Raw genomic sequence first — 112,244 nt, forward strand, 5'->3', positions numbered from 1 at the left:
GCTTCTTCCCTGCTGCTGGCCAGCGTTTTTGCCCACGCCGCCCCGGTTGGCTACAACGTTGATCCGACCCACACTTACGCCGCCTACGAAGTCGGCCACCTGGGCCTGTCGCTGCAAAGCGGTGTTTTCACCAAGATCGACGGCAAGCTGAGCGTGGACGAAGCGGCCAAGAGCGGCAATGTCGACATCACCATTGATGCCGCCTCGCTGCAAACTTTCCTGGCTGATCGCGACAAACACCTGAAGAGCGCCGATTTCTTCAATGTCGAGAAATTCCCGACCCTGCGCTACCAGTCCGACAAGGTGGTGTTTGCCGGCGGCAAGCCAGCCAAGGTTGAAGGCAAGCTGACCCTGCTGGGCGTGACCAAGCCGGTTACCCTGAAGCTGGACACCGTCAGCAAGGGCAAAAACCCGATGACCGGCGTCGAGACCTGGGGTGCCAATGCTACCGCCACCATCAAGCGCAGCGAGTTCGGCATGAAGACCTTCCTGCCAGCCATCAGCGATGATGTCACCATCAAGATTGCTATCGAGGCGACCCGTAACTAAGCCGCCCCGCATCGCCGCTTGCGGCGATACACCAGACAAAAGCACTGCCACGGCAGTGCTTTTGTCGTTAACAGGGTTTGCGAGCAGGCTTTGCCGGCAAATTCCGTCTGGCAAATCATCTCGCCTGCGGTAGAATGTCCGGTTTGCCGTGCCGGGTGAGACCGATCCCGCGTACGTCTATGCTGAATAATCCTCGACTGTTTTTCGACGGCCATGAACAAGACCACACCTAAAGCCCTCGTCGTCCTTTCCGGCGGCCAGGACTCGACTACCTGTTTGTACTGGGCCATGCGCGAATTCGGCGCGGCCAACGTTGAAGCCGTGACCTTCGACTACGGCCAGCGTCACCGCATCGAGCTGGATGCCGCGCGCAAAGTGGCCGAAATGGCCGGCGTGCGCCAGACCGTGCTGCCTATCGACACCTTCGCCGCCATCGGTGGCAACGCCCTGACCGATGACAGCATCGCGCCGGAAGAAGGCGCGCGCGAAGATGGCGACAGCACCATCCCGAATACTTTCGTCCCCGGCCGCAACCTGATTTTCCTGAGTTTTGCCGCCGCCTTCGCCTATACCCGTGGCATCGAACACGTAGTCACCGGCGTGGCGCAGACCGATTACTCGGGCTATCCGGACTGCCGCGAAAACACCATGAAGGCGCTGGAATTGTCGCTGCGTCTGGGCATGGATAGCCGCGTCACCCTGCACACCCCGCTGATGTATATGAGCAAGGCCGAAACTGTGACGCTGGCACAAGAAGTCGGCGCGATGGACGCCATGGCCTGGAGCCACACCTGCTACAACGGCAGCGTGCCGCCTTGTGGCCACTGCGCCAGTTGCGAGCTGCGCGCCAAGGGCTTTCTTGAAGCTGGCGTGGCCGATCCGCTGGTCGTGCGCACCGAAGGAGTCTGAGATGAATGCCATTTCCCGCCTGGCCGGTGCCGGCTTCGAAGCGGCACGCAGCCTGCCAGGCCTCGGCCGTCACGGTCACAGCTTTCGCGTACTCGCACGCAGCAAAGGCATCGCCGGCAGCGACACGCTGGCTGCCGAGCTGAATAATGCGGCCAAATCGCTCGACTATCAGGATCTCGACAGCCGCCTCGGCAATGTCAGTGATCTGGGTATCGCCCGTCATCTGGCGACGGCCTGCGGCCAACCTTTGAGCCTGATCCTGCACAGTGCCGCCGATCGCGGCGTGTTGCTGGGCGAGGATGGCCGCGAATATGTATACTTCGACACCCGTTTCGAGGCCGCCCACCATCTGCCGCACGTGCCACCCGGCCACAAATGCGGCCGCCTGCATGGCCATGGTTTTGGCGTGCGCATCGTCGCCGATGCCGGCAAAGCCTCGCTGAACAACATCCTGCTGAAAGCCTGGCCACCGCTGTTTGCCCGCCTCAATCACCGCTATCTGAACGATATCCCCGGTCTGGAAAACCCGACCAGCGAGGTGATGGCAGCCTGGCTGTATCACGAGCTTGCGGCCAACCTTGCCGGCCTGGCCTGGGTAGAAGTACGCGAGACGCACACGGCCGGCAGCCAGTTTGACGGCCAGCATTTCCGTATCTGGAAGGAACAGCGTTTCGAAAGCGCCGTGCCATTTGATGCCAACGGCCATTACACCGGCCACAGCTATCTGATCCGCCTGATGCTGCAGGGCAGCCTCGACCGTACCATGGGCTGGGTGCTGGATTTTGGTGATGTAAAAGACCGCTTCAAGCCGATTTACCGCCAGCTCGATCACAATCCGCTGGACAAGCTGCCCGGCATCCGCGACGGCCAGCCGCACAGCATCGCCGAGTGGGTGCACAGCGAGCTCAAGCCGCTGGTGCCTGAGCTCGCCCGTATCGACCTGATGACCACGCCGGAAGCCGGCGTATCGCTGGATTTCCGCGGCGATATGGCTTGGCCACTGCTGTTTGGAGCTGCCTGATGCCGAACTACACCGTGAAGGAAATCTTCTACACCCTGCAGGGTGAAGGCCGTCAGGCTGGCCGTGCCGCCGTGTTCTGCCGTTTTTCCGGCTGCAATCTGTGGTCCGGCCGCGAGGAAGACCGCAGCAAGGCGATCTGCCAGTTCTGTGACACCGACTTTGTCGGCACCGGCCCAGATGGCGGCAAATTTGCCACGGCCGCAGAGTTGGCCGCTCGCATCGCCGAGAGCTGGCAAGGTGTCGGCGGCCAACCTTATGTAGTGTTTACCGGTGGCGAGCCGCTGTTGCAGCTCGATGAAGCCCTGATCGACGCGCTGCATGATGCCGGTTTTGAAGTCGCCGTCGAGACCAACGGCAGCCTGCCGGCACCGCGCGGTATCGACTGGATCTGCGTGAGCCCGAAAGCCGGTGCCGACTGGGTGCAGCGCAGCGGCCACGAGCTGAAGCTGGTTTACCCGCAGCCAACACGCCTGCCGTCGGAAATGCCGGACGATATCTGCTTCGAGCATCTCTATCTGCAGCCGATGGACAGCCCGCTGCAGCGCCAGAACACGCAAGAAGCAATTGCCTGGTGCATGGCCCACCCCGAATGGCGCCTGTCAGTACAGACTCACAAGGTCGTCAATATCCGCTGAACGCCTGGCGGCCAACAACGGCCGCCTGTCGAGCCGATACGGCGCATTTGCCGCTGGTCGGCATCTTGCTTTGCCTGACTTTCTTCTGCCCTTATCATGGCCTTGCTGTAACGCTGACCTCGCGCCACAGCCACCAGAACAAAGGAGATCTTATGCAGACATATCAGGGAAGCTGTCACTGCGGCGCCATCCGCTTCCAATTTCGCAGCAAGCCGATAGAGAGCGGCTTGCGCTGTAACTGCTCGATGTGCAAACGCAAGGGTGCGCTGATGAGTGCCGTTGTCCTGTCACCGGATGAGCTAGAGATCAGCGTCGATGGCGATGCGCTGGGCAGCTACGCCTTTGGCAGCTGCGTGGCCAAGCATCACTTCTGCCGCCAGTGTGGCATCTATCCGTTTCACCAGACACTGCGCATGCCGGGCCACTACCGCGTCAACCTTGGCTGTGTCGATGGCGTCGACAGCCAGACCCTGCCCTTCGAGGTTTTCAATGGCGCTGCGCTAGCTTCATGATCAGGTTGGCCGCACGAGAAATTGACTTACTCCACAAAAAAAGCCCCGAATCGCTTCGGGGCTTTTTTTCATGACCGTAGCAATCAACCGTGCAGCTTGGCCAGCTGCTTGGCGATCACATCATGGCTCAGCCACAGCACCGGTGCCGCCGGATTGGCCATTTCGCCAAACATCAGCGGGCCGGTACCTTCGAGTACCAGGGTGCTCAGATGGTCGGTCACCAGTGCATTGCGATCCTTGTGCTTGCTGGTGATGTCATCGGAAGTACCGATCATCACCTCGGCCAGCGCGGGCGAATTATCCATCGGCCAGGCAGCAAAGTTACGGAAGCCCACCATGGTCTCGTTGGTGTTGTAAGCCTCGATCTGTGCCAGCAGGTCATCAATGCTGTAGCCATCCTGCAGCAAGGCATGGCATGCCGCCCATTGCGCTTCGGTCCATTCGCCCGGCGCTTCCTGACGCAGAGCCTTCAACAACGGGAACAGCGACAGCTCGACACCGACAAAAATATCGGACGAGTTGGTACGGATTTCCGGGCAATTGAAGACGGTCGCCTTCACACCCTGTTCCCAAGCGCTGCGCGCATGGTCTTCCAGACGCTTCTTGGCATTGCCCTGGGTGTAATTGGTATACGTCTGCCACTGATACTCGCCATCGATCAGGATCTCGGTACCGTGGTAGCCGTAAGCCGAGTAACGCACCTGGCCGCCGGTTGTTTCCAGACGCTGGCGCAGCGCAGCGCTGCCGTCGATCAGGTACTGGAAGCTGTTGGCCGTCACTTCGTCAAAGTTCTGCAGGATCAGCTTGCCCAGATCGCTGTCCAGCAGCGCACGCGACGACATGAAACGGTCACCACGGCCCTTGTAGATGCGATTGGCAATGGCCAGGAAAACTTTTACTTTCGGAATGCCGCCGGCCATGGTGTGGGCGAAGTAGACATTCTTGCCATCCGGAATCAGCGTTTCCAGCTGGGACATCACCTCGGCCACGCTGTTCTTGAAGCGGGCCACGCCGGCTTCACGGCAGCGCTCGACCTGAGCCCAGTCCAGCTTTTCGTCCTGCCAGTTTTTCAGAGTCAGCCCCGACAGCAGCTCGGTCGGGGTTGGCTCGCCTGCCGGTGCATCCAGGTCAAAACCGGCCATCAGCGGCACATTGATGATCTTGCCACCCAGACGGGCTTCCGCTTCGGCCAGCTCTTCGGCATTCAGCGGGCGCAGGCTGTTGTCAGCTTCGCGGCGGCCAACAGTCATGCCGATGATGGTCATGCCGGCAGCACGTGCCTCGTTGATCAGGCCATTTACATAGCCACGGCCAAACAGCTCACCGAACAGTACAAATACATCGCCTTCGCGGAACAGTTTGCCCTCAGGCAGATTGCGCATTGCAGTCAGGGAAGTCACGGGTTGAATTCTCTAATTAGGTTAATGGCTCGAATTTTAATGGCAAGCAGAAACGCGAGTAAACCACAGCTGTAGTTTACTCGCGTCCGGACAAGACAAATCAGTCGACGGTTGGCAGCAAGGTGCTCTTGTGCAGCAGCGGCTCGATATCATCGGCCGGCACCGGTTTGGACAGCAGATAGCCCTGAACCTGATCGCAGCCTTCGGCCGCCAGGAACTGCCACTGCTCGATGGTTTCCACGCCTTCGGCGACAACCTGCATATTGAGGTTTTTCGCCATATTGATGATGGCGCGGGTAATCGCCGTGTCATCCAGATCATCAGGAATATCGCGCACGAAGGAGCGGTCAATCTTGAGTTTGTCTGCCTTGAAACGCTTGAGGTAGGCCAGACTCGAGTAACCGGTGCCGAAGTCGTCAATCGACATGCGGATACCCATGGATTGAATGGTCTGGATAGTCTGGATGGTGGACTCAAGGTCATCCATGATCACGCTCTCGGTCACCTCGACATCAAGGCAGCTACCCGGCAGATTGAATTCAGCCAGCGACTCGCTGAGCAGGCCCGGCAAGTCCTGATGGCGGAACTGCAGCGCCGACAGGTTTACCCCGACAGTAATCAGCGGCAGCCCCTTGGCATGCCACTCGGCAATCTGGCGGCAGGCTTCGCGCACCACCCAACAACCGATTTGCACGATATAACCGCGCTCCTCGGCCACATCGATGAAGTGCAATGGCCCCAGCAAGCCCAGTGACGGATGATTCCAGCGGATCAGCGCCTCGGCACCGACAATACGGCCGGTATCCATCTCGACCTGAGGCTGGTAATGCAGCACGAACTCGCCACGATCTACCGCATAGCGCAACTGGCTTTCGATCGCCAGAATCTCGCGCGCACGGGCATTGAGATCGGCTGTGTAGAACTTGTAATTGTTACGACCACTGGACTTGGCGTGATACATCGCCGCATCGGCGTTGCGTACCAGCGTGTCAAAGTCGCGACCGTCATCCGGGAATACGCTGATACCGATACTGGCAGTAACGGCCAGCGAGTGGCTGTATACCTCGATCGGTGTCGAGAATTCGCCAAGAATGCTTTCGGCCACATGTACTGCGTCGGCCGCATCGTTGATCAGCGGCAGCAGGACCAGGAACTCGTCACCGCCCTGGCGCGCCACGACTTCACCGGCACTCAGCACACGACGGATACGTTCCGAGGCGATCTTCAGCAGGATGTCGCCGGCCGCATGGCCCAGCGACTCGTTGATGGTCTTGAAGCGGTCAAGATCCAGCAGCAGCACACCCAGCTTGCCGTTATCGTGCGAAGCGTTCTGGATCGCCAGCAAGGCGCGATCCTGCAGATGGCCGCGGTTAGGCAGGCCAGTCAGCACGTCAAAGTGTGCGAGGAACTGGATGCGTTCGTCGGCAGCCTTGCGCTCGGACTGATCGCTGAAGACCGCGACGTAATGGGTGACATCACCGCCCGGGCTCTTGACGGCATTGATGGCCAGCCACTCCGGATAAATCTCGCCATTCTTGCGACGGTTCCACACCTCGCCCTGCCAGTGACCCTGATCTTTCAGCACGCTCCACATATTGTCGTAGAACTCGTCGCTGTGACGACCGGAACTCAGCGCCGTCGGCTTGGTACCGATGACTTCTTCCTGGGTGAAGCCGGTAATCTCGGTAAAGGCACGGTTGACCGAACGGATCTGTACATTGGCATCAGTAATCATGATGCCTTCCGCCGTGTTCTCGAATACCTTGGCGGCCAGCTGCATGCGCTCTTCAGCGGCACGGCGCTCGGAAATATCGCGCACCATGCGCCAAACCGCCGTAATGCGGCCATCGGCATCACGCATGGCCACGGTTTTGACGCTGACCGGAATCGCGCTGCCAAGGCGGTTGATGTACTCGACTTCGAATTCGTCGCAGAAGCCAAAACGCATGACCTTGTTATCAAGATTGTAGCGCTCGGTCTGCTGGCTCTGATCCGCCACCACATCCCAGAAGTTCTGCAGTTTCAGCTGGTCCAGGCTGTAACCGATCAGGCTGAGGAAGGCAGGGTTGGCATCGATTACCTGCCCCTCAAGCGAGCTGATCACGATGCCGTCAAGGTTGGACCAGAACAGCTCGCGATACTTGTTCTCGGAACGGCGCAGCGCGTCTTCGACTTCACGACGACGTTCGATATCAGCCTCCAGCGCAATGGTCTTGGCCTTCAGCTCGTCAATCAGGCGCTTGAGCTCGGCACGCGTCCATTCCAGGTGTTTGCCCACGGTACCGATTTCATCCTGACGGCCCCAGTGGAAAGGCTGATCCAGCTTGAGTGCGGCCAACTGTGTCGCCTGATCCGACAGCTGGCGGATAGGCTTGAGGAAGCGGGAGTTCAGAATGCTCATGATGAGCAGGATGGACAGCGACAACTGCGCCAGTACGATCAGCAGCAGATCTTTCAGCTGATCCTTGAGCGCGATGCTCAGATGTTCGGTATCAAACTCGATGGTCACCTGGCCGATTTCTTCGCCACGGTACACCACCGGTTTTTGTACAAAGGCAACACCACCGATACGGCGCTCGCTGCGCAGGGCCGACAGAAAGATGGTGTTCGACTGGGTGTCGGTAACCCGCACCGAGATGATGCGCTGGTCGTCCATCACTGAGGTGACCAGCGGCGCACCGGCCTGGCGGCTGAGGTTCCACAGCGGCTCCTGCATGCCGAGTGCCACGATTTCCAGCAAGCGGCTCTGGTCGGTTGCCAGCTGGTTTTCCATGGACTCACGCTGCAGGTTGAAGCTCAACACACTGATCAGCAAGGCCGGTATCAACAAACCCAGGACCACGGCAATCAGGAAGGCCTGCCGCAAGGACAGGCTGCCCTTGCGGGCGAAATCAGTCAGCTCGGTCTGTTTTGTCATCGTTTCGTATTCAGGTTTTTTTATTTTGATCCGCACCCGCGTGGCCACAGACCGGGTACGCAAACCCTGCCCGTATCCTCCCCACAGGCATGATCTGGATTCATTGTGTATCACTGATCATGGCACTGCAATCCCGATTGCAGGCAATCCGGCCAGCAGGGACTTGCCAGCAATGTTGTCGTACAATATCGGGTTTCAGTAAAACCACACTAAAAAGAGCGAAACTCCGTTTTTCGCCTTGTCACAACCGAGGATACGCATCATGACCGCAAACCAATACGATCAGCTGATCAATGCACGCTGGATTATCCCAGTAGAAGTAGACGGTGTCATTCTGGAAAATCACGCCGTTGCCATCAAGGACGGCAAGATTGCTGCAATTCTTAATAGCGACGAGGCGGCTGCCGCCTCCGCTGCCGAGCGTGTCGAGCTGGGCAACCATGTTTTGATGCCGGGTCTTGTCAACCTGCACGGCCACAGCGCGATGACCCTGTTGCGCGGCATGGCTGATGACAAGGCGCTGATGGACTGGCTGCAAAACCACATCTGGCCGGCCGAAGGCAAGCATGTGAGCGATGAATTCGTGCACGATGGCGCGCTGCTGGCAATGGGCGAAATGTTCCGCAGCGGCACCACCACCATCAATGACATGTACTTCTACCACGGCGCGATGGCCCGTGCCGGCCTGACTGCCGGCATGCGTACCTTTGTCGGCCTGTCCATCCTCGAATTCCCGACTGCTTACGGCCAGAACGCCGACGACTACATCACCAAGGGTCTGGCCGAAGCCGACCAGTACGCCGGCCACGAGCTGATTACCTTCACCCTCGCGCCGCATGCACCGTACACCGTGTCCGACGATACCTTCCGCAAGGTGGTCAAGATCGCGGAAGAGCGCGACATGCTGATCCACTGCCACATCCAGGAATCGATGGATGAGGTGAACGGCAGCATCGCCGAGCACCAGGTTCGCCCGCTGGCGCGTCTGGACAAGCTGGGCATGGTGGGCAAGCGCCTGATCGCCGCCCATATGGTGCACCTGACTGACGATGAAATCGCGCTGTGTGCCGAGCGTGGCGTGTCCATCGCCCACAACCCGACCTCCAATATGAAGCTGGCTTCCGGTATTGCCCCGGTGCAGAAGCTGCTGGCTGCCGGCGTGAATGTCGGCATCGGTACGGATGGCGCGGCGTCCAACAACAAGCTGGACATGCTGTCCGAAACCCGCATGGGTGCGCTCTTGGCCAAGGTCGGCTCGATGGATCCGACCGCCGTGCCGGCCGCCACCGCCATCCGCATGGCCACCCAGAACGGTGCCGATGCGCTGCATATCGGTGACAAGGTGGGCAGCGTGACCGTCGGCAAACAGGCTGACCTGATCGCCGTTGATCTGTCGCAAGTCGAAACCAGCCCGGCCTTCGACCCGATCTCGCACATCGTGTACGCTGCAGGCCGCGAGCAGGTGAGCCACGTGTGGGTAAACGGCCGCGCCGTGCTGCGCGAGCGTCAGCTGACCACACTGGATGAAGCCGCGCTGAAGGCCACCGCCGAAGCCTGGCGCGTCCGCATCCTCGCCAAGTAATATCCTTGCGGCCAACCTTCAAGCGAGGTTGGCCGCACGCAAACAAGGAAAAGCATGAGTAACGTTGACGAACTGGAACTGGACAAATTCAGCCAGATTGCCCACAAGTGGTGGGACAAGGACAGCGAGTTCAAGCCGCTGCACGAGATCAACCCGCTGCGTCTGGACTATATCGACAGCCGCGCGGCGATTGCCGGCAAAACAGTGCTGGATGTCGGCTGCGGCGGCGGCATTCTGGCCGAGAGCATGGCCGAGCGCGGCGCGACCGTCACCGGCATCGATCTGGCCAAGAAGTCGCTGAAGGTCGCGCAGCTGCACAGTCTGGAATCCGGCGTCAGCGTGACTTACCGCTGTGTGCCTGTCGAAGAGCTGGCCGAAGAAATGCCGGCAAGCTTTGACGTGGTGACCTGCATGGAAATGCTGGAACACGTACCCGATCCGCAAAGCGTGGTGCGCGCCTGCGCCCGCCTCGTCAAGCCGGGCGGCCAGGTGTTCTTCTCGACGCTGAACCGCAATGCCAAGTCTTACCTCTTGGCGGTGCTCGGTGCCGAATATGTGCTGAACATGCTGCCCAAGGGCACGCACGAGTACGGCCGCTTCCTCAAGCCATCCGAGCTGTCGCGCATGGCGCGCAATGCCGGCCTCGGCATCAACAATATCAGCGGCATGAGCTACAACCCGCTGACGCGCATCTACAGCCTCGGGGACGACACCGACGTCAATTACCTGATGGCTTGCCAGCGCCTCGCTTAAGCGATTGCGGCCAACCTCAAAGGTTGGCCGCAATGCTGTCATGCCCATGCTGACCACCCCGCCGCTGTCGCCCAATCTGATCGCCGCACTCGCCGCGCTGGGCATTCACGACCGTGCTGCCTTGCGGGCACAAGGCGTGGTGACAGCGTATCTGCTGCTGAAAGCCGCCGGCCTCAGCATAGGCGAGCGCCAGTTGCATGCGCTGCACGCTGCCGTGCTGGGCGTGCACTGGTCTGACATCAGCCAAGACGACAAGGCCGCACTGCGCACCGCGCTGGCCAATCATCCGCCGGTACGATTGCCACCACCAGCGGCCGAACGTGAATACTTCATGCAGCAAGCGCTGGCCGAGGCAAGGCTGGCCGCCAGCGAGGGCGAAGTGCCGGTGGGTGCGGTGCTGGTGCAGGCTGGCAAGATCATCGCCCGCGGCCATAATCAGGTTATCGGCTTGCACGACCCGAGCGCCCATGCCGAGATGCAGGCACTTCGGGCTGCCGCCCGGCAGCTGCAGAATTACCGCCTGCAGGACTGCACGCTGTATGTGACGCTGGAGCCGTGTGCGATGTGCGCCGGCGCCATCCTGCACAGCCGCCTCGCCCATGTGGTATATGGTGCGCGAGAAGACAAGACCGGCGCGGCGGGCAGCGTGGTCGATCTGTTTGCCGAGCGCCGCCTCAACAGCCACACCGCCGTACTTGGCGGCGAGCAGGCCGAGGCCTGCGGCCAACTGTTGAGCGCATTTTTTGCCAGCCGCCGTACCACGACTGACCCAGAGCCCTGATTAAGATCCGCGCCATGATGAAGATCCGCGCCCTGATGAAGCCGCTGGCGATAGCCCTGCTGCTTAGCGCCCCCGCCGCCCAGGCTGACACGCCCGATGCCGACTGGCTGCTGGCCAGCCAGCAGCAGACGCTGCACGCGGCCAAGGTACAACCCAATCCGCGCCACCCCGGCCAGCCGTGGCTGGAAGTCGGCGTGCAGAGCCAGTCGCTGGTCTACTACGACGAACAGGGCGTGGCGCGGCTCAACTACCGGATTTCGACCTCGAGTCGCGGCGTCGGCGAGCGCGTCAACAGCCTGCAGACACCGCGTGGCTGGCACACGGTGTGCGAGCGCATCGGCGATGGCATCGAGGCCGATACCATCATCTATCGCCGCCAGATCACCCCGTGGAAATACACCCCGCAGCTGCACGCCGAATACCCGAACAAGGACTGGATTCTCACCCGTATCATGTGGTTGTGCGGCCAGGAGCCGGGGCTGAATCAGGGTGGTGAGGTCGACAGCTACGACCGAGCAATCTATCTGCATGGCTCTGGCAGCCATGTGGCCTTCGGCACGCCGACCTCGCGCGGTTGCGTGCGCATGCGCAATGACGACATTATCGAGCTGTACGCCCTGACCGGCACCGGTCTGGATGTCCTGATCAACGAACACCGCTAAACCATGCTCAATCTGACCACCCCTGCCCTGCTGTTTCCGGCCATTTCGCTGCTGCTGCTTGCCTATACCAACCGCTATCTGGCGCTGGCCGGCGTGATCCGCAACCTTTACGAAGACTATCGCGCCGAGCCCAGCGACAGCATCATGCAGCAGATCGGCAGCCTGCGCCGCCGCATCGCGCTGATCAAATGGATGCAGGGCATCGGTGTCGGCAGCCTGTTTTTGTGCGTGGTGGCGATGTTCCTGATTTACACCGGTTGGCCGCAAAGCGCGCAACTGGTGTTCGGCATCAGCCTGCTGATGCTGATCGTGTCGCTGGCGCTGTCACTGCTAGAGCTGCGCGAATCGACCGACGCGCTGAACATCCTGCTGTCGGATGTGGCGGCCGCCGAGGACGCGCGCGGCCGCGACTAAGGCCAGCACGCCCGGCACTTGCGGACAACCTTGAGCCGCAAACACTCGCATGAAAAAGCCGAAGCCACCTCACGGTGGCTTCGGCTTTTTACCGACTGACTAGCAACTGACTCAGTGCGCTGACGGCTTCGGCGTGCCGTTCAGCTTGCCAAGCCCACGACGCACCAGACTGCGCAGGCTGTCCAGATAGGTGTACACCACCGGCAGCACGATCAGCGTCAGCACCGTCGAGGTCACCAGGCCGCCGATGATGGCATGCGCCATCGGCCGCTGCGTCTCCGAGCCGGCACCGGTCGCCAGCGCCAGCGGCAACATGCCGAAGATCATCGCCAGACTGGTCATCATGATGGGGCGCAGGCGCACGCGGCCGGCTTCGACAATCGCATCGGTGCGGCTCATGCCTTCACGGCGCGACTGGTTGATGAAGTCCACCAGCAGAATGCCGTTCTTCGCCGCCAGACCCATCAGCATGATGATGCCGATCACCGAGAACATGTTCAGCGTCGAGCCCCACAGCCACAGCGCGACAAACACGCCGACAAAGGCCAGCGGCAACGCCATCATGATGGTGACCGGCAGGGTGAAGCTGCGGAACTGCGCCGCCAGGATCAGGTAGATGAAGATCACCCCCATCGCCAGCGCCTGCACCGCGTACTTCAGCGATTCCTGCATGTCTTTCTTCTCGCCCTCCTGCGCCAGAATCACCCCGGCCGGCAGCTGCACGTCCTTCAGCACTTTTTCGATATCGGTAAACACCTCGCCGCTGGAGCGGTTCTGGATATTGCCGGTGATGCTGATTTCGCGCATCAGGTCGGTGCGCTCGATCTGGCGCGGATTGCTGCTGTGCTCGATGGTGGTCAGCTGCGCCAGCGGCACCATGCTGGCCACACCGCCCTCGCCACGCGTGCCCGGCACGGTCAGCACTTCCAGCAGGCTTTCTTCACGCTCGGTCTTGGGCAGGCGCAAACGCACATTGTAGTTTTCGCCATCCGGCGCTTCCCACGTAGTCACTGTATCGCCCGCCAGCAAGATGCCCAGCGTGTCGCCAACCTTGGCAAGATCCACCCCCAGCGTCGCCGCCGCGTCGCGGTTCAGGCGGATGTCCAGCGCCGGATTGGCATCGGTAAAGCTGCTCTGCAAGTCAGTCACGCCCTGCACGCGGCCAACCTTGGCCATCAGCTGATCGGTGGCTTTTTGCAGCGCCTCGATATCATTGCCGCGAATCGAGATATTCACCGGTTTGCCACCCGGGCCATGACCGCCCACCCCTTGCACCGAATCCAGCTGGATACCGGCGACCTTGCCAGCCTCGACACGGGCGACCTTCATCAGCTCGAACATATCGCGCTGTCGATCCTGCTTGTCGCCGACATCAATCGTCAGCCGCGCCTCGTTCTGGCCAGCGCCAAAACGGCCACCACCGACGCGGGTGTCGATAGTCTTGATTTCGGGGATGCTGCGCAGGCGCATCTCGACTTCACGCGCCTTGTCGGTGGTGTATTCCAGCGAGCTGCCCGCCGCCGTCTTGAAGCTCAGGCGGAAGTCGCCGGTATCGGCCTTGGGCAGGAATTCGCCACCGATAATCGGCACCAGCATGAAGCTGCCCACGGTCAGGCCCAGCGCCAGCAACATCACCGTCTTGCGCCAGTTCAGCGCCCAGCGGATCGCACCGACATAACTGTTGGCGAGGCGGTCAAGCGAGGCCTCGAACCAGTCCAGCGCGCGGCCCAGCGGGCCTTTGTGATGATCGCCATGGCGATGCGGGTCGTGCCAGATCGACGACAGCATCGGGTCCAGCGTGAAGGACACAAACATCGAGATCAGCACTGCCACCGTCACCGCCAGGCCAAACTGGTGGAAGAACTTGCCGATGATGCCGCCCATGAAACCGACCGGCAAAAACACCGCGACAATGGTCAGCGTGGTGGCCAGCACCGCCAGGCCAATCTCGTTGGTGCCATCAAGCGCCGCCTGATAATGGCCCTTGCCCAGCGTGGCATGACGCACAATGTTTTCGCGCACCACGATCGCATCGTCAATCAAGAGGCCGATGGACAGCGACAGCGCCATCAGCGTCATCACGTTCAGGGTGAAGCCCATCGCCATCAGCGCAAACAGCGTGCCGAGCAAGGCAATCGGCAGGGTCAGGCCGGTAATCACCGTGCTGCGCCAGCTGCCAAGGAACAGGAAGACGATGAACACCGTCAGCAGAGCACCTTCCACCAGCGTCTTTTCCACGCCATCCAGCGAATCCTGCACCTCGGCCGACTTGTCGTAAGTCAGGCGCATCTCGCTGCCACGTGGAATCTGGCTCTGCATCTCGGCCAGCGCCGCCTTCACCTTGCCAGCCACCTCGACCACATTGGCACCACGGGTGGCGCTGATATCCATGCCGACACCAGGCTGGCCGTTGATCAGGCTGACGCTGTTTTTCTCTTCCTCGGCATCCTGCACCGTCGCCACTTCATCGAGACGGATGCTGACGCCACCGCGAGTGGCAATCGCCAGCTTGCGGAAGTCGTCCACCGACACCAGCTTGCCTGCCACCCGCACCGACAACTCGTCGCGCTGGCTGCTGACCTGGCCGGCCGGATAATCACGGTTGGCCGCAGCAATCGCGTCGCCCACCTCGCTGACCGACAAGCCCAGCGCCTGCAGGCGATACGGGTCAAGATCAATGCGGATTTCGCGCTTGGCAATACCGGTCAGCTTCACCTCGCCAACGCCCGCCACGGTCTGCAGCCGCTTTTTCAGCACATTGTCCAGCCAGTTGCTGAGCGCGCGCTGGTCGCCACCGCTGAAGGCATACGACATCAGCGGCTCGTCGTTGGGGTTCATCTGCGAGATCACCGGGGTGGCGACTTCGCGGCGGAAACGCCCCTGCACCGCGCCAACCTTGTCGCGCACTTCCTGCAGCGCGGTAGCCGGGTCGGTCGACAGCTCGAACTCGACAACTACCGTACTGCTGCCCTCAAACGAATAAGAGCGGATGTGCTTGATACCGTTGATGGTATTCACCGCCTCCTCGACCTTGCGGGTGACTTCGGTCTCTACCACCTTGGGCGAAGCGCCCGGGTAGCTGACCGACACCACCGCAACGGGGAAGCGGATATCGGGAAACTCCTCGACCGGCAGAGTCTTCCAGGCAAACAGCCCCAGCACCGTCAGCAGCAGCATCATCACCGCCGCGAGGTAGGGGTTTTGCACACTGACACGGGTCAGCCACATGATCAGCTCCCCTTGCCCGGCAGTTGAACCTTGTCACCGCTTTGCAGGCCCAGCAGCGGTGCCGCCAGAATCTGCTGGCCGGCAGTCAGGCCGCTGACGGCAACGGTACGGCGTGCATCATTACGCAGCAGAATCTGTACCGGCTGCTTGCCCAGCTGATTGCCCTTCAGCGTCATCACCCACGGTGTCTTGCCGTCGGCATCGCGCACGGCGGCCAACGGTAAGGCAATGCCCTGCTGCTCGCGCAACACCAGCTCGCCCTGGATGAACTGGCCGGCTTTGAGTTGCAGATCGTTATTGGCTACCTGCAGATAGGCGGCAAAGGTGCGGGTATTGGCGTTTGCCACCGGGTTGATACGCTGCAGCGTGGCGCTGTACTGCTGCTTGCCGCCTTCCAGATGGAAGCTGGCCGTCATGCCCGGCTTCAGCTCGGCCACCTGGCGTGCCGGAATATTGGCCACCGCCTCCAGCGTGGACAGGTCGGCAATGCCGAAAACCTTCTGGTTGCGGCCAACCTGTTCACCCGGCTCGATCTGGCGCGAGAACAGCACGCCATCCATCGGCGCGCTGATCACGGTATCGGCCAGGCTCTTTTGCGCACGACTCAGCTGGCTGCGCTGGGCATGCACCTCACCCTCGCGGATGCGGTAGTCGCTCTCCAGCTCGTCCAGCGCCAGTTGCGAGATAAAACCCTGGCGGAACAGTTCGCGCTGTTTTTCCAGCTTTTGCCGGGCCAGCTTCAGCCGCGACTCGGCGTTCGACAGCTGGGCACGCTGTTCGGCCAGCGCCTGCTCCAGCGTCTGGCCATCAATCAGCGCCAGACGTTGGCCGCGCCGCACCGGCTCGCCCTCGCGTACCAGCACTTCGCGCACCTGGCCTTCTACCTCGGCCGCCACTTCGGCGCTGCGTTTGGCATTCAGTGTGGCGGTAAACGGTACGGTTTCCTGCACGGTGCCGGTTTGCGCCGTCAGCAAATCACTTGCGGCCAACTGTGGCACGGCCTTGGCCGCGGCGGCCTTGTCCTTGCCTTCCGGTTTTTCCCCTTTGCCGCAGGCACTCAGCCCCAAAGCCAGCAGCACAGCCAAAGTCAGTGTCTTTTTCAACATTGTTATTGTCCTGATGTGTGTTGCGATTACCCGATATCAAAGCTTGGCCTGCGGCGTGATGCCGCGCGGCAACAACAGCCAGAACTGGCCGCGCTGCTTCATCTTGCCGGCGTACATGCCGGCCTCGGTGCCAAAACCAAAGAAGAAATCACCGCGAATGCCGCCACGGATCGCGCCGCCGGTATCCTGCGCCACCATCAGACGATTCAGCGCCTGCGGCTCGCCATCCAGCGGCCAGGTAGTAGACAGGTAGACCGGCGCGCCCAGCGGCACATAACGCGGGTCGATCGCCATGCTGTAGCCATCGGTCAGCGGCACGCCCAGCGCGCCCAGTGGCCCGCCCTGGGCCGGGCCCAGATCGCGGAAGAACACATAGCTCGGGTTGACGTTGAACAGCTCCTGCTTGCGCTGCGGGTTGGCCGCAATCCAGCCCTTGATGCCCTGCATGCTGGCATCCGACAGCGCCAGCTGTTTCTGGTCTACCAGCCAGCGGCCGATGGATTTGTACGGGTGGCCATTCTGATCGGCATAGCCGATACGCAAGAAGCTGCCGTCTTCCAGCTGGATGCGGCCCGAGCCTTGCACCTGCAGGAAGAACAGCTCGACGTCATCCTCTACCCACGCCAGCACCTGCGCGGTATTCACGCCCTTGCCCTGCAGAATCTCGCCACGAGTGAAATACGGCAGCAGGCGATTACCCTGCAAGCGGCCTTTCAGCGCGCGGGTACGGTTGTCGATGACGAAATCAGCCAGATTGACCTGGATTTCACCACTGCCGGCGCTCGTCTTGCCGGCCACCTGTTGCAGACGATTGCTGCCGGCGACACGGCGCACCACCAGACTATTCAGGCTGCGCTGCTCGGGGGTGATATCGACAATCAGCATGTCGGCCGGCACGCCATACACCGGATAAGGCGTCTGCGCGCTTTGCGTGCGGCTGCCCACCAGCAGCGGCTCGTAATAGCCGGTAATCAGTCCGTTATCGCGCTCGCCATCGCGCATCTGCCACACCTGGAAACGCTGCTCGAAAAAGCTGCGCACGGCCGCAAGGTTGGCCGCATCCACCTGTTGCGCCTCGGCACAGACGGCCTGCCATTCGGCAGCCTTGGCCAGGGGCACACAACTCTGGCGCAAGGCCAGCAGGCTCTCGCTGGCAGCCCCCTGCGGCCACTGCGGCAGGCTGGCAAAACTGCTGCGCTCATAGCGCACTTCGCTGCTGCCACTTGGCGGAATATTCGGTTTGACGCTCAGCGACGAGCAGGCAGCCAGCAGCAACAGCAGGCTGGATATGGCGATTCTTTGCAGCATGGGGGCGGTCCGGATGGCGATGGGATTAACCGCAGCATGTTACTGAAAGGCCGGTCAACTAGCCACGGTTTACTCGATAGAAAAGCACAAAGCTTTGTTAGAAGCTGTTAACACTTTTGCCGCGTCAAGCCGCGGCAAACTGCGCGAATACGCATGAAAAAGCGCGCTGAGGGGCATGCCCTGCCAGCGCGCTGTTTCTCGCCCGTCCGCCTCAGCGCGGCAATGCCGCCTGCAGCGCCTTCACGAAGTCGGCGCTGTCAGGCTTGGTCAGCGGTGAAAACGCCTGCACCTCGCCACCATTGGCCGGCACGATGTACTTGTAGAAATTCCACTTCGGCGTCGTACCCGACAGTGCGGCCAACTGCCGGTAAAGCGGATGCGCCTGGCTGCCGCGCACATGCACGCGGCTGAGCATCGGGAAGCTCACGCCGAAATTGCCCTCGCAAAAGCTGGCGACGTCCTTGTCTGCTGCCAGCTCCTGATGAAAGTCATCCGACGGAAAGCCCAGCACCACCAGGCCCTTGCCCTGATACTGCCGCCACAAGGCCTCCAGCTGCTTGAACTGCGGCGTGAAGCCGCACTCGCTGGCGGTATTCACCACCAGCAAGGCCTTGCCGCGATACTGCGCCATATCCAGCGTGCCGCCGGTCAGGCGCGGCAATTGATGATCAAACAGCGCGGCCACCGTCGGCTTTTCCGCCTGCGCGATAGCCGGCACGACCAGCAAGGCCGACAACCATAGCCACGACAATTTCATCTCGTCCTCCTGCCTCAGCCTTGCTGCTCGGCGATCTCGGCCTTGACCTTTTCCATGTCCAGATCACGAATCGCCTGAATCAGCTGCTCGTACTGGCCGGCCATCATCGCGCCAGCCTGATGGAACACCACCACGCCATCTTTCAGCGCCATCAGGGTCGGGATGGAGCGGATCTGGAAATGCGCGGCCAGATCGCGCTCGGCCTCGGTGTCGATCTTGCCGAACACGATGTCCGGGTGTTTTTCGGCCGCAGCTTCGAAGATCGGGCCAAACACCTTGCACGGGCCACACCAGTCCGCCCAGAAATCGAGCATCACGATGCCCTCGCGCTCGGCGTAATCATTGAAAGTTTCGGCGGTGATATTGATGTAGCTCATGCTGGTTTCCTGATGGGTAAGCGATGGCAACGGCCATCCATAGCCTGCAAGATGGGCATTTTTGCCGGCAAACACAAGCCTTGGCGGAATGGTATTTTTTTATCGCAGCCATAGCCGCAACGGCCTCGCCACCGCAAGACCTAAGGTTGACTGCAATGTCCGGCCGCGGCTACAAGGCACCCAGACCGAAGTCATTGCCAGATAGACACCACCATTTGTGGAATAGACAGCTGAAAATGCTGTCTCACCAGATGCCATCGTGAAAACAGTCCCGCACAGATGTGTACCTGCCTGCAGGCACGGGCATCATCGCCTTGCCTGTTCGATAGATCTCTCAATATCATGCCGAGATATACACATCAATCAAGGAAATAGACACCTGAATAGGTGTCTATTACACGTTAGCTGGCAAAGACACATGACTGCACCTTACAACTACAAACAATGTCAATCACTCTTTGGCTACTCCTTTGATGTGCATGTCCGCTCTAACGGCACTTGCCAACTCTGCGAGTGTGGTGGCGCAGAGCTTACATTTGACCTGTGGCGGCAACTGACTGTGGAGCACATCATAGGAAAAAGCCAAGGCGGCTATCTCAAAGAAATCCGCTCAGTTGTCTCGGAGCGCTTTCCCGATCTTAGCAACGCAGAGCGTGAGTCCATATCCAGAGAAATTCATGCAGCTAATACAGTAACTGCTTGCAGCTTCTGTAACTCAACAACCAGCAGAGACTACAGCAGCACAAGCATGAGTGAGTTGATTCGCAACTCCGTGGGCACCCCCAGCGAGGTGGTAAGCCAAATAGCTTCTGCGCTACAGCCAATTCTTGCGCGCAAGCGCTCTGACGTAAGATGGAAGCTTGAATCAGTTCGTAAAGCGTATGAGGCAAACTTTCTGTCTGCGCTAAGCGCTGGCGGGCGTGTTGCCAGCTAACAATTCGCTCAACTGCCGCCCATTAGCTTAATCGTTAGCCACCTAAGGAGCCCTCTATGGCCCGATTTATTGTTGCAATCCCAAGAAATGATGGTGGCATCGAAATATTCCCCATGAAGGAATGGTTACGGCAGCATCCAGAACATATTCCACCTGGGCACCATGCCACCGATAGCACCTCCCGTCAGTTGCTAGCCGCCCTTCGGAAACAAGGATGGTCAGTTCAAGCAACCAATGAAGAAGTTCGGCTTATTCCCCCAGGCGCAAGCAATGCCCAAGAGCAAGTTGCAGATGTTCTTGGCTCTGAAGGTGAAGGCAATGAAGAAATTTGGGATGAAGCCGCATTTCAATTTGAAATTCAGTTGCGAGACTTTATCGCTCAAAATTTGGGAGCTATTGATGTGCAGGGACGACGATTGCGCCTCTTTAAAGATAACGAAGGGCGCATTGGAATTGAATATCCAACCGCTGTTGGGCCAATTGACATACTCGCCACCGATGCAGAAGGCGCACTGTATGTATTTGAACTGAAAAGAGCCCGAAGCCCTGATCACGCCATTGGTCAGCTTGCCCGTTATATGGGTTGCTTGCAGCGAAAGCACGGCCAAACTTGTCAAATCAACGGAATCATTATCGCTCGCGAGATTACGCAAAATTTGCGGTATGCAATATCAGTTTTTCCGAATGTCAGCCTGTTTGAGTACGAAGTGCAGTTCAAACTCAAACGTGCCGAGGATCTCGCCGATGGCTAACAATCCGGTCCAGCGGACAGTCGACCAACTACGCTGTCCGACTGCCGCTGACCTTCGTCGTTAGGCCACAAAAAACATAATCTCAGCTCTGTAGCCCTGTAGGGCGGGTTCGCCATCAGCGATACACGCGCTGCAACTTCCCTAATATCATGCGGGCATGGCCTTGCGGCCAACCTTCTGTCCACCATGTCGGGTTTATTCAATATCCGCTTGGTATGCCTCGCTAGACTGGCCTCTCTTTCACAAGGAGACCACCACCATGCGTGCCGACTACATTATCCTCGCCGCCCCTGCCATGAATATCCTGATGGCGCAGGAAAGCTATCTGCATGAGCAGTTTTCCCGCTCGGCCACGCTGAGCGTCGCGATCTGGGAGCTGGTCAAGCTGCGGGTTTCACAAATCAATCAGTGTGCATTTTGTCTGGACATGCATAGCCGCGAAGCCTTGCAGGCCGGTGAAACGCATGCACGCATGCTGGGCCTGAGTGCGTGGCGCGATATGCCGTTGTACAGTACGGTAGAACGTGCCGCGCTGGACTGGGCCGAAAAGCTGACATCCGGCCAGCGGATTGAGGATCAGCACTTTCAGCAAGCAGTCGCGGTACTGGGCGAGCAGGCCGTGGTAGACCTGACCATCGCCGTGAATGCCATCAATAGCTGGAATCGTGTCGTGAGAGTATTCAAACCGGAGGTTGGCAGCCATTACAAATCCCACCCCATCTAGCCCCTTCGACTTCAAATTGCGCATGCCCGGCGGGCAGCTGGCGGCACAGGTACAGGCCGTGTGGTCGGCTGCGGTCGATGCCGCCCACGGTGCGCCGGTTGTACGCCGCCTGTATTCTGATGCCGGCAGCGGCATACTTTTTGCGCTGGCGGGGCAGGTCGAGGTGGATGATGAGCGGTTGCTGCATGGGGTGATTCTGTGCCCCGTGGCCAAGGCGTCCGGCGAGGTGCGGCTTTATCCGGGCGCTCGCCTTGCCGGTATCCGCTTTCATCCGGCCATGGCCTTTGGCGTGCTGGGGCAACACTACGAACGCATGACGCGACTTTCCCCCGCTGCCGATCAACGTTATGCGCTTTACCCGCTATATCACCAGCTGGCGGATTGTGCCGATGGCAATAGCCAGCTGGATCTGCTTGAGGGCTGGGCACAGACGCAGCTCGACTTGTCTTTACTGATACCCGCCGCCCTGCAAAATGCCTTGCAGGCTTTGGCGCGGGCAGCCTCCCCTGTTTTACCCGGCGAATTATTGCCTTGCGGCCAACGTCAGACGGAACGCCTGTTCCGCCAGTGGCTGGACATGACACCCAAGCAATACCAGCGCATTTTGCGGGTAAAGCATGCGGCCACCTTTCTGCTGTCACATCCCGATGCCAGCCTGGCGGAGGTGGCATTGCAGTTCGGCTTCAGTGATCAGGCCCATATGTGCCGGGAGTTTCGTGCGCTGGCCAGCACCACACCCGGGCGGGTCTGAGCCGCCACCTCGCGCGCGCATGGCAAGCCTGCCCTCTGTCGCGCGCGCTATGGTTAAAACACCTGGCGACAAGCTGCTACAGTAGGTGCTCGGCTGCCGGCACCTCGGCCTGTGGCACCAGCGGAGAGATACCATGCACGAAGGCTCTTGCCATTGCGGCGCAGTCAAGCTGACCCTGCCGGCCACGCCGATGGTAGCGACCTCCTGTAATTGCTCGCTGTGCCGCCGCATCGGCGGGCCGTGGGTGTATTTCGAATTCGGCACAGTCAAGATCAGTGCCGCGCCGGATGCCACTACCGCCTATATTCAGGGCGATAAAACCTTGCGCACCATCCATTGCAAGACTTGCGGCTGTGTAACGCACTGGGAGCCACTGACGCCGACAGCGGGCTGCAAACACGGGGTGAATCTCGGCAATTTTGACCCGGCGCTGATTGCCGCCGTCAGGGTGCGCCGCTTTGATGGCGCTGATAGCTGGACTTTTCTCGACGACTAGGCTGGCCGCAAGCCTGCCCATCAGGCCTGCCCTCGCCCAGGTTGCGGCCAGGCTTGCCGCCACAGACCAACCCCTTACCAGAACGGATTGCCATGAGAAAACGCCTGTTTCTGTACGAGCTGCAAAAGCTGTTTGACCTGCGCAGCGATATGGATACGCCAGAGGAGATCGAGAACAGCATTACCCAGGGCATTCATATCCGCGGCACCAATATGTGGATTCTGATGTTCGCCATTTTTGTGGCGTCTATCGGCCTGAATGTGAACTCGACGGCGGTGATCATCGGCGCCATGCTGATTTCGCCGCTGATGGGGCCGATCATGGGCATAGGCTATGGCGCGGGGGTGGACAACTTCGAGCTGATTCGCCGCTCGGCACGCACGCTGGGCGTGTTTGTCCTGCTCAGCCTGCTGACGTCGACGCTGTACTTTCTGCTGACCCCGCTGACGCATGCGCAATCCGAGCTGCTGGCCCGCACCGCACCGACGCTGTGGGATGTGCTGATTGCGATGTTTGGCGGTATGGCCGGCATCATCGGCGTGACGCGGCGAGAATGGGGCAATGTGATTCCGGGGGTGGCGATTGCCACCGCACTGATGCCGCCGCTGTGCACCGCCGGCTATGGCATTGCCACCGGCCAGCCGGCGTTCTTCCTCGGCGCGTTTTATCTGTTCACCATCAATGCGGTGTATATCGCGCTGTCGGCGCTGTTCTTCACCCGCCTGATGCGCCTGCCGCGCATGAGTTTTGCCAGCAGCGGCCAGCAGCGCAAGGCGCGCATCCTGATCAGCGCGGCCATCCTGATTACGCTGGTGCCCAGCGTGTATCTGGCGATTGATCTGGTGCGCAAGGAGCTGTTCAAGACCGAGGCCAATGCCTATCTGGCGGCGATCAGCCAAAGCGAGAAAGATCTGGTATTGCTGCAAAAAGACATTGATGCCGGCAATCGCCGCATCACCCTGGTCGTCGCCGGCGCGCAAGACAAGCTACAGGCCGAGCGGCTACAGGCCCAGCTCGGGCAATTCCAGCTGCAGGATGCCAGCTTGCAGATCCGCACCTTCCAGCAGGATAACGGTGCCGAGCTGAATCAGCTGAAAAGCCAGCTGCAGCAGGATCTGTATCGCAACAGCCTGCAATTGCTGGAGTCGAAAAACGTCCGCATCCAGCAGCTGGAACAGCAATTGGCGCAACAACAGCAGCAGGCACAAAGCGCCTCCAGCCGCGAGCAACAGCAAGAACAGGCTTTCGACCAGCTGCGTCAGGAGTTGGCCGCACAGTACCCTGAGCTGCGCACCATCCATCTGGCCACCAGTGCCGAGGGCAAAGAGGATGCCTCGGCACCAGCCAGACAAGGCGTTCTGATTGTCTATCTGGAAAGCCGCCAGGCACTGCCCAACAGCAGCATCCAGCGCATCCGCAACTGGCTGGGCAGCCGCTTTACCGGGCAGGAAATTATCGTGATCAACAAGCGGGGATGAGGCGTGTTGCCGGCGGCATCAGCCGGCAACACCTCCAGAACGTCTTCAAGGCAAACAGGAATAAATCTTGTTACCATGAATATCCGCCAACCTGTACGCTTCTCACATGAACAACTTGCTGCTGCGCCCGCCCTTGCCTTCAGATCTTGATGCCGTAATCCGCATTCATGCCGACCCGCTGACCAATCAGTTCAACCCCTCAGGGCCAGCCAGCCCCGACATCTGCGCCGAGATGCTGCAAGGCTGGCTACAACATTGGGCCGAGCATGACTTTGGCTATTGGGCCGTTGCCGACGCCGCGGCGCCTGATTACGTGATCGGTTTTGGCGGTATCTGCCACAAGAATATTGCCGGGCAATTTGCTGGCCTCAATATGTACTTCCGCTTCGCGCCCGAGGCCTGGGGCAAGGGCTACGCCAGCCAGACCAGCCGGGCGGCGCTGGATCTGGCGTTCGGCAAGTTGGCCGCAGAGTCCGTTTTCGCGCTGGTACGGCCGGACAATCTGCCCTCGCGCCGCACACTGGAGCGTACCGGTTTTCAGCCATATGCCAGCGTTGATGATGTAGCCGGCGAAGCGGCCAGCCTGATCTACCGTATGACGGCACCACAACGCCCACGCTGAGGCGTCAGGCACACAAGAAAAATCCCGCCGGCAGAAACTGCTGGCGGGATTTTTTTAGGGCGAAAACAGCTTACAGCTTGAAGCGCGCCACCATGCCATGCAGGTGGTTGGACAGCTCGTGCAGCTCGTTCACCGTGCGGGTGGCGTTCTGTACTGCCTGGTCGGTTTCGATGGCCATGTGGTTGGCCACCTCGGCCGCCCGCGCCATTTCGGTGGTGGCAATCGACTGTTCGCGGGTGGCATCGGCGATATCGCGGATGGTCAGCACCACGCGGCCAACCTCGGCTTCGATACCGGCGATTTCTTCTGCCACCTTGCGCGAGGATTCGACACCGGTCTGCACCGATTGCTGGGTGCTGCTCATCTTGCTCTGGGCGCTGCTGACATCATCGTGCGTCGCATGAATCAGCTGGCCAATCTCGACCGTAGCCTTGCCGGTGCGTTCGGCCAGCTTGCGTACTTCGTCGGCCACCACGGCAAAGCCGCGGCCCATCTCACCGGCACGCGCCGCCTCGATGGCAGCATTCAGCGCCAGCAGATTGGTCTGGTCGGCAATGTCCTTGATCACGTTGATAATCTGGTCCATCTGCGCCGAGCGCTGGCTGAGGCCGCCCAGCGTGCTGGCCAGCTCGCCAACCGTGCTGGCAATGCCTTCGATGCCGTCTGCCAGTGCCACCACCGACTGCGCAGACTGGCGCGAGGTCTGACCAGTCTGGGCGACGGCCTCTTCGGCGCTGGTGGCATTACCGGCGATGTGGTTGATGCTGACGGTGATTTCTTCGATGGTCGCTGCCGTGCTGCTGGAAGCATCAGCCTGCTGTTGCGAATCGCTGGCCAGCTGACGGGTGATGTCGTTCAACGAGTCGATACCACCATTGAGCGAGACGGAATGATCGCGCACCTCGACAAACATCTTGCGCAGGCTGTCGATGAAGCGGTTGAAGGCTTGGGCGGTCTGGCCGATTTCGTCACTGCTGTCGATTTGCAGCTGGTGAGTGAGGTCGCCCTGGCCGCTGGCGACATCCAGCAGCGCGTCACGCAGACGGATCAGATTGGCCAGCATGCGGGTCAATGCCAGATTGGCCAGCACGATGGCGACAACCGTCACGATCAGGCCGGCAATCACCAGCGTGATCAGCATCTTGGTCAGCGGCTGCAGCAGCACGTTCTTGTCCGCCACGGTTGCCAGCACCCAATCGGTGCCTTCTACCGCCGATACCTCGGCGTAGTAAGGGTGGCCGTCGATTTCGACTTCATGCAGCTGCGGTGTGGCATCGCCATTGGCCAGCAGGCTGACATCAAAGCCCGGCATTACCTCGCCGGCCGGTTTCAGCGTGCTGCCCTCGGCCGGGTGGCTCACGATCACGCCGTCACGGGTGGCCAGGAAAGCGTAACCGTCACCGCGCAGCTTGATGGCCTTGACCACGGCAGTCAGGCCATCCAGCGCGATATCACCGCCAACCACGCCGATTTGCGCGCCGCCACGCATGATAGGGCTGGCCAGTGTCACGCCGAGTTTTTGCGTGCTGCTGAAGATATAAGGCTTGGTAACCACCACGGCCTTTTTCTCGCTGGCCAGCTGGTACCACGGGCGAGCGGTCGGGTCGTAACCTTCGGCTGGTTGCTTGTCGGGGTTGTGGTAGCGCATGGCCTTGTCGGCATAGCCGGCAAACAGCTGGTCAAAATTACCGGCATCCTTGCCCTGCTGCAGTGGCGCATAAGGTGCGCTGGCATCGACTTCGGCAAGGCGAGTGGCCGTCGCGCCAATCGCGTCGCGCCGCTGGCCGACCCAGCGGCCCAAGGCCTGGCTGTTACCAGCGATGGCGGCGTTGAGCTCCTGCTCGACGCCGCGAATGATCTCGCCACGCATGCCCTGATAGGCCAGCGCCGACAATACGGCAATGGCGATGGCCAGCAAGATGGCCACAAATAACATGAGTCGCTGTTTTAACGACATGGGGTTGCCTCATGATGCAAATGGGGATGCCCATACCGGCGTGTGACGGTATGCGTATCCCCTATGTCAGAATTTCGCGCTCAGGCGCGCTTGTAATTTGTTTTGATATGTATCAAATAAAGCGGCGATATGATATCAAAGTGTAGTTAATATCGCATTCAAATATCTGCTTATTCTGCGCATTCCGGTAAAAATGCCACGGATGTTTCAAGCTAGCACATGCTATTGAATTTTCAGGTCTGCCTTGCCATGCATTTTGCAATGGCACACATTGCCCTCCCGCTGCGGTCAGCATGCCCGCTCTGCATGACCGACAAATGAAAAGCCCCGCTACTGCGGGGCTTTTCATTTGTCGGCAAGATCGGTGCTTACAGCACGGCCTTACTGTATACGGCTCTGACCATTTCACGTACCTCGACACACAGCTGGGTGCCTTGCGGCCCCTGACAATGCGCCTGCAAGACCGGCAGCAAAGCCTGTGACAAGGCTTCGCGTGTCGCCAGATCGCGGCCGTCCAGCAGCAAGAGCTGCAGATGCACGAAAGGGCCTTCACCCGCTTCGACACCGGTCAGCCAGTGCTCGTGGCAACGTGCGCGGCTCTTGATATCACGGGTGGCAAACTGGCCACTGCCATCCAGGATGCGGTGCAGTGCCAACAGGGTTTTCGGCACATCCAGCGTGATGCCGGTGGTGTAGTCGAGGATCAGTTGCGGCATGGTTTATTCCTTGTGGCGGATGCGCCAGCACTGGTGGATTTTCTTGTTGCGGAAGTCCTCCGGCACCGACTGGCCGCTGATATCGCGGATGTCGTAATCGGCGGCCAACCGTTCATCCAGCTCGAAGCTGCGCAGATTGTTGGAGAAATACAGCGTGCCGCCCGGTGTCAGCAGACGCATCGCGCCATCAACCAGCTTCAGCTGGTCGCGCTGCACATCCAGCTCTTCGTGCATTTTCTTGCTGTTGGAGAAGCTTGGCGGGTCCATCACGATCAGGTCGAAACGCTTGCCGGCAAAGTCGGCATCCAGCAGGTATTCGAACACATCGTCACGCACCAGTTTGTGCTGCTCGAGATCCATGCCGTTCAGCTCGAAGTTGCGCTGGGTCCAGGTCTGGTAGGTATTCGACAGATCCACGGTCTCGCTGCTGATCGCACCACCGGCTGCCGCATACACGGTAAAGCTGCCGGTATAGGCAAACAGGTTCAGAAAACGCTTGCCGGCCGCCTCTTCACGCACGCGCTTGCGGGTGTTGCGGTGGTCGAGGAACAGGCCGGTATCGAGATAGGCATCGAGATTGACCCAGAACTTCTGCCCCTGTTCACGCACGATGAAGTCGCGGCCTTCGCGGCCGGTCTTTTCGTACTGGGCATCGCCTTTCTGGCGGCGGCGGGTTTTCAGCGAGATATCCCACAGCTGCACGCCGGTGACTTCGGTAATCACCTGTTGCACAGCAGCCAGCCATTGCTCGTAGTCGGCATCTTCGATCTGCCAGCCGGTGTCGTATTCCTGCAGATGAATGCGCGAGCCGTACAGGTCGATGATCAGCGGAAACTGCGGGACATCGCGGTCGTAGACGCGCCAGGCTTCGAGATCGCCGCGCTTGGCCCACTTGGCATAGTGTTTGAAATTCTTGGACAGACGCCCCTTGAAGGCAGATACGTCAACCATGGGTATTTTCCGGTTCGATAAAGACAATGCGCCGGAGAATCTCCGGCGCCTGACAGGGTGTTGCGGCCAACCTTGCGGTCAGGCAGTAGGCACCAGCTGTCGTTGATGATAGTTGACCAGCCGGCGATACACCGGTTCCGGTACATATTGCTGGATCACCTGCTCCCAGCCGGCCGGCCCCATCAGGCCCTTGACCATGGTGGAGGATACCTCGGCGTATTCGCGCGGTGGCAGCAGGAAAAAGGTGGTGATGTCCGCGTGCAGGTCCGAGTTGATATAACGCATGGTGCGTTCATACTCGTAATCACTGGCGGTACGGATGCCACGGATAATGTAATTGGCGTCGATACTCTGCGCGTAATTCACCAGAAACTGGTTTTCGAATACCTCGACCCGCAGCTTGGAAAAGCCGCGCGTCACCGCCTGCAGCATCTCCAGACGCTCTTCGACACTGAAAGTACAGCGTTTGTCGGGATTGACACCAATGGCCACCACCAGCTCGTCAAACAGCTCGACGGCTTCACGGATCATCCATAGATGGCCGTTGGTAACCGGGTCAAAACTACCGGCATAAACCGCGCGTTTCAATTTGCGTTTTCCTTTGTGGCTATGTGTCATGGCGGAATGTAGCTTGGCAGTAGTTAAAAGGACAAGGCATTTCTGTTGCAATGCAAAATAAAACACCGGCGTGGTGCATGCTTGCATCACGCCGGTGCACTTTCACTACTGTTTATAGCCCGTTGATGGTCTCTGCGTGGTGGCAGGCTACTTCGCGGCCAGCCAGTGCACGCAGTTGCGGCACATCCTTGCTGCACTGCTCGGTAGCATGCGGGCAGCGTTTGTGGAAGGCACAACCGGTTGGCGGATTCAGCGGGCTTGGCAGCTCGCCCTGGATCTTGATCTTGGCGCGGCGGTCTTCCGGATGGATGGACGGCGTTGCCGACAGCAGAGCCTGGGTATAAGGATGCAACGGCTTGTCGTAGATCACTTCCTTGGTACCGACTTCGACCGCGCGGCCCAGATACATCACCATCAGGTCGTCTGCCACATGCTCGACCACAGCCAGGTTGTGCGAGATGAACACATAGGCGGTGTTGAACTCGTCCTGCAGATCCATGAACAGGTTCAGCACCTGCGCCTGGATAGACACGTCGAGTGCCGAGGTCGGTTCGTCGGCAATCACGATCTGCGGCTGCAGCATCATGGCACGCGCAATGGCGATACGCTGACGTTGGCCGCCGGAGAACATGTGCGGGTAACGGTAGTAATGTTCCGGACGCAGACCGACGCGCTGCATCATCGCGCGCACTTTCTGCTCGCGCTCGGCAGCCGACAGACTGGTGTTGATCAAGAGCGGCTCGCCCAGCTGATCACCGATCTTCTGTCGCGGGTTGAGCGAGGCATACGGGTTCTGGAACACCATCTGCACTTTCTTGCGCAGCGCCTTGATATCGCCCTTGCCGGCCTTGGCGGTATCCACGCCATCCAGTACCAGCGAACCGCAGGTCGGCTCTTCGATCAGCGTCAGCTGACGCGCCAGCGTGGACTTGCCGCAACCGGATTCACCGACCACGGCCAGCGTCTTGCCGGCGCGCAGTTCAAATGACACACCGTTCAGCGCCTTGACCATGGCCTTGGGTTTCATGAAGCCCTGCGATACCTCGTAATGACGGGTCAGGTCGCGAGCCTGCAATACGATCTGGCTCATGAGGCCTCCTTGTCGATCAGCGGATAGAAGCAACGCACGGTGCCGTTGTCATGCTGGGTGATGCCCGGACGCTCGCTGCGGCAGCGATCCTGCACATGCGGGCAACGCGGCGACAGCAGGCAGCCTTTCGGACGGTCGTACTGGCCCGGCACGATACCTGGCAGCGTCACCAGACGATGCGCGCCCTTGCTGTGCTCCGGAATCGACGACAGCAAGGCATTGGTATAAGGATGTACCGGCTTGCGGAACAGCTGCGGCACCTTGCCCTCTTCGGCAACCTGACCGGCATACATCACCGCAACGCGATGGGCAACTTCGGCAATCACCGCCAGATCATGGGTAATCATGATCAGCGCCATATTGCGCTCTTTCTGCAGGTTCACCAGCAGATCCATGATCTGCGCCTGAATGGTCACGTCGAGCGCGGTGGTCGGCTCGTCGGCAATCAGCAGCTTGGGGTTACAGGCCAGCGCCACGGCAATCATCACGCGCTGGCTCATACCACCGGACAGCTGGTGCGGATACGCGGCCAACCGTGTATTCGGTGCCGGGATCTCCACCAGTTCCATCAGCTCCAGCGCACGCGCTTTCAGCTCGCTGCCACGCAGGCCCTGATGTACCTTCAGCACTTCTTCGATCTGGTAACCGACGGTGTAGCTCGGATTGAGCGAGGTCATCGGGTCCTGGAAGATCATGGCGATGTCCTTGCCGACAATCTTGCGACGCTCGCGCGCCGAGATGGTCAGCAGATTCTTGCCATCAAAACTCAGCTCGTCGGCCACGATACGACCCTGGCCTTCCAGCAGGCCCATCATCGCCATCATGGTGACGGATTTGCCCGAGCCGGATTCGCCGACGATGCCGACGATCTCGCCCTGGTTGACGGTCAGATCCAGACCTTCTACGGCACGGAAAGGGTTGGCCGCATTGCCGAACTCGACCGACAGATTCTTGATATTCAACAGACTCATGATTTCCCCTTACGCCGCACGCTTCATTTTCGGATCGAGCGCGTCACGTAGGCCGTCACCCATCAGGTTGATCGACAATACCGAGATCAGGATGGTCAGACCCGGCAAGGTCACCACCCACCAGGCGCTGCTGATGTAGTCGCGGGCCGAGGCCAGCATGGTGCCCCACTCCGGAGTCGGTGGCTGTACGCCCAGACCCAGGAAGCCCAGCGCCGCGATCTCGAGAATGGCGGAGGAGAAGCTCATGGTGGCATGCACGATCAGCGGTGCCATGCAGTTAGGCAGAATGGTGACAAACATCAGACGGAACAGGCCGGCGCCGGCAACACGGCTGGCGGTCACGTAGTCACGATTGAGTTCGGTCATCGCCGAGGCGCGGGTCAGGCGCACATAGGCCGGCAGCGACACCACGGCAATCGCGATCATCGCATTCACAAGGCCTGGCCCGAGAATCGCCATGATGGCAACGGCCAGCAGCAAGGACGGCAGCGCCATCATCACGTCCATCAGACGCATGATGAAAGAGCCGATCACCTTGGGGAAGAATGCGGCCAACAGGCCCATGATCACGCCCGGAATCAGTGCCATTACTACCGACACGAGGCCGATCAGCAGGGACAGACGCGCACCGTAGATCAGGCGCGACAAGATGTCGCGGCCCAGCTCGTCGGTACCCAGCAGGAACTGGCTGCTGCCGCCGGTCACCCAGACTGGGGGTGCCAGAAAGTGGTCACGGAACTGTTCGATCGGGTCGTACGGGGCAATCCACGGTGCCAGCAAGGCACAGACCGCCACGATGGACATGAAAATCAGACCGGCAACGGCACCCTTGTTATGGGAAAAGCCCTGCCAGAACTCCTTGAATGGCGATGGATAGCTGATCGCTGCATCCTCGCCTGCCGTTACCGGCGCAGTATTCTGTGTAGTCATGTTCTTGCTCGCTTACTTGGCATGACGGATACGCGGATTGGCAACGCCATACAGGATATCCACGATGAAGTTGGTGAGAATCACCAGGGTAGCCACGATCAGGATGCCGTTCTGCACCACCGGATAGTCGCGACGGCCGATGGCGTCAATCAGCCATTTGCCGATGCCGGGCCAGGAGAAGATGGTTTCGGTCAGTACCGCACCACCCATCAGCGTACCGACTTGCAGGCCGACTACCGTCAGTACCGGGATCAGGGCATTACGCAGGGTGTGAATGAAGATCACGCGAGCCGGCGACAGGCCTTTGGCACGTGCGGTACGCACATAGTCTTCACGCAGCACTTCCAGCATCGACGAGCGGGTCATCCGCGCAATCACCGCCAGCGGAATGGTACCCAGCACGATGGATGGCAGAATCAGGTGTTTGAGCGCATCCCAGAACGCACCGGCGTTGTACTCGGGATCCATGGCTTCGGCACGCCAGGCATCAATCAGCATGAAGCCGGTTTGCGGCTGCACGTCATAAGCCAGGTCGATACGGCCGGAAACCGGCGTCCAGCCCAGCTGCACCGAGAACAGCATGATCAGGATCAGGCCCCACCAGAAGATAGGCATCGAGAAGCCGGTCAGCGAAATGCCCATCACGCCATGATCAAAGATCGAACCGCGCTTGATGGCGGCAACCACGCCGGCCAGCAGGCCGAAAACGGCAGCAAAGGCCAGCGCACAGAGTGCCAGCTCCAGGGTTGCCGGGAACAGTGTCTTGAACTCGACCCAGACGCTTTGCTGGGTTTTGAGAGAAGTGCCGAGATCGCCGCTGAACAGATTGCCGACATAGTCGAAATACTGCACATACAAGGGCTGATCCAGACCCAGACGCTTCATGGCTGCCGCGTGCAGTTCGGGATCCAGCGTACGCTCGCCCATCATGACCTCGATCGGATCACCAGGAATCATGCGGATCAGACCGAATGTAATCAGCGTAATGCCGAAGAATGTCGGTATCAGAACGCCCAGACGGCGCAAGATAAAGAAAAACATGTGATTTATCCCCCGTTCACGCCTAGCGTGAGCGAATTACTGCGAGACGAGGGATACAAGACGCAAAAGGAAGCTGCGCGAAGAAGGGGCCGCAGCAGCGAAGCGACACCTGACCACCCACCTACACCAGATGCCCCGCTGCCACGGCAAAGCCATTGTGACAGCAGCCATCAGGCAAAGTGTTGACAGATATCAAGCCTGTTACAGTCCGCCGGACCGGAATACCTTTTGCATATTGTATCCACCCGATAATGCACAAGGAGGGCGGTAGCCGCCCTCCTTGTCAGTACCGCCGAAGCGGAAGCCTGTTACTTGACGCTTACACCCTTGAAGGAGTAGTCGCCGAACGGGCTGATCTTGAAGCCGTCAACTTCCTTGCGCATAGGCTGATTAACTACCGAGTGAGCGATAGTGGACCAAGGCATGTCACGCTTGAAGATTTCCTGAGCCTTCATGTACATGGCAGTACGCTTCTTCAGGTCGGTGCTCTTGCGGGCGCCCAGAACCTGTTCGTCGAACTCCTTGCTGCAGTAACGCGCATAGTTGGAACCGCCAACCGCTTCGCAAGTCAGCAATACGCCCAGGAAGTTGTCCGGGCTGGCGTAGTCGCCGGTCCAGCCGATCAGGCCGGTGTCGTGCTCGCCGCTCTTCATGCGCTTCAGGTACTCACCCCACTCGTAAGTGGTGATCTTGGCCTTCACGCCGATCTTGGCCCAGTCTTGCTGGATCATTTCGGCCATCAGCTTGGCGTTCGGGTTGTACGGACGCTGTACCGGCATCGCGAACAGAGTGATTTCAAAGCCGTTCGGGTAGCCGGCCTTGGCCAGCAGGGCCTTGGCCTTGTTCACGTCAACAGCAGGATTGCGCAGGGACTTGTTGTAAGACCACAGGGATGCCGGGAACGGGTTGGCCGCTTCCTGACCTTGACCCTGGTATACGGCATCAATGATCGCCTTGCGGTTGATGGCCATATCCAGTGCCTGACGTACTTCAGCCTTCTTCAGCTGTGGCTTCTCGGTGTTGTAGGCAACATAACCGATGTTGAAACCTGGAGCAGTCAGCATCTTCAGCGCCGGATCAGCACGCATGCCGGCCAGATCTTGTGGCTTCGGATAGGACATGATGTGGCACTCGCCGGCCTTCATCTTCTGGGCACGTACCGACGGGTCGGTAGTGATAGCGAAGATCAGGTTGTCGATCTTCACGTCACCCTTTTTCCAGTACTGCTTGTTGGCGCGATAGCGAATCTGCGCATCTTTCTGGTAGCGGGCCAGGATGAACGGGCCAGTACCTACCGGCTGCTGGTTGATCATGGCAGCCTTGCCTTCTTTCATCAGCTTGTCGCCATATTCGGCAGACAGGATGGAGGCGAAAGGCATGGCGATCTTGGCCAGCAGGTCGGAGTCAGGATTCTTCAGCTTGAAGACTACGGTGTAGGCATCGGTTTTCTCAACGGCTGCGATATTGGTGTCGAGGCCGGTATCCGATGCGTACGGGAATTCAACGTTGTAAGCCTTACGGAACGGATGATCCTTGTTGATCATGCGCATGAAGCTGAATACCACGTCGTCGGCGTTGAAATCACGGCCTGGGGTGAAGTATTCGGTAGTGTGGAATTTCACACCCTTGCGCAGCTTGAAGGTGTAAGTCAGGCCATCGGCCGATACATTCCAGGACTCGGCAAGACCCGGCTCGATATTGGTAGAACCGGCCTTGAATTCGATCAGGCGGTTGAACATCGCATGACCTGCGGCATCAAAAGTGGAGCCGCCAGTGTATTGTGCCGAATCAAAACCTTCCGGGCTGGCCTCGGAGCAATAAATCAGGGTACCGGCAGCTTGGGAAGCTGCTGCAGCTGCAGTCAGGCCTGCGGCCAGCAAGAGGTGTTTAGCTACTCGCATAGTTTCTCTGTTCCTTTTTGTGTTTCGGAGAAGGCACAAATGTGCCCCGCTCTATCCGGCTTTGCAGATTGTCATGCGCTGTCACAACGCATGCGATCCTTGTTATTTGGCATGAGATTACACTGACATCCATGCCTTGTGTTGCCCGGCCAGTACACATCAACCGGCAACGTGACATCCGAATCGATAAATACGGATATCTGGTGACATCTTTTTTATTCTGGGCAAAAAGACATGCATTCATGCCAAACCAAACCGGTTGGAATGCAGTATTCCACAAGCCCAGCTATCACATCCACTAAGATATACTAATCATGTATGCAGCTTTGTTATAGATATTGAAAGCAGATTCATGATCAGATTTCGCCAGATAGAAGCCTTCCGCGTATTGATGAGCACCGGCACAACCGTCGGTGCCGCCAAGCGCCTGCATATCTCACAGCCGGCCGTCAGCCGCCTGATTGCCGACCTTGAGCAGGATCTGGGATTCTCACTGTTCAATCGCAGTAAAGGCCGGATGGAACCCACCAAGGCTGCGGTCCGTTTTCACCTTGCGGTAGAAGAGAATTTCCTCGGCCTCGAGCGTTTGCGTACCGTTGCCGACACCATCAGGAAGGATGCCTGCACCGGGCTCAACATTGCCTGCATGCACGTACTATCGACTACTGTACTACCTTTGATATTAAAGGAATTTTCCAGAAATCATCCGGACACACCCATACGTATCGACTCTGTCAGCAATGCGGAGATTCTGGTTCGTCTGCAGGATCTGAAAGCCGACATTGCACTGGGGCTGGCGTTTCCCGCAATCGCCGGCATTGAAGTCGAAACCGTGCTCGAAGCACCGGTCTTTTGTGCCATGCCCAAGGGGCATCGCCTGGCGGAACAGGCATTGATTACGCCCGAGGATCTGCAGTTTGAAAAAGTAATCGGCTGGATTCCTAGCAGCCCGGTTGATCACACCATTGAAGATCTTTACTTCCCGAACCCGGCGATAAAGCCCGAAATCCTGATCAGGACTCACACTTCACATACCCGCTACGCGCTGGTTGCCAGCGGCCTTGGCGTGTCCATTGTCGAACCGTTTGCCTCGCAGATCTGGGACAAACATAACATTGTCCTGAAGCCTTACCAGACAAGCGCAAAACTCGAGTATGCCCTGTCCTACCCCAGCATCAGCAATCGCTCGGTCATCGTTCAGGCGTTCAAACAGGCGGCATTGACCGTCCTGCAAGATCCATTACTTAAACCATGGGAACATGGCATAAATCATGAATTTAATTCATAAAAAAACGCCACAGCAGCTGTGGCGTTTTAGTCACACTTAAATTTTGTCAGCGTTTTCGCAGCAAAACACTACCTACCGAATAGCCTGCACCAAAGGAACTCAGCACGGCCAACTCGCCAGGCTGCAGATTCTGCTGGTGACAATGCATGGCAATGACCGAGCCTGCAGAGCTGGTATTGGCATAGGTATCCAGAATCACCGGGGCCTCTTCAACCGTGGCATCACGGCCCAGTACGCGACGTGCAATCAGCTGGTTCATGCTCAGATTGGCCTGATGCAGCCAGAAACGCTTGACCTGCTCAGGTGCGATGTCATGACTCTGCAGATGGCTGACAATGTGCTCGCCAACCATCGGACATACCTCTTTAAATACCTTGCGTCCCTGCTGCACAAAAAGCTTGTCTTGTGAGCTGCGCTCTTCGGCTTCAGCACGATTCAGGAAGCCGGCGTTATTACGGATATTGTTCGAGAACACGGTCGCCAGCTTGCACGACACCACCTCGAAGCCGGTAGCCGGCAAAGCGAGATCAGCGCGCTCGATAATGACGGCCGTGCAGGCATCACCAAAAATGAAGTGACTGTCACGGTCGCGGAAATTTAGATGGGCAGAGCAGATTTCCGGATTCACCATCAGCACTGCGCGCGCCTGACCGGTCGCGATCGCATTGACAGCAGTCTGAATGCCGAAGGTTGCCGAAGAACACGCCACATTCATGTCAAAGGCGAAGCCCTGGATATCCAGAGCCTGCTGCACCTCGACTGCCACCGCAGGGTAAGCACGCTGCAGATTCGAGCAAGCCACGATCACCATATCGATATCGGCTGCCGTCTTGCCAGCTGCCAGCAGTGCATCCTTGGCTGCCGCCACTGCCATCTCGGCCTGAATGGACAGTTCTTCATTGCTGCGCGTCGGCAGCGCCGGTGTCATGCGTGCAGGATCAAGCACGCCACTTGCATCCATCAGATAGCGCTGACGAATGCCCGATGCCTTCTCGATAAACTCGGCACTGGATTCGGCCAGTGCTGCCATTTCACCGCGTTCGATTGCTTGGGCATGCTCGGCATTGAAACCGGCAACATAAGCATTGAATGCGGTAACCAGCGCCTCGTTGCTGACAGCATTGGGCGGGGTGAACAATCCGGTGCCACTAATGACGGCCTGATACATTGCAAATCCTTCTCTTCCGTTCTGCATTTTGTTGCAGAAAATCAAACACTCGTTTGCATGAATAATACCTCAGCGCTGCTACTGGCGCGGCAACATTCTCCGCGAAGCCAATTAACTACGTTATAATCGCTTTCTTCCTTGCGACCATCTGTTGCAAATACCTCGACACGCTTTGCCGCACTGCCACATCCCCCGCACCCAATACTTGACTAAATTAGTCGGAATTAAGGTATAATTCCCGCATCCCCTACACTGCGGAGCCTTGACAATCATGCGCCTGACCACCAAAGGCCGCTTTGCCGTCACTGCCATGCTGGACCTGGCCATGCGTGAAGCCAATGGCCCGGTAACGCTGGCCGGCATCAGCGAGCGGCAAGGCATTTCCCTGTCGTATCTGGAGCAACTTTTCGGCAAACTGCGCCGTGCCCAGCTGGTTGACAGCGTACGCGGCCCTGGCGGCGGCTACACCCTGGCCCGCGGCGTGGATGCCATTTCCGTATCGGACATCATCACCGCCGTTGACGAGCCGGTTGATGCTACCCAATGCGCCGGCCGTGAAAACTGCCATGACAATCACCGTTGCATGACGCACGACCTCTGGACCAATCTGAACCAGACCATCTTCGACTACCTGTCCAAGGTCAGTCTGGCCAGCCTGGTTGCCGACCAGCGCGCCAAGGAAACCGCCGTCATGCATGATCAACGCCCACAACGCCGCAATGGCACCTGTAGCGAGAACCTCGCCGGCACCCTTTAAGTCGCGATCTCGTGGAGAACAAGTAATGAGCGAGTTGAAACAGCCTATCTATCTCGACTATTCGGCAACCACCCCGGTTGATCCGCGCGTAGCCGAAGTGATGATTCCTTACCTGACCGAGCAGTTCGGCAATCCGGCATCGCGTAGCCACGCCTACGGCTGGACTGCCGAAGAAGCCGTCGAAAACGCCCGCAGCGAAATCGCCAAGCTGGTGAACTGCGATGCCAAGGAAGTCGTATTTACTTCGGGTGCCACCGAGTCGATCAACCTAGCACTGAAGGGTGCGGCCAACTTCTATCACAGCAAGGGCAAGCACCTGATCACCCAGAAGACCGAACACAAGGCCACGCTGGACACCATGCGCGAGCTGGAGCGTCAGGGCTTTGAAGTCACCTATCTTGATGTGCAGGAAAACGGTCTGGTAGACATCGCCGCCTTCGAAGCCGCGCTGCGTCCGGACACCATCCTCGCTTCCATCATGTTCGTGAACAACGAAATCGGCGTGATCCAGCCGGTTGCCCAGCTTGGCGAAATCTGCCGCAGCAAGGGCGTGCTGTTCCATGTTGACGCCGCTCAGGCGACCGGCAAGGTCGTGATCGATCTGGCCACCCTGAAGGTGGACCTGATGAGCTTCTCCGCTCACAAGACTTACGGCCCGAAAGGTATCGGCGCGCTGTATGTTCGCCGCAAGCCGCGCGTTCGTCTGGAAGCGCAGATGCACGGTGGCGGTCACGAGCGTGGCTTCCGTTCCGGCACCCTGGCGACTCACCAGATCGTCGGCATGGGCGAAGCCTTCCGCATTGCCCGCGAAACCATGGCTGAAGAAAACCTGCGAATCGGCGCCCTGCGCGACCGTCTGTGGGCCGGCCTGAAGGATATCGAAGAGGTTTACCTCAACGGCGATATCGACCAGCGCGTACCGCACAACCTGAACGTGAGCTTCAACTTCGTCGAGGGTGAAAGCCTGATCATGGCGATCCGCGATCTGGCCGTTTCCTCCGGTTCGGCCTGTACCTCTGCCTCGCTGGAGCCGTCCTATGTGCTGCGCGCCCTTGGCCGCAATGACGAACTGGCACACAGCTCGATCCGCTTCTCGATCGGCCGCTTCACCACCGAAGCCGATGTCGATTACGCCGTTGCCCTGCTGAAGAGCAAGATCGGCAAGCTGCGCGAGATGTCGCCGCTGTGGGAAATGTTCAAGGACGGTATCGACCTGAACACCATCGAATGGGCAGCACACTGATAACGTATTAATGCTTGCGGCCAACATGCAAGGTTGGCCGCGACACCGGGAGTAAAGAAAATGGCATACAGCGACAAGGTAATGGACCACTACGAGAATCCGCGCAACGTGGGTTCTTTCGACAAGAACGCCGACGACGTCGGCACCGGCATGGTCGGCGCACCGGCCTGTGGCGATGTGATGAAGCTGCAGATCAAGGTCAACGAAGCCGGCATCATCGAAGACGCCAAGTTCAAGACCTACGGCTGTGGCTCGGCCATCGCCTCCAGCTCGCTGGTGACCGAATGGGTCAAGGGCAAGAGCCTGGATGAAGCCATGGCGCTGAAAAACACCGAGATCGCCGAAGAGCTGGCCTTGCCGCCAGTCAAGATCCACTGCTCGATTCTGGCAGAAGATGCGATCAAGGCCGCCGTTGCCGACTACAAGCAAAAGCACGGCAAGTAAGGTTAACGGGGTGTAGCCCACCCCGTGATGCACAAGGAATACAGAATATGGCAATCACGCTTTCCGAACGCGCCGCCTCCCACGTCAGCAGCTTCATCAGCAAACGTGGCAAGGGCCTGGGTATCCGCCTGGGGGTGAAAACCTCCGGCTGTTCCGGCATGGCGTACAAGCTCGAGTTTGTCGACGTGGCCAGCGAAGAAGACCTGGTATTCGAGAGCTTTGGCGTCAAGGTGTTTACCGATGCCAAGAGCCTTGCCTACCTCGATGGCACCGAACTGGACTACACCAAGGAAGGCCTGAACGAAGGCTTCAGGTTCAACAACCCGAACGTGAAGAACGAGTGCGGTTGCGGCGAAAGCTTCAACGTCTAAGTTGCCCGGGGGCAGCCTCGCTGCCCCCGCCCTGCCAGAAAGACATGATGAGCGCAGTCACCTCTTCCGACTTCCAGCAAGATCACTTCGCCCTGTTCGGCCTGCCGCAGACCTTCCGTCTGGAGCTTGCCGAACTCGAGCAACGCTGGCGCGCCGCCGCCGCGCAAGTCCATCCCGATCGCTATGCCAGCAGCAGCGAGGCCGAAAAACGGTTGGCGCTGATGGCCTCGACCCGCGTCAACGAAGCCTACCAGACCCTCAAGTCGCCGCTCGCGCGTGCGCGCTATCTGCTGAGCCTTGCCGGTGTCGACACCGCCGAAGAAACCAATACCAGCATGCCGCCCGCTTTCCTGATGGCACAGATGGAATGGCGCGAGCAGATCGAGGAAGCGCGTGATGCGGCCAACGTTGACAGCCTGGAGTTGCTGTCGCGCCAGTTGCGCCAGGATGTGAATCTGCTGGTCACCGAGCTGGCCACCAGCCTGGACGACGCGAGTGATCATGCCGCCGCCGCCCTCCTGGTGCGCAAGCTGCGCTTTATGGAAAAACTCGAGCAGGAAATCGGCGACGCCATCGAAGCCTTGCTGTACTAAGCCTGCCCTAACCCATCACAGACAGACCCCGACCATGCTTCTGCAAATCGCCGAACCCGGCATGTCCGCCGCCCCGCACCAGCACCGCCTCGCCGTCGGTATCGACCTTGGCACCACCAATTCGCTGGTCGCAACCGTGCGCAGTGGCTCCGCCACCGTCCTGCCGGACGAACAGGGCCGCAGCCTGCTGCCTTCCGTCGTGCGCTATACCGAAGACGGCCGCACCGTGGTCGGCTATGCCGCCCAGGCCGAGCAGAGCCGCGATCCGATCAACACCATCGTGTCGGTCAAACGCTTCATGGGCCGTGGCCTTGGCGATGTGCAGGATCAGGGCCGCAGTCCTTACCGCTTTGTTGATGCACCGGGCATGGTGCAGCTGCAGACCCGCGCCGGCAACAAGAGCCCGGTCGAGGTGTCGGCCGACATCCTGCGCACCTTGCGCGAGCGGGCCGAGGCGAGTCTGGGTGGCGAGCTGACCGGCGCGGTGATTACCGTACCGGCCTATTTTGACGATGCCCAGCGTCAGGCCACCAAAGACGCCGCGCGTCTGGCCGGCCTCAATGTGCTGCGCCTGTTGAACGAACCGACCGCAGCCGCCATTGCCTATGGCCTGGACAACGGTGCCGAAGGCACTTATGTGGTCTACGACCTCGGCGGTGGCACATTCGACGTGTCGGTGCTGTCGCTGTCGCGTGGCGTATTCGAAGTACTGGCCACCAGCGGCGATGCCGCACTCGGGGGCGATGACTTCGACCACCGGATTTATTGCTGGATTTTGGAACAGGCCGATCTGCACGGCCTGAATGCCCACGATACCCGCCTGCTGCTGACCCGCGCCCGCGAAGCCAAGGAAGCGCTGACCGAGCACGCCGACACCCGCATCACCGCCCTGCTGACCGATGGCTCGGCCGTGGATGTCGTGCTGAGCCAGGAGACCTTCCACCAGATCAGCAAGACACTGATCGACAAGACCCTGCTGCCGGTACGCAAGGCGCTGCGCGATGCCAAGATCACCGCAGCCGATGTCAAAGGTGTGGTGATGGTCGGTGGCGCCACCCGCATGCCGCAGGTTCAGAAATCGGTTGGCGACTTCTTCGGCTGTACGCCGCTGACCAACCTCGACCCGGACAAGGTTGTCGCCCTCGGCGCCGCGATGCAGGCCAATGTGCTGGCCGGCAACAAGAGCGACGACGAATGGCTGCTGCTGGACGTGATTCCGCTGTCTCTAGGTCTCGAGACCATGGGCGGCCTCACCGAGAAGATCATCCCGCGTAACAGCACCATTCCGGTCGCCCGTGCGCAGGAATTCACCACCTACAAGGATGGCCAGACCGCCCTCTCCGTGCACATCCTGCAAGGCGAGCGCGAGCTGGTGGCCGACTGCCGCAGCCTGGCCAAATTCGTGCTGCGCGGCATTCCGCCCATGGTGGCTGGTGCCGCCCGTATCCGCGTGACCTTCCAGGTCGATGCTGACGGCCTGCTGGCGGTTACCGCACGCGAAATGATTTCCGGCGTCGAAGCCAGCATAGAGGTCAAGCCGTCCTACGGCCTGTCCGACGAAGAAGTCAGCCGCATGCTGACCGACTCGATTGCCCATGTGCAGGACGACATCCAGGCTCGCAAGCTGCGCGAAGCAATTGTCGACGCCAACAGCCTGATCGAGGCGATTGATGTCGCGCTGGCCGCCGATGGCGACCTGCTGGATGCCAGCGAACGTGGCGAGATCGACAGCGCTGTCACGGCCTTGCGTACAGCTATCGCCGCCGAAGTCACCGCCGGCATCAATGCCGCTGCCCACGCGCTGAACAAGTGCAGCGAGCCGTTTGCCGCGCGCCGCATGGATCGCAATATCCAGCGCGCACTGGCTGGCAAGAATATCGAAAGCCTGTAAGCTGGCGGCCAAGCTTGGCCCCTAAGCTACCGTATCGCATTTACCCTGCGGCCAACGTTGGCCGCAGCCATCAAGATTAAGGAAAGAACATGCCGCGTATCATTGTGCTGCCCCACGCCGACCTGTGCCCGGACGGTGCCGTACTGGATGATGTTGCTACCGGCACCACCATCTGCGATGCCCTCTTGGCCAGCGATATCGAAATCGAACACGCTTGCGAGATGTCCTGCGCCTGTACCACTTGCCACGTCGTGGTGCGTGAGGGCTTCAACTCGATGCCGCCATCCGACGAGCTCGAAGACGACATGCTCGACAAGGCCTGGGGCCTCGAGGCGCAATCGCGCCTGTCCTGCCAGGCCATCGTGACCGATCAGGATCTGGTGGTAGAGATTCCGCGTTACACCATCAACCACGCCCGCGAACATCACTGAGGAGCCGGCCATGAAGTGGACTGACATCAACGATATCGCCATCGAACTGGCAGACAGCCTCCCGGATATCGATCCGAAAAACATCCGTTTTACCGATCTGCACAACTGGGTTGTCAGCCTGCCGGGCTTTGATGACGACCACAAACGTGGCGGCGAAAAAGTGCTGGAAGCCATCCAGCAGGCGTGGATAGACGAAGTCGCCTGAGCCTCGCTCTGAAAAACACCCCGCACTGCGGGGTGTTTTTACATCTATGTTCACCGAGCTCCCTGCCGCATCCGCCAAACTTCAGAAGCAGCCGATCAAAGCCGATCCCCGCAAGACGCAACACCGTATCCGCTGTTTTGCAGCCCGCAGTTATGACAACTTGCCCTCAGCGCCGCACTGGTCTGTAATGGAGAGCCAATCCATCACCCTGCGGAGCCCCTCATGCTGACCCTGGTCATCGGCAACAAGAATCTCTCTTCCTGGTCGTTGCGCCCCTGGCTGCTGCTCAAGCAGATTGGCGAGCCGTTTGCCGAAAAGCATATCAATCTGCTGGCAGCCGACTGCAAACAGCAGATCCTGCATTACAACCCGGCCGGCAAAGTGCCGGCGCTGCTAGACGGTCAGCTGCTGATTCATGATTCGCTGGCGATTGCCGAGTATCTGGCCGAAACCTACCCTGCCGCCCGCCTGTGGCCGGATGAGGCGGCCGACCGTGCCGTCGCCCGGGCCATCAGCGCCGAAATGCACTCGGGCTTCACCGCCCTGCGCAGCGAGATGCCGTTCAACAGCCAGCTGCGGCGCCAGCATCAGCCCTCCGCTGCCTGCGCTGCCGATATCGAGCGCATCTGCCAGATCTGGCGCCAGCTGCGCGAGCGTCACGCCGCCCATGGCGACTTCCTGTTTGGCCGTTTCAGCATTGCCGATGCCATGTTCGCTCCGGTGGCCCTGCGCTTTGTCAGCTACGGCATCAGCGTGGATGAAAGCTGCGAAAAATATGTCAATACGCTGCTAGCTATGCCATCCGTGCAGCAATGGCTGGACGAGGCCGAGACCGAAACAGCGGCCAGCGAGGCCTGAGAATAAAAAGCGCGTCAATGGTAGTTTTTTGACGCATTGCTGATGGTTAAGTTGGCCGCAAGTCATTAGAATGTCGCGTTTTTTTATTTTTCCGGCACTAATCAAATCATGAAGACACCGTTCATTATCGGCGTGGCTGGCGGCAGCGGCAGCGGTAAAACCACCGTAACCCGCAAGGTGCTGGAGACCATAGGCAGCGAGCAGGCTGCCGTGATCGTGCAGGACTATTACTACCGCGACCAGAGCCACCTGACATTCGAACAGCGTCTGGCGACCAACTACGACCATCCGCATGCTTTTGACTGGCCACTGCTGATCGAGCACATCGACGATCTGCGCAATGGCCTGGGCATCAACATGCCGGTTTACGATTTTGCGCGCCATACCCGTGCCGAAGAAACCGTGCGCATCGAATCAGCCCCGGTCATCGTGATCGAAGGCCTATTCCCGCTGTACGACGCCGCGCTGCGTGACATGATGTCGCTGAAGATCTTTGTCGACACCGATGCCGATGTGCGCTTTATCCGCCGTCTGAAACGCGATATCGCCGAGCGCGGCCGCACCACCGACAGCGTGATCGAGCAATACCTCGCCACCGTACGTCCGATGCACAACCAGTTCATCGAGCCGACCAAGCGCTTTGCCGACGTGATTCTGCCGCATGGCGCGAATGACCCGGCGGTGGACATCATCACCACCAAGGTGGCCAGCCTGATCAGCTGAATCATCTGCAGCCAGGAAAAAGGCGTCACCAAATGGTGACGCCTTTTTTCATGAGTCTGAGCGCCAGTGGCTCAGGGCAGCGACAACAGCGACAGCACGCGATAACGGCTGACGCCCAGCAGCGCCGGCACCACTTCAAACAGATTGCCTTGCCGGCTTTCGCGGTTGAAACGGGCATTGAACTCGGTAACGAAATTGTCCGCCCAGACCTGTTCGCTCATATTCGACAGCTTGGCAATCGCCTCGCGCACCTCGGCCATCGAGCGGGCAATCGCCTGCCGCGACAGCTGCAGCTGGTCGATGGCACGCAGCACTTTCTGCAAGGTCTGACGCGCGCTGGCGTGGTCGGCGACTTGCCAGCCGGCTGGCTGCAGACTGTCGGCCGCCGGCTCCAGCCGCAGATGTTGCGGTTGGCCGGCCGGAAAACGGATACCGCCGCCGCGCAGGCTGAAGCGATCGCGCACCGTCTGCCAGATCGCCTCATCCACGGCAAACTGCAGCTGGCCTTGCTCGTCGAGCTGCGGCTGGATGCCGGATGGCCCCAGCGCGCGGCCCAGCGTCGACAGCAGCGAGCTGGTGCCCTGCTGCGCACCGACCTTGACCGCTGCCGGTTGCGCACCGGGCATGCCGGTGACGAACACCAGCGTTTCGTCCTGGCCCGAAGTCAGGCTGTCGATATCCAGACCGCGAATGCTGAAAGTCTGTCGTGCATCGCCAGCCATCCGGAATTGCATGCGATGGTCGAGGCTGCCGCCGCTGGCAGCATTGCGGCTCTGCCACTGGCGCTGCACGCTGCCAACCTGTTCGGCCAGCTTGTCACGATCCAGTCGCGGTGCGGCCAACTCGCCACTGAGGGCCGACTTCAGCTCCTCGAGTTTTTTGGCCAACTCGTCAACAAAGTCGAGCGCACGCTGGGCGGCGGTCAGTTGCTGGTTGAGCTGGCCGCTGTAACGCCAGTCGCTGCGGCTGCGTGCGGTGGTCGCCACTTCACTCTGCACATCCTGGCGGCTTTCCACCGTCGCATCATTGCGTGCCGGCGCAAGGTTACCGGCCCGGCTCAGTGCTCGGCGGGTGGCATCAAGATTCAGGGTATTGGGTGTCATGCTGGCCACCATTTACAAGGCATCAAACAGCGACAGCGTGCTGACGCGGCCATAGGCCTTCTGGCTGGCCTGCAGCGCCAGCATATAGCTGTTCATGCTGATGCTGGCCTCGGCATAGTCGAGGTTTTCCAGGCTGGCGATATTCTGCTGGTTGGACAGGCTGACATTGCCATGATTGTCGGCCAGCATCTGCAGGGTGTTCTGGCTGCTGCCCAGGCGGGCAATCTTGCCGGCATTGTCGCCATGCGCCTGATCAAGCGTGGTCAGCGTCTGGCGCAGCTGCGCCCCGACTAGTGGATCGTTCGGATTGAGACTCGCGCCTTCCAGCAGTGACAGGCTCTTTTCCAGCTCGTTGAGCATGGCAGGCAGGTGCTCGACGCTGACATTGCCCGGCTGGCTGATGCCGTGGCCCACCATCACCATCTGGCCTTCGGTATTGCCCTTGAAGCTGTAACGGCTGCCCGGCGCCGCGCCCGCATCATAGGCAATTGCCTCATTCTGGATCGCAGTGCCGGAAAACAGATAGCGGCCTTCCTGATCCTTGCTGTTGGCAGCATAGCGCACGCTGTCGGCCAGGCTCTTCAAGGGGCCAGCCAGTGCGCGCAAGTCGTCGGCGGTATAACTGCCTTCTAGCGTCATCAGCAGATGATCGCGCATGTCCAGCATGTCGCGGTTCATGCCTGCCAGATAGGTTTCGTTATTGGTCAACCGCGATTTGAGCGAGCTGATATTGGCGCTGTACTGGGCAATCGCCGCCTCTTCGCGGCCTAGGCGCAGCAAGCGCACGCTGGCGATCGGGTCGTCAGACGGCACCAAGAGGCGCTTGCCGCCGCTCATCTTCTGCAATAGTTCGGCGGTGGCGCTGTTGGCGCGGCCAAGGGCATTCTGCATCACGGCCTGGTACTGACTGCTGGCGATACGCATGGCGACTCCTTACATCATCGCCAGCGTGCTGTCGAACAGCTCGTTGGCGATGGCAATGACTTTCATATTGGCCTGATACATTTTCTGGAATTCGATCAGGTTGACAGCTTCTTCGTCGTTATTGACGCCGCTGGTGGCCTTCCAGCTTTTTTCGGCCTCGGCGCGCACGATGTCGGCGGTGCTGATCGCAGCCTTGTTTTGCTGGCTGGCAATCGCCAGCTGGCCGGTCAGCTGCGCATAGGCATCGTTGAGCGTGACATTGCCCAGCTGGCCGATTGGCGCCTGCTGGTCTTTCACAGCCATCACCGCGATCAGGTTCTGGCTATTGCCGGGCTTGGCGGCATCCGCCGAAAAACCCAGCTGTGAAGCCTGTATCGTGCTCAGCTGCAGCATGCGATCAGGGTTGGCCGCATCAAAGACAAACAGCGCCGCGCCGGGCTGGCCATTCAGGTCAAAGCCATTGGCCAGCTGGCTGTTGATGCGGCTGGACAGCTCGCTGGCCAGATCCTTGACCGCCGCCATCATCGGCTGCAGCACTTTTTGTTCGTAATGATTGAGGCCGCCCAGCTGGCCGCCGAGGTTGTCACGCCCCAGTACAAAGTTTTCATTGGCAAAGGCCAGCGTCACGCGCTGGCTGCCATCCGGCCGGGTTTCGCTGCTCAGCTGCGCGGCGGTATTGCCGACGACCAGCGGCGGGCCTTCACGCAGGGTAACGGTCTTGCTGCCATGCGCCTGGTCGCTGACGCGGATGTCTACCAACTCGGCCAGCTGGTCGATGCTGCGATCGCGCTCGTCCAACAGGCCGGATACATTTTCGCCGGCAGCATCGGCAGCGCTGATGCTGTTGTTCAGTGCTGCGATATTGCCGCTGAGGGTGTTGATCTGGCGTAGCGTGGCCGCGCGCTGTTCATTCACCGAGCTTTGCTGGGTGGCCAACACGCGGTTGAGGCTGTTGACGCGATTGCCCAGCGCCTCGGCTTCGCTCAGTACCTGCGAGCGCAACGGCGCGGAACCGACATCGGCCGTCACCGCATTCAGCGCGGCATAGAATTTGTCGAGGCCGACCGACAGGCTGCTGCCGCTATTGCCCATCACTTGTTCTAGCTGGCCGTAATACTGGCGCAGCACGCTGACTTCGCCACGGCTGGAAGCGGCATTCCACAGTTGCAGATTCTTGTAGTCATCGCTGAAACGGCGAATCGCGGCCACATCCACACCAGCACCGGCGCTGTGCGGATCACCCGGCGCGGGGATGCGGGTGGCCAGCACCACGCCCTGGCGTGAATAGCCTTGGGTATTGGTATTGGCGATATTCTGGCTGACTGCATTAAGCGCTGCCTGGGCGGCCGCAGCCCCCGACAAGGCATTGAATACCATGCTCATGGCAAAACCTTACTGACGAAACGGACGATGAACGGGCGGGGCAAAGGCGGCCGACGGGCCTGCGCTTGCCGGCGCGATACCTTGTGATGCGACCGCCGCCGCGCCTTCCTTAAATGCGTCTGGCGGATTTTCCGGCAACAGCTGGCGCAGCAGTACATTGCCAATGCCGAAGCTGCGCCCCTTGGCCAGCTGGCTGGCAATCGCGCTGTCGGCCATATCCAGCATGTCGGCATTGATGCTGTTGGCGAACATGCCGTCCGGGCCGGCTAGCGTCTCGTTGGCCTTGCGCATCTGGCTCAGCATCTCGCGGATAAACATCGCCTCGAAGCCTTCGGCGGCCTGCACGATCTTGTCGTGCTCTGCCGCGCTGATCGCCTGCGCCGGTTCTTCACCATTTGCGGCCAGGGTTGGCCGCAGCTCATTCTGGATCGGCCGCATCAGATCACCACCAGTTCGCCATCAATCGCGCCGGCCTGATCCAGCGCCTGCAGGATGGCCATCAGATCATCCACGCTGGCACCGGTGCTATTGACGGTGTCGATAATGCTTTGCAGGCTGACACCGGCCGGCCAGCGGAACATGCGCGCGCCGCCCTGCTCGACCTGCACCTGCGAATTCGGCACCACGGCTGTGCTGCCATTACTCAGCGGGCCGGGCTGGCTGACTTGCTGCTGCTCGGAAATCACCACCCGCAGCGAGCCGTGCGATACCGCGGCCGCCTTCACCTTGACGCCCTGGCTCACCACAACGGTGCCGGTGCGCGAATTGAACACCACGCGCGGCAGCTCGCCGCCGACATTGATATTGATGTTCTGCAAGCGCGCCATGAAGGCCACGCGCTCGGTCGGGTTGGTCGGTGCCAACACCTCGATCGAGGTCGCGTTGCGCGTGCTGGCAATGCTGCCGTAACGCTGGTTGATGGTGTTGACCACATTGATGGCGGTCTCGAAATTCGGTTTTTTCAGGCTGAGGCGAATCGACGGGCCGCTGTCAAAATCGCTGGGAATCTCGCGCTCCACCGTCGCGCCATTCGGAATACGGCCGGAAGTCGGCGTGTTCACGGTGACGCTGCTGCCACTCTTGCCCTGGGCCGACAGGCCCGGAATTACCAGATTGCCCTGTGCCAGCGCGTAGATTTCACCATCGGCCGCACGCAGCTGGGTCAGCAGCAAGGTGCCGCCGCGCAGGCTCTTGGCATCGCCCAGCGAGGCCACCGTGACATCAATCGCCTGGCCACGACGGTAGCCGGGTGGCAACACCGCGCTGACCATCACCGCGGCGGTGTTTTTTACCTTGGGGTCGGCATTCTCGCCCTGCGGCAGGCCCAGCTGCTTGAGCATATTGGCCACCGCCTGACCGGCGAATTTCACCTGGCTGTTATCGCCGGAGCCATCGAGACCGACCACGATGCCATAGCCGATCAGCTGGTTTTCACGAATGCCTTCGATATGCACCAGATTACGCAAAGGCTGCGCGAACAGCGGCGCAGCCAGCAAGGCCATCAGGCAGGACAACAGGAACTTGGCCATAGACTTTCTCAAAATGGCGCCCACGGGCTATTGAAGAAACGGGTGAGCCAGCCCGGCGCATTGGCATCATTCAAGGCACCACGGCCGCTGTAGACAATGCGCGCATTGGCAATGCGCAAGGAGGAGATACGATTCAGCGAGTCGATATCATCGCTGCGCACATAACCGGCCAGCCGCAGGAATTCCTCGCCCTGATTCAGCGCCAGCTGTTTTTCGCCGCGCACCAGCAACAGGCCGTTGGGCATCACCTGATGCACGACCACGGTCAGCGCGCCGGACAGGCTGTTCTGCTGTGACGAGGTGGCATTGCCCTTGAAATCACGCTCGGCCGAAATGCTGGCCTTGGTATCAAACTCGCGGGTGCCGATGATGGATGGCGTAATCGCCACGCCGGACTGCTTGTCAAAGCTGGTACCGGCGCGCTTGCTGGCCTGGGTGGTCTCTTCGAGCACCACCGTCAGCACATCGCCGGTGCGATAGGCACGCTTGTCCGACACCAGCGACCAGCCGCCAGCCGGGTTGAACACGCCACCGCCGCTGGCCGCCGACTTGCTTTCCGGCAAGGGCGGCAACAGCAGCTCGGCATTGTCTGCCGGCATCTGCAGCTGCGCGCACGCGGCCAACCATGGCAGGCAAAGCAGCAACAGGTGGCGACGGCTCATCGTACTGCCTGCGCCAGGCTCTGCATCATATTGTCGGCGGCCGACAGCACCTTGGTATTCATCTCGTAGGTACGCTGCGCGGCAATCATGTCGACCATTTCTTCCACCGCCTGCACATTGGAGCCTTCCAGCGCACGCTGGCGCAACTTGCCCAGTGCCTCACTGCCCGGCGCGCCGACAACGGCCTCGCCACTGGCGGCAGTCTGCTGGAACAGATTGTCGCCCATCGCCACAAGGCCGGTCGGGTTGACGAAGTTGGCCAGCGTCAGCTGACCGACTTCGGTCGGTGTTACCGAGCCGGACAGGTTCACCGACACCATACCGTTTTCGCTGATATTCACCGCCGTGGTGCCGGCCGGCAGGGTAATCGCCGGCACTAGCGGCAGGCCCTGGGCATTGACGAGGCGGCCTTCGGCACTCACCTGCAGCTGGCCGGCCCGGGTGTAGCCGGTTTCGCCATTGGCCATTTGCACCTGCAAAAAGCCCTGGCCGACAATCGCCACATCCAGCGCCTGGCCGGTGGTGTTGATATTGCCGGTGGTGAAAATCTTCTGGGTGCCGACCACGCGGGTGCCGTTACCCAGCTGGATGCCGGTCGGCGCGGTGCCACCACCTTCCAGCGCGGCGCCGGGTTGACGCTCGGTCTGGTAGAACAGGTCTTCGAACATCACGCGTTCGCGCTTGAAGCCGACGGTATTGGCATTGGCAAGGTTGTTGGCAATGGCACCGAGGCGCGCATCCTGCGCCTGAATGCCGGTTTTGCTGATCCACAAGGCGGGGTTCATGCGTGACTCCTTTTAACTGCGTACCAGACGATTGCCGGCTTCGGCCATCTCGTTGGCGGCATTGAACATTTTCAGCTGCATTTCGAAGCTGCGATTGAGCGTCATCGAGGCGACCATCTCTTCGACCGCCGAGACATTGCTGCGCTCGAGGTAGCCGGCCTTGACCTGCACCGTCTCGTCCGCCGGCAAGGCGGTGCCGAAACGGCTGACAATCAGGCCTTCGCTGTTTTTGGTGAGCTCTTCCGGCGCGGGGTTGACCAGCTTCAGGCGGCCAAGCTCCTGCATGGCGTTTTCGCCCGGCGGCAGGATAGACACGGTACCGTTGGCCGCAATCTGTACTTCGCGATGGGCCGGCAGCACGATGGCACCGCCCTCGCCCAGCACTTCACGATTGTTCAGCAGCAGCCGGCCATTGGCATCGACAGTAAACTGACCGGCACGGGTATAGCCCTCGCCATCGGCACTGGCCACGGCAAAATAGCCCTTGCCCTGTACCGCGACATCCAGCTCGCGCCCGGTCTGCTGCAGCACGCCGGCACGGTCGGACACCGCGCCCGGCTGCGGCACCACCATATGACGTGCATCGTAGCCATAGCCCGGCACGCTCTGGCTGCTGGCCAGCTCGATATCGGCACGAAAGCCCGGCGTATCGGCATTGGCCAGATTATTGGCGCGGATCTGCTGGGCCTTGAGGGTGCGATTGGCACCACTCATGATGGTGTAGATCAGGCCATCCATGCTCAGACAGCCTGCATCAGGGCTTGCACGACCTGGTTCTGGGTCGAGATCACCTTGGTATTAGCCTGATAATTACGCTGCGCCGTCATCAGGTTCACCAGTTCGCCGGTCAGGTCGACGTTGGATTTTTCCAGCGAGCTGGCAACCAGCTTGCCGGCACCGCCGCTGCCTGGCACCGACAGCAAAGGCGTGCCGGAAGCGCTGGATTCTTCCCAGCTAGTTTCCGACACCGGCGTCAGGCCGTTTTCATTGGGGAAGGTTGCCAGTGCGATGGTGGCCACGCTGCGGCGCTCGCCATTGCTGTAAGTCGCCACCAGGCTGCCGTCATCCTCGATGCGCAGGCCGGTACGGGTGCCGGCGGCAAAACCGTCGGCACTGTTGACGCTGGTGGTGGTCTCGCCGGCAAACTGGGTGGTACCGGCGTAGTCGATCTTGATGCTGAGTGCGGCGGCGCCGGCCGGTGTGCCCATGGGTAAGTCTACCGGCACGGTTGGTGCGGTCAGCTTGCCGTCGGTACCGAAAGTCAGCGTGCTGGTGGTACCCGCCACCATCTTGCCGTCTACCGCGTAGTGCACCGTGATGTCGCTGGCCGACTTCACAAAATACTGGGTGACGTTGTGCTTGTTGCCCAGCGAGTCATACACGGTAGACAGGCTGGAGCCATTGAAGGTCGCCGGGTTGGCCGCATCAAATGCCACGGTCGGTACCGTCCAGCCGGCCGACAGATTGCCACTGTACTTGATCTGGCTGCTGGCCTTGGCAGGCACGAGGCCGGACGGCAGCGTGATATCGCCGAAACTGCCCAAGGTAGCGGCCGCCCCCTCTTCTACCGCTGCATAGCCCTGCACCTTGCGGCCGAAAGTGTCTTCCAGCATGCCGTTCTTGTCGACATTGAATGCACCAACGCGGGTGTAGGCAATACCGCCGGTGGCATCGCGGGTCATGAAAAAGCCGCCGCCCTGAATGGCCGCATCCAGCGCACGACCGGTCGCCACCACATTGCCGCCGCGACCGATGCTCTGGGTTACCGAGCCGACTTCCACCCCGGTGGCCTGACTGCCGGCATACACCGCCGAGAAGTTGTCACGGCTGGACTTGAAACCATAAGTGCCGGAGTTGGCGATATTGTTACTGATATTGCCCAGCTGGCTGTTGACGGCATTGATGCCGGAAAGCGCGATTTCGAAACTCATGGTAGTCAGACTCCTGAAGCAAGGGTGCCGGCATTGCCCAGCAAACTCGTAATGGCAGAAACGGGAAACTCGCCAAGACCACTCAGCGACAAGACGGGCTCGCCGCCCTGTACCGGCAGGCGCACGGCGGCAACGTTGGCCGCAAACTCCAGCCGCGCCGGGCTTTTTCCGGCAGTGATGATCCGGGTCTGATAAACGCCCGGTGCCAGACCTTCGCTTGCCGGGTCAAGCTTGAAGCTGAATTCGCCGGCAGGCTGCTTGCCCAGCGCGATGTTATGGCTCTGGCCGTCCAGCGAGGTCAGCTGCAGCTGCACCTCGTCATTGCCTTCCAGCGTGATGCGGCCGGACACGGCCGAGCCATCCAGTCGCACGCTGTCGGCCTGTACCAGCACCGGTTTGCCGACCTGATCGCCCAGCGCCAGTCCCTGCAATTCGCGCAGCATCAGCGCGTTGTTTTTCATTTCGGACAGCATGGCAATGCTGTTCTGCATCTGGTTCATCTGCACCAGCTGGCTGACGAACTGCGCCGGATCGGTTGGCTCCAGCGGGTTCTGGTTCTTGATCTGCGCCATCAGCAGGGTCATGAACATATCGCCGTCGCTGTCGGCCTGCTGGGCAATCACACCCGGCTCGCTGCTGCTGCCACCTTGTGCGCGGTTTTGCAGTGTTGCGGCATCAATCGCCATCAGCCTTCTCCCAGTTTCAGAATGTCCTGCTGCATGCTCTTGACCCTGGTCATTACCTCGACATTGGTCTGAAAAGCGCGCGAGGCGGCCATCATGTCGGTCATTTCTTCTACGGCATTGACGTTGCCAAAGAAGACATTGCCTTCGGCATCCGCCAGCGGATGCGCAGGATCATGCAGCTTGCGCAGCGGCGCATTGCTTTGCACCACGTCCAGCACCTGCACGCCCATGCCTGCCATTTCGCCGCCACCCATCATCTGGCTGGCAAACACCGGCTTGCGGCCGCGGTAGGCGGTAGCCTCGCTGCCTGAGGCAGAATCGGCATTGGCCAGATTGCTGGCCACGGTATTCAGACGCACGGTTTGCGCATTCATGGCAGAACCGGCTATACGGGAAATATCGCGAAATGACATGTCTTACTGCCCGGCAATGACTTTTGCCAGTCCCTTGTATTTCATATTGAGAAAGGTCAGGCTGGTCTGGAAATCCGCCACGTTCTGCGCAAACTCGGCCTGCTCGACCGCCAGCTCGACGGTGTTACCATCCTGCGAGGGATGATTCGGCACGCGGTATTGCAGATCGCGTCCGGCGGTAGACAGATACAGGTCGCCATCGGCATGACTGGCCGACTCGGCCAGTGCACTGCGAAAATCGATGTCGCGCGCCTGATAACCGGGGGTACTCTCGTTGGCAAGATTGGATGCCAGTACCTTGGTACGCTCGGCACGCAGTTTGAGCGCCTCGGGATGCACCCCTAGCGCTTTGTCAAAACTGAAACCCATTGCTTGGCCCTATCGCGATGACGGTTTTGTTTACCGCAAAACTGATTAATAATCAGGCGGCTATTAATGCGGCAATACTAAATAATCGCCATCCCCACCGTACACGTAATAATTACCAAGACTCGCCAGATGGGAATATTCACATCACCTAACCGCCGGCTGTCACCCTTGCTGCTGACGGGTTTGCTGCTGCCGGCTGCACTGTTTGCGGCCAACCCTGTCGCGCCGGAACAGGCTGCCCGCCTGGCTGCGCTGCAAGCTGCCAAGACCTGGCTGCAAGACCAGGCCAAGGCCGGAGGCTGGCGCCATGCCGAGTTCGCCCTGCAGCTGCTGCCGCTGCGCCATGTGCTGCCTGCCTGCCACAGTCAGCCGCAAGCCCGCGTCAGCCCCGACAGTCAACCGGCGCGGATTTACGTCAATGTGCAATGCGATGGCATCAGCCAGCGCTATCTGCTGCGCGCCGACATCGTGCTGGATTTGCCGGTAGCGGCACGCGACATCCCCGCCGGCCAGCCACTGAGCGAGGCAGATGTGCGCTGGGCAAGCATTACCACCAGCCAGCCGGAACGCTTGCAAAGCGATAGCCATCAGCTGGCAGGGATGAGCAGCCGTCAGCCCATCGCCGCCGGCAAACCTTTCCCGCTACGACTGCTGGAGCGGCCGCAGCTGATCAGCCGCGGCATGAAGGTGGAAATCCGCGCCGAACAGGCCGGCATAGAAGTGAAGATGAACGGCATCGCCCAGCAAGCCGGGCGGCTGGGTGAGTGGATAGAAGTCAGGAATGTGGCCAGCGGCAAGATCATTCGCGCCGAGGTGATGGCAGCCGGCCTCGTCAGGCCACAAATCAGCCGCCAGCAGGCGGAAGGCGAAGAGCAGGCTTTGCCCTCGGCGCAATAGCCGCCGGCGTTGACGCGGGTTTAATCAGCCTGCCGCAAACGCGCCACCAGCTGTTGCAGCTTGCCGGCATAGGCCGGGTCGGTGGCATAGCCGCCACGTGCCAGGGTGTTGGCAAAAGCCACGCTATCGCTACCCACGCCCTGCACCGCACTGAAACGCGGCGAGCGCTGCAATAGCGCGACATAATCACCAAATGCCTCACCATAGCCACCATAGGCGCGGAACGGCTCGATCTGCTTTTGCGCGCGGCCGTCCTGATACTCGGTAGTCATGCTGCTAAGGCTCGCGCCCTGCCAGCGGGCCGTGGCTTTCAGGCCGAAAAGATTGTGGCTATTGCTGCCATCGGCAGTACGCAAGGGATGCAGCCCCCAGCCTGACTCCAGCGCCGCATGGGCGGCAATGATGTCAGGCGACACGCCAAGCGAAGTGCCGGCCTCGCGCGCATAAGGCATGATTTCGGCCAAGAAGGCCTGCTGCTGCTCGTCCAGATGCGAATAATCACCGCTGCTGCCTGCGGCCTGCAGTTGCTGGCGCAAGGCTGCTGCTGCCGGGCTGAGCCGGCTCGCCTCCGGCGGAAAGCCCTCCTCGATCAGGCTGGCAATCTCCTGCCGCGTTTCGCGGAACACGCCGCCAAAGCTGCCGCTACTCGCCGCCGGCGCTATCGGGGCGGCCGGTATCGTCGCCAGGGTTGGCCGCAAGGAAAACTCAGCTCGCCACATAGACATCACTCTCGCCAAACAAAATCCGCTGATACAACTCATGCTGGTTTTGCAGCAGCATGCCATTACGTTCGTTCAATTGCTTGCACACGGCGGCCTGTTGGCAAAGGGCATGCCATGCTGCGGCAAAGCGGCTGGCCAGCGGCTCGGGCAAGCGGCGGAACAGCTCGTTCAAGGACCGGCCGTTCATGTCGGGCTGCAGGCTGCGTGCCAGCTGCTGGCGTTTCTGCTTGCGCCCCTGCAGCACATCAAGCAGGGTATTGATGGCGCCAGCCAGCTGGCCCAGCGTGCCGGCATCCTGCCGCAGAAAGGCGGCAAACTGCTGCTCCAGCAAATCCTGCAAGGTGGTGTAATCCTGACGATCCGCCTGGATATCCAGCATCAGTTCGCGCAGCTGCGCCTGGGACGACATAGGGGTTTAACTCCGGTGGTAATCCGCGATGATATTGGCCAGACGGCCGGCATCGAGGCTGATCTCGCCACGCGCCAGCGCCGCGCGCACTTCGGCCACGCGGCTCAGGTCAACATCAGGCATGGCTTGCAGGCTCTGGCTGGCCTGGGTCAGCACTTCACTGGCCAGCACGGTCGCGGCCGGTGCCGGCTGTGCCGAACGCGCAGGGGTAAGGTTGGCCGCAGTGCTGGCGGCAGCCGGGTGACGACTGGTTTTCTGGCTGGCCGAAGTGTCGGCCGTTTCGCTGCGTAGCGGGGTGATGCGCATGGCTATCTCGTTCAAATCCGGTGGGCTTGTTTATCCTGGGCGACAAGCCACGACAAAAACTTAAACCGTCTGCACATCAAAAGTTTTCCGGCAGCATCTTCAGCACGGTAATGCGGCGGTTTTCCAGCGTGATGTACTTGCCGTACACCAGCTCTTTCAGGATGCGCGCCACCATCTCGCGCGAGGAGCCGATCTGGTCAGCAATTTCCTGCTGGGTCAGCGACTTGTTCAGCTGCATCACCCCGTCGCTTTCCACCATGTATTCATTGAACAGCAAGCGGATACGGCCATAAACATCCAGCAAGGCCAGGCTTTTGAGCGAGCCGGAAATACGACGCACCATGCTGGCCAGACTCATCAGGATGTGGTTGCGCACCGTGTCATTAGGCAAGCCGTCGGCAGTACCGAAAATGGCAATCAGGTCCTTGCGGTTGAATTTCAGCAGCACGGATTCTTCTTCGGCCATCACGCTCCACGCACATGGCCCGCCATCGAGATACGACACTTCGCCCAGAAGATTGCCCGGATGGTTGAACATCAGCACATATTTGCGCCCGGCACTGTCGGCGACATGCGATTGCAGATGTCCGGCCAGCACCAGATAGATGGCAGAAACCGTCTGCCCTTCCTGATGCACAAACTCGCCCTTGCGCACGCGCATGGTCACCGCATGCCGGATGACCTGATCGAGAATTTTGCCTGACTGGCCAGCAAAAAATTCGGTCGCGGCCAACTGCTCTTTGATATTTTCCAGGTCCATCTATTCAAGGCCCTCTTCTGATTGAAACGACTAATCGCATGAGCCCACCCCAGCAAAAGTCAACGCAACAAAACAAGGACCGCATTGTATTTCTTACTAATAACCCCATCAATTAAAAACAGTTAATTAAAAAAGCAGAAAAATAGCCATCAGCGATGCTTGAAAAAACCGCATCGATAAAAAAAACCCGACGCAAAGTCGGGTTTTCAAAGGATAAAGCGACTTGACGCCCCTGAACGCAGTAGCTGAAAACGATGCTCGGCAGTACTGAACAGGGCATTTTCATGTTGCAAAAATGCAACATCATTGAGGTTTGATCAAAATAAGTCTTGCCAATCAAACGACTGATTAAGGGTTAACCACTAAATCCTGACCATGATTTCCATAAATCAAAAACCAAGACTGCTGCAATTCATGGCATTTGATTATCCGCTAGCAGCAAAAATAATCATTGCATGCCAATCACATCCTCTTTCAAGGCTTTCAGCTCATTTCGGGTATCCAGCTGCAACTGATTGCCACGTGTCCGTGCCAATTCCGGCGACCCGAACATCTGGCTGATGGCCTCGGCCTGATCCGATGTCATCACCAACAGCTCGATGCGGCGATTGGCTGCTGCGGTTGGTTGTTCCGGGTCAAACGGTGCACGATCCGCCATGCCGACGACCTGCAGCACATTGCTCATCGGCAAGCCGCCATCCAGCAGGTGCAAACGTGCACTCATCGCACGGTTGGACGACAGGCTCCAGTTCGACAACATGCTGTTGCCAAGGCTGCGGTATTGCACCGAATCGGTATGACCAATCAGCAGGATCTGGTTGTCGATCGATGACAACACCCGTCCCATATCCAGCAACAGCGCCTTGAAACGGCGGTGCATGATGGCACTGCCGCGTTCGAACATGCCTTCCTGCTCGGTATCGTGCAACATGATGCGCAAGCCCTGCGGCGTCACTACCAGATGCAGATTGCTCTCCAGCCCGGCCTGCTTCGACATGGTCGACACCATCTGTGCCAGCAGATTGAGCTGCGGCATGGAGTCCAGTGTCTGCTTGACCTTGCGCCCCTGGCCATCCAGTACCGTCGGAAAACCGCTCTGCTTGACCTGGCTGTCCGCCTTGCCATTGCTGCCCATGCCCGGTACCGGCTCACGCGGGATCATGCTGCCCGGTGGCGAACCATCAAACTCGATACGGTTTTGCGTACCTTCTGCCGTCGGTTTGCCGGCACCATCACGCAGGATTTTTTCCAGGTTCTCCTGTTCACGTGCGGCCAACACCCACAACACCATGAACAGGCACATCAAGGCCAAGACAAAGTCGGCAAAAGCCACCTTCCAGGCCCCGCCATGACCACCGCCGCCACCTTTGCGCGAAACCTTCTTGATGATGGTTTCACCGCCGCCCTGGTTTTTACCGGCGCTCATACCGTGCCTTCCAGCGCATTGATCCAGCCTTCCAGCTGGGCAAAGCTTGGCTTGGTATTCAGTTGCACCAGACGGCGGCCGGCATCCAGTGCCAGCAGCGGCGGCTTGCCGGCCACATGGGTGGTCAGTACCACTTTCACCGATTCGAAGTTGGACAGCTCTTCGTCCACTTCCTGATGCATGAGATTGCTTAATGGGTCGAGCATGCAGTAACAGCCGAAAATACCGATGAAGGTACCGACCATCGCGGCACCGACCTTGGCGCTGATCTCGCCGGCAGTTGCGCCTTCACTGACACTGTTCATCGCCATCACGATACCCAGTACCGCCGCCAGAATGCCGAAGCCCGGCATCGCCTCACCGATCTTGTGCAGCGATTTGGAGGGTTGCGACAGCTCTTCGTAAATCGCTTCGATCTCCTGATCCAGCACGCCTTCCAGCTCGTGCGCACTGATCTTGCCCATCGCCATCAGGCGGAAGTTATCGACGATGAACGCCAGCAGTTTCGGTTCGGCCAGCACCAGCGGATAACGGTTGAACAGCGGGCTCTGGCTCGGTGATTCGACATGTTCGTCCAGCGCCTTCAGGCCCTGGCCAGCGGTAATCAGCAATTCGTACATCAGCAGCAAGAGCTGGCGCTGGAATTCCGCGCCATGTTTTTTGCGCATGAAGATGGCCTTGAGCTGATGCATCATTTCCACCAGCACGTGCTTGGGATTGCCCACCACCATCGCCCCCAGCGCCGCACCGCCAATAATCAGTACCTCGACCGGCTGCCAGATCACCGACAAGGCACCGCCGTGCAACATGAAGCCACCAAACACACAGAAAATGATGATGGCGATACCCAGAAGAAGCTGCATTTGGTTTCCTATCCGCTCGTCAAAGCCTGCAGCCTCACGCCTGCAGGCAGTCTTTCATTTTTTTCAGGGCTGATTTATTGATCTGGCAGACCCGCGCCTCGGTCAGATCCAGCACCAGCGCGATTTCTTTCAGACTCAGCTCGTATTCGTAATACAGCTGGATCACCTGCGCCTCGCGCGCCGGCAATTGCTGCAAGGCTGCGGCCAAGGTCAGCCGCAGCTGCAATTGCGCGTCAGGGCTGCGCTCATCCGGCAGATCGACACCGTTGGCCAGCAGCTCGTCAAAACTGTGCATGGCCTCGGCGTTCTCGGCCTGCAGCAAGCTCTGTACCTCGGCCAGGCTGATGCCCAGCGCCAGCGCTGCCTCCTGCTCTTGCGGCTCGCGCCCGAGCTTGCGCGTCAGTTCGCGCCAGGCATCACGCAGTTTGTGCGCGTCCTGCCGTACGCTGCGCGGCCGCCAATCCAACCGGCGCAATTCGTCGAGGATTGCACCGCGGATACGCAGCATGGCAAAGCCGGCAAACTGTTCGTCCGGCACGCCGTAACGACGCAGCGCCTCCAGCAAGGCCATCAGCCCGATCTGCATCATGTCTTCGCGCTCCATCACGCCGCAGGCCTGTGAAGACAGCTGCCGCACGGCGCGTTTGACCAGGCTGGCATGGCTGTCGATGACAGCCGCCTCATCCAGCAGCGCTTCATCGGCGTCGTAGGCAAGCAGGGCGTGCATGATTTACTCGACGATCAGTTTGCTGACCAGTACATCGGAGAAGGGGCGCGTGAGCTGCTCCTTGCGATAGGTCTCGGTATAGGACTGCATCAACAGCAGCTGGAAATCATCCACCGTCATGCCGGCCGCCTGCTCGCGACTCAGATTCGACAGCGCGCGCACCGCGATGCTTTTCATGAAAGGCAGCTGTTCTTTGGCTTGCGGCAGCAACTCGTCACTGCTGCGGAACACCAGATCTACCGACATATACGCCTGACTATCCGGCGTGGCCGACTTGAGCATCACGATGATTTTTTCTTGCGAGATAAAGCGGCCAGGCGCTTTTTTCTCGACCGGTGCGACAGCTTCGCTGTGCTTGCTGCCAGCTTGTTGCTGCATCCACCAGAAGCCAGCGCCTCCTGCGGCCAACAGCAAGACGATTACCGCCAGCAAAATCGCGACCAGGGTCTTGCTATTCATGCTTGTTCTTTCTCTGCGGCAAAACTGCCGGAACTGCCATCTTCATCCAGCTGCAGCGCACGTCCGGGCTGAGCCTCCTGCTGTGCCTGCTGGCGACTACCCTGCTGCTGTTGCTGGCCGTCGTGCATGCCGTGGCGGATATCAACCTGCACGCTGTGAAACTGGCGCTGGCCCAATTCCTGGCGCAGCACATCTCCGATGCCTTGCAGCTGGCGCACCACTTCGCCGTGACTGGCGGTAAGTTGCACCAGCAGACGGCCGCCTTCTTGCTGCAGGCTGATTTCCACCGCCCCAAAACGTGGTGGATCAAGGCGGATCAAAGCCCGGTCCATGCCGTGGCTGGACTGCACCGCCAGACGCTCGGCCAACAATTGCTGCAGTGCCTGCGGCTTGCCACCTTCGGCCTGTGGCACCAGCGCTACCGCCGCCCACTCGACACGGCTATCGGCCGGCATCTCGCGCAGCGCCGGCACGCCCAGTGCCAGCAAAGAGGACGACAGCGTGCGTATCTCTGCCTTGTTTGGCGCATTGCCATCCAGCAACTCCAGCTCAGTCTTAGCCAGCAAATCAGGTAGCAAATCAATGCCGGGCTGATTCTGCGCTGCAGAGGCGTCGATAACCCCTGTTGCCGAATCCGCACTCGAGAGACCAATGACACTCAGTACGCCGGACTGAACGAGCTGTGTTTTGTCGTTTGCGGCCAACTCGGGTAACAGCAGTAGCGGCACAGCAGCTGCCTGCAGCATCGGCTGCAGCGGATCTGCCGAATCCACCTCTTCACTTTCACTCACTTCATCAGTCTTGGCCTCGATACTGTCACTTGCCTGCGGCAGCTCGCCCTCCAGCAGATTGGCAAACGGGGTCTCGCCGAACGACAGCAAGACATCCGTGTCAGCGGCCTCGCCGTCCTGAGCGGCAACCCGGTCAGGATTGGCCGCAGCTGGCGACTTTCCCGCAGTCAGACTGCTGAGCGCGGCCATCATGCCTCGTCTCCCATCGCGCTGAAGCTGGCATAGGCCGAACGCTGTTCGTGCTGTTGCAGGTATTGCGCCAGCTCCAGCTCGGACTGCTGCATCGCGCGGCCGATCTCGCTCAGCAACTGCTGATACAGCGTGCGCAGGCTGCTGATTTCTGGCGGATTCAACCGGGAAGACTGTTTCAGTACCTGGTCAAGCTCGCCATCCAGCGCCACGATGCCTTGCAGATCGCCGGCATCCAGTGCCTGGCGCACACGACTGCGAAAGTCATTCAGATCAAAGGGCTTCATGTTGTTCCTGTACGCCAAGCCAGCCGCCCTTGAGGGTGGCCAGCAGTTGCACCACCTCATCCAGCGCCGCCACGTCCAGCTCGATGCTGGCGTGATACAGGCGATAGGTGCAGTAGTCATACAAACGAGCGAGGTTGAGCACCACTTCGCTGCCGCTATCCATATCCAGAGCGCTCGACAGACCGTTCAGGATGTTGATGCACTTGCCTATGCTCTCGCCCTTCTGCTCGAAACGCTGCTGTTCGATATGGCCGCGCGCACGCGCCAGTTCTTCCTCCAGCCCGTCAAACAGCACCAGTACCAGCTGTACCGGCGAGGCGCTGGCCGTTTGTGATTCCAGATTGACAGCGTGATAGCTGCGATACGCGTCGTAATCCACGATGTTCCTTATATGCCTTGCTGGGCAAAGTAGTTATTCAGGCTGTCGAGCGTGCCGCTCATCTTGGTCTGCATCTGCTGCAGCTGGGTGAACTGCATCAGATAACGTTTGTAGACCTGTTCGTATTCGCCATCGATGCGCTGCTGGCGCTTGTCGAGGTCGGCCTGCATGCGCTCGGACGACTGGCGACGCATCGCCAGCGTGCCGCTGCCGGTTTTCAGCCACTGATCCATGCTGCCGCGCAGGGTCTTGATCAGGCCGTCGCCATTGCTGTCGCTGAAAAAGCTGTCGAGCGCCGTCGGCTTGTCCTGCAACAGCTTGTCGAGCTTGCTGCGGTCCAGGCTCAGCACACCGTCGCGGCTGGCGCTGACGCCCATCTCGGCGAGGCGCACATTGCCAAAAGTCTGGCGCACGGTGTTGTTGAGCTGCTCGCGCAGGCCGCGAATGCTGGCATCGCTGGCAAAAATGCCGGCCGCGCTCTTTTCGCCGCCGCTGCTGGTCAGGCCGGACAGTGTTTTTTGCAGGCTGTTGTAGGCATCGACAAAGCTCTGCACGTTGGCCGCGGTGTCATTGCCATTGCGCGACACCGTCAGCTGCAGCGCGGCATCGCCGGTTTTCATCGCGCTTTGCAGATTGAGGGTCACACCCTGAATGGCGGTAAAGGTGTTGGACGACTGCTGCATGCGCACACCAGTGTCCTTGCCGCCCAGCCACACCACCGCGTCTTCGGCGGCGGCTAGGGTTTGCGGTGCGGTCAAGGCGGTTTGCAGGCCGGCAGACAAGGCCGAGGTGTCCAGCGTCAGCGCGCCATTGGCGCCCGACACACCGGACGACAGCAGCAGGCGGCTCTCGCCATTGGTGGTCACCACCATGGCGCTGACCTTGCCGCTGGTATGCTGGTTGATGCTGCGCGCCATCTCGGTGACCGACAGCGCGGCATCGCCATCACTGTCGGCGGCGCTCAGATCGATGCTGAACTGGCTGCCATCCTGCTGGCTGATCTTCAGGGTGCCGGCACCGGCAGCCGTTTGCGGCGTGATATTGCCGAAGGCGAGCTGGTGATTGCTGGCCAGTTTTTCGACAAACAGCGCATAGCTGCCAGCCTGAGCACTGGCCGACGTGGTGGCGGTCGCAACCCCTTCACGGCTCAGCACAGCACTCGAGGCCAGCATGCTCTTCTTTCCGCCCAGCGTAGTCAGCGTGCTGCGGAAATCCTGTAATGCCTTCTGCAACTGTGACAGGCCGTCAGTACGCGCCTTCTGCGCCTTGTTCTGGGCCGCCAGCTGCACATTGCTGGTATTGGTGTAAGCCTGAGCCAGCTGGGTAGCGATCTGCGATGGATTAATTTCCATGGTATTGCCCCTCTAAACGTGTCGCGAATACCCATGTAGGCGACCGTCGCTGCCGGATTCTTGAAAAGATGTGAATAATCACGGCCGCCCCTGCTGTCGCTGCCAGGCCAGGCCGGCAAATTCGTCGGTGCGTTTCTGCGCCTGCTTTTCGGCGCTGTGGGCAATCCCTGCCGCAGTACGCGCCGCCACATCCCCAAGCACTTCGTGCCTGAGGTTGGCCGCCAGCAGTGCCTGCTGGCTGCGCGTGCGATCCGCCGCCAGCAGCTGCAGATCCAGCTGCTGCGAGGCTTTCAGCGCCAACAGATGATTCTTGTAAGCCGCGCTGTTCAGCGCCAGCGCCGACACGGTCTTGCCGGCCAGGCCACTGCCACGGCACAGCTCGTCCAGCCGTGCCAGATTGCGCTGGTAGCGTTCTTCTTCCTGGCGCTTGAGTGCAACTTCGCGCTGCAGGCGCTGCACATCCAGTGCCTTCAGCTGCATCAGTTGTGTGAGTTGCTGTAACTGTCTTTGCTGCGGATTCATGCCAGTGCGCCCTCCATTTGTGCCAGCACTTGCGCCAGCGTGGCGACGCTGTCGGCCGGCTGTTGCAGGATCTGTTCGATCTGCGGCATCAGCCGCACCGCGCGGTCGGCCTGCGGGTCGGCACCCGGCACATAAGCGCCTAGCGGAATCAGCCCGCGGATTTCCTGATAACGCGCCCACAAGCCCTTCAGGCCACTGGCCAACGCGCGGTGTTCGCGGCTGGTGATCTGGCTCATGCAACGGCTGACCGACGCACCGATATCAATCGCCGGGTAATGCCCCTGCTCGGCCAGGGTGCGTGACAGCACGATGTGGCCGTCGAGAATCGCCCGGGCGGTATCCACCACCGGGTCTTGCTGATCGTCACCTTCGGCCAGCACGGTGTAGATCGCGCTCATGCTGCCTTGGCCGTGTTCGCCATTACCGGCCGTCTCGGCCAGTGCCGGCAACATGCCGAACACCGAAGGCGGATAACCGCGTGTCGCCGGCGGCTCGCCCAGTGCCAGCGCCACTTCGCGCTGCGCCATCGCATAACGGGTCAGCGAATCAACCAAGAGCAGCACATTGCGGCCCTGATCGCGAAAATGCGCGGCAATGCTGTGGCACAGCTCGGTGGCCTGCAGCCGCATCAGCGGCGATTCGTCGGCCGGGGCCACCACCAGCACCGCCTTGGCCAGGCCTTCCTTGCCCAGCGAATGCTCGACAAACTCGCGCACCTCGCGGCCGCGCTCGCCGATCAGGCCGACCACCACCACCTCGGCCTCGGTGTGGCGCGTAATCATGCCCAAGAGCACGCTCTTGCCAACGCCGCTGCCGGCAAACAGGCCGACACGTTGGCCGCGACCTATGGTCAGCATGCCGTTGATCGCTGCCACACCCACATCCAGCGGCTGCGCCACCGGCTGCTTGCGTAGCGGGTTGATCCGTGGCGGGTGGGCGGCCAGCGGCCAGTCGCCACCGAGACGACCGCCATCATCCAGCGGCTCGCCCAGACCGTTGACGATACGCCCCAGCCAGCTGTCGCCTATCATCAGCACGCTGTTATCCGGCGACGGAATCACCCGCGCGCCGGTGCACAGGCCGGTCGGTTTCTTGAACGGCATCAGGTAGGCGACTTCGCGGCGGAAACCCACCACCTGCGCCGCCAGCATCTCGCCGCTGGCGGTCTCGATCTGGCAACGCTGGCCGGTGGCCAGCGGGCAGCCGACGCTTTCCAGCAGCAAGCCGCTGGAGGCCACCAGCTTGCCGGTGACGGTGGCCAGCGGCACATCGGACAGATCGAGTCGGGTCAGCGAGTCGCGCAACATCATTGCTCTCCGTCTGCCTGCGGCTTGGCCTTGCGGCTGCGTGCGGGCTTGGCCGGCACAGCGGTTTCGGCGCTATCAATTTTGGCAGCGGCGCTGCGGCTTCGGCGCGGCTTGGCCGGCTGCACTGCATGCTGGGCGGTCTCGTCGGGCTGTTCCGCCGAGACTGGCGCAACAACCATGCTGTCGGTCGATGCCGGCTCGTGCGCATCCTGTGCCAGTTGCTCGCGCAGGCGATCGACGCAGGCATCCAGTCTTTGTGCGCAACCGGCGTCGATGCTGCTTTCGGCGCTGCGGATACGCACTTCGCCATGGGCGAGACTGTTGTCGGCGCGCAAGGCCCAGCGGCTGGCACGCTCGGGGGCCAGCTCGCTGATGCGCTGGAATTCTTCGCTATTGAGCAGCACTTCGACTTCGCCACTGAGCGGCGGCAAGGCGGCGAGGGTTTCTTCGACCAGCGCCAGAATCTGCGCCGGCTTGAGCGCCAGTTCGCAGCGGATCACCTGTTTGGCCACCTTGGCCACCAGATTGATCACGTCGTCGCGCAACGCGGCCTGATAGTCGACACGCGCGCGTTCCATCGCGGCGGTGACTGCTTCCAGCGGGCGGGCGGCATCGGCAAACTCGGCGCGCAGCTGGGCCAGCGCCTCCTGCCGGCCGGCCTCGCGGCCTGCGGCCAACCCTGCCTGATAACCGGCCTCTTGCCCGGCCGCCAGGCCAGCCTGTTCGCCACCGGCATAGCCTTCGCTGTAGCCAAGCTCCATGCCCTGACGGTAGCCGTCCAGCGCGGCCTGTTGTCCGTCCTGCTGCCCATCATGTTGCGGGCTGCCAGCGGAAAGCGGCAGTTGCAGCAGTGGCGGAAATCGGTAGGTGCGCCAGCTCACTCGACCACTTCCTCAGGGAAGAGCTGCAGATTGATCTCGCCGGCCTCGGCCAGTGTCTTGACCTGGGCCATGATGTCGCGGCGCACTTCTTCGACGCGGCTGAGCGGCACCGGGCCGGAGCGGCGCATCATCGCCTCGAATGCCTGTGCCTGACGGCGCGGCATGGTCTGGGTAATCGCTTCGCTGACTGCCGGCTCCGCGCCCTTGAGCGCGATAGACCACATCTCCAGCGGAATCTCTTCGGTAATGCGCAACAGCACCGCCTCGGTCTGGCGCGACAGCACGAAGAAGTCGTACATACGTGCCTCGATCTCGCTGACGATGGCCGGATCGTGGCCGCGCAGCAGCTCGATCATGCGGGCGCGATCGCCCGGCAGACGATTGATGATGTCAGCAGTCTGCTGCATGCCTTCGACTGGCGTGCTCTGGGTGTGCAGGCTATCCAGGCACTGGTTGACCAGCTCTTCCAGCTCGATCAGCAATTCGCTGTCGACATCCTTCAGCCGTGCGATATTCACCAGCACCAGATCGCGGCTGGCTTCGGGTAATTCTTCCACCACCTGCCCGGCCAGTGTCGGCGGCAGAAAGGCAAGAAACACCGCCTGCATGCGCACGTGCTCGCCGGCGATGCGCTCGGCCAGCCACTTGGGTGACACCCACTGCAAACGCGCCATCTTGGGGCGGATGGCATCGCCATAAATATTGTTCAGCACGCTGTTGGCGATATCGCTGCCCAGTGCCAGATCCAGCGAACGCTTGAGGAAGGCGCGGCTGGCGCCATGCACGCCGCTTTGCTCACGGTATTCGTCAAAGAATTTCTGGATGCTGGTTTTCACCGCATCGACCTTGATGCCGCTGAGCGAGGACATTTCCTGCGTCACCGCCAGCAATTCTTCGCGCGACAAGCAGCGCAGCACCGCCGAGGCCGGCTCTTCGCCCATGCACAACAGCAGAATGGCCGCCTGCTGCAAGGGGCTCATGCCCTCGGGCATGGCTGCCAGCTCGGCAGCGGATTTATTCTGTTCGACCATTTTTCTGCACCCATTGTTTGACGACTTCGGCCACGCGCTCAGGCTCCTTGGCAGCCAGATGCTTCAGGTGATCCACCAGCACATCGACTGTCGAGCCGGCCGGTGGCAGATCGTAGTTTTCCAGTAACGGCACCACCGCATGACGGCCGGCATCCGGCGTCGGCAGGCCGGCGGCACGCTCGGCAGCCTGCATCTGCGGGTCGGCATCCGACTGATGCTCGCGCACGTCGGCGGCGCCTATGGTGACCGGCGCGGCATCATCCTTACCCAAGGCCAGCGGCAGCGCGGCTGGCGGCTGTGTGGCCAACCTTTGCTTGAGCAGCTTCAGGAGCGGACGCGCCAGCAGCAGGTAGGCGAGGAGGCCAGTGATGGCATAACCCAGCCAGGACAGGCCGGTGCCCACCAGCGGGCTTTCCCACCACGGCAGCGCCTCGGCATTGGCGGCCGGGAAGGCCAGCGCCGACAGCACCAGCGCATCGCCACGCTCGGCCTTGATGCCCAGGCCACCACGCAACAGTTTTTCGATATTGGCCAGCTGCTCTGGCGTCCAGCCACGGCCGCCCGGCGCAGCCGCTTCGTTCAGCACCACCGCCACGCTCAGGCGCGACAGTTGGCCGCGCGCATGCTGGATCTGCATGATGCTGCGGTCGTAGGCGTACTGGCGGGTCACGGCATTCTTGCTGTTGCCTTCGGCAGCCGGAGCAGAAGCGTCGGTATTGATCGGGGTATTCGACAACGAGCCCGGCACGCCGAGGGCTGCGCGTTCGCTGCTGGTTTCGAGGCGCGAAGCCTCGTTGGTCACCTTCGGTGCTTCACCGAATTTTTCGCGGGTTTCGCTGATGCGGTCGTTGGCGACTTCGGCGGCAATGCTGACGCGGAAGTTATTGGCACCCACTACCGGTGTGAGGATGTCGCGCACATTGGCCAGCGCCTGCTCGCGGTGCTTGCGCTCCTTGTCGCTCTCGTTGACCGGCACCCCGCCCTCGCCCAGCGTCAGCCGGGCCGACAACAGATTGCCGGCCTGATCGACCAGGGTGACCTTGGCCGGGTCCAGCGTGGAGACGCTGCCCGACACCAGCTTGATCACCGCCGAAATCTGCTCGTCGTTCAGCGTCTGGCCAGGCTTGAGGCTGACCACTACCGAGGCCGAGCCCTTGTCTTCGGCCGCGCCGACAAAGCTGCTGCTTTTCGGCAGCGACAGATGCACACGGGCGGCGCGCACCGGCTCCAGCGCCAGAATGCTCTGCACCAGCTCGCCTTCGAGGCCGCGGCGGAAGCGCACGTCCTGCACAAACTGGCTGACGCCCAGCGGGTCGTTTTTATCCAGCAGCTCGAGGCCGGCCGGCAGCTGCGCCACCACGCCCTTGGCCGCCAGCTGCATGCGCACCTCGCCCAGTCGCGCTTCGGGCACCAGCACCTGGCCGGTTTGCGGATGCAGGCGGTATGGAATCTGGCTGCCATCGAGCACGGCCATCATGTCGCTGGCCGCGACTTTTTCCTGCGCGCCGAATACCGGCTTGTAGCTGGCATTGTCCTGCCACAGGTAGAACACCACCGCCACCGCCAGCAAGGACGACAGCGCAATGGCCGGCAGCAGGTAACGGGTAGCCGAGCCGGCCAGTGCCGGAGCGGGCAGGCCTTTTTCACGCAGGCTGGAGAAGGAAGTTTTCAGTTGGGTCAGCACGGTTCAGCGTCGCTCAGATAGGCATCTTGATCAGGTCGTCCACGGCGGAAACCACCTTGTTACGCACCTGCATCAGCATGGAGAACGACAGGCTGGCCTCCTGGCTCAGCATCATCGCGCCGATCAGATCGTCGCTGCGGCCGCTGTCGACATCGGCCATTTTTTCGCTGGCCACACGGCTCTCTCCGTCCACGGCCGAAACGGCATTCATCATGGCGGCAGAAAAGCTCATCTGGCTGTCAGCAGGCGCGGCGGCGTGTGGCGAGGCGGCGGCAATCTGCGCGAGATTGCTCATCTCGTCCTGGAGCTGGCGCTGATCCGCGCGAATCAGCAAGTCGATCTGGTTGGCCATGGCAAGGTAAACATCCGGTGAAATCAGGCATCAAGGCAGCAAGGTTGGCCGCAGACACAGGCCTTCCGCCCCGCCGCACGCACCACCTCGCCGGTGTATTGCGGCCGCAGTTTAAACCTCTTGCTTACTGATAGTCGGTGTAAATTTTCACAGATGCTTACGTGAATTTTCACCCTACAGCGCCAGCCGGCTTCAGTACCATACGCCCCGATACCCAGAGCAGCGCTACGCGCGACTGCTGAACCAGCCCCCAGCGGATTGATCCAGACACACGCATGCCCAAGTCCAGAGTATTTGCCCCCGCAGAAAGCGCAGCCATGACGGCCGTTGCCACGGCAACACTCGGGCGGCCGTTTCACCTCTTGCCGCAGTTCTTGCGCCGCCTGCAGGTGGCACTGGCCGACTTTATCGAGCGCGAGCTGAACACCCGCTACCACGCCCGCTTTGTTGTCAGCCAGCTCGACGTGGTGGCCAAGGCCGACGAGAGCCTGCGCCGCAGCTGGCACCGCAGCGCGCGCGGCCTGATCGCCGTGCATATCGAGCGGCCGCTGCTCTTGCAGATTCTCGAATACCGCTACGGCGGCAAGAGCGACAGCCAGCCGCAGACACTGCCCAAGGAAAGCGACACCGAACGCCGGCTTGGCCGCCTGCTGGGCCAGCGCCTGAGCCTGTGCCTGCTGCAGCTGTTGGCCGCAGCCGACGACGACAGCGCCCAGCCGGAAGACCTCAGCCATGTGCCGCACCCGGCACCGGTGTGGGAGGTGAAGCTGGGCTTGAGCAATCCGGAAGGCCAGTCGCAAGGCAGCCTGCAACTGGGGCTGGACGAAGCGTTTCTCGCCAGCCTGCTGCAACAGCTGGGCGGTGAAATCCCCGCCAGCGACAGTGCTCCGGCCAAGGCTTTTGCCGACGAGCTGCGTCTGCGCCTCGACACCCGCTTGCTGCAGATGCAGCTGCCGCTGGGCGAGGTGCTGGATTTGCAGGTCGGCAGCGTGCTGCCGGTACGCCTCGCGCCCAAGGCCGAGGTGCTGATCGGCCAGCGCCAGATTTTTGCGGCCAACGTTGTCGAGCGCAGCGGCAAGCTGTGCCTTACCTCTTTTCAGGATGTGGATTAAGCGATGCAAGACGAGAATTTTGATCTGGACGATATGCTGGCCGGCCTGAACCCCGAAGCCGCCCCGGCCGCAGCCGCCCCCGCCACACCGGCTGCCCCGGCGCGCGATATGAGTGCCTTTTTGCGCAAGATTCCGGTGTCGCTGACGCTGGAAGTCGGCAGCGCCGAAATCTCGCTGGCCGAGCTGACCCATATCCAGAATGGCTCGGTCATCGAGCTGGACAAGCTGGCCGGCGCGCCGCTGGATATCAAGATCAACGGCACAGTGATCGGCAAGGCCGAAGTGGTGGTGGCCGGTGAAAACTACGGCCTGCGCGTGATCTCGCTCGACAGCCTCGATCTGGGCAGCCTCGCGCCATGATGTCGCGTCGTGGCCGCCTGCTGGCGGCTCTTGCCCCTGCCCTGCTGCTGGCCGCCCTGCCTGCCTGGGCCGACGACACGGTAAAACTGCTGTCGGCCAGCGGTGTCGGCGGCAATACCGATTTCACCGTCAAGACCCAGATTCTGGTGCTGATGACCCTGCTGGGTCTGCTGCCGGTACTGGTGATGATGATGACCTGCTTCACCCGCTTCATCATCATCCTGTCCTTGCTGCGTCAGGCGCTGGGCCTGCAACAGGGCCTGCCCAACCGCGTGATTACCGGCGTGGCGCTGATCCTGACCTTGCTGGTGATGCGGCCGGTCGGGCTGGATGTCTGGCAGAACGCCATGCAGCCTTACGACCGCGACGAGATCGGCATGGTCGAGGCGCTGGCGCGCGCCGAAGTGCCGCTGTCGCGCTTCATGCTGGCGCAGACCAACAAGACCGCGCTGGCACAGGTGGCCAAGCTGTCCGGCGAGGCGCATATCAAGAATGCGGCCGAGCATGCGTTTACCGTCAAGTTGGCCGCATTTGTGTTGTCCGAGCTGAAAACCGCTTTCCAGATCGGCTGCATGCTGTTTATCCCCTTTCTGGTGATTGATCTGGTGGTAGCCAGCGTGCTGATGGCAATGGGCATGATGATGCTGTCGCCGCTGGTGATCTCGCTGCCCTTGAAGCTCTTGCTGTTTGTGCTGGTGGATGGCTGGTCGCTGACCGTCAACACGCTGGTGACTTCGATACAGGCTTACTGATGCTGACTCCCGATATTGCCGTTGATGTGGTGAATGACAGCCTGCATATCGTGATCCTGCTGGTGACGGTGCTGATCGTGCCCAGCCTGATCGTCGGTGTGATCATCAGCCTGATCCAGGCCGCCACCCAGATCAACGAACAGACGCTGTCCTTCCTGCCGCGCCTGCTGGTGACGCTGGCCACCATTGCGCTGGCCGGCCACTGGATCAGCGGCCTCTTGATGGATTTTTGCGTGCGCATCTTCCAGCAAGCCGCCACGCTGGTGGGCTAAATGGCCGTTAACGGACTGATAGCCGAGCTGGTGACGCTATTGCCGGCGCTGTGGTGGCCGTTTTGCCGCTATATGGCCGCGCTGAGCATGGCACCGTTCATGGGCGAGAGCCTGGTGCCGATCCGCGTGCGGCTGGGCCTGGCGCTGGTGCTGGCAGTGGCCAGCCTGCCGGCCATGCACGACACCCCGGTGATCGACCCCTTCTCGCTGCTGGCGGTCGTCGTCACGCTGGAACAGGCCATCATCGGCCTGCTGTTCGGCCTTGCCTTCCAGCTGGTGATGGTGGTGCTGTCGCTGCTGGGCTTTCTGGTGTCGTCGCAGATCGGCCTGTCGATGGCGGTGATGAACGACCCCGGCAATGGCAACTCGTCCGATGTGATTTCCAATCTGTTCTACCTGTTTGCCGCCCTGCTGTTTTTCGCGATGGACGGCCACCTGTTGCTGACGCAGATCGCCTTCAGCAGCTTCAAGGTGTGGCCGGTCGGCAGCCGCCTGATTCCCGATTCGCTAATGATGTTGGCCGCCAGCTTTGCCTGGGTGTTTTCGGCCGCCATCCTGCTGGCGCTGCCGGCGATTTTCTCGACTTTTGTGGTGCAGCTGGGCTTTGGCCTGATCAACCGCGTCGCGCCGGCGCTCAATCTGTTTTCGCTGGGCTTTCCGCTGGTGACGCTGTTCGGCCTGCTGGCCCTGTTGCTGCAGATGCAGTTCTTGCCCGAGCAATATCTGAAACTCAGCAACCAGATGCTGCTGCTGGTGCAGGCCATGATGGGAGCCGGCCGTGGCTGAGTCGCGTACTGGCGAAAAAACCGAAAAGGCCACGCCGCAAAAGCTGCGCGATGCCCGGCGCGAAGGCCAGGTACCGCGCTCGAAAGACGTGGCCTCGGCCGTCGGCCTGGTAATCGCGGTGTGGCTGAGTTTCTGGCAGATGCCTTACTGGCTGGAAGACTTCCGCCAGTTGTTTGCACTCGCGTTTGCGCCGCTGACGGGCAGCGGCACGCTGGAGAATACCTGGTCGAAACTGTTTTACGGCAGCCTGTGGCTGCTGCTGAAGATGATCCTGCCGCTGCTGATCATCCCGCTGCTGATCATCGCCTTCTCGCTGTTTCCGGGCGGCTGGATTTTTGTCAGCAAGCATTTCTTTCCCAAGCTCGAACGCCTCAACCCGCTCAAGCACTTCGAGCGCGTGGTGTCGATCAAGCATGCCGGCGAAACCGGCAAGTCCATCCTCAAGGCCCTGGTGCTGGGCGCGGTGATGTACTCGGTGAGCCTGGGCGCGCTGCAGGACTTTTTCGCGCTGAAAGACCTGCCGCTGGATGCCGCGCTGCTGGCCGCCGGCAAGCTGCTGCTGCATGCGCTGTTTGCGCTGGCCTCGGTATTCGTGATCTTTGCCGTGATCGACTTGCCCTTGCAGTGGCTGCTGTTCATGCGCGAGCAGCGCATGAGCAAACAGGATCAGAAAGACGAACACAAGAAGACCGAGGGCAACCCGCAGATCAAGCAGCGCATCCGCCAGATCCAGCAGCAGATGGCGCAGCGCGGCATGCGCAAGACCCTGCCCGGCGCCGACGTCATCATCGTCAACCCGACCCACTATGCCGTGGCGCTGAAATACGACGAAAGCCGCGCCGAAGCTCCATTCATCATCGCCAAGGGCGTGGACGAGATGGCGCAGTTCATGCGCACGCTGGCGCAAGAACACCAGATTCCGGTGCTGACGCTGCCGCCGCTGGCGCGCGCCGTCTACCACACCACCCAGGTCAACCAGCAGATTCCCGCGCCGCTGTATCGCGCGGTGGCGCAGGTGCTGACCTATGTCTTGCAGTTGAAGGCTTTCAATAATGGCCAGCGCCGCATGCGACCAACCTTGCCCGAAGCCTTGCCTGTACCCGATCACCTAGCCAATCCGGAAAACGTGTCATGAACCCGCTGAGCCAACTTTCTGCCTTGCTGGCCCGCCACAAGATCGCCATCCCGCTCTACCTGCTGGCGATTCTGGCGATGGTGATCCTGCCCCTGCCGCCGCTGGTGCTGGATTTGCTGTTCACCTTCAATATCGTGCTGGCCATCATCATCATCCTGGTCAGCGTGTCAGCCAAGCGGCCGCTGGATTTCTCGGTGTTCCCGACGGTGATCCTCGGCGCGACGCTGCTGCGGCTGACGCTGAACGTCGCCTCGACGCGGGTGGTGCTGCTGAACGGCCACGAAGGCACCGACGCTGCCGGCAAGGTGATCGAATCCTTCGGCCATGTGGTGATAGGCGGCAATTTTGTGGTCGGCATGGTGGTATTCATCATCCTGATGATCATCAACTTCATGGTGGTGACCAAGGGCGCAGAACGCATCTCCGAAGTGTCGGCGCGTTTCACCCTGGACGCCCTGCCCGGCAAACAGATGGCGATTGATGCCGACCTCAACGCCGGCGTAATCACGCAAGAGGCCGCACAACAGCGCCGCCGCGATGTCGGCAACGAGGCCGACTTTTACGGCGCGATGGATGGTGCGTCCAAGTTTGTGCGTGGCGATGCGATTGCCGGTATTTTGATTCTGCTGATCAACCTGATCGGCGGCGTGGCCATCGGCTCGCTGATGCACGATATGCCGCTGGGGGATGCCTTCCGCCAGTACGCGCTGATGACCATCGGTGACGGTCTGGTCGCACAGATTCCGGCGCTGCTGCTGTCCTCGGCCGCCGCCATCATCGTCACCCGCGTCAGCGACTCGGGCGATATGCAAGAGCAGCTGGGCAGCCAGCTGCTGGCCTCGCCGGTGGTGCTGTATTCCGCCGCCGGCATGATGTTTGTGCTGGCTGTCATCCCCGGCATGCCATTCATCGTCTTTGCCGGTTTTGCCGCGGTGCTGGTCTTTGTCGGCTGGCGTTTGCAGCAGCGCGAAAGCGCACCAGCCAGCAGCAAGCCGCTGGACAACAGCCAGCTGCAACAGGCGCTGGCGGCCGATGCACAAGACGAGCCGGACTGGCAGAGCCTGCCTTACAGCGACAATCTGACGCTGACACTGGGCTACAAGCTGGTGAAACTGATCGACAAGAGCCAGGGCGCACCGCTGTCCAAACGACTCAAGGGCGTGCGCCAGACGCTCAGCGAAGGCATGGGCATGCTGTTGCCGCCGATTGCGGTGCGCGATGACCTCAAGCTCAAGCCGACGCAGTATGCGCTGCAATTGCAAGGCAGCACGCTGGCCGAGGCCGAGGTGTATGCCGACCATCTGATGGCCATCCCCTCGCCTAACCTCTACGGCCAGATCGACGGCATCCCCGGCATCGACCCGGCCTTTGCCATGCCGGTGATCTGGATCGAGCCGCAAGACAAGGCGCGCGCGCTGGGGCTGGGTTATCAGGTGGTGGACTGCGCCAGCGTGATTGCCACCCACGTCAACAAGCTGGTGCGCGATCATCTGGCCGAGCTGTTCCGCCACGATGATGTCAGTGCGCTGAACGAGAGGCTGTCGGCACAAGCGCCCAAGTTGGCCGCAGCCCTGGGCCAGGCGCTGAGCGCCAACCAGCTTCTGCGCGTCTACCGCCTGCTGCTGACCGACCAGGTATCGCTGAAACCGGTCGAAATCATCGCCACGACGCTGGTCGAGGCCGCCGAAAACAGCAAGGACCCGATCATGCTGGCCGCCGAAGTGCGCGCCGCGCTCAAGCGCCAGATCGTGCAAGGCATACTCGGCCCGCGCGGCGAGATGAAGGCCTTCAACCTCGGCGGCGATCTGGAAAACCTGCTGCTGGGTGCCCTGAGCCAGGCGCAGCACAGCGGCAAGGTGCAGCTAGACAGCTTCGCCATCGACCCGAACGTGCTGCAACAGCTGCAGCAAAACATGCCGGTGATCCGCGACCAGATGAAACAGATGGCCACCGCACCGCTGCTGCTGGTGATGCCGCAGCTGCGCCCGCTACTCGCCCGCTACGGCCGCCTGTTCGCCCCAGGCCTGCACGTGCTGTCGTACAACGAAGTCCCGGAAAACCGCGAGGTGAGTCTGGTAGGTACGCTGGGCTGAGGGTTGCCCGAAAACGCTGCGGCCAACCTTGGCCGCAAGCAAAACGCCCGGCATCGGTACCGGGCGTTTTGTTTGGTGGAGATGGCTGACTGTTTTGGAAGTATTGAGGCTGAAGACAGCATGCAAAGCTAGCCGCATGGGCATGTCTTGCCAAACTTCACCCGGCCTGCAGGCAATAGCCCGGTCATGCGAAGAATCAGGCTTCGGCAGACGGGCGGCGCGTGAAATCCATGATCCAGTTGGTTTCCCACGTTTCACCGCCATCCGGCGAAAACGCCTGCTCCCAGCGCGGCTGGTCAAGCTCGGACTTGGTCCAGACAAAGCGCACCACGACAGGCTTTGAGTCAATCACCTCATTTGCCAGAAAGGTACCAACACCCCCCTCAAAGCGGCCAACAACAGGCACATCAATCGAGCCGGGGTTACGAGAATCCAGCCACCAGATCGACCAGGTGCCCTGCTGTGGATCAAACGCCCGAATCGTCGCCGCGCGGTAAGGGCCACTTGGCAGGTACAAAAGGTTGTCATCAATATTGCCAAACCCGCCGAGGATCTTCCTGCAGGCGCTTTGCCCGGCAAAATGCTCCCACTCGGTACAACCGGTCAGCCGGCTCTTGAGGCGCTGATGACTGATATCCCATTCGCCAATGAAAAAGTCGAAGTCACTCGGGCTGCCGGACTCTGGAGGAAGAAACATGGATGAACTCCTGCTTGTGTTGGTGTGTGGCCAGGATAAGGTTGCAGCAGCAAGGCAGCGAGGCCGCAAAGCCATGCCCTCTTGATGCTGCTGAGGTATCACCGCTGGCGACGCCACTCTACGTGGCTTTATCTTTGCCGTAAATGTTGGGCATCACACCTCCTTACCTTAACCCGTAGGTACGATTAGCGTAGCGTAATCGTACAGCCCCACCTCGATATCTTGGGCTACTGCAGGCTGGCCGCAAATAAAACGACCAATGCGACGCGACAAGTCTGTCAGGACAAACCGAGCGAACATGATTGGCCGAAGGCAGCAGCCCAGCACCTATCCCCTAATACTCCCGACGCCGCACTTGCCTCGCACAGTTACCAGCGGCAGCTGCCATACAAAATCACCCTCCGCGTCAGCGAATACCAAACCCGAAACGAAGTTGGCCGCAAACCATCACGGCATGCGGCCAAGCTTTGTATTTACGCAGTAAGCGTTGGGCTTCATTTCATTCAGCCCAACCTACCGTGCTGTCCCGCTCGACTGCAGGGTTAGACATCGCATCTACCATAGCTTCCACCAAGGTTTGGGCTGCGGTGCGATCTGAGCGCGACCGCGCTTAAACCTCATTAGCGGAATCTCTTCGGCCTCAAGATTTTCTGGATCAAACATACCTTCGAGTTGGTAGCCGAAAAACTCTAGGAGAGCGGCTTCACCAAGCTCAAGAGGGTGAAATGGAAGTGGGTATCCTTCGGGCTCTTCTTCTGGATCAACTGCGGGATGCTTTCCTTCCCAGTAAGGATTTTCGAAAAGCTGTTTTGTGCCCAAATCCTCCATGACACCACTGTCTGGAGAAAGGCTAAGGGACCTAACTAGCTCACCGTTCTTCCATATCGCGTAAGCAAACCAATCAACAACGCTATGCATTGCGTGGAGGTGAATGGTGTTGCCGATGGATACATCAATTAGCGAGGTTGGGATTTTTGATGGGTGGTCGATTGCATACTCTTTGGCGGCGACAACTGCCACTCCAGGAAAGCAACCGACCAATATCTCATCGTCCGGTGGATTGGTGAAAGAAAGATCGCCGTCATCAAGCGGCTGCAAAGATTCATTCGGAAATAGCTTTTCGGCGAATGCAAGCGACGCATCTCTATCCAGCTCGGGCTTGGATGCAAGTATCTTCTTTGCATCTCCAGCTGAATAAACTGCCATCCAAGTTTTTGCTCCCATGACGGTCCTTAAGAGGCGTAGCGATGTCTAACGTTGAAAATCACCAGACGCAGGCAAGCGCAGCTTGCCGGAGGTCCGGTGGATTGTGATGTTAGCCATTATTGTTTTGCAGGCCGTAGAACAGGCCCCACATCCATACCATCGTATGAGTCAATGCGATTTTGTTCGGCGAGGCGATAGAACTCTTGATTCCGGGCGTGGAGCGTTTGAGGCGTGTGATGCTCTATTTTTTCGACATGCAGGACGTAAGTGGAGCTGTCATCTGACGGGTAAAGATTGACAAGCCGATACCCAGCCCTTTGAAGCTCTTGGCCTAGGAGGCGCAGTTTCTCTTGGCTCCGATCAAAAAAGAAATATCCCCAAAGAAGCTCACCATCAATGTTCCATTTTGTGTTTGCGCGCATGTTTCCGAACATTTCCTCAAGCGCTTGGAGCGTAATCATTCGGCTATTTCTCTTCGGTGATTGGGCAATTGCGCTCGACGCAGCCAGCGCGAGCAGGGAGAGAAGAAAGTTCCGGCGCATATTCATGATGGCTAACGTGTGCGATAACCGGCGGCTGGAGCGCGCAGCGCGTAAGTTGTTCGGTTGATTAATAGGTTAGGCTTAAGCATCGAACTCAAGACAATGCAGCCCGCAGCTTTTGGCCAAAGAGATGAGTGGTTCGGCGCGTTCCCTGGCGTTAAAGAAGGCAACGTTCGTATCGTCCCAGGAAGCCGCGAAAATACAATCATACTCTGGTAGTAATATGAATTGAGTTGGAGCCTTATGCGGATCGAAGCGACAGTGCTCAAGAAATCCATTTCTATCGAGGTACTTCTTAATCACCAGTTTCGACTTATGTGGCCAGCGCCCACGATACCTAATCGTATAAATTTCCGTTGCGTCAAACAGGGCTTCCCAGTGCGCGAGAAGCTTCTTGTCACGTGCGACCCGTTCTGGCCCATAAAAGCAATCCATCAAATGCCACTCCGACTCATCGCGAAGCCAGTGATCGAACACTGAGATAGCAAAACGTCCCATCGAATGGGATTCGCGTTCGAGCACTGCCTGCAACTCCGGAAACTGACGTTGCAACGAGGCCTGGGTTACCGTATCCGGTACGCGGAAAATCTTCATTGACAGCCTAACGTTGGAGTTAAGCGGCGCCGGAAGGCGTCCGCTTGGATGATTCGTTAGGCTCTACATCGACCGCAATATCTATGTAGCCCTCTTTGCTCCAAGACGGAGACGAATCCATGAAGTGCATATGACAATATTCATTGTCTTTCAAATGCACCGCTACGCTCTCAAAGAATTTGCAGAGCTCAAGTATTTTTTCCTTGGGACCTTGAACATAAACAGTCTTTCCCTCTTCTGCGAGGGGTCCTTCTTCATCCGCGAACGAGTCTGCTAGAAACACTTTCAAAGAGAAAATCCTTTAAGAAGCCTAACGTTGGGCGTAAGGGGCCGATTGCGCGTAAGCGCAAGCGGTCCCCTTGACGGAGGGGTTAGGCGGCTGATCGGAGCACGCGAATGAGCCGGCGTGCATGCTTTTCAACCGCCTTCCAATCCCAGAGGGACGGGTCGCCAGGCTGTGGAAGTGTTTGCGACCATGCGTTTGCCCTCGCTTGGGAGTTCACTGCAATGCGGCACTCGGTTGTGCCATTGCCGTTGGCCTTGAGTTGGACTTGAATCAACCCCCAGCCCTCGATGGTTTCTCGCCATGTGGCTCCATCGCACTTTTCGGGACGGAGCTTGATGGTAGTCGTTTGCACCTGGCCAAGCGCCTCGGGGTAGTGAACGACCAAGAGAGCCATGCCACTTCGCCGCGTCAGCTCAGATTCAAGGTATGCACGTAGATCGGTGACGGCTGCAAAGGACTTGAGATGGCTGTCGTAGGCGGAGTAAGCCTCAAAGACTACGGGTTGGCCAGACGCGAACAGCGCCTCAAGTATGAGAGGCAACTGTGACTGATCTAGGATCTTGGTGGCTTGCATAGGCCATGTGCCGCCTAACGTGTAATAGACACCTATATTAGGTGTCTATTTCTTTTGGTTGATGTGTATATCTCGGCATGATATTGCGATATCTATCGAACAGGCAAGGCGATGATGCCCGTGCCTGCTGGCAAGTACACATGCGTACGGGACTGTTTTCCCATGTACTTCAGGCTCGATCATTCTGGTGGCGGTCTGTTTCGGCGCTTGCTGTGTATATCTGCTGATGACTTTGGTTTATCACCTTGTTTGTCAGGGCTTGTGGCAATGTCGTGCCGGTAAACACACATCAGAACGGAACTGCGCAGACTTTTGTGCCTGACCTGCAGACTGGCGACGCGCTTGCGAAGCCAGGCGCGTACCGCGCATCGACTGCCAAGCTTGGCCGCAAACAAAACGCCCGATGCTGACATCGGGCGTTTTTCACTCCTGCACAATGACCTGCTAGTCAGCCATCCGCGGCAGCGGGCGCAGCGCGGCAAACAGGATCGCAACGGCCTGAAACAGCTCGGCCAGCAGGCGCGTGGGTTCGAACAGGCTGATGCCGTGCATGCCCAGCATCAGGCCGTGCATGCGCGGGATGATGCCCAGATGCAGGTCTATGCCGATGCCGGCGGCGCGATAGTCTGCGGCCAACCCTGGCCAGCAGGCGGCGAACTGCCGCCGCGCAGACTCCTCTCCCCAGACATCCAGCCAGATTACGCCCGGCAGCCAGCGCAGGCGGCCGTGCAGCAGCGTGCCGTCGGCCAGCGGCAATTGCCACAGCAGATCCAGCGGCGGGACGTCGTCTTCGGCTGCGTCTGGCGGGTCTTCGACCGACAGCTGCAGCAGCGGTCCGCCCCACAGCCACAGGGGCAGGCTTAGCGGAAACGGCGTGATGGCGGACGGCGGCTGGCGCAGCGCGGCCATGGTCTGCTCGCCGGCCAGCGCAAGCAGGCTGCCGGACAGTTGCTGCCCGGCTTCGTGATGGAATTGTGTGGCGGCTGCGGCCAACCTGCCCAGCACGGCCTCGCGATAGCTGGCGGCGAGGCTTTCTTTCGTGGGCGCACGGGCCTGAAACTGCGGCACCGGCACCGGCACCGGCACCAGCGGCTCGGCGAGCGCTGGCGCTGCGTCGGCTATCGGCATCGGCATTTGCAGCTGCCAGCGCGGCTTGCCGTCCAGCAGCAAGAGGCGAAATGGCCAGCTGCTGCCATAGGCGGGTAGTGGCAGCGCAGCTGGCCAGTGGCGCAGCAGCAGGCGCACGCCGTCGCCATCAAGGCGGATGCTGCCGTCGGGCTCGATGGCGGCGACCTGCAACTGCAATTCGCTGCCGACAGGCCAGTCACGCGCCGGCGCAGGCGTGGCAACACTACCAAGCTGGGCATGGGCCGTGGCTGATGCGCCGCCGACGCCGGCGATGCTGCGTGGCAATTCACTCATGACCTGTCCTTGCGTGATTCATAACAAAACAGCCGCCCGAGGGCGGCTGTCAGTGTAGCGTGCAGCAGAGCTGATTACTGCATCAGCGACATGGCCAGCTGGCCGATAGAGCCGGACTGCTTCAGCATCGAGCTGCCAGCCTGCATCAGCATCTGACGCGAGGTCATGGTGGCGGTTTCGTTGGCGTAGTCGGTATCCATGATGCGCGACTTGGCGATCTGGGTATTGTTGTTGACGTTGGCCAGGTTGTTGCTAATGTAGTTCAGGCGATTGGCACCGGCACCGATGGCGGAACGGGCAGTGCCCAGATTCTTCAGGGCATCATCAGCCAGGGTAATCGCACCGTTACCACCAGCCAGCGTGGAGATGTCACCAGCTTTCAAAGCAGTAACCGTACCTTGCAGTGCATCCAGCGAGGTTTTCAGATCCAGTTCCATTTTTTCTGCACCGCTGGCACCGGTCTGGAAGGTCAGCGTGGTGCTGGCGGTCAGCTTGCCACCTGCAGCCTTCATCAGTGACTCACCGCCAAAGCTGGTGTTGTCGATGATGTTGGTCAGCTCGCTGCCCAGTGCATCGAACTCGGCTTTCATGGCTGTGCGGTCATCATCAGAAGCCGTCGCAGTGGCGGACTCGGTAGCCAGATCTTTCATGCGCAGCATGATGTTGGAGATTTCACCCAGCGCGCCGTCGGCGGTCTGCAGCATGCTGATGCCGTTCTGCGCATTTTTCATCGCCACGCTCATGCCACGGCTCTGGGCTTCCAGACGGGTAGCAATCTGCAGGCCGGCAGCGTCATCTTGTGCCGAGTTGATGCGGTAGCCGGTGCCCAGACGGGTCATGGCCGTGGTCAAGGCACTCTGGCTGCTGCTCAGATTGCTTTTGGTAAACAGGGCGGCGGCATTGGTATGCAGGCTCAACATGATGAAGCTCCGATTCTTTAGTGAGTCAAAACGACGCTTGCTGCGCCATTCCTCTTTCAAGACGACAGTGCACGCCCGGGACTTAAATTCGGAATAGTGTGAAAAATCACACTTTAACCAGCCGCATCACGAGCTGCTGGCGGCAATGAAACGCAAACAGCCGCCCGAGGGCGGCTGTCTGTCAGACGGCAATGATCGCTTACTGCATCAGCGACATGGCCAGCTGGCCGATAGAGCCGGACTGCTTCAGCATTGAGCTGCCAGCCTGCATCAGCATCTGACGCGAGGTCATGGTGGCGGTTTCGTTGGCGTAGTCGGTATCCATGATGCGCGACTTGGCGATCTGGGTATTGTTGTTGACGTTGGCCAGGTTATTGCTGATGTAGTTCAGGCGGTTGGCACCGGCACCGATCGCGGAGCGCAGTTCGCTAACCTTGCTGATCTGGCCACTGATGGTGTCGATATCGGCTGCCGCACCGATAGCGGTTGGCACCACCACAGCAGTCAGCTTGCCGGAAACATCCAGGTTCATCACTTCGGCAGCCGAAGCACCAATCTGGAAATCCATCGCTCCAGCCAGCTTGCCACCGGTCAACAGGGCTTCACCACCAAACTTGGTATTGCTCATGATGTTGGTGATTTCGGCCCCCAGCGCATCAAACTCGGCCTTCATTGCCACCTTGTCATCGGCAGAAGCAGTCGCAGTCGCGGATTCGGTCGCCAGATCCTTCATGCGCAGCATGATGTTGGAGACTTCACCCAGCGCGCCGTCAGCGGTCTGCAGCATGCTGATGCCGTTCTGGGCATTTTTCATGGCCACGGTCATGCCACGGCTTTGCGCATCCAGACGGGTAGCGATTTGCAGGCCGGCCGCATCATCCTGGGCGGAGTTGATGCGATAACCGGTGCCCAGACGGGTCATCGCCGTCGTCAGGGCGCTCTGGCTAGAACTCAGATTGCTTTTGGTAAACAGGGCGGCGGCATTGGTATGCAGGCTCAGCATGATGGCTCACTCCAGAAATGGGTACGAATGACAGCGCGGTTTAGCGCCACTACCCCTACAAGACGGCCCGACTGCCGCAAAGCTTAAATCCGGCAAAATGTGAATAATCACACTCAACCACCACCATGCAACGAACACCGTTCGCATAAACAAGACAGAATGCATCTCCACCCTGCCCGTCCGGCATGCCCGGCCTTAAGGTTGGCCGCAACAAACTTGTCATAGCCCCAGCCGGGGCATCAATACCAGAACCGTACCAATTACCTTCAAAATACAAACAGATATTGTCAGACTATCCAACAATGAGGATTGCCGGCTCTTGGCCATGTGTATTGCAGCTAATGGTTATCCCTGCTTGACCTTACTCATCATGCTTACCCTTGATGATTTTTATAGAAACAAACTTGATTGTCATTAAAAATGTATCCGGTAATGGATTGAACGCCTGAAATTTGCGGTGTAAGCTGCTTTAATCATTCAATCAGAATCAACGTCATGCAACTGACGCACTTCACCGATCTTGGTCTGAGAGTGTTGATGTATCTTTCGCATCAGGATCGCGAACAATCCGTCACCATCAGTGAAATTGCCGAGCGTTTTGATGTCTCGCGCAATCACCTCGTCAAGGTCGTACATTTCATGAGCCAGCAAGGCTGGCTGAAAACCACTCGTGGCAAAGGCGGCGGTCTTGCGCTTGCCTACCCGGTGGCCCACTACCGTCTGGGCGACACCATCCAGCGTCTAGAAGGCTTGCAGGAAGTCATGGATTGCGAGCATCCGGCTTGTGTCTTGCAGTTTGACTGCCAGCTCAAGCATGTGCTGGACAACGCCCTGTCCCGTTTTCTTGAAGAACTGAACCGCCACACACTCGCTGACATCCTGCCCCCCCAAACCCGGCAGGCTATTGTCAAACTGCATCTGCAGCACACTCCGCGCACTATCGCCAGCATCTTCAGCTAAGCCCGCCTCCTGACGGTATGGGCTAGCCACGCCTACCGCACACCCAATTTGCATTTTTAAGCCCATTCAGCTACTCAAAAGCACTGCTATCAAATAGAAATTTTTCGATAATGAAAATTTATTGATAGAAATGCGCCATCAAATTTTAGTTTTGGAAAAAATAATTTCACTTAAGAACATTGCATAGCAAGTTTTGCGATATGATCGCGCCCCACGGGCCAGGGGTGCCCGTCATAAGCAGACCGAAAACGGCGCAATAGTCACAGCAACACCTGGGTGGCTTGACCACTCAATCGAATGGAGCTCCTGAATGAACCTTCTTCACGACTGGATCAATGTCGGCAACGGCCTGATCTGGAACAACATCCTGATTTATCTGCTACTCGCCGTCGGGGTGTTTTTCACCTTGCGCAGCGGCCTCGTGCAACTACGTTTGCTGCCTGCAGCCTGGCGCGAAATGCTGGGTGGTCGCAGCCATGTGAATGGCAGCAGCGACATCTCGGCCTTCCAGGCTTTTGCCACGGGTCTGGCCAGCCGCGTCGGTACCGGTAACGTTGCCGGCGTCGCCACCGCGATTGCACTGGGTGGCCCGGGTGCAGTGTTCTGGATGTGGATGACCGCCCTCTTAGGCATGGCCAGTGCCTTTGCCGAATCTACCCTCGCACAGCTGTTCAAGGTCAACCACCACGACAATACCTTCCGTGGCGGTCCGGCCTACTACATCCAGAAGGGTCTGGGTTCGCGCGGCTTCGGTATCGCCTTTGCCCTGTCGCTGATCCTGGCTTTTGGCCTGGTGTTCAATGCGGTACAAGCCAACTCCATCGTGGCTGCGACTGAAGGCGCCTGGGGCTGGAACAAGTACTATGTCGGTATCGGCCTGGTACTGCTGACTGCACCGATCATTTTCGGCGGTATTCGTCAGGTGGCACGCGTTGCCGAATGGATGGTGCCGGTCATGGCCTTCATTTATCTGGCGATGACCATCTATGTAATCGTCACGCATATTGGCCAGCTGCCTGATGTGCTGCTGCTGATCGTGCGCAGCGCCTTCGGTCTGGAACAGGCCGTCGGTGGCTTTGCCGGCTATGCCATCAGCCAGGCGATGATGATGGGCATCAAGCGCGGCCTGTTCTCCAACGAGGCCGGTATGGGCTCGGCACCGAATGCTGCCGCTGCCGCGACTACCCGTCACCCGGCGTCGCAAGGCCTGATCCAGATGCTGGGCGTATTCATCGACACCATCGTGGTGTGCTCCTGCACCGCCTTCATCATCCTGCTGTCGGGTGCCTGGGTTCCGGGCGGCGAACTGCAAGGCGTGCAGCTGACCCAGAAAGCGCTGAGCATGACACTGGGCGACTGGGGTGGCCACTTCCTGGCGATCGCGCTGTTCCTGTTCTGCTTCAGCTCCATCATCGGTAACTATGCCTACGCCGAAGGTAACGTCGAGTTCATCAAAAACAACAAGAGCGTGATGTTCGTGTTCCGTCTGCTGGTACTGGCCATGGTGATGTTTGGCGCCATCGGCAGCCTGCCGCTGGTATGGGACATGGCCGACCTGTCGATGGGCATCATGGCCGTCATCAACCTGATTGCCATCGTCCTGCTGTCGCGCTACGTATTTGTGCTGCTGAAGGATTACCAGCAACAGCGCAATCAGGGCATTAGCGAACCGGTATTCGACATCAAGCAATATCCGGAACTGCAAAGCAAGGTGCATCAGGACGTGTGGAAGTAATTCCCGCCCCTGCGGCCAACCTTGCTGCCAAATAAAAAACCCGCCTCACGGCGGGTTTTTTATTTGATGTCAGGCAATCAGATGGTTTGCGAATAACGCGCCTTGGTCTCGCGTTCGCGCAGATGTCGGTCAAACACCATGGCGATATTGCGGATCAGGAAGCGCCCTTTCGGTGCCACCATCAGGAAGTCACCATCAAAAGTCAGCAGCCCCATCTTCTGGAACTCGCGAATCTTCGGTAACTCGTCAGCAAAGTAATCGGCAAAGTTGATGGCGAAGGTTTGCTCGATCGCCTCAACCGACAGCGAGAAGCGGCACATCAGGCCCTGGATCACGCTGCGGCGCAGGATATCGTCCTGACTCAGCGTCATGCCACGCATCACCGGCAAACGACCGGCATCCAACGCGGCATAATAAGCATCGAGTTCTTTCTCGTTCTGGCTGTAGCAAGGGCCGACCTTGCCAATCGACGACACACCAAGGCCGATCATATCGCAATCGGCATGGGTGGAATAACCCTGGAAATTGCGCTGCAAACGGCCCTGCTGCAAGGCGCGGGTCAGCTCGTCATCGGGCTTGGCAAAGTGATCCATGCCGATAAAGACATAGCCGGCATCGGTCAGCTGCTGTACCGAGTTTTGCAGGATATCGAGCTTGGTCGCCGGGCTAGGCAGTTCGTCTTCATTGATACGACGCTGCGGCATGAACACGGTCGGCAGATGCGCATAGTTGTACAGTGCGATGCGATCCGGTGACATGCTGATCACCCGATTGATGGTGTTTTCCAGCGAATGCGCACTCTGGCGCGGCAGGCCGTAAATCAGGTCCACACTTACCGATTTGAAACCGGCCTCACGCGCAGCATCAATCACCACGCGTGTTTCTTCCTCGCTCTGGATGCGGTTCACCGCCTCTTGCACCGCCGGGTCGAAATCCTGGATGCCGACGCTCATGCGGTTGAAACCCAGCTGCCCCAGATGCAGCACCGTATCGCGGCCAACCTTGCGCGGGTCGATCTCGATCGAGAACTCGCCCTCGGGCAGCAAATCGAAATGCTGGCGGATGATGCCCATCACGCGCTCGAGCTGCTCGTCCGACAGGAAAGTCGGGGTACCACCACCAAAGTGCAGCTGGATGACTTTCTCGCGCCCCCCCAGTTTTTGCGCGGTCAGCGCGATTTCCTTTTCCAGATAGTCCAGATACTGGTCGGCGCGCTGCTTGTCCTTGGTGATGATCTTGTTACAGCCGCAGTAATAACAAATGGTGTTACAGAACGGCACGTGCACATACAGCGACAGCTCCCTATGGTTTGCCCCGATAGCGCGCTGTGCCAGCCAGTGTTCATAATCCTGGACACCAAACCCGCCATGAAAACGGTCGGCTGTCGGATACGAGGTATAGCGCGGCCCCGAGCCGGCCAGCGACTCGATCAACGCCCGGTCGAAATCACATTGTGTCGGCACAAATGCCAATTGCGGTGTCATCATCATTTTTTGTTTGGAAATCTGGTGGGGGACTGGTAAATTTGCGCAATTCACGCTTGTTGCGCCTTGATGCGTGTCAAGCAAGCTCACCTGCCTGTGGAAAAAGACTGTCGTATGACTGATCAAAACTCGCCCTTGCATACCCTGAAGGTCTCCTGCTCCAACTGCAGCTTGCGCGAACTGTGCCTGCCTGTTGGCCTCAACCGTGACGAACTGGCGCAGCTGGATGCCGTTATCCGCCAGAGCCGTCGTATCAAGCGTGGCGAATATCTGTTCCGCAGCGGCGAGGGCTTCCGCTCGCTGTATGCCGTGCGTACCGGCTATTTCAAGACCGCGGTATCCAGCCAGGATGGCCGCGAACAGGTAACCGGCTTCCATATGTCGGGCGAACTGATGGGCCTGGACGGCATTTCGGCCAATACCCACGGCTGTGACGCGATTGCGCTGGAAGACAGCGAAGTGTGCGAGCTGCCATTCAACCGTATGGAAACCCTCGGTCGCGAGATCCCCAGCCTGCAGCACCATTTCTTCCGCCTGATGAGCCGCGAGATCGTGCGCGACCAGTCGGTAATGCTGCTGTTGGGCAATATGAAGGCTGAAGAGCGCCTCGCCGCCTTCCTGCTGAATCTGTCGCAGCGCCTGCAAAGCCGTGGCTTTGCGGCCAACGATTTCATCCTGCGCATGAGCCGCGAGGAAATCGGCAGCTTCCTCGGCCTGAAACTGGAAACCGTCAGCCGTACGCTGTCCAAGTTCCAGCAGCAAGGCTGGATCAAGGTCGATCACAAGCATATCCAGCTGATCCAGCCCGCCGAGCTCAAGGCACTGGTTGCCGGCTGCTCGCAAGCGACTTCCTGACCCCGTCGCCAGCACATAAAAAACGCCACCCCTCGGTGGCGTTTTTTTATTGCCCGGCCAATACAAGGTTGGCCGCAAATGCTCAGACGACATCCAGCTCGTCCGCCACGCGGCTTTCGATCTGCTGCAGCTGATACAGGCGCTGGTAGATGCCGCCGTCGATAGCCATCAGCGCCTCGTGATTGCCCTGCTCGGCAATATGGCCGTGATTGAGCACCACGATGGTGTCGGCATCGCGAATCGTCGACAGGCGATGGGCAATCGCGATCATCGTCACCTTGCCGTGCAAGCGATCCAGCGCCTCTTGCACCAGCTGCTCGGTCTCGCTGTCGATGTGCGAGGTTGCCTCGTCCAGCAGCAGGATGCGCGGCTGGCCGGCCAGCGCCCGCGCAATCGCGATCAGCTGCTTCTGCCCGACCGACAGCCGGGTACCGCCCTCGCCCATATCGGTGTCGTAGCCCTGCTCCAGCGACAGGATCAGCTCGTGCACACCCGCCGCCCGTGCGGCGGTCTCGATAGCCTGTTGCGACAGACCGCGGCCCATATCGATATTGTCACGCGCGCTGGCGGCCAACAGGAAGGGATCTTGCGGCACCAGGCCAACACCGGCGCGGAAGGTGTCATCGGCAATGCTGGCCAAGAGATGGCCATCAATGCGCACCTCGCCGTGCTGCGCCTGATAAAAGCGCAGCAACAACGACATCAGCGTCGATTTGCCGCTGCCGGTGTGGCCAACGATGCCGACAAAGCTGCCGGCCGGAATCGCCAGATCAATACCGTGCAATACCGGGCGTTCGGCCGCATAGCCAAAACGGATGCCGCTGAAGCTCACCGCGCCGTGGCTGATCTCGCCCGCCCCCGCACCCTGGCTGGCACGCGACTCCTGCAGCAGTACATTAACGCGCGAGGCGGCGACCACCGCCTGCTGCAGCTGTGAGAACTGCATGGTGATCTGGATCAGCGGCTCGACCACACGGGCGATATAGCTGACAAAGGCATACAACACGCCGATCTCGATACCGCTGACCGCCTTGCTGCCGAAGGCGTAGATCACCGCCACCAGCAGCAGCACATTCAGCAAGTCCAGCGCCGGGCGCAGCAACCAGGCGTTGGCACGCAGCTCGGCCATGCGCGCGTGGTAGAGCTGGCTGCCGGTTTCGGCAAAACGGTCGCCAAAACGTTGTTCGGCCCCGGCCGCCTGCAATACCACCATACCGGCAATCGACTCGGCCACCTGGGCATTGATGTCGCTGCGCAGCTGCCGTGCACGCGCCACCGACGGCGCGCTCCAGCGCTGGTACAGCCAGACAATCACGAATACCGCCGGCAGCAGCAACAGCACCACCGAGGCCAATTGCCAGTTCAGCCAGAACATCGCCGCCAGCGCACCGCACACCACGATGACGCTATCGAGCATCACGAACAGCACCTGAACATACAGCTGCTTCACCGCCTCGGTGTCATTGGTGACGCGGCTGACCAGCTGGCCGGTAATCGCCTTGTCGAAAAAGGCCATCGGCAGCGACAGCACATGACCGTAGACCTCTTCGCGCAGACGGCGCACCGAGCGCATCGCCACGCCGGCAAGACGCAGCAATTGCAGATAACGAATCGCGGTTGCGGCCAACCCTGTCAGTAGCACACCAGCCACCAGCCAGACCATCTCGTGAATGGCGCCGTGGCGCGGCAGCAGGTAGTTGTCGATGTAATGCTTGGCCAGCAAGGGGCCGGCCGCCTCCAGCAAGGCAGCCATCAGCAGAAAGACAAAGCCCAGCCAGACATGGCGTTTTTCCGGCGCGGCCGCGTGACGCAGCAAATCCAGCGCCTGTTTGCGATCAGCACTCATCGAGACTGGCCTCCAGTTGTTGATAGCGCCACTGGTCGGCATACCAGCCATCCAGTGCCAGCAATTGATCGTGCGTGCCGCGCTCGGCAATGCGGCCGTGACGCAGCACCAGAATCTCGTCGGCATCCATCACCGCCGACAATCTATGGCTGGTCAGCACCAGCGTGCGGCCAAGCCTAGCAGCGCGCAGATGCTGCAGGATCTCGGTTTCGGTGCGGGTATCGACCGCCGACAGCGCATCATCCAGCAGCAATAGCGGTGCTTCGGCCAGCAAGGCGCGCGCAATCGCCACGCGCTGACGTTGGCCGCCAGACAGGCTCACGCCCTTCTCGCCGACCTGGGTATCGTAGCCCTGCGGCAGGCGCAGGATGTCGTCGTGAATTGCGGCCAACCTTGCTACCTGCTCGACCTCGGCACGACTGGCGGACGGCCGCGCCAGCGCGATGTTTTCGGCCACACTGGCCGAAAACAGGAAAGACTCTTGCGGCACCCAGCTGATCGCCTCGCGCAAGGCAGAAAGGCGGTAATCCTCCAGATCCACCCCGCCCCAGCGGATGTGGCCGCCCCCCGGATGCTGCTGGCGCAGCAGCAGATTCAGCAGCGTCGATTTGCCGCTGCCTGTCGGGCCGACCAGTGCCAGCACCTTGCCGGGCTGCAGCATGACATCAATAGCAGACAGCGCCGGCTGGCTCTGCCCGCCATAGCTGAAGTGCAGTGCTTGCAGCTCAAGCACGCCATTGCTGACCTTGGCGATGCTGCCGTGGTCATCAATGCTCAGCGGCGCATCCAGAATCGGTTGCAGCCGCGCCCACGCCGCCTTGCCGCGCTCCAGCAGCGACAACACCCAGCCAGTGGCAAACATCGGCCAGATCATCATGCCCAGATACATCACAAAGCTGGTCAGCTGGCCGATGGTCAGATCCTGCTGCCAGATCAGATAACCGCCCACCGCCAGTGTCAGCGTGCTGGCCGCGGTCAGTGCCGCGCCGACGGTCGGCTCGAATGCTGCCTCCCAGCGCTGGGCATCAAGACTCGCTTCGGCCGCCGCCGCAGCACGACGACCCAGCTCGGCACGATTGCGGGCTTCCAGCCCCATCGCGCGGATGGTGCGAACCCCAGCCAGCGTTTCCTGCACGTGGTCGTTCAGATCGGAAAAACGCTCCAGCGCTGCGGCCGAAGCGGTATGCACATGGCGCGAAATGCGCCAGAAGCCAAAAGCCATCAACGGAAACGGCAGCAGAGCCACCAGCGCCAGACGCCAGTCGACACCGGCAATCATCATGCCCAACACCAGCGCCATGGTCAGTGCCCCGTCAAAGCCGGCCAGCATCGCCTCGCCCGAAGTCATCTCAACCGCGTCGATATCATTGGTCGCGCGCGCCATCAGATCGCCGGTGCGCTGATGCTGAAAATAAGCCGGCCCCTGTTTCGCCAGCTTGCGATACAAACGCACGCGCAAATCGACGCCAAGATGAAAACTGGCGGCAAACAGCTGCATGCGCCAGCCCACGCGCAGGAAGTAAATCGCCACGCCCATCGCCAACAGGCTGGCCAGCTTCCACAGCAAGGCCTCGCCCGCCAGCTCGCCGGCCACCAGACCATCAATGGTGCGGCCAATCTGGCGCGGAATGCTGACCGTCAGCACCGCCACCGCCGCCAGCATCGCCGCCGCCGCCAGATAGCGTCGCCATTCTTTTCGTACAAAGCCCCGCAGGAAGTCCGACAGGCTCATGACCGCACTCACTTTCCGCCAAAATATTGCAACAAAAGTAGAACATCAAAATGAAAATGCCGCCATAAACATGACGGCATTAACAAAATGACAATTTTGCCGCAAAACGGGCTACCTCGCAGCAGCCCATTGTTTGCTGGCAAGAACGCTATGTTCCGTTCGAAGCCCAGCCCCCGCCCAAGGCGGCATACAGACCGACTACCGCATTCAGACGGGCAACGCGTGCCTCGGACTGCGCCAGCTCGAGCTGGAACACATTGCGCTCGGCATCCAGCACATCCAGATAACCGGTGTAACCGGCATCGTAGCGCAGGCGCGCCAGACGCAAGGCTTCACGCATGGCGGTCAGCTGTTGCTGCTGCGCCGCCTCGGTGTCACGGGTGGCGCTGACCGCCGACAAGGCATCCAGCGTATCGGCAAAAGCCTGCTGTACGGCTTTTTCGTAAGCCGCCAATGCCTGCTTTTGTCTGGCGTTGGCCGCATCGACACCCGCCGCGATCTGACCGTTATTGAAGATCGGTGCCAGCAGATTACCGGCAAAGCTCCAGGTTCGGGCCGGGCCGCTGAACAGATCGGCGAGTTCCAGGCTCTGGCTGCCCAGCGCCGCCGTCAGACTGATGCTGGGAAAGTAGGCCGAACGTGCCACGCCGATACGAGCGTTGGCTGCCATCAGCTGTGCCTCGGCGGCGGCAATATCCGGCCGGCGCAACAGCAAGTCGGATGGCAGGGCCGCCGGTACGGCTGGCGGCACATTCAGTGCATCCAGACTGTGACCGCGCGCTACCGGCTCCAGCAGGGCTTTCGGGCTACGCCCGGTCAGCACCGCCAGCGCATGCTCGCTCTGCTTCACCGCCTGGCGCAGACGCGGGACCGAGGCACGCGCCGCGGCGGTTTCGGCCTCGGCCTGACGCAGCTCCAGCTCGGAAGTCATGCCGCCGTTGAAGCGCTTCTGACGCAGGGTCAGGCTTTCTTCGCGGCCTTTCAGCGTGGCTTCGGCTGCGGCCAACTGCGCATCAAAACTGCGCAGCTGGAAGTAGGCACCGGCCACCTGCGCTGTCAGCGACAGGCGTGCGGCGTCAAGCTGGCGCTGCTGCGCCTGCAGATCGGCACCGGCCGCCTCGCGACCGCGTGACAGCTTGCCCCACAGATCGATTTCCCAGCTGGCGTTCAGGCCGGCGTTATAGCTCTCGCCGGTCGCACCGGCACCGCTGCTGTAACGCGAGGTACCGGCACGGGCGCCGCCCAGATTAGCATTCACCTGCGGCAACTGGCTGGCGCGGGCCGAACCCAGCGCTGCCGCGGCCTCATCAACGCGGGCCGCCGCCTGCTGCAGGTCACGGTTGTGCTGCAAGGCCTGCTGGATCAGACCATCCAGCGTGGCATCGCCAAATTGTTGCCACCAGTTGGCCGCCACGCTGACGTTGGCCGCACCTTGCGGCAAGTCGAGTGCGGGACGCTGGTAGTCGGGGCCCGTCGCGCAAGCCGTCAGGGCCGCTGCTACCAGCAGCGATAGCAGGCTTTGTTTAATTCTCACGGGTCTCTCCTTGTGCCTGTTCCTTGCGCTGTCCCAGCTGCATGATGAGCTTGAAGAACAGCGGGATGAACAGTGCAGCGATAAAGGTTGCGGCCAACATGCCGCCAATCACGCCGGTGCCGATGGCATGGCGGCTGGCAGAACCGGCCCCGCTGGAAATCGCCAGCGGTACGCAGCCCAGAATGAAGGCCAGCGAAGTCATCACGATAGGACGGAAGCGCAACTTGGCAGCTTCGATCGCCGACTCGGCCAGCGACATGCCCTCTTCCATCTTGATGACGGCAAACTCGACAATCAGGATCGCGTTCTTCGCCGCCAGGCCGATCAGCGTCACCAGGGCGACCTGGAAGTACACATCATTGGCAAGACCACGCATCCAGGTGGCCAGCAGCGCACCGAATACCGCAAACGGCACCGCGGTCAGCACGGCAAACGGCAGAGTCCAGCGTTCGTACTGTGCAGCCAGGATCAGGAACACCATCAGCAAGGCCACCACAAACACCAGCGAAGACGAACCGCCGGTGGACTTTTCCTGGAAGGCCGAGCCGGTCCACGCCAGGGTGTAGCCTTCCGGTAGCACTTCTTTCGCCAGCTGTTCCATCACCTTCAGCGACTCACCCGAGCTGTAGCCCGGTGCCGGGCCGCCAACAAACTTGGCTGCCGGGAAGGCGTTGAAGCGATCGACGATTTCCGGACCGGTCTTCTGCTCGATAGTCACAAGGCTGGTCAGCGGAATCATCTTGCCGCTGCTGCTGCGTACAAACACATTGCGCAGGTCTTCGATGCTGTCGCGCGAACTGGCTTCGGACTGCAGCTGTACGGTAAAGATACGGCCGAACTTGCTGAAGTCGTTCACATACAGCGCACCAAAGGTGCTGCTCATGGTGTCGAACACATCACCAACCGACACGCCCAGCTCCTTGGCCTTGTCGCGATCCAGCTGCACATTGAACTGCGGCACATTGGCCGAGAAGGTGGTCTGCACACCCGCCAGTTCCGGACGCTTGGCCGCTTCCATCATCAGCTTCTGAGCCTGTGCGGCCAACTCGGCGCTGGTCGCGCCATTGCGGCTTTGCAGATAGGCTTCAAAACCACCGGTAGCCGACATGCCCGAGATTGGCGGCGGGTTGAAGGCCAGCACCAGGCCTTCCGGCACCATCATGCCCTTCTGGAACACATCACCGACCACGGCCTGCGCCGACAGCTCTGGCGCCTTGCGCTCGTTCCATGGCTTCAGGGTAATGAAGGTCACACCCGTATTGCCACGGTTGGCACCCGACAGGATGTCAAAACCGGCAAAGCTCATCACGTCCTTCACCGCAGGGTTGGCCGCAATCTGCTTGTCGAAGCTTTCCATCACTGCCTGGGTACGGTTGATCGCTGCACCATCCGGCAGGATGGTGGCGGCAATGATGTAGCCCTGGTCTTCTTCCGGCGCCAGCGACGACGGAATCAGCTTGAACAGCCAGGCCGAAGCGGCCAGCAATACGGCAAACATCGCCAGTGCCAGCAGGCTGCGACGAATCAGGAAAGACACGCCACTGCTGTAACGATCGGTCAGACGGTCAAACAGGCGGTTGAAGCCATCAAAGAAACGGTTGCTGTGCTGATGTTCGGCTTTCAGCATGATGGCGCACAAGGCCGGGGTCAGCGTCAGGGCGACGATGCCGGAGATGGTCACCGAAATCGCGATGGTAATCGCAAACTGCTTGTACATCTGGCCGGCGATACCGCCGAGGAAGGCAACCGGGATGAACACCGAGCACAGCACCAGCACGATGGCAACCACCGGCCCGCTGACCTCTTTCATCGCCTGCAAGGTCGCCTCGTAAGGCGGCTTGCCCTCCTTCATCATGATGCGCTCGACGTTCTCCAGCACCACGATCGCGTCATCGACCACGATACCGATGGCCAGCACCATGCCGAACAGCGTCAGCGTGTTGATGGAATAGCCGAACAGATACATGCCGGCAAAGGTACCGACAATCGACACCGGCACGGCCAGGCCCGGAATCAGCGTCGCGCGCCAGTTTTGCAGGAACAGGTAGACCACGGCAAACACCAGCACCATGGCCTCGCCCAGCGTCTTCACGACTTCCTCGATCGACACTTCCACAAAGCGGGTCGTGTCGTAAGGAATCACGTACTCCATGCCTTCCGGGAAGCTTGCAGACAGCTCGTCCATGCGTTGCTGCACCGCCTTGGCGGTATCCAGCTGATTCGCGCCCGGAGCCAGGTTGATACCGATAGGAATGGTCGGCAGACCGTTGTAGTTACCGGTGAAGTCATAAGACAGCGCACCCAGCTCGACCCGCGCCACGTCTTTCAGACGAACCTGGGCACCATCGCTGCCACTGCGCACGATGATGTTCTCGAACTCGGCCGGCTCGCTGAAGCGGCCTTTGGTGGTGATGGTGTAGGTAAAGTCAGGCTTGCCTTCGGTTGGCGTGGCGCCGATCTTGCCGGCGGCAAACTGCGCGTTCTGCTCGCGGATGGCACGTGCCACATCACCCGGCGTCAGGCCCAGTTGCGACAGGCGATCAGGCTTCAGCCAGATCCGCATCGCGTAGTCCTGACCGGCAAAGTTGGTCACCTGACCGACGCCCGGGATACGCTTGAGCTCGTCCACCACATTCAGCAGCGCATAGTTGCTCATGAAGAGCGTGTCAAAGCGCTTGTCTGGCGAATACAGCGCCACGACCTGCAGAAAGGTAGAAGCCTGCTTGCTGACATTCACCCCCTGACGGCGCACCTCCTCCGGCAGTGAGGACAGTGCCGACTGCACGCGGTTGTTGACGTTGATGGTGGCCTGATCGGGATTGGTACCGATCTTGAAAGTCACGGTGACTGTCAGGCGGCCATTGCTGGCACTCGACGATTGCAGGTACAGCATGTCATCAACACCGTTGATGGCCTGCTCCAGTGGCGCCGCCACCGTCTCGGCGACGACTTCAGCCGAGGCACCCGGGTACATCGCCGTAACGGCGACAGATGGCGGAACGATCTGCGGATATTGCTCCACCGGCAGCGCACGCATGCCGAAGAAGCCGGCCAGCAGGATCACGATAGAGATCACGCTGGCAAAGATCGGCCGCCGTACAAAAAAGGCAGAAAACATGGATTATTCCTTCCTGCGATCAACCATGGGCCGGCGCTGAAGCAGCCTGGGCACCCGCTGCCTGCGGTGCCACCTTGGCACCCGGACGCAGCTTGATCAGGTTATCGACAATGACTTGCTCGCCGGCTTTCAGGCCGCCATCCACCACAAAACCGCTACCGGTGGTCTCGCCAACCTGGATAGGACGCGGCTGGGCGGTCTGATCCTTGCCTACCACCCAGACCATCTTGCCTTGCTGGCTCGACAGCACCGCCTGTTGTGGCACAACCAGTGCGCCAAGACGCGTCGCGCCTTTCAGCTGTACGCGCACAAACTGGCCAGGGCGCAATTCGCTCTTGGGGTTGGCAAAGCTGGCACGCGCCGCCGAGGTGCCGGTAGCCGGGTCAATCACGCGATCGGCAAAGTCGATCACGCCGTCACGGCCGTACTGGCTGCCATCCGGCAGGCGCAGCGATACGGTGTAGCGGTTGCCATCCGGCAGACGCAGCTTGCCCTCTGCGGCCAACCTTTGTGCCTTCAGCACATCGTTATCCGACAGCGAGAAGTTCACGTGTACCGGATCGAGCTGCGAAACACGGGTCAGCAAACCGCCCTCACCCGGCTGCACCAGGCTGCCTTCCGAGCGCACTTCTGCACTGGTCACCCCCGAAATCGGCGCGCTCACCCGGGTGTAACCCAGATTGATGCGTGCACTCTTCAGCGCGGCCTGTGCTGCCGCTACCGAGGCCTTGGCCGAAGCCAGTGCGGCAACGGCATCGTCACGGTCTTTCTGGCTGACAGCGTTTTCCTTGAACAGCGGAATCACGCGATCGTGATCCTGCTGGGCGCGGATCAGACGCGCCTGTTCGATCTGCAGTGCCGCTTCGGCCTGCTCTACCGCCGCCTGATAAGGTGCGGGGTCGATCTGGAACAGCACATCACCGGCGTTGACTGTCGAACCTTCGGTGTAAGTACGTTTTTGCAGGATGCCGGAGACACGTGCCCGCACCTCGACTTCACGCGAGCCGCTGATGCGGGCGGCGTATTCGGTAATCAGCGGCACGTCCTGCTGTTGCAGGGTAATGGCCTTCACCGGCATCGGCGGCATGCCGCCAGCTGCCTTGCCATCATGACCACTCTCGGGTTGGCCGCAGGCAATCAACAGACTTGCCAGTGGCAAGCCCAGTAGCAATAAACGGGTTCGCGCATTCATTCGTGATGATTCCTTGGAGATTGCAGATATTGAACGTCTCCGGCCAATTCGCCTGCCTGTCAGGCATGACAAATAATACTGGCCAAACTAACGGATTGATCCGATAATACATACATACACGAATGTATGTAAATGAAAATCTGCACAACATATCCCTTTATGGCTATGCTTCGCATGGCAATAAAACCCTGGTGATAAAATGGTCAGAAAGACGCGCGAAGAAGCCGAACAGACTCGACAACTCATTCTAGATACAGCTGAACAGGTTTTCCTGAGCAAAGGGGTAGCCACAACCTCGCTGGCCGACATTGCCAGCAGCGCAGGCCTCACGCGCGGGGCCATTTACTGGCACTTCGACAACAAGCTCGACCTGTTCCGCGCCCTGTGTGACCGCCTCGACCCCTACTTCGACCAGCTGTTGATCGAGCTGCAGGATCCGTCCTGTTGCCCGGCCACCCGGCTGTGGCGACACAGCCATGATGTCTTCCGGTTGATACGGAATAATGACAATCTCAAACGATTGTGCGGCATTCACCATCTGGCCTGTGAACAGGTTGGCGAACTCGCGCCCATCCTGCTTGAGCACATCGACTGGAAAGAAGATATGCGTGCCAATCTGGAAAGCGTGTTTGAAGAAGCCCGCCAGCAAGGCATGCTCAAGGATGGCATTGCAACCAAGCCTGCCGCGCTTGGCCTACAGTGCCTGCACAACGGCCTGGTCTACAGCTGGATGCTGCAAGTAGAAAACCCCTACATTCCGGAACACCTAGACTCGCTGTTAAGCCCTTATTTTGAAGGGGTTTTCCGCCAGGCTTACTGGAAAAATGCCGTTCCGCCGGCAGTTGAATAGCGGTATACTCCGGCTCTTTCCTTTTCGAGTCGCCCCTCTTTTCACATGAGTCACGCGATCCAGATTGAGGCTGTCAGCAAACAGTTCGGCAGCTTCAAGGCGCTAGATGCCATCAGTTTTCATGTCGAACAAGGCGAATTCTTTGCCCTGCTTGGCCCTAACGGCGCCGGCAAAACCACGCTGATTTCAGCCATGGCCGGCTTGTCGCGCCAGGATAGCGGCCAGATCCGCATCATGGGCTACGACACCCGCAACGATGCCCGTGCCGCCCGCATGAGCCTTGGCGTGGTGCCGCAAGAGCTGGTGTTCGACCCCTTCTTCACCGTGCGTGAAACGCTGACCTTCCAGTCCGGCTATTTCGGCATTCGCCGCAACGATGCCTGGGTGGACGAGCTGCTGAACCGGCTGGGGCTGGCCGACAAGGCCGATACCAATATGCGCGCTTTGTCCGGTGGCATGAAGCGCCGTGTGATGGTGGCGCAGGCGCTGGTGCATCGCCCGCCAGTCATCGTGCTGGACGAGCCGACGGCCGGCGTGGACGTGGAACTACGCCAGAGCCTGTGGGCCTTTGTGCAGGAACTCAATCGCGCCGGCCACACCATCGTGCTGACCACCCACTATCTGGAAGAAGCCGAAACGCTGTGCAGCCGCATTGCCATGATGAAAAAAGGCCGCCTGATCGCGCTGGAGCAAAAAGACAAGCTGCTGGCGCGCAGCAATACCCGCGAGGTGGCACTGAAACTATCTGCCGACCTGCCCGCCAGCCTGGCAGATTACCAGCCACGTGAACACGATGGCCGTCTGGTGCTGACCCTGCCCGATATCGCCAGTCTGGAAACCGTGCTGCGCGAGCTGAGGTTGGCCGCAGTCGACATCCGCGAACTGAGCATTCGCGAAACCGATCTGGAACAGGTCTTTGTCGAATTGATGCAAGGGGGCAAGCACTGATGTTCGGCTTTTACACCCTGCTGAAAAAAGAAATCTGGCGCTTCTGGAAGGTCGGCTTCCAGACCGTGATGGCACCAGTACTAACCGCGCTGCTGTACCAGCTGATTTTCTCGCATGTGCTGGCCAATCATGTCGAGGCCTATCCGGGCGTCAGCTATACCGCCTTCCTGATTCCGGGCCTCGCGATGATGTCGATGGCGCAGAATGCCTTTGCCAACAGCTCGTCCAGCCTGATCCAGAGCAAGATCACCGGCAATATCGTGTTCCTGCTGCTGCCGCCGCTCAGCGCGCCGGCGTTTTTCGCCGCCTATCTGCTGGCCGCCATCGTGCGAGGCCTGGTCGTCGGTGCCGGCGTCCTGCTGGCGACCTGCTGGGTCGGTCTGGGTTGGCCGCAAGAGCCGCTGTGGATGCTGGTCTTTGCCCTGCTAGGCTGCGGCGTACTCGGCTGCCTCGGCATTCTGGCCGGCATCTGGGCCGACAAGTTCGACCAGCTGGCCGCCTTCCAGAACTTCATTATCATGCCGCTGACTTTCCTGTCCGGCGTGTTTTACTCGATCAACAGCCTGCCGGGCTTCTGGCGCACGCTTTCCCACTTCAACCCGGTGTTCTACATGATCGACGGCTTCCGCTATGGCTTTTTCGGCCAGGCCGATGTCTCGCCATGGTTGTCACTGGCCGTGGTCGGCGGCTGCTTTGCCGCCCTCGCCTTGTGGGTGATGAATCTGATTGCACGTGGCTACAAGCTGCGACACTGATAACAAGGCCGGCATCACCGGCCGCAAGACCAACAGGATACCCGTATGATTTCAGCCAAATATGTCCAGGAAGCGATCCTCGCCGGCCTGCCCTGTGAACACATCGTCGTCGAAGGTGATGACGGCGCCCACTTCTCGGCCTTGATCGTCAGTGCCGAGTTTTCCGGCCGCAATCGCGTGCAGCGCCATCAACTGGTTTACCAGGCACTGGGCGATCGCATGCGCGCCGAGATTCACGCGCTGTCGATGAAGACGCTCAGCCCGGAAGAGTGGGCACAGCAAGCCTGAGCCAGCTGATCCGCTCAGACAACAGGGGTTGGCCGCATTGCGGCCAACCCCTGTTGCTTTTGCAAATGCCGCTCGCGCCAATACAAGAACAAGGGCAAAGCCAGTGACACGCCCACACCGAACAATGCCGGCAACAACAGCCACGGATAGCTCATGCCGCTGCGACGACATTCCGCATGCACAAACACCAGCAAGGCCAGCGCCGAAACCAGCACATCCAGCCAGGCAAAGGCAGCCAGCGGCTGCTGCATGACTATATGCAACAGCAAGGGCAGATCCAGCCCGTATTGCTGCAACCACGGCAGGAATGCCGCGTACGGCAACACCGTACCAAGCAGTGCCAACAACAAATACAGTCTTTTCATTTTCCCACCTCTGCCCTGCGAAAACCGTCAAAAATAAAAAAGGCTGCCAGATGGCAGCCTTTTCTTTACGACAACATCACACTCAGTGCCCGTCAAACGAGCAGACAGTGAACAGCGGCACCTTCGCGTCCCGGATGATGTCGCCACCACCCAGCTCCGGCAGCTCGATAATGGCCGCAGTTTCCACCACTTCCGCCCCCAGGCGGTTCAGCAGCTTGTAACCAGCCATCATGGTGCCACCGGTGGCCACCAGATCATCGATCAGCACGACACGATCACCCGCCTTGACGGCATCGGTGTGCATCTCGACGGTCGCATTGCCGTACTCGAGCTCGTACTCTTCTTCTACCGTGGTAAACGGCAGCTTGCCCTTCTTGCGAATCGGCACGAAGCCGACGTTAAGCTCGTAAGCGAGCACCGAGCCGATAATGAAGCCGCGTGCGTCCAGACCGGCCACCACATCGATCCTCTCGCCCATATAGCGATGAACGAAGATATCGATCAGCATGCGGAAGGTTTTCGGATTCTGCAGCAGCGGCGTGATATCACGGAACATCACGCCATCACTTGGCCAGTTCGGTACGGTTCGGATCCAGCCCTTCAGATAACGGGAGTAATCCAGATTGCTCAGGTTTTCCATCAAATACTTGCCTTAGTGGAAGAATGCCAACTTCACGATCCACAAGCCGGCGATAACCAGGACTGCCGGCTTCAGATCCGCAAAGCGGCCAGCCAGAATCTTGATCAGCGCATAGCTGATGAAGCCGAAGGCGATACCGTCGGCAATCGAGAAGGTAAACGGCATGGCCACTGCCGTCATCACAGCAGGAGCCGACTCGGTCAGGTCATCCCAATCGATCTCGGCGAGGCCACGCGTCATCAACACCGCAACATAGCACAAAGCCGGTGCCGTCGCATAAGCCGGTACGGTTTTGGCCAGCGGCGACAGCCACAGGCAGGCCAGGAACAACAGGGCCACTACCAAGGCCGTCAGGCCGGTACGACCACCAACAGCCGTACCCGCAGCCGACTCGATATAGGCAGTTGTGGACGAGGTGCCCATCGCCGCGCCAGCGGTAATCGCCACCGAGTCAGCCATCAACGCACGCTTCAGACGCGGCAGCTTGCCATCCTTGTCCAGCAGGCCAGCGCGATGCGACACGCCAACCAGTGTGCCGGTGGTATCAAACAGATCGACAAAGAAGAAAACGAATACCACGCCAAGCAGACCGGCAGTCAGCGCGCCTTCGAGATCCATCTTCATCAGCGTCGGCTCCATGCTCGGTACCGGCGCAAAAATGCCCTCAAAGCTGGACAGGCCAAACATCACCGACAAGGCGGTAACGGTCAACACACCGATAATGATGGAGCCATGCACCTTGCGGTACTCCAGCGCCACGATCAGGAAAAAGCCCAGAATCGCCAGCAGCACTTTCGGATCATGCAGATTACCCAGCGTCACCAGCGTCGCCGGATGATCCGCCACCACACCGGCGTTTTTCAGCGCAATGATGGCCAGAAACAGACCGACACCGGCAGAAATCGCAAACTTCAGTGATTTCGGAATCGCATTGACGATGGCCTCACGCACCTTGAACAGGCTCACTGCCAGGAACACGATGCCCGAGATGAACACGGCACCCAGCGCGGTTTCCCACGGTACACCCATACCCTTGACTACGGTAAAGGTGAAATAGGCATTCAGGCCCATACCCGGCGCCAGCGCGATCGGATAGTTGGCCACCAGTGCCATGATGCCGGTACCCAGCGCAGCGGCCAGGCAAGTCGCCACGAATACGGCGTTGAAATCCATGCCGGTAATCGACAGGATGGCAGGGTTGACGATGACGATATAAGCCATGGTCAGGAAGGTCGTTACCCCGGCAATCACCTCGGTACGCACATCCGTGCCATGCTCTTTCAGTTTAAAAAAGTTCTCCAGCAAGCCCATGCTGACTCCTCGAACGTTGGCGCAAACGGAAATTATGTAAAACGCGCAATTTTACCCGAAACGAACGTTTGATGCGCAGCAACATAGCCAAAGGCAAGCGTTTGCACCCGATCACAGTGGCCAAAATAATGAAATTCAGATTCCGCCAGTCAACTAGCATCTCTGTAATCATTACCTGATCGAGCAAGCACCCCTCTTAACCGCACTAGGCCCCTTGTGGTATCCTGAAATATTGATTCAGACCGATGACAGGAAGCTCGCATGTCGCAAACACCCGGTACGATTTTCATCGTTGTTGCCCCTTCCGGCGCAGGCAAGACCACGCTGGTACGCGAACTGCTGAAGTCAGAACCCGATGTTGCGCTGTCCGTTTCATACACGACACGACAGCCGCGCGAAGGCGAGATCAACGGCAAGCACTATCACTTTGTTGATCGCGCTACATTCGAAGGCATGATTGCTGCGGGTGATTTTCTTGAGCATGCCGAGGTCTTTGGCAACTACTATGGCACCAGCAGCCGCTGGATCCGTGAGCAGATTGCCGTGGGCCGTGACATCCTGCTGGAGATCGATTGCCAGGGCGCACGCCAGGTTCGCGAGATTCTGCCGGAAGCCGTTGCCATCTTTATCCTGCCGCCATCGATGACTGCCCTTGAAAGCCGTCTGCGCGGCCGCGCAACCGACAGCGAAGAAGTCATCCTGCGCCGTCTGTCCGAGGCTCGCAAAGAGATCGACCAGTCGCCGGAATACGATTATCTTATCGTCAATGATGAGTTCGAAACGGCCAGACTGGATCTGATCAGCGTTGTCCGCAGCCAGCGACTGCAGCGTGACAAACAACTGCTGCGCCATGGCACAGCCATTGCAGGCATGCAAAGCCAGCCACAGGTCTGAAGCCACTCACTCTTGCATACACTTTCCAACCGGAGACTTACATCATGGCCCGTATCACCGTTGATGACTGCCTCGATCGCATCCACAACCGTTTTGACCTGACGCTGGCTGCTGCCTATCGCGCCCGCCAGGTTGCCTCCGGCGCAACCACTTTCGTCGAGCAAGGTCGTAACAAGCCGACCGTTGTTGCCCTGCGCGAAATCTCCGCGGGCCATGTTGGCCGCGAGATCCTGACCCGCAACAAGTCCTGATCAAAGGCCATATGACAGATAGCGCATCCGACTCCATCGACTACAACGCCTTCGTAGAAGCCGGGGCGATTGCGCTGTTTGATGCAGCAGCCGAATATCTCAAGCCTGAAGATGTCGAGCTGCTGCGCAAGGCTTTTGTCACGGCTCGTGACGCTCATAGCGGGCAAACCCGCAAGAGCGGCGAACCGTATATCACGCATCCGCTGGCTGTCACCGCCATGCTCACCGACTGGCGCCTTGATGCCCAGGGCTTGGCCGCAGCCATGATGCATGATGTACTCGAAGATACCGGCGTCACCAAGCCGACCCTCTCCGAGCAGTTTGGAAAGACCATTGCCGATCTGGTCGATGGTCTTTCCAAACTGGAACGACTCGAGTACCAGACCAAAGAAGCAGCGCAGGCGGAAAACTTCCGCAAGATGGTGCTGGCGATGGCCAAAGACATCCGCGTCATCATCATCAAGCTCGCGGATCGCTTGCACAATATGCGCACGCTGGACTCGATGCGTGAAGACAAGCGCCAGCGCATCGCCAAAGAGACCCTGGAAATCTACGCGCCGATTGCCAACCGCATCGGCCTGAACAAGGTCTACCGCGAACTGCAAGACCTGGCCTTCAAGCACCTGAATCCCAATCGGCATCAAGTCTTGTCCAAGGCCGTGCGCGCCGCTCGTGGCAACCGCCGCGAAGTGGTTGGCAAGATCCTGCAGGAAGTCACCGACAAGCTCAGAGAACACAAGATCGAAGCCACGATCAAGGGCCGCGAGAAAAACGTCTACAGCATTTACAAGAAAATGCAGGAAAAACACCTGCCGTTTTCCGAAGTGCTCGATATTTACGGCTTCCGCGTGATCGTCAACGACTTTGCCAGCTGTTATATGGCACTCGGTGCCCTGCATTCGCTGTACAAGCCCATTCCTGGCAAGTTCAAGGACTACATCGCCATTCCGAAGGGCAATGGCTATCAGAGTCTGCACACCATTCTCTACGGCCCGTATCACACACCGATCGAGTTCCAGATTCGCACCCGAGAAATGCACGCCGTCGCCGAGGCTGGCATTGCCTCGCACTGGATGTACAAATCGGGTGATGCCAGCATCGACATTGCCAAACAGCGCACTCACCAGTGGCTGCAAAGTATTCTCGACATGCAGGCCGAGAACGATGATGCCATCGAATTCCTCGAACACATCAAGATCGATCTGTTCCCTGACGAGGTGTATGTCTTTACGCCCAAGGGCAAGATCATGGTATTGCCACACGGCGCGACGGCCGTCGACTTTGCCTTTGCCGTGCACTCCGACGTCGGCTTCCGCTGTATCGGTGCGCGCATCAATTACATGATGGCGCCGCTGCGTACCATTTTGCGCAACGGCGATACCGTCGAAATCATTACCGGCCCGGATGCCACGCCCAAGCCGGCTTGGCTGAGCTTTGTGCAGAGTGGCCGTGCCCGCTCCGGCATCCGCAACTACCTGAAGACACTGAAACAGAAAGAAGCGATCGAGCTTGGTGACAAACTGCTGCGTCAGGCGGCTGACGCCCTTTCCGATGAACCGCTGGAAATGACGCCAGAGCTGGAAAGACGCCTGCTTGACGTCCTCGGCGAGCCTCACCGCAGCTTCAATGACATCCTGGCCGACATCGGCAATAACAAGCTGCTGGCCATGGTCGTGGCACGCAAGCTGCTTGAAGTCATCGGCCAACTGCCGGGTCACCACAGTGAAGTCGGCCCGGTTGTCTTCCGCGGCAATGAAGGCGGTGCCATCCAGTTATCCGGTTGTTGCAACCCTATTCCTGGCGACGACATCATCGGCACGCTGATTCGCGGCCAAGGTTTGCACATCCATCGCAAGACCTGCAGCAACATCAACAAACAGGACCCTGAACGCCTGGTCGATGTGCGCTGGGAACCACCAAAAGACCGCATGTTTGGCGTCAACATCATGGTTATTGCGCTCAGCCAGCGCGGTGCACTGGCCGAGATTGCTTCGTCGATATCTGCTGCCGGCGCCAACATCGAAACAGTAGACACCCAGGACGACCACGGTGTCAGCGACTATATCCACATTCATTTCAAACTCCAGGTAAGCAACTTGCCGCATCTGGAGAGCGTCCTGCAGGCCATGCGCCAGACCTCGGTGGTTATGCAGGCACAACGCCGCAATTGAGCCTCATGCTAGAACTGATCATCAATGGCGAAAACCGCCAGTTTGACAATGTTACGACCTTGAGCTGCCTGATCGATGCGCTCGCCCTGCAGGGCAAGCGCATCGCCATTGAACGCAATGGCGAAATCGTGCCGCGCAGCCTTCACTCCCAGACACAACTTACCGATGGCGATGCACTGGAAATCGTCGTGGCAGTTGGTGGCGGCTAAGACAACCCCAGGAAAAACCAGATGCAAGACGCTTTGACTATTGCCGGCAAGAGCTACCAGTCCCGCCTGTTGGTTGGCACCGGCAAATACAAGGATTTCCAGCAAACCGCCGAAGCCCTGGATGCCTCCGGCTGTGAAATCGTGACCGTTGCCATCCGTCGCGTAAACCTCGGCCAGAACCCCAATGAGCCGAATTTGCTGGACTTCCTGCCAAAAAACCGGTATACACTCCTGCCCAACACGGCAGGCTGCTATTCGGCAGATGATGCAATTCGCACTTTGCGCCTCGCGCGCGAGTTGCTGGATGACCACCGCCTCGTGAAACTCGAGGTACTGGGCGATCCTAACAATCTGTACCCGAATATGCGCGAAACCATGATTGCCGCCGAGACCCTGGTCAAGGAAGGCTTCGACGTCATGGTTTACTGCTCGGATGACCCGATTGCCGCACGCGAGCTCGAACAGATCGGCTGCTGCGCAATCATGCCACTGGCCAGCCTGATCGGCTCCGGCATGGGCATCCTGAACCCGTGGAATCTGCAACTGATTATCGAACAGGCCAACGTGCCTGTTCTGGTCGATGCCGGTGTCGGTACTGCGTCTGACGCAGCCATCGGCATGGAACTGGGTTGCGATGGCGTGCTGATGAACACCGCCATTGCTGCAGCACAAGACCCCGTGCGTATGGCACGGGCAATGAAACTGGCCGTAGAGGCTGGCCGCGATGCCTATCTGGCAGGCCGCATGCCCCGGCGCTTTTACTCGGCGACTCCGTCTTCGCCACTCGAGGGGGTGATTTCTTCCCGCAAGGGATGATGCATCAGGCACACAGAATCCATTAATGCCCGCATCAAGCTTTTACAAAAGCTACAACGTTGTTTACAATACCCATTTTCCTCGGGGCGATTTTGCGCTCCTTGATACAGAATTTAAGGACCTTCAATGCCGAATATTCGCGTTAAAGAGAACGAGCCGTTCGAAGTAGCCATGCGTCGCTTCAAGCGCGCGATCGAAAAGACCGGTCTGCTGACCGAACTGCGCGCTCGCGAGTTCTACGAAAAGCCGACTGCAGAACGCAAGCGCAAGAAAGCTGCTGCCGTGAAGCGCCACTACAAGCGCATCCGCAGCCAGATGCTGCCACCGAAGCTGTACTAAGCTTCAGGTAGTATCAGTAAAACCGCAGGCCAGTCCTGCGGTTTTGCCATTTATAGCCGCCCCGCGCGGCCAACCTTTCACCCTGACACGGAACCTGCCATGAGCCTGAAAGCCCGCATCTCCGACGACATGAAAACCGCCATGAAAGCACGCGAGGCCGACCGTCTGGCCGCCATCCGCCTGCTGCTGGCAGCCATCAAGCAAAAGGAAGTTGACGAGCGCATCGAACTCGACGATGCCGGCATCACTGCCGTGGTAGACAAGATGCTGAAACAGCGTCGTGATTCCGTTGCCCAGTACGAAGCAGCCAGTCGCCAAGATCTGGCCGACAAAGAAAAAGCCGAAATGGCTGTTTTGCAAGCCTATCTGCCACAACAACTGAGCGAAGCCGAGATCGACACCATGATTGAAGGTGCTGTTATCAGCAGCGGCGCTGCCGGCATGCAGGATATGGGTAAAGTGATGGCGCTGCTGAAGCCGCACATGGCCGGTAAAGCAGACATGGCCGTCGTTTCCGCCCGTATCAAGGCTCGCCTCGCAGGCTAAGCTGCGAGCATGATCCCGCAGGACTTCATCGATCAACTACTGACCCGCGTCGACATTGTCGACGTGGTGGATCGTTACGTCCCGCTAAAAAAGGCCGGCCAGAATTATCTGGCCTGCTGCCCCTTCCACAAGGAAAAGTCTCCTTCATTTACCGTCAGTCCGAGCAAACAGTTTTACCACTGCTTTGGCTGCGGCGCTCATGGCTCGGCCATTGGCTTCGTGATGGAATATCAAGGACTTTCCTTTGTTGATGCCGTACACAACCTGGCCGAAGGCCTGGGTATGCCGGTACCGGAAGAACGCACGGCCAACCCTGAAGCCAGCCGGGTACAGCGCGAGAAAAAGCTGTCGATGGAACACGTGCTGGATGAGGCCGCGCGTTATTACAAACAACAGCTCAAGCAGGCGCCCAATGCCATTGCCTATCTGAAAGGGCGTGGCCTGACAGGCGAGATCGCCGCCCGTTTCACACTGGGTTACGCCCCAGGCGAATGGCAAAACCTGCAGGAAGTCGTCAGCGATTACAACAGCCCCGCCCTGCTCGAGTCCGGCCTTGTGATTGAGGCAGAAGACAGCGGCCGTCGCTACGATCGCTTCCGTGATCGGGTGATGTTCCCTATCCGCAATCAGCGAGGCGCCATTATCGGCTTTGGTGGCCGCGTTCTGGGAAAAGGCGAGCCGAAATACCTGAACTCGCCGGAAACACCGTTATTTGAAAAAGGGCGTGAACTTTACGGCCTGTATGAAGCGCGTCAGGCTATCCGCAATGTCAATGCCGTGCTGGTGGTTGAAGGCTATATGGATGTGGTGGCGCTGGCACAGTATGGCGTCGAATATGCGGTTGCCACCCTAGGTACTGCCACCACCGGCGAACATATCCGCAAGCTGCTGCGCCACGCCGACCATGTCTACTTCTGCTTTGATGGTGACAAGGCTGGCCGCAAGGCGGCATGGCGCGCGCTGGAGAACTGCCTGCCGCAGCTGGTTGATGGTAAAGCATTGCATTATCTGTTTTTGCCGCAGGAACACGATCCGGACAGCTACATCCGCGAATTCGGACAAGAAGCCTTTGAGCGGGCCATGCGTGAGGACAGCATTCCACTGTCTGCCTATTTCATTCGCGAACTGACAGCTGCGGTCGACATGGACACACCGGAAGGGCGCGCGGAACTGATACGCAAGGCCACTCCGCTGCTGGATCAGATCAGCGCACCGGCGCTGGGCTTCATCATCCGCAAAAAGCTGGCCGAGCTAAGCGACATCGAAATCGATGACTTTTCGCGCCTTACCGGCAAACCTTTTACGCCCCGCAAAGGGCGCAAGGATTACCAATTACCCGCGGACTCCATGCGACCTGCCAGCACCTCGATGGTGCGCAAGCAGATCAAATGGATTTTGCTGAATCCGTTATGGGCGAACGACATTACCGTCAACAATAATCGTCCATACGAGCAGGAAATGGCCACATTGGTGGCCATCATTGAGGCCATACAGGCCAGCGACAGCGAGCTGACCACAGCACATCTGGCAGAACTCTTCCGGCACAGCCCCCATGAGCTCACGATAGACTCCGTCCTGCAGGACACCATGCGAGAGCCCGAAGAGTTCGCCAACCCGGATCAGCACGATCGCGACAATTTCCGCCTTGGTTTTTACCGGCTGGCGGACCGGTACGACGACGACTTGATTTCCAGCCTGTCGTCCAAAGGTTATGAACATCTGAGCACTGAGGAGTTACAACTTCTCCGCACCCTGCTGGCGCGCAAGCTGCCAGCCCCGGTCGGCGGCGGCCATTAGTGTCGTCAAGTTGTGATATAATCAATTGTTTTTTTCGGCTTTTTTGAGCAGGAAACCAAATGGCGGCTTCTCCCGACATCAAGAAACAGAATTCCGATCAGGCAAACGAGCCGATGAGCATCGAAGAGCAGCGTAAACGCTTGCGCATGCTGATCGCGTTGGGTAAGGAGCGTGGCTACCTTACCTATGCCGAGATCAATGACCACTTGCCTGAAGACGTTTCCGATACCGAACAGATCGAAAACATCGTCAGCATGATCACCGGCTTGGGCATTCAGGTCTACGACGAAGCTCCCGACGCTGAAACCCTGCTAATGTCTGACTCGACACCGGCCGTGGCTGACGAAGACGCCGTGGAAGAAGCCGAAGCGGCCCTGTCGTCCGTTGATGCCGAGTTTGGTCGCACCACCGATCCTGTGCGCATGTATATGCGAGAAATGGGCTCGGTTGAACTGCTGACCCGCGAAGGCGAAATCGTCATCGCCAAGCGCATCGAAGAAGGCCTGAAAAACATGATCCAGGCCATCTCGGCCTGCCCGGGTTCCGTTGCCCAGGTTCTGGATCTGATCGCCAAGATTGAAGCCGGCGAAATGCGCGTCGACGAGATCGTTGAAGGCATCATCGACCCGAATGCGGTTGAAGTCGAAGAAGAAGTCCCTTTCAACGAGCCTGCCGAAGACGGTGAGGACGACGAGGAAGAGGATGAAGAAAGCGAAGACGAGGAAGGTGGCTCTGACAGCAACAGTCTCAATGAGGCCAACCTCGAAGAACTGAAACAGCAGACGCTCGCCCACTTCGCCGAAGTTCGCACCCAGTACGACCAGTTGCTGAAAATCCTCGAGAAAAAAGGTTTTGGCAGCAAGGAGTACAACGACGTTCAACAGGCCATTTCCGACCAGTTCATGCTGGTTCGCTTCTCGACACGCCAGATCGAAAGCCTCTGTGACAGCCTGCGCACCAGCGTCAACGACATCCGCAAACTCGAGCGCGAAATCCTCGACATTTGCGTGAGCCGCGTTCGCATGGACCGCAAGCACTTCATCAAGGTATTCCCTGGCAACGAATGCAATCTGGACTGGGTTGAGGACGAAATCGCCTGCAATTACGAATGGTCTGACGTTCTGTCTCGCTTCAAATACGCGATTATCGAAAAGCAGGGCAAGATCGTTGACATGCAGAAAGCATCGATGCTCAACATCTCAGACCTGAAAGAGATTAATCGCCAGATGTCTTCCGGCGAGACCAAAGCACGCCTGGCCAAGCGCGAGATGATCGAGGCCAACCTGCGTCTGGTAATCTCCATCGCCAAGAAATACACCAATCGCGGCCTGCAATTCCTCGATCTGATCCAGGAAGGCAACATCGGCCTGATGAAGGCGGTAGACAAGTTCGAATACCGCCGTGGCTACAAGTTCTCGACTTACGCCACATGGTGGATCCGTCAGGCGATTACCCGCTCGATCGCAGATCAGGCACGTACCATCCGCATTCCGGTACACATGATCGAAACCATCAACAAGATGAATCGCATCAGCCGCCAGATCCTGCAGGAAACCGGTCGTGAGCCAGATCCAGCCGAATTGGCAGAAAAGATGGAGATGCCGGAGGACAAGATCCGCAAGATCATGAAGATCTCCAAAGAGCCGATCTCCATGGAAACGCCAATCGGTGACGACGACGATTCGCACTTGGGTGACTTCATCGAAGATTCGGTAACTGTGGCACCTGCAGATGCTGCCATGTACTCGAGCTTGCGTGACGCCACCAAGGAGGTCCTCGACTCGCTGACCCCACGTGAAGCCAAGGTATTGCGCATGCGCTTCGGTATCGACATGAATACCGACCATACCTTGGAAGAAGTAGGCAAGCAGTTTGATGTGACCCGTGAACGTATCCGCCAGATTGAAGCC

At 59.7% G+C, this 112,244-nt stretch carries 116 protein-coding genes and 1 pseudogene (2 of these 117 cut by a window edge); 52 read left to right on the forward strand and 65 right to left on the reverse strand.

Annotated features, from left to right (window positions below; translation table 11 throughout):
- The 5 genes from ACZ9W6_RS07745 to ACZ9W6_RS07765 form a co-directional block, all read left to right on the forward strand.
- Positions 1-549, forward strand: the 3' portion of a protein-coding gene (locus ACZ9W6_RS07745) for a YceI family protein (protein ID WP_465190522.1). The gene continues 18 nt to the left of window position 1, outside the view; only the last 549 of its 567 coding nucleotides appear in the window; its start codon lies off the left edge, out of view; it ends in the stop codon at positions 547-549.
- 213 nt (positions 550-762) lie between these two features.
- Entirely contained in the window at positions 763-1,458 is a 696-nt protein-coding gene (queC, locus tag ACZ9W6_RS07750; protein ID WP_465190523.1) for a 7-cyano-7-deazaguanine synthase QueC, read from the forward strand.
- Position 1,459: 1 nt separating this feature from the next.
- Positions 1,460-2,479: a 6-pyruvoyl trahydropterin synthase family protein gene (locus ACZ9W6_RS07755; RefSeq protein ID WP_465190524.1), complete on the forward strand. Its 1,020-nt coding sequence runs from the start codon at positions 1,460-1,462 to the stop codon at positions 2,477-2,479.
- Complete coding sequence (gene queE / locus ACZ9W6_RS07760; protein WP_465190525.1) at positions 2,479-3,114, forward strand: 7-carboxy-7-deazaguanine synthase; 636 nt, start codon at positions 2,479-2,481, stop codon at positions 3,112-3,114. Before ACZ9W6_RS07755 ends, queE begins: the two co-directional genes overlap by 1 nt.
- A 152-nt stretch (positions 3,115-3,266) precedes the next feature.
- Positions 3,267-3,626, forward strand: a complete 360-nt coding sequence (locus ACZ9W6_RS07765) for a GFA family protein (protein ID WP_465190526.1) — start codon at positions 3,267-3,269, stop codon at positions 3,624-3,626.
- An 83-nt stretch (positions 3,627-3,709) separates the two neighbouring features.
- Here the strand turns inward: ACZ9W6_RS07765 and ACZ9W6_RS07770 are convergent, their stop codons facing one another.
- Together ACZ9W6_RS07770 and ACZ9W6_RS07775 are read right to left on the reverse strand one after the other, a co-directional pair.
- Positions 3,710-5,026, reverse strand: a complete 1,317-nt coding sequence (locus ACZ9W6_RS07770) for an enoyl ACP reductase FabMG family protein (RefSeq protein ID WP_465190527.1) — start codon at positions 5,024-5,026, stop codon at positions 3,710-3,712.
- A 100-nt stretch (positions 5,027-5,126) separates the two neighbouring features.
- Positions 5,127-7,943, reverse strand: a complete 2,817-nt coding sequence (locus ACZ9W6_RS07775) for an EAL domain-containing protein (protein WP_465190528.1) — start codon at positions 7,941-7,943, stop codon at positions 5,127-5,129.
- Between the two features lie 262 nt (positions 7,944-8,205).
- On the opposite strand from ACZ9W6_RS07775, the gene ACZ9W6_RS07780 reads away from it, so the two are divergent.
- From ACZ9W6_RS07780 to ACZ9W6_RS07800, 5 genes are read left to right on the forward strand one after another with little or no spacing between them, the layout of a single operon-like run.
- A complete protein-coding gene (locus ACZ9W6_RS07780) occupies positions 8,206-9,525 on the forward strand; it encodes a TRZ/ATZ family hydrolase (RefSeq protein ID WP_465190529.1) in 1,320 nt (439 codons plus the stop codon).
- A gap of 54 nt (positions 9,526-9,579) precedes the next feature.
- Positions 9,580-10,278: a bifunctional 2-polyprenyl-6-hydroxyphenol methylase/3-demethylubiquinol 3-O-methyltransferase UbiG gene (gene ubiG / locus ACZ9W6_RS07785; RefSeq protein WP_465190530.1), complete on the forward strand. Its 699-nt coding sequence runs from the start codon at positions 9,580-9,582 to the stop codon at positions 10,276-10,278.
- A 46-nt stretch (positions 10,279-10,324) separates the two neighbouring features.
- The gene (gene tadA / locus ACZ9W6_RS07790; protein WP_465190732.1) at positions 10,325-11,059 is read left to right on the forward strand and encodes a tRNA adenosine(34) deaminase TadA; all 735 of its coding nucleotides are present in this window, start codon (positions 10,325-10,327) and stop codon (positions 11,057-11,059) included.
- Positions 11,060-11,073: 14 nt separating this feature from the next.
- Positions 11,074-11,721: a L,D-transpeptidase gene (locus ACZ9W6_RS07795; protein ID WP_465190531.1), complete on the forward strand. Its 648-nt coding sequence runs from the start codon at positions 11,074-11,076 to the stop codon at positions 11,719-11,721.
- A gap of 3 nt (positions 11,722-11,724) precedes the next feature.
- Positions 11,725-12,135, forward strand: a complete 411-nt coding sequence (locus ACZ9W6_RS07800) for a DUF2721 domain-containing protein (RefSeq protein ID WP_465190532.1) — start codon at positions 11,725-11,727, stop codon at positions 12,133-12,135.
- A 111-nt stretch (positions 12,136-12,246) separates the two neighbouring features.
- Here ACZ9W6_RS07800 and ACZ9W6_RS07805 read toward each other — a convergent pair whose 3' ends face one another.
- From ACZ9W6_RS07805 to trxA, 5 genes are all read right to left on the reverse strand, one after another.
- A complete protein-coding gene (locus ACZ9W6_RS07805; protein ID WP_465190533.1) occupies positions 12,247-15,363 on the reverse strand; it encodes an efflux RND transporter permease subunit in 3,117 nt (1,038 codons plus the stop codon).
- Between the two features lie 2 nt (positions 15,364-15,365).
- Positions 15,366-16,469 carry an efflux RND transporter periplasmic adaptor subunit gene (locus ACZ9W6_RS07810; protein ID WP_465190534.1) on the reverse strand — a complete coding sequence of 368 codons (1,104 nt, stop codon included), beginning with the start codon at positions 16,467-16,469 and terminating at the stop codon, positions 15,366-15,368.
- A gap of 36 nt (positions 16,470-16,505) precedes the next feature.
- Positions 16,506-17,777, reverse strand: a complete 1,272-nt coding sequence (gene mltA / locus ACZ9W6_RS07815; protein ID WP_465190535.1) for a murein transglycosylase A — start codon at positions 17,775-17,777, stop codon at positions 16,506-16,508.
- Positions 17,778-17,988: 211 nt separating this feature from the next.
- A complete protein-coding gene (locus tag ACZ9W6_RS07820; RefSeq protein WP_465190536.1) occupies positions 17,989-18,534 on the reverse strand; it encodes a glutathione peroxidase in 546 nt (181 codons plus the stop codon).
- Between the two features lie 14 nt (positions 18,535-18,548).
- Positions 18,549-18,911 carry a thioredoxin gene (trxA, locus tag ACZ9W6_RS07825; RefSeq protein WP_465190537.1) on the reverse strand — a complete coding sequence of 121 codons (363 nt, stop codon included), beginning with the start codon at positions 18,909-18,911 and terminating at the stop codon, positions 18,549-18,551.
- 418 nt (positions 18,912-19,329) lie between these two features.
- On the opposite strand from trxA, the gene ACZ9W6_RS07830 reads away from it, so the two are divergent.
- The 7 genes from ACZ9W6_RS07830 to ACZ9W6_RS07860 all read left to right on the forward strand — a co-directional run bounded on the left by ACZ9W6_RS07830 (position 19,330) and on the right by ACZ9W6_RS07860 (position 24,668).
- On the forward strand, positions 19,330-19,845 hold the full coding sequence (locus ACZ9W6_RS07830; RefSeq protein ID WP_465190538.1) for an HNH endonuclease: 516 nt from the start codon (positions 19,330-19,332) through the stop codon (positions 19,843-19,845).
- 56 nt (positions 19,846-19,901) lie between these two features.
- Complete coding sequence (locus tag ACZ9W6_RS07835; RefSeq protein ID WP_465190539.1) at positions 19,902-20,597, forward strand: endonuclease NucS domain-containing protein; 696 nt, start codon at positions 19,902-19,904, stop codon at positions 20,595-20,597.
- A gap of 259 nt (positions 20,598-20,856) precedes the next feature.
- The gene (locus tag ACZ9W6_RS07840) at positions 20,857-21,321 is read left to right on the forward strand and encodes a carboxymuconolactone decarboxylase family protein (RefSeq protein WP_465190540.1); all 465 of its coding nucleotides are present in this window, start codon (positions 20,857-20,859) and stop codon (positions 21,319-21,321) included.
- Between the two features lie 22 nt (positions 21,322-21,343).
- Positions 21,344-22,072 (forward strand): AraC family transcriptional regulator, encoded by a 729-nt coding sequence (locus ACZ9W6_RS07845; RefSeq protein ID WP_465190541.1) that lies wholly within the window; start codon positions 21,344-21,346, stop codon positions 22,070-22,072.
- Between the two features lie 133 nt (positions 22,073-22,205).
- Positions 22,206-22,568, forward strand: a complete 363-nt coding sequence (locus tag ACZ9W6_RS07850) for a GFA family protein (RefSeq protein ID WP_465190542.1) — start codon at positions 22,206-22,208, stop codon at positions 22,566-22,568.
- Positions 22,569-22,660: 92 nt separating this feature from the next.
- Complete coding sequence (locus ACZ9W6_RS07855) at positions 22,661-24,046, forward strand: DUF389 domain-containing protein (RefSeq protein WP_465190543.1); 1,386 nt, start codon at positions 22,661-22,663, stop codon at positions 24,044-24,046.
- A 106-nt stretch (positions 24,047-24,152) separates the two neighbouring features.
- Positions 24,153-24,668: a GNAT family N-acetyltransferase gene (locus tag ACZ9W6_RS07860; protein WP_465190544.1), complete on the forward strand. Its 516-nt coding sequence runs from the start codon at positions 24,153-24,155 to the stop codon at positions 24,666-24,668.
- 70 nt (positions 24,669-24,738) lie between these two features.
- On the opposite strand, the gene ACZ9W6_RS07865 is transcribed toward ACZ9W6_RS07860, so the two are convergent.
- The 9 genes from ACZ9W6_RS07865 to ACZ9W6_RS07905 form a co-directional block, all read right to left on the reverse strand.
- On the reverse strand, positions 24,739-26,604 hold the full coding sequence (locus ACZ9W6_RS07865; protein WP_465190545.1) for a methyl-accepting chemotaxis protein: 1,866 nt from the start codon (positions 26,602-26,604) through the stop codon (positions 24,739-24,741).
- Positions 26,605-26,993: 389 nt separating this feature from the next.
- On the reverse strand, positions 26,994-27,341 hold the full coding sequence (locus ACZ9W6_RS07870) for a 5-carboxymethyl-2-hydroxymuconate Delta-isomerase (protein ID WP_465190546.1): 348 nt from the start codon (positions 27,339-27,341) through the stop codon (positions 26,994-26,996).
- Between the two features lie 3 nt (positions 27,342-27,344).
- A complete protein-coding gene (locus ACZ9W6_RS07875; protein ID WP_465190547.1) occupies positions 27,345-28,292 on the reverse strand; it encodes a class I SAM-dependent methyltransferase in 948 nt (315 codons plus the stop codon).
- 78 nt (positions 28,293-28,370) lie between these two features.
- On the reverse strand, positions 28,371-28,910 hold the full coding sequence (gene coaD, locus ACZ9W6_RS07880; protein ID WP_465190548.1) for a pantetheine-phosphate adenylyltransferase: 540 nt from the start codon (positions 28,908-28,910) through the stop codon (positions 28,371-28,373).
- Positions 28,911-29,022: 112 nt separating this feature from the next.
- Positions 29,023-30,000: a peptide ABC transporter ATP-binding protein gene (locus ACZ9W6_RS07885; RefSeq protein ID WP_465190549.1), complete on the reverse strand. Its 978-nt coding sequence runs from the start codon at positions 29,998-30,000 to the stop codon at positions 29,023-29,025.
- Positions 29,997-30,971, reverse strand: coding sequence for an ABC transporter ATP-binding protein (locus ACZ9W6_RS07890; RefSeq protein WP_465190550.1), 975 nt, complete (start codon positions 30,969-30,971; stop codon positions 29,997-29,999). Before ACZ9W6_RS07890 ends, ACZ9W6_RS07885 begins: the two co-directional genes overlap by 4 nt.
- A 9-nt stretch (positions 30,972-30,980) precedes the next feature.
- Complete coding sequence (locus tag ACZ9W6_RS07895; RefSeq protein ID WP_465190551.1) at positions 30,981-31,901, reverse strand: ABC transporter permease subunit; 921 nt, start codon at positions 31,899-31,901, stop codon at positions 30,981-30,983.
- A 12-nt stretch (positions 31,902-31,913) separates the two neighbouring features.
- Positions 31,914-32,942 (reverse strand): ABC transporter permease subunit, encoded by a 1,029-nt coding sequence (locus ACZ9W6_RS07900; protein WP_465190552.1) that lies wholly within the window; start codon positions 32,940-32,942, stop codon positions 31,914-31,916.
- Between the two features lie 308 nt (positions 32,943-33,250).
- Positions 33,251-34,843, reverse strand: coding sequence for an ABC transporter substrate-binding protein (locus ACZ9W6_RS07905; protein ID WP_465190553.1), 1,593 nt, complete (start codon positions 34,841-34,843; stop codon positions 33,251-33,253).
- 352 nt (positions 34,844-35,195) lie between these two features.
- Here ACZ9W6_RS07905 and ACZ9W6_RS07910 point away from each other — a divergent pair, with 352 nt between their 5' ends.
- Positions 35,196-36,131 carry a LysR substrate-binding domain-containing protein gene (locus tag ACZ9W6_RS07910; protein WP_465190554.1) on the forward strand — a complete coding sequence of 312 codons (936 nt, stop codon included), beginning with the start codon at positions 35,196-35,198 and terminating at the stop codon, positions 36,129-36,131.
- A 46-nt stretch (positions 36,132-36,177) separates the two neighbouring features.
- Here ACZ9W6_RS07910 and ACZ9W6_RS07915 read toward each other — a convergent pair whose 3' ends face one another.
- On the reverse strand, positions 36,178-37,299 hold the full coding sequence (locus ACZ9W6_RS07915) for a beta-ketoacyl-ACP synthase III (RefSeq protein ID WP_465190555.1): 1,122 nt from the start codon (positions 37,297-37,299) through the stop codon (positions 36,178-36,180).
- 271 nt (positions 37,300-37,570) lie between these two features.
- Between ACZ9W6_RS07915 and iscR the strand changes: the two genes are divergently transcribed.
- From iscR to udk, 10 genes are all read left to right on the forward strand, one after another.
- Complete coding sequence (gene iscR / locus ACZ9W6_RS07920) at positions 37,571-38,056, forward strand: Fe-S cluster assembly transcriptional regulator IscR (RefSeq protein ID WP_465190556.1); 486 nt, start codon at positions 37,571-37,573, stop codon at positions 38,054-38,056.
- A 25-nt stretch (positions 38,057-38,081) separates the two neighbouring features.
- Complete coding sequence (locus ACZ9W6_RS07925) at positions 38,082-39,299, forward strand: IscS subfamily cysteine desulfurase (protein WP_465190557.1); 1,218 nt, start codon at positions 38,082-38,084, stop codon at positions 39,297-39,299.
- 60 nt (positions 39,300-39,359) lie between these two features.
- Positions 39,360-39,743, forward strand: coding sequence for a Fe-S cluster assembly scaffold IscU (iscU, locus tag ACZ9W6_RS07930; RefSeq protein ID WP_465190558.1), 384 nt, complete (start codon positions 39,360-39,362; stop codon positions 39,741-39,743).
- A 47-nt stretch (positions 39,744-39,790) separates the two neighbouring features.
- Positions 39,791-40,114: an iron-sulfur cluster assembly protein IscA gene (gene iscA, locus ACZ9W6_RS07935; RefSeq protein ID WP_465190559.1), complete on the forward strand. Its 324-nt coding sequence runs from the start codon at positions 39,791-39,793 to the stop codon at positions 40,112-40,114.
- Positions 40,115-40,161: 47 nt separating this feature from the next.
- Entirely contained in the window at positions 40,162-40,707 is a 546-nt protein-coding gene (hscB, locus tag ACZ9W6_RS07940; protein WP_465190560.1) for a Fe-S protein assembly co-chaperone HscB, read from the forward strand.
- A gap of 34 nt (positions 40,708-40,741) precedes the next feature.
- The gene (gene hscA, locus ACZ9W6_RS07945) at positions 40,742-42,598 is read left to right on the forward strand and encodes a Fe-S protein assembly chaperone HscA (RefSeq protein WP_465190561.1); all 1,857 of its coding nucleotides are present in this window, start codon (positions 40,742-40,744) and stop codon (positions 42,596-42,598) included.
- 89 nt (positions 42,599-42,687) lie between these two features.
- A complete protein-coding gene (gene fdx / locus ACZ9W6_RS07950; RefSeq protein WP_465190562.1) occupies positions 42,688-43,029 on the forward strand; it encodes an ISC system 2Fe-2S type ferredoxin in 342 nt (113 codons plus the stop codon).
- Between the two features lie 10 nt (positions 43,030-43,039).
- Positions 43,040-43,234 (forward strand): Fe-S cluster assembly protein IscX, encoded by a 195-nt coding sequence (gene iscX, locus ACZ9W6_RS07955; protein WP_465190563.1) that lies wholly within the window; start codon positions 43,040-43,042, stop codon positions 43,232-43,234.
- 222 nt (positions 43,235-43,456) lie between these two features.
- Complete coding sequence (locus tag ACZ9W6_RS07960) at positions 43,457-44,092, forward strand: glutathione S-transferase family protein (protein WP_465190564.1); 636 nt, start codon at positions 43,457-43,459, stop codon at positions 44,090-44,092.
- Between the two features lie 108 nt (positions 44,093-44,200).
- A complete protein-coding gene (gene udk / locus ACZ9W6_RS07965) occupies positions 44,201-44,815 on the forward strand; it encodes a uridine kinase (protein ID WP_465190565.1) in 615 nt (204 codons plus the stop codon).
- 71 nt (positions 44,816-44,886) lie between these two features.
- Here the strand turns inward: udk and ACZ9W6_RS07970 are convergent, their stop codons facing one another.
- The 12 genes and pseudogenes from ACZ9W6_RS07970 to flgB form a co-directional block, all read right to left on the reverse strand.
- Positions 44,887-45,918, reverse strand: coding sequence for a hypothetical protein (locus tag ACZ9W6_RS07970; RefSeq protein WP_465190566.1), 1,032 nt, complete (start codon positions 45,916-45,918; stop codon positions 44,887-44,889).
- 12 nt (positions 45,919-45,930) lie between these two features.
- Positions 45,931-46,842 (reverse strand): flagellin N-terminal helical domain-containing protein, encoded by a 912-nt coding sequence (locus tag ACZ9W6_RS07975; RefSeq protein WP_465190567.1) that lies wholly within the window; start codon positions 46,840-46,842, stop codon positions 45,931-45,933.
- 9 nt (positions 46,843-46,851) lie between these two features.
- Positions 46,852-48,225 (reverse strand): flagellar hook-associated protein FlgK, encoded by a 1,374-nt coding sequence (gene flgK / locus ACZ9W6_RS07980; RefSeq protein ID WP_465190568.1) that lies wholly within the window; start codon positions 48,223-48,225, stop codon positions 46,852-46,854.
- A 9-nt stretch (positions 48,226-48,234) separates the two neighbouring features.
- Positions 48,235-48,663, reverse strand: coding sequence for a rod-binding protein (locus ACZ9W6_RS07985; RefSeq protein WP_465190569.1), 429 nt, complete (start codon positions 48,661-48,663; stop codon positions 48,235-48,237).
- Positions 48,663-49,754 carry a flagellar basal body P-ring protein FlgI gene (locus ACZ9W6_RS07990; RefSeq protein ID WP_465190570.1) on the reverse strand — a complete coding sequence of 364 codons (1,092 nt, stop codon included), beginning with the start codon at positions 49,752-49,754 and terminating at the stop codon, positions 48,663-48,665. Before ACZ9W6_RS07990 ends, ACZ9W6_RS07985 begins: the two co-directional genes overlap by 1 nt.
- Positions 49,755-49,762: 8 nt before the next feature.
- On the reverse strand, positions 49,763-50,416 hold the full coding sequence (gene flgH, locus ACZ9W6_RS07995) for a flagellar basal body L-ring protein FlgH (protein WP_465190571.1): 654 nt from the start codon (positions 50,414-50,416) through the stop codon (positions 49,763-49,765).
- A complete protein-coding gene (gene flgG, locus ACZ9W6_RS08000; RefSeq protein WP_465190572.1) occupies positions 50,413-51,201 on the reverse strand; it encodes a flagellar basal-body rod protein FlgG in 789 nt (262 codons plus the stop codon). Before flgG ends, flgH begins: the two co-directional genes overlap by 4 nt.
- Positions 51,202-51,213: 12 nt before the next feature.
- Positions 51,214-51,939 carry a flagellar basal body rod protein FlgF gene (locus tag ACZ9W6_RS08005; RefSeq protein WP_465190573.1) on the reverse strand — a complete coding sequence of 242 codons (726 nt, stop codon included), beginning with the start codon at positions 51,937-51,939 and terminating at the stop codon, positions 51,214-51,216.
- A 2-nt stretch (positions 51,940-51,941) separates the two neighbouring features.
- Positions 51,942-53,132 (reverse strand): flagellar hook protein FlgE, encoded by a 1,191-nt coding sequence (locus tag ACZ9W6_RS08010; protein WP_465190574.1) that lies wholly within the window; start codon positions 53,130-53,132, stop codon positions 51,942-51,944.
- Between the two features lie 467 nt (positions 53,133-53,599).
- A pseudogene (locus ACZ9W6_RS08015) lies at positions 53,600-53,818 on the reverse strand (flagellar hook capping FlgD N-terminal domain-containing protein); the annotation flags it as partial.
- Positions 53,818-54,231, reverse strand: a complete 414-nt coding sequence (flgC, locus tag ACZ9W6_RS08020) for a flagellar basal body rod protein FlgC (protein ID WP_465190575.1) — start codon at positions 54,229-54,231, stop codon at positions 53,818-53,820. The gene flgC and the pseudogene ACZ9W6_RS08015, both read right to left, overlap by 1 nt.
- A gap of 3 nt (positions 54,232-54,234) precedes the next feature.
- The gene (gene flgB / locus ACZ9W6_RS08025; RefSeq protein ID WP_465190576.1) at positions 54,235-54,600 is read right to left on the reverse strand and encodes a flagellar basal body rod protein FlgB; all 366 of its coding nucleotides are present in this window, start codon (positions 54,598-54,600) and stop codon (positions 54,235-54,237) included.
- A gap of 129 nt (positions 54,601-54,729) precedes the next feature.
- On the opposite strand from flgB, the gene flgA reads away from it, so the two are divergent.
- A complete protein-coding gene (gene flgA, locus ACZ9W6_RS08030) occupies positions 54,730-55,497 on the forward strand; it encodes a flagellar basal body P-ring formation chaperone FlgA (RefSeq protein ID WP_465190577.1) in 768 nt (255 codons plus the stop codon).
- 20 nt (positions 55,498-55,517) lie between these two features.
- Here flgA and ACZ9W6_RS08035 read toward each other — a convergent pair whose 3' ends face one another.
- The 18 genes from ACZ9W6_RS08035 to ACZ9W6_RS08120 form a co-directional block, all read right to left on the reverse strand.
- Positions 55,518-56,222: a glucosaminidase domain-containing protein gene (locus ACZ9W6_RS08035; protein ID WP_465190578.1), complete on the reverse strand. Its 705-nt coding sequence runs from the start codon at positions 56,220-56,222 to the stop codon at positions 55,518-55,520.
- Positions 56,203-56,628, reverse strand: coding sequence for a flagellar export chaperone FlgN (gene flgN / locus ACZ9W6_RS08040; RefSeq protein ID WP_465190579.1), 426 nt, complete (start codon positions 56,626-56,628; stop codon positions 56,203-56,205). Before flgN ends, ACZ9W6_RS08035 begins: the two co-directional genes overlap by 20 nt.
- 6 nt (positions 56,629-56,634) lie before the next feature.
- The gene (gene flgM / locus ACZ9W6_RS08045; RefSeq protein ID WP_465190580.1) at positions 56,635-56,934 is read right to left on the reverse strand and encodes a flagellar biosynthesis anti-sigma factor FlgM; all 300 of its coding nucleotides are present in this window, start codon (positions 56,932-56,934) and stop codon (positions 56,635-56,637) included.
- 76 nt (positions 56,935-57,010) lie between these two features.
- Entirely contained in the window at positions 57,011-57,694 is a 684-nt protein-coding gene (locus ACZ9W6_RS08050) for a Crp/Fnr family transcriptional regulator (RefSeq protein ID WP_465190581.1), read from the reverse strand.
- A gap of 448 nt (positions 57,695-58,142) precedes the next feature.
- Positions 58,143-59,120, reverse strand: a complete 978-nt coding sequence (locus ACZ9W6_RS08055) for a flagellar motor protein MotB (protein ID WP_465190582.1) — start codon at positions 59,118-59,120, stop codon at positions 58,143-58,145.
- Complete coding sequence (gene motA, locus ACZ9W6_RS08060; protein ID WP_465190583.1) at positions 59,117-59,983, reverse strand: flagellar motor stator protein MotA; 867 nt, start codon at positions 59,981-59,983, stop codon at positions 59,117-59,119. Before motA ends, ACZ9W6_RS08055 begins: the two co-directional genes overlap by 4 nt.
- 34 nt (positions 59,984-60,017) lie before the next feature.
- Positions 60,018-60,710 (reverse strand): FliA/WhiG family RNA polymerase sigma factor, encoded by a 693-nt coding sequence (locus ACZ9W6_RS08065; RefSeq protein WP_465190584.1) that lies wholly within the window; start codon positions 60,708-60,710, stop codon positions 60,018-60,020.
- 3 nt (positions 60,711-60,713) lie between these two features.
- Positions 60,714-61,169: a flagellar basal body-associated FliL family protein gene (locus ACZ9W6_RS08070; protein WP_465190585.1), complete on the reverse strand. Its 456-nt coding sequence runs from the start codon at positions 61,167-61,169 to the stop codon at positions 60,714-60,716.
- Positions 61,166-62,152, reverse strand: a complete 987-nt coding sequence (locus ACZ9W6_RS08075) for a flagellar hook-length control protein FliK (protein WP_465190586.1) — start codon at positions 62,150-62,152, stop codon at positions 61,166-61,168. The genes ACZ9W6_RS08070 and ACZ9W6_RS08075 overlap by 4 nt, the downstream gene beginning before the upstream one ends.
- A complete protein-coding gene (locus ACZ9W6_RS08080) occupies positions 62,149-62,436 on the reverse strand; it encodes a hypothetical protein (RefSeq protein WP_465190587.1) in 288 nt (95 codons plus the stop codon). The genes ACZ9W6_RS08075 and ACZ9W6_RS08080 overlap by 4 nt, the downstream gene beginning before the upstream one ends.
- On the reverse strand, positions 62,423-62,815 hold the full coding sequence (gene fliS / locus ACZ9W6_RS08085; RefSeq protein WP_465190588.1) for a flagellar export chaperone FliS: 393 nt from the start codon (positions 62,813-62,815) through the stop codon (positions 62,423-62,425). Before fliS ends, ACZ9W6_RS08080 begins: the two co-directional genes overlap by 14 nt.
- Positions 62,816-62,823: 8 nt before the next feature.
- Complete coding sequence (gene fliD, locus ACZ9W6_RS08090; RefSeq protein WP_465190589.1) at positions 62,824-64,167, reverse strand: flagellar filament capping protein FliD; 1,344 nt, start codon at positions 64,165-64,167, stop codon at positions 62,824-62,826.
- Positions 64,168-64,245: 78 nt separating this feature from the next.
- Complete coding sequence (locus tag ACZ9W6_RS08095; protein WP_465190590.1) at positions 64,246-64,689, reverse strand: flagellar export protein FliJ; 444 nt, start codon at positions 64,687-64,689, stop codon at positions 64,246-64,248.
- Positions 64,686-65,999 carry a flagellar protein export ATPase FliI gene (gene fliI / locus ACZ9W6_RS08100; protein ID WP_465190591.1) on the reverse strand — a complete coding sequence of 438 codons (1,314 nt, stop codon included), beginning with the start codon at positions 65,997-65,999 and terminating at the stop codon, positions 64,686-64,688. The genes ACZ9W6_RS08095 and fliI overlap by 4 nt, the downstream gene beginning before the upstream one ends.
- A complete protein-coding gene (fliH, locus tag ACZ9W6_RS08105; protein ID WP_465190592.1) occupies positions 65,996-66,877 on the reverse strand; it encodes a flagellar assembly protein FliH in 882 nt (293 codons plus the stop codon). Before fliH ends, fliI begins: the two co-directional genes overlap by 4 nt.
- The gene (locus ACZ9W6_RS08110; RefSeq protein ID WP_465190593.1) at positions 66,874-67,908 is read right to left on the reverse strand and encodes a FliG C-terminal domain-containing protein; all 1,035 of its coding nucleotides are present in this window, start codon (positions 67,906-67,908) and stop codon (positions 66,874-66,876) included. Before ACZ9W6_RS08110 ends, fliH begins: the two co-directional genes overlap by 4 nt.
- A complete protein-coding gene (gene fliF, locus ACZ9W6_RS08115; RefSeq protein WP_465190594.1) occupies positions 67,892-69,592 on the reverse strand; it encodes a flagellar basal-body MS-ring/collar protein FliF in 1,701 nt (566 codons plus the stop codon). The genes ACZ9W6_RS08110 and fliF overlap by 17 nt, the downstream gene beginning before the upstream one ends.
- 13 nt (positions 69,593-69,605) lie before the next feature.
- On the reverse strand, positions 69,606-69,944 hold the full coding sequence (locus tag ACZ9W6_RS08120) for a flagellar hook-basal body complex protein FliE (RefSeq protein ID WP_465190595.1): 339 nt from the start codon (positions 69,942-69,944) through the stop codon (positions 69,606-69,608).
- A 317-nt stretch (positions 69,945-70,261) separates the two neighbouring features.
- Between ACZ9W6_RS08120 and ACZ9W6_RS08125 the strand changes: the two genes are divergently transcribed.
- From ACZ9W6_RS08125 to flhA, 7 genes are read left to right on the forward strand one after another with little or no spacing between them, the layout of a single operon-like run.
- A complete protein-coding gene (locus tag ACZ9W6_RS08125; protein ID WP_465190596.1) occupies positions 70,262-71,056 on the forward strand; it encodes a FliM/FliN family flagellar motor C-terminal domain-containing protein in 795 nt (264 codons plus the stop codon).
- A 3-nt stretch (positions 71,057-71,059) separates the two neighbouring features.
- The gene (fliN, locus tag ACZ9W6_RS08130; protein WP_465190597.1) at positions 71,060-71,416 is read left to right on the forward strand and encodes a flagellar motor switch protein FliN; all 357 of its coding nucleotides are present in this window, start codon (positions 71,060-71,062) and stop codon (positions 71,414-71,416) included.
- Positions 71,413-72,168, forward strand: a complete 756-nt coding sequence (fliP, locus tag ACZ9W6_RS08135) for a flagellar type III secretion system pore protein FliP (RefSeq protein ID WP_465190598.1) — start codon at positions 71,413-71,415, stop codon at positions 72,166-72,168. Before fliN ends, fliP begins: the two co-directional genes overlap by 4 nt.
- Complete coding sequence (gene fliQ, locus ACZ9W6_RS08140; protein ID WP_465190599.1) at positions 72,168-72,440, forward strand: flagellar biosynthesis protein FliQ; 273 nt, start codon at positions 72,168-72,170, stop codon at positions 72,438-72,440. Before fliP ends, fliQ begins: the two co-directional genes overlap by 1 nt.
- Positions 72,441-73,226, forward strand: a complete 786-nt coding sequence (fliR, locus tag ACZ9W6_RS08145) for a flagellar biosynthetic protein FliR (RefSeq protein ID WP_465190600.1) — start codon at positions 72,441-72,443, stop codon at positions 73,224-73,226. It abuts the gene before it with no gap.
- Entirely contained in the window at positions 73,219-74,361 is a 1,143-nt protein-coding gene (locus ACZ9W6_RS08150) for an EscU/YscU/HrcU family type III secretion system export apparatus switch protein (protein WP_465190601.1), read from the forward strand. The genes fliR and ACZ9W6_RS08150 overlap by 8 nt, the downstream gene beginning before the upstream one ends.
- On the forward strand, positions 74,358-76,454 hold the full coding sequence (flhA, locus tag ACZ9W6_RS08155) for a flagellar biosynthesis protein FlhA (protein WP_465190602.1): 2,097 nt from the start codon (positions 74,358-74,360) through the stop codon (positions 76,452-76,454). The genes ACZ9W6_RS08150 and flhA overlap by 4 nt, the downstream gene beginning before the upstream one ends.
- 196 nt (positions 76,455-76,650) lie before the next feature.
- Here the strand turns inward: flhA and ACZ9W6_RS08160 are convergent, their stop codons facing one another.
- The 9 genes from ACZ9W6_RS08160 to ACZ9W6_RS08200 all read right to left on the reverse strand — a co-directional run bounded on the left by ACZ9W6_RS08160 (position 76,651) and on the right by ACZ9W6_RS08200 (position 83,698).
- Positions 76,651-77,151, reverse strand: coding sequence for a hypothetical protein (locus ACZ9W6_RS08160; RefSeq protein WP_465190603.1), 501 nt, complete (start codon positions 77,149-77,151; stop codon positions 76,651-76,653).
- 555 nt (positions 77,152-77,706) lie between these two features.
- A complete protein-coding gene (locus ACZ9W6_RS08165) occupies positions 77,707-78,375 on the reverse strand; it encodes a DUF6928 family protein (RefSeq protein WP_465190604.1) in 669 nt (222 codons plus the stop codon).
- Between the two features lie 98 nt (positions 78,376-78,473).
- A complete protein-coding gene (locus ACZ9W6_RS08170) occupies positions 78,474-78,818 on the reverse strand; it encodes a ribonuclease E inhibitor RraB (protein ID WP_465190605.1) in 345 nt (114 codons plus the stop codon).
- A 162-nt stretch (positions 78,819-78,980) separates the two neighbouring features.
- Positions 78,981-79,493 carry a hypothetical protein gene (locus ACZ9W6_RS08175; RefSeq protein WP_465190606.1) on the reverse strand — a complete coding sequence of 171 codons (513 nt, stop codon included), beginning with the start codon at positions 79,491-79,493 and terminating at the stop codon, positions 78,981-78,983.
- A 19-nt stretch (positions 79,494-79,512) separates the two neighbouring features.
- Entirely contained in the window at positions 79,513-79,782 is a 270-nt protein-coding gene (locus ACZ9W6_RS08180; RefSeq protein WP_465190607.1) for a hypothetical protein, read from the reverse strand.
- An 82-nt stretch (positions 79,783-79,864) separates the two neighbouring features.
- Positions 79,865-80,353, reverse strand: coding sequence for a hypothetical protein (locus tag ACZ9W6_RS08185; RefSeq protein WP_465190608.1), 489 nt, complete (start codon positions 80,351-80,353; stop codon positions 79,865-79,867).
- A 444-nt stretch (positions 80,354-80,797) separates the two neighbouring features.
- Positions 80,798-81,775, reverse strand: coding sequence for a hypothetical protein (locus ACZ9W6_RS08190; RefSeq protein ID WP_465190609.1), 978 nt, complete (start codon positions 81,773-81,775; stop codon positions 80,798-80,800).
- Positions 81,776-81,849: 74 nt separating this feature from the next.
- Positions 81,850-82,695, reverse strand: a complete 846-nt coding sequence (locus tag ACZ9W6_RS08195) for a flagellin N-terminal helical domain-containing protein (protein WP_465190610.1) — start codon at positions 82,693-82,695, stop codon at positions 81,850-81,852.
- Positions 82,696-82,894: 199 nt separating this feature from the next.
- Positions 82,895-83,698 (reverse strand): flagellin N-terminal helical domain-containing protein, encoded by an 804-nt coding sequence (locus ACZ9W6_RS08200; protein ID WP_465190611.1) that lies wholly within the window; start codon positions 83,696-83,698, stop codon positions 82,895-82,897.
- A 495-nt stretch (positions 83,699-84,193) separates the two neighbouring features.
- On the opposite strand from ACZ9W6_RS08200, the gene ACZ9W6_RS08205 reads away from it, so the two are divergent.
- Positions 84,194-84,658: an Rrf2 family transcriptional regulator gene (locus ACZ9W6_RS08205; RefSeq protein WP_465190612.1), complete on the forward strand. Its 465-nt coding sequence runs from the start codon at positions 84,194-84,196 to the stop codon at positions 84,656-84,658.
- Between the two features lie 310 nt (positions 84,659-84,968).
- Entirely contained in the window at positions 84,969-86,393 is a 1,425-nt protein-coding gene (locus ACZ9W6_RS08210; RefSeq protein WP_465190613.1) for an alanine/glycine:cation symporter family protein, read from the forward strand.
- A 77-nt stretch (positions 86,394-86,470) separates the two neighbouring features.
- Here the strand turns inward: ACZ9W6_RS08210 and hemN are convergent, their stop codons facing one another.
- On the reverse strand, positions 86,471-87,877 hold the full coding sequence (hemN, locus tag ACZ9W6_RS08215) for an oxygen-independent coproporphyrinogen III oxidase (protein WP_465190614.1): 1,407 nt from the start codon (positions 87,875-87,877) through the stop codon (positions 86,471-86,473).
- Positions 87,878-87,991: 114 nt separating this feature from the next.
- Here hemN and fnr point away from each other — a divergent pair, with 114 nt between their 5' ends.
- Positions 87,992-88,732 (forward strand): fumarate/nitrate reduction transcriptional regulator Fnr, encoded by a 741-nt coding sequence (gene fnr, locus ACZ9W6_RS08220; protein ID WP_465190615.1) that lies wholly within the window; start codon positions 87,992-87,994, stop codon positions 88,730-88,732.
- Positions 88,733-88,814: 82 nt separating this feature from the next.
- Here fnr and ACZ9W6_RS08225 read toward each other — a convergent pair whose 3' ends face one another.
- The 5 genes from ACZ9W6_RS08225 to ACZ9W6_RS08245 all read right to left on the reverse strand — a co-directional run bounded on the left by ACZ9W6_RS08225 (position 88,815) and on the right by ACZ9W6_RS08245 (position 98,154).
- Complete coding sequence (locus ACZ9W6_RS08225; RefSeq protein WP_465190616.1) at positions 88,815-90,578, reverse strand: ABC transporter ATP-binding protein; 1,764 nt, start codon at positions 90,576-90,578, stop codon at positions 88,815-88,817.
- The gene (locus tag ACZ9W6_RS08230; protein ID WP_465190617.1) at positions 90,568-92,310 is read right to left on the reverse strand and encodes an ABC transporter ATP-binding protein; all 1,743 of its coding nucleotides are present in this window, start codon (positions 92,308-92,310) and stop codon (positions 90,568-90,570) included. The genes ACZ9W6_RS08225 and ACZ9W6_RS08230 overlap by 11 nt, the downstream gene beginning before the upstream one ends.
- 148 nt (positions 92,311-92,458) lie before the next feature.
- Positions 92,459-93,844 (reverse strand): efflux transporter outer membrane subunit, encoded by a 1,386-nt coding sequence (locus tag ACZ9W6_RS08235; RefSeq protein ID WP_465190618.1) that lies wholly within the window; start codon positions 93,842-93,844, stop codon positions 92,459-92,461.
- Entirely contained in the window at positions 93,834-96,962 is a 3,129-nt protein-coding gene (locus ACZ9W6_RS08240; RefSeq protein ID WP_465190619.1) for an efflux RND transporter permease subunit, read from the reverse strand. Before ACZ9W6_RS08240 ends, ACZ9W6_RS08235 begins: the two co-directional genes overlap by 11 nt.
- Positions 96,963-96,981: 19 nt before the next feature.
- On the reverse strand, positions 96,982-98,154 hold the full coding sequence (locus ACZ9W6_RS08245) for an efflux RND transporter periplasmic adaptor subunit (protein ID WP_465190620.1): 1,173 nt from the start codon (positions 98,152-98,154) through the stop codon (positions 96,982-96,984).
- Between the two features lie 199 nt (positions 98,155-98,353).
- Between ACZ9W6_RS08245 and ACZ9W6_RS08250 the strand changes: the two genes are divergently transcribed.
- From ACZ9W6_RS08250 to ACZ9W6_RS08265, 4 genes are read left to right on the forward strand one after another with little or no spacing between them, the layout of a single operon-like run.
- Positions 98,354-99,004, forward strand: coding sequence for a TetR family transcriptional regulator (locus ACZ9W6_RS08250; protein ID WP_465190621.1), 651 nt, complete (start codon positions 98,354-98,356; stop codon positions 99,002-99,004).
- Between the two features lie 45 nt (positions 99,005-99,049).
- Entirely contained in the window at positions 99,050-99,952 is a 903-nt protein-coding gene (locus ACZ9W6_RS08255) for an ABC transporter ATP-binding protein (protein ID WP_465190622.1), read from the forward strand.
- Positions 99,952-100,707, forward strand: coding sequence for an ABC transporter permease (locus ACZ9W6_RS08260; protein ID WP_465190623.1), 756 nt, complete (start codon positions 99,952-99,954; stop codon positions 100,705-100,707). Before ACZ9W6_RS08255 ends, ACZ9W6_RS08260 begins: the two co-directional genes overlap by 1 nt.
- A gap of 45 nt (positions 100,708-100,752) precedes the next feature.
- Positions 100,753-100,995 (forward strand): BolA family protein, encoded by a 243-nt coding sequence (locus tag ACZ9W6_RS08265; RefSeq protein WP_465190624.1) that lies wholly within the window; start codon positions 100,753-100,755, stop codon positions 100,993-100,995.
- Between the two features lie 14 nt (positions 100,996-101,009).
- On the opposite strand, the gene ACZ9W6_RS08270 is transcribed toward ACZ9W6_RS08265, so the two are convergent.
- From ACZ9W6_RS08270 to ACZ9W6_RS08280, 3 genes are all read right to left on the reverse strand, one after another.
- Positions 101,010-101,360 carry a DUF2834 domain-containing protein gene (locus tag ACZ9W6_RS08270; protein ID WP_465190625.1) on the reverse strand — a complete coding sequence of 117 codons (351 nt, stop codon included), beginning with the start codon at positions 101,358-101,360 and terminating at the stop codon, positions 101,010-101,012.
- Between the two features lie 82 nt (positions 101,361-101,442).
- Positions 101,443-102,000, reverse strand: a complete 558-nt coding sequence (locus tag ACZ9W6_RS08275; RefSeq protein WP_465190626.1) for an adenine phosphoribosyltransferase — start codon at positions 101,998-102,000, stop codon at positions 101,443-101,445.
- A gap of 12 nt (positions 102,001-102,012) precedes the next feature.
- Entirely contained in the window at positions 102,013-103,311 is a 1,299-nt protein-coding gene (locus ACZ9W6_RS08280) for an NCS2 family permease (RefSeq protein WP_465190627.1), read from the reverse strand.
- Between the two features lie 261 nt (positions 103,312-103,572).
- Here ACZ9W6_RS08280 and gmk point away from each other — a divergent pair, with 261 nt between their 5' ends.
- From gmk to rpoD, 9 genes are all read left to right on the forward strand, one after another.
- Positions 103,573-104,205, forward strand: coding sequence for a guanylate kinase (gmk, locus tag ACZ9W6_RS08285; RefSeq protein WP_465190628.1), 633 nt, complete (start codon positions 103,573-103,575; stop codon positions 104,203-104,205).
- Between the two features lie 44 nt (positions 104,206-104,249).
- Complete coding sequence (gene rpoZ / locus ACZ9W6_RS08290) at positions 104,250-104,456, forward strand: DNA-directed RNA polymerase subunit omega (protein ID WP_465190629.1); 207 nt, start codon at positions 104,250-104,252, stop codon at positions 104,454-104,456.
- 11 nt (positions 104,457-104,467) lie between these two features.
- Positions 104,468-106,627: a RelA/SpoT family protein gene (locus ACZ9W6_RS08295; protein WP_465190630.1), complete on the forward strand. Its 2,160-nt coding sequence runs from the start codon at positions 104,468-104,470 to the stop codon at positions 106,625-106,627.
- Positions 106,628-106,632: 5 nt separating this feature from the next.
- Positions 106,633-106,836: a sulfur carrier protein ThiS gene (gene thiS / locus ACZ9W6_RS08300; RefSeq protein WP_465190631.1), complete on the forward strand. Its 204-nt coding sequence runs from the start codon at positions 106,633-106,635 to the stop codon at positions 106,834-106,836.
- A gap of 21 nt (positions 106,837-106,857) precedes the next feature.
- Entirely contained in the window at positions 106,858-107,652 is a 795-nt protein-coding gene (locus ACZ9W6_RS08305; RefSeq protein ID WP_465190632.1) for a thiazole synthase, read from the forward strand.
- Positions 107,653-107,778: 126 nt separating this feature from the next.
- Positions 107,779-107,991, forward strand: a complete 213-nt coding sequence (gene rpsU / locus ACZ9W6_RS08310) for a 30S ribosomal protein S21 (protein WP_047967786.1) — start codon at positions 107,779-107,781, stop codon at positions 107,989-107,991.
- Between the two features lie 99 nt (positions 107,992-108,090).
- A complete protein-coding gene (locus tag ACZ9W6_RS08315) occupies positions 108,091-108,537 on the forward strand; it encodes a GatB/YqeY domain-containing protein (protein ID WP_465190633.1) in 447 nt (148 codons plus the stop codon).
- A 9-nt stretch (positions 108,538-108,546) separates the two neighbouring features.
- Positions 108,547-110,334 (forward strand): DNA primase, encoded by a 1,788-nt coding sequence (dnaG, locus tag ACZ9W6_RS08320; protein WP_465190634.1) that lies wholly within the window; start codon positions 108,547-108,549, stop codon positions 110,332-110,334.
- 59 nt (positions 110,335-110,393) lie between these two features.
- Positions 110,394-112,244 carry the 5' portion of an RNA polymerase sigma factor RpoD gene (rpoD, locus tag ACZ9W6_RS08325; protein ID WP_465190635.1) on the forward strand. It continues 84 nt past the right edge of the window, so only the first 1,851 of its 1,935 coding nucleotides appear in the window; the start codon lies at positions 110,394-110,396; its stop codon lies beyond the right edge, outside the window.

Source organism: Vogesella lacus (genome assembly GCF_979366295.1).

Coding starts and splice junctions, on each gene's coding strand:
- queC (WP_465190523.1), top strand. CDS start 763: ATGAACAAGACCACACCTAAAGCCCTCGTCGTCCTTTCCGGCGGCCAG.
- ACZ9W6_RS07755 (WP_465190524.1), top strand. CDS start 1,460: ATGAATGCCATTTCCCGCCTGGCCGGTGCCGGCTTCGAAGCGGCACGC.
- queE (WP_465190525.1), top strand. CDS start 2,479: ATGCCGAACTACACCGTGAAGGAAATCTTCTACACCCTGCAGGGTGAA.
- ACZ9W6_RS07765 (WP_465190526.1), top strand. CDS start 3,267: ATGCAGACATATCAGGGAAGCTGTCACTGCGGCGCCATCCGCTTCCAA.
- ACZ9W6_RS07775 (WP_465190528.1), bottom strand. CDS start 7,943: ATGACAAAACAGACCGAGCTGACTGATTTCGCCCGCAAGGGCAGCCTG.
- ACZ9W6_RS07780 (WP_465190529.1), top strand. CDS start 8,206: ATGACCGCAAACCAATACGATCAGCTGATCAATGCACGCTGGATTATC.
- ubiG (WP_465190530.1), top strand. CDS start 9,580: ATGAGTAACGTTGACGAACTGGAACTGGACAAATTCAGCCAGATTGCC.
- tadA (WP_465190732.1), top strand. CDS start 10,325: ATGCTGACCACCCCGCCGCTGTCGCCCAATCTGATCGCCGCACTCGCC.
- ACZ9W6_RS07795 (WP_465190531.1), top strand. CDS start 11,074: ATGATGAAGATCCGCGCCCTGATGAAGCCGCTGGCGATAGCCCTGCTG.
- ACZ9W6_RS07800 (WP_465190532.1), top strand. CDS start 11,725: ATGCTCAATCTGACCACCCCTGCCCTGCTGTTTCCGGCCATTTCGCTG.
- ACZ9W6_RS07805 (WP_465190533.1), bottom strand. CDS start 15,363: ATGTGGCTGACCCGTGTCAGTGTGCAAAACCCCTACCTCGCGGCGGTG.
- ACZ9W6_RS07810 (WP_465190534.1), bottom strand. CDS start 16,469: ATGTTGAAAAAGACACTGACTTTGGCTGTGCTGCTGGCTTTGGGGCTG.
- mltA (WP_465190535.1), bottom strand. CDS start 17,777: ATGCTGCAAAGAATCGCCATATCCAGCCTGCTGTTGCTGCTGGCTGCC.
- ACZ9W6_RS07820 (WP_465190536.1), bottom strand. CDS start 18,534: ATGAAATTGTCGTGGCTATGGTTGTCGGCCTTGCTGGTCGTGCCGGCT.
- trxA (WP_465190537.1), bottom strand. CDS start 18,911: ATGAGCTACATCAATATCACCGCCGAAACTTTCAATGATTACGCCGAG.
- ACZ9W6_RS07830 (WP_465190538.1), top strand. CDS start 19,330: ATGACTGCACCTTACAACTACAAACAATGTCAATCACTCTTTGGCTAC.
- ACZ9W6_RS07835 (WP_465190539.1), top strand. CDS start 19,902: ATGGCCCGATTTATTGTTGCAATCCCAAGAAATGATGGTGGCATCGAA.
- ACZ9W6_RS07840 (WP_465190540.1), top strand. CDS start 20,857: ATGCGTGCCGACTACATTATCCTCGCCGCCCCTGCCATGAATATCCTG.
- ACZ9W6_RS07845 (WP_465190541.1), top strand. CDS start 21,344: ATGCCCGGCGGGCAGCTGGCGGCACAGGTACAGGCCGTGTGGTCGGCT.
- ACZ9W6_RS07850 (WP_465190542.1), top strand. CDS start 22,206: ATGCACGAAGGCTCTTGCCATTGCGGCGCAGTCAAGCTGACCCTGCCG.
- ACZ9W6_RS07855 (WP_465190543.1), top strand. CDS start 22,661: ATGAGAAAACGCCTGTTTCTGTACGAGCTGCAAAAGCTGTTTGACCTG.
- ACZ9W6_RS07860 (WP_465190544.1), top strand. CDS start 24,153: ATGAACAACTTGCTGCTGCGCCCGCCCTTGCCTTCAGATCTTGATGCC.
- ACZ9W6_RS07865 (WP_465190545.1), bottom strand. CDS start 26,604: ATGTTATTTGTGGCCATCTTGCTGGCCATCGCCATTGCCGTATTGTCG.
- ACZ9W6_RS07870 (WP_465190546.1), bottom strand. CDS start 27,341: ATGCCGCAACTGATCCTCGACTACACCACCGGCATCACGCTGGATGTG.
- ACZ9W6_RS07875 (WP_465190547.1), bottom strand. CDS start 28,292: ATGGTTGACGTATCTGCCTTCAAGGGGCGTCTGTCCAAGAATTTCAAA.
- coaD (WP_465190548.1), bottom strand. CDS start 28,910: ATGACACATAGCCACAAAGGAAAACGCAAATTGAAACGCGCGGTTTAT.
- ACZ9W6_RS07885 (WP_465190549.1), bottom strand. CDS start 30,000: ATGAGCCAGATCGTATTGCAGGCTCGCGACCTGACCCGTCATTACGAG.
- ACZ9W6_RS07890 (WP_465190550.1), bottom strand. CDS start 30,971: ATGAGTCTGTTGAATATCAAGAATCTGTCGGTCGAGTTCGGCAATGCG.
- ACZ9W6_RS07895 (WP_465190551.1), bottom strand. CDS start 31,901: ATGACTACACAGAATACTGCGCCGGTAACGGCAGGCGAGGATGCAGCG.
- ACZ9W6_RS07900 (WP_465190552.1), bottom strand. CDS start 32,942: ATGTTTTTCTTTATCTTGCGCCGTCTGGGCGTTCTGATACCGACATTC.
- ACZ9W6_RS07905 (WP_465190553.1), bottom strand. CDS start 34,843: ATGCGAGTAGCTAAACACCTCTTGCTGGCCGCAGGCCTGACTGCAGCT.
- ACZ9W6_RS07910 (WP_465190554.1), top strand. CDS start 35,196: ATGATCAGATTTCGCCAGATAGAAGCCTTCCGCGTATTGATGAGCACC.
- ACZ9W6_RS07915 (WP_465190555.1), bottom strand. CDS start 37,299: ATGTATCAGGCCGTCATTAGTGGCACCGGATTGTTCACCCCGCCCAAT.
- iscR (WP_465190556.1), top strand. CDS start 37,571: ATGCGCCTGACCACCAAAGGCCGCTTTGCCGTCACTGCCATGCTGGAC.
- ACZ9W6_RS07925 (WP_465190557.1), top strand. CDS start 38,082: ATGAGCGAGTTGAAACAGCCTATCTATCTCGACTATTCGGCAACCACC.
- iscU (WP_465190558.1), top strand. CDS start 39,360: ATGGCATACAGCGACAAGGTAATGGACCACTACGAGAATCCGCGCAAC.
- iscA (WP_465190559.1), top strand. CDS start 39,791: ATGGCAATCACGCTTTCCGAACGCGCCGCCTCCCACGTCAGCAGCTTC.
- hscB (WP_465190560.1), top strand. CDS start 40,162: ATGAGCGCAGTCACCTCTTCCGACTTCCAGCAAGATCACTTCGCCCTG.
- hscA (WP_465190561.1), top strand. CDS start 40,742: ATGCTTCTGCAAATCGCCGAACCCGGCATGTCCGCCGCCCCGCACCAG.
- fdx (WP_465190562.1), top strand. CDS start 42,688: ATGCCGCGTATCATTGTGCTGCCCCACGCCGACCTGTGCCCGGACGGT.
- iscX (WP_465190563.1), top strand. CDS start 43,040: ATGAAGTGGACTGACATCAACGATATCGCCATCGAACTGGCAGACAGC.
- ACZ9W6_RS07960 (WP_465190564.1), top strand. CDS start 43,457: ATGCTGACCCTGGTCATCGGCAACAAGAATCTCTCTTCCTGGTCGTTG.
- udk (WP_465190565.1), top strand. CDS start 44,201: ATGAAGACACCGTTCATTATCGGCGTGGCTGGCGGCAGCGGCAGCGGT.
- ACZ9W6_RS07970 (WP_465190566.1), bottom strand. CDS start 45,918: ATGACACCCAATACCCTGAATCTTGATGCCACCCGCCGAGCACTGAGC.
- ACZ9W6_RS07975 (WP_465190567.1), bottom strand. CDS start 46,842: ATGCGTATCGCCAGCAGTCAGTACCAGGCCGTGATGCAGAATGCCCTT.
- flgK (WP_465190568.1), bottom strand. CDS start 48,225: ATGAGCATGGTATTCAATGCCTTGTCGGGGGCTGCGGCCGCCCAGGCA.
- ACZ9W6_RS07985 (WP_465190569.1), bottom strand. CDS start 48,663: ATGCGGCCGATCCAGAATGAGCTGCGGCCAACCCTGGCCGCAAATGGT.
- ACZ9W6_RS07990 (WP_465190570.1), bottom strand. CDS start 49,754: ATGGCCAAGTTCCTGTTGTCCTGCCTGATGGCCTTGCTGGCTGCGCCG.
- flgH (WP_465190571.1), bottom strand. CDS start 50,416: ATGAGCCGTCGCCACCTGTTGCTGCTTTGCCTGCCATGGTTGGCCGCG.
- flgG (WP_465190572.1), bottom strand. CDS start 51,201: ATGAACCCCGCCTTGTGGATCAGCAAAACCGGCATTCAGGCGCAGGAT.
- ACZ9W6_RS08005 (WP_465190573.1), bottom strand. CDS start 51,939: ATGGATGGCCTGATCTACACCATCATGAGTGGTGCCAATCGCACCCTC.
- ACZ9W6_RS08010 (WP_465190574.1), bottom strand. CDS start 53,132: ATGAGTTTCGAAATCGCGCTTTCCGGCATCAATGCCGTCAACAGCCAG.
- flgC (WP_465190575.1), bottom strand. CDS start 54,231: ATGTCATTTCGCGATATTTCCCGTATAGCCGGTTCTGCCATGAATGCG.
- flgB (WP_465190576.1), bottom strand. CDS start 54,600: ATGGGTTTCAGTTTTGACAAAGCGCTAGGGGTGCATCCCGAGGCGCTC.
- flgA (WP_465190577.1), top strand. CDS start 54,730: ATGGGAATATTCACATCACCTAACCGCCGGCTGTCACCCTTGCTGCTG.
- ACZ9W6_RS08035 (WP_465190578.1), bottom strand. CDS start 56,222: ATGTCTATGTGGCGAGCTGAGTTTTCCTTGCGGCCAACCCTGGCGACG.
- flgN (WP_465190579.1), bottom strand. CDS start 56,628: ATGTCGTCCCAGGCGCAGCTGCGCGAACTGATGCTGGATATCCAGGCG.
- flgM (WP_465190580.1), bottom strand. CDS start 56,934: ATGCGCATCACCCCGCTACGCAGCGAAACGGCCGACACTTCGGCCAGC.
- ACZ9W6_RS08050 (WP_465190581.1), bottom strand. CDS start 57,694: ATGGACCTGGAAAATATCAAAGAGCAGTTGGCCGCGACCGAATTTTTT.
- ACZ9W6_RS08055 (WP_465190582.1), bottom strand. CDS start 59,120: ATGAGCGCCGGTAAAAACCAGGGCGGCGGTGAAACCATCATCAAGAAG.
- motA (WP_465190583.1), bottom strand. CDS start 59,983: ATGCAGCTTCTTCTGGGTATCGCCATCATCATTTTCTGTGTGTTTGGT.
- ACZ9W6_RS08065 (WP_465190584.1), bottom strand. CDS start 60,710: ATGCACGCCCTGCTTGCCTACGACGCCGATGAAGCGCTGCTGGATGAG.
- ACZ9W6_RS08070 (WP_465190585.1), bottom strand. CDS start 61,169: ATGAATAGCAAGACCCTGGTCGCGATTTTGCTGGCGGTAATCGTCTTG.
- ACZ9W6_RS08075 (WP_465190586.1), bottom strand. CDS start 62,152: ATGATGGCCGCGCTCAGCAGTCTGACTGCGGGAAAGTCGCCAGCTGCG.
- ACZ9W6_RS08080 (WP_465190587.1), bottom strand. CDS start 62,436: ATGAAGCCCTTTGATCTGAATGACTTTCGCAGTCGTGTGCGCCAGGCA.
- fliD (WP_465190589.1), bottom strand. CDS start 64,167: ATGGAAATTAATCCATCGCAGATCGCTACCCAGCTGGCTCAGGCTTAC.
- ACZ9W6_RS08095 (WP_465190590.1), bottom strand. CDS start 64,689: ATGAATCCGCAGCAAAGACAGTTACAGCAACTCACACAACTGATGCAG.
- fliI (WP_465190591.1), bottom strand. CDS start 65,999: ATGATGTTGCGCGACTCGCTGACCCGACTCGATCTGTCCGATGTGCCG.
- ACZ9W6_RS08110 (WP_465190593.1), bottom strand. CDS start 67,908: ATGGTCGAACAGAATAAATCCGCTGCCGAGCTGGCAGCCATGCCCGAG.
- ACZ9W6_RS08120 (WP_465190595.1), bottom strand. CDS start 69,944: ATGGCCAACCAGATCGACTTGCTGATTCGCGCGGATCAGCGCCAGCTC.
- ACZ9W6_RS08125 (WP_465190596.1), top strand. CDS start 70,262: ATGACGGCCGTTGCCACGGCAACACTCGGGCGGCCGTTTCACCTCTTG.
- fliN (WP_465190597.1), top strand. CDS start 71,060: ATGCAAGACGAGAATTTTGATCTGGACGATATGCTGGCCGGCCTGAAC.
- fliP (WP_465190598.1), top strand. CDS start 71,413: ATGATGTCGCGTCGTGGCCGCCTGCTGGCGGCTCTTGCCCCTGCCCTG.
- fliQ (WP_465190599.1), top strand. CDS start 72,168: ATGCTGACTCCCGATATTGCCGTTGATGTGGTGAATGACAGCCTGCAT.
- fliR (WP_465190600.1), top strand. CDS start 72,441: ATGGCCGTTAACGGACTGATAGCCGAGCTGGTGACGCTATTGCCGGCG.
- flhA (WP_465190602.1), top strand. CDS start 74,358: ATGAACCCGCTGAGCCAACTTTCTGCCTTGCTGGCCCGCCACAAGATC.
- ACZ9W6_RS08160 (WP_465190603.1), bottom strand. CDS start 77,151: ATGTTTCTTCCTCCAGAGTCCGGCAGCCCGAGTGACTTCGACTTTTTC.
- ACZ9W6_RS08165 (WP_465190604.1), bottom strand. CDS start 78,375: ATGGGAGCAAAAACTTGGATGGCAGTTTATTCAGCTGGAGATGCAAAG.
- ACZ9W6_RS08170 (WP_465190605.1), bottom strand. CDS start 78,818: ATGATTACGCTCCAAGCGCTTGAGGAAATGTTCGGAAACATGCGCGCA.
- ACZ9W6_RS08175 (WP_465190606.1), bottom strand. CDS start 79,493: ATGAAGATTTTCCGCGTACCGGATACGGTAACCCAGGCCTCGTTGCAA.
- ACZ9W6_RS08185 (WP_465190608.1), bottom strand. CDS start 80,353: ATGCAAGCCACCAAGATCCTAGATCAGTCACAGTTGCCTCTCATACTT.
- ACZ9W6_RS08190 (WP_465190609.1), bottom strand. CDS start 81,775: ATGAGTGAATTGCCACGCAGCATCGCCGGCGTCGGCGGCGCATCAGCC.
- ACZ9W6_RS08195 (WP_465190610.1), bottom strand. CDS start 82,695: ATGTTGAGCCTGCATACCAATGCCGCCGCCCTGTTTACCAAAAGCAAT.
- ACZ9W6_RS08200 (WP_465190611.1), bottom strand. CDS start 83,698: ATGCTGAGCCTGCATACCAATGCCGCCGCCCTGTTTACCAAAAGCAAT.
- ACZ9W6_RS08205 (WP_465190612.1), top strand. CDS start 84,194: ATGCAACTGACGCACTTCACCGATCTTGGTCTGAGAGTGTTGATGTAT.
- ACZ9W6_RS08210 (WP_465190613.1), top strand. CDS start 84,969: ATGAACCTTCTTCACGACTGGATCAATGTCGGCAACGGCCTGATCTGG.
- hemN (WP_465190614.1), bottom strand. CDS start 87,877: ATGACACCGCAATTGGCATTTGTGCCGACACAATGTGATTTCGACCGG.
- fnr (WP_465190615.1), top strand. CDS start 87,992: ATGACTGATCAAAACTCGCCCTTGCATACCCTGAAGGTCTCCTGCTCC.
- ACZ9W6_RS08225 (WP_465190616.1), bottom strand. CDS start 90,578: ATGAGTGCTGATCGCAAACAGGCGCTGGATTTGCTGCGTCACGCGGCC.
- ACZ9W6_RS08230 (WP_465190617.1), bottom strand. CDS start 92,310: ATGAGCCTGTCGGACTTCCTGCGGGGCTTTGTACGAAAAGAATGGCGA.
- ACZ9W6_RS08240 (WP_465190619.1), bottom strand. CDS start 96,962: ATGTTTTCTGCCTTTTTTGTACGGCGGCCGATCTTTGCCAGCGTGATC.
- ACZ9W6_RS08245 (WP_465190620.1), bottom strand. CDS start 98,154: ATGAATGCGCGAACCCGTTTATTGCTACTGGGCTTGCCACTGGCAAGT.
- ACZ9W6_RS08250 (WP_465190621.1), top strand. CDS start 98,354: ATGGTCAGAAAGACGCGCGAAGAAGCCGAACAGACTCGACAACTCATT.
- ACZ9W6_RS08255 (WP_465190622.1), top strand. CDS start 99,050: ATGAGTCACGCGATCCAGATTGAGGCTGTCAGCAAACAGTTCGGCAGC.
- ACZ9W6_RS08260 (WP_465190623.1), top strand. CDS start 99,952: ATGTTCGGCTTTTACACCCTGCTGAAAAAAGAAATCTGGCGCTTCTGG.
- ACZ9W6_RS08265 (WP_465190624.1), top strand. CDS start 100,753: ATGATTTCAGCCAAATATGTCCAGGAAGCGATCCTCGCCGGCCTGCCC.
- ACZ9W6_RS08270 (WP_465190625.1), bottom strand. CDS start 101,360: ATGAAAAGACTGTATTTGTTGTTGGCACTGCTTGGTACGGTGTTGCCG.
- ACZ9W6_RS08275 (WP_465190626.1), bottom strand. CDS start 102,000: ATGGAAAACCTGAGCAATCTGGATTACTCCCGTTATCTGAAGGGCTGG.
- ACZ9W6_RS08280 (WP_465190627.1), bottom strand. CDS start 103,311: ATGGGCTTGCTGGAGAACTTTTTTAAACTGAAAGAGCATGGCACGGAT.
- gmk (WP_465190628.1), top strand. CDS start 103,573: ATGTCGCAAACACCCGGTACGATTTTCATCGTTGTTGCCCCTTCCGGC.
- rpoZ (WP_465190629.1), top strand. CDS start 104,250: ATGGCCCGTATCACCGTTGATGACTGCCTCGATCGCATCCACAACCGT.
- ACZ9W6_RS08295 (WP_465190630.1), top strand. CDS start 104,468: ATGACAGATAGCGCATCCGACTCCATCGACTACAACGCCTTCGTAGAA.
- thiS (WP_465190631.1), top strand. CDS start 106,633: ATGCTAGAACTGATCATCAATGGCGAAAACCGCCAGTTTGACAATGTT.
- ACZ9W6_RS08305 (WP_465190632.1), top strand. CDS start 106,858: ATGCAAGACGCTTTGACTATTGCCGGCAAGAGCTACCAGTCCCGCCTG.
- rpsU (WP_047967786.1), top strand. CDS start 107,779: ATGCCGAATATTCGCGTTAAAGAGAACGAGCCGTTCGAAGTAGCCATG.
- ACZ9W6_RS08315 (WP_465190633.1), top strand. CDS start 108,091: ATGAGCCTGAAAGCCCGCATCTCCGACGACATGAAAACCGCCATGAAA.
- dnaG (WP_465190634.1), top strand. CDS start 108,547: ATGATCCCGCAGGACTTCATCGATCAACTACTGACCCGCGTCGACATT.